This is a genomic window from Alkalibaculum bacchi (assembly GCF_937875145.1).
In the GTDB taxonomy this organism is placed as follows: Bacteria; Bacillota; Clostridia; order Eubacteriales; family Alkalibacteraceae; genus Alkalibaculum; species Alkalibaculum bacchi_A.
Genome location: NZ_CALNCS010000068.1, coordinates 1 through 90,389, shown reverse-complemented (window position 1 = coordinate 90,389; position 90,389 = coordinate 1). Strand labels below are relative to the sequence as shown.

80 protein-coding genes, 1 tRNA gene, 1 other RNA gene and 1 pseudogene are annotated in these 90,389 nt (G+C 34.4%); 12 read left to right on the top strand and 71 right to left on the bottom strand.

Going from position 1 to position 90,389, the window contains the following annotated elements; all coding sequences use genetic code 11:
• From flgK to Q7P22_RS04820, 13 genes are all read right to left on the bottom strand, one after another.
• Positions 1–1,160 (bottom strand): flagellar hook-associated protein FlgK (flgK, locus tag Q7P22_RS04880; RefSeq protein WP_303861354.1); only part of this gene is annotated, 1,160 nt, incomplete at its 3' end.
• A gap of 9 nt (positions 1,161–1,169) precedes the next feature.
• Complete coding sequence (locus tag Q7P22_RS04875; RefSeq protein ID WP_303861351.1) at positions 1,170–1,541, bottom strand: hypothetical protein; 372 nt, start codon at positions 1,539–1,541, stop codon at positions 1,170–1,172.
• Positions 1,534–1,830, bottom strand: a complete 297-nt coding sequence (flgM, locus tag Q7P22_RS04870) for a flagellar biosynthesis anti-sigma factor FlgM (RefSeq protein ID WP_303861346.1) — start codon at positions 1,828–1,830, stop codon at positions 1,534–1,536. Before flgM ends, Q7P22_RS04875 begins: the two co-directional genes overlap by 8 nt.
• Positions 1,831–1,926: 96 nt before the next feature.
• Positions 1,927–3,009 carry a flagellar motor switch phosphatase FliY gene (gene fliY / locus Q7P22_RS04865; RefSeq protein ID WP_303861343.1) on the bottom strand — a complete coding sequence of 361 codons (1,083 nt, stop codon included), beginning with the start codon at positions 3,007–3,009 and terminating at the stop codon, positions 1,927–1,929.
• Complete coding sequence (fliM, locus tag Q7P22_RS04860) at positions 3,006–4,004, bottom strand: flagellar motor switch protein FliM (protein WP_303861340.1); 999 nt, start codon at positions 4,002–4,004, stop codon at positions 3,006–3,008. The genes fliY and fliM overlap by 4 nt, the downstream gene beginning before the upstream one ends.
• A gap of 2 nt (positions 4,005–4,006) precedes the next feature.
• Positions 4,007–4,411, bottom strand: a complete 405-nt coding sequence (locus tag Q7P22_RS04855; RefSeq protein ID WP_303861338.1) for a chemotaxis protein CheW — start codon at positions 4,409–4,411, stop codon at positions 4,007–4,009.
• Between the two features lie 14 nt (positions 4,412–4,425).
• A complete protein-coding gene (locus Q7P22_RS04850; protein ID WP_303861335.1) occupies positions 4,426–4,788 on the bottom strand; it encodes a response regulator in 363 nt (120 codons plus the stop codon).
• Between the two features lie 14 nt (positions 4,789–4,802).
• Positions 4,803–5,405 (bottom strand): chemotaxis protein CheC, encoded by a 603-nt coding sequence (locus Q7P22_RS04845; RefSeq protein ID WP_303861332.1) that lies wholly within the window; start codon positions 5,403–5,405, stop codon positions 4,803–4,805.
• Positions 5,398–7,416, bottom strand: coding sequence for a chemotaxis protein CheA (locus tag Q7P22_RS04840; protein ID WP_303861329.1), 2,019 nt, complete (start codon positions 7,414–7,416; stop codon positions 5,398–5,400). The genes Q7P22_RS04845 and Q7P22_RS04840 overlap by 8 nt, the downstream gene beginning before the upstream one ends.
• Before the next feature lie 22 nt (positions 7,417–7,438).
• On the bottom strand, positions 7,439–8,212 hold the full coding sequence (locus Q7P22_RS04835; protein ID WP_303861325.1) for a protein-glutamate O-methyltransferase CheR: 774 nt from the start codon (positions 8,210–8,212) through the stop codon (positions 7,439–7,441).
• Positions 8,209–9,222: a chemotaxis response regulator protein-glutamate methylesterase gene (locus tag Q7P22_RS04830; RefSeq protein WP_303861323.1), complete on the bottom strand. Its 1,014-nt coding sequence runs from the start codon at positions 9,220–9,222 to the stop codon at positions 8,209–8,211. Before Q7P22_RS04830 ends, Q7P22_RS04835 begins: the two co-directional genes overlap by 4 nt.
• A 46-nt stretch (positions 9,223–9,268) precedes the next feature.
• On the bottom strand, positions 9,269–9,751 hold the full coding sequence (locus Q7P22_RS04825) for a chemotaxis protein CheD (protein ID WP_303861320.1): 483 nt from the start codon (positions 9,749–9,751) through the stop codon (positions 9,269–9,271).
• A gap of 41 nt (positions 9,752–9,792) precedes the next feature.
• Positions 9,793–10,248: a chemotaxis protein CheW gene (locus Q7P22_RS04820; RefSeq protein ID WP_303861317.1), complete on the bottom strand. Its 456-nt coding sequence runs from the start codon at positions 10,246–10,248 to the stop codon at positions 9,793–9,795.
• A 224-nt stretch (positions 10,249–10,472) separates the two neighbouring features.
• Between Q7P22_RS04820 and Q7P22_RS04815 the strand changes: the two genes are divergently transcribed.
• Positions 10,473–11,564, top strand: a complete 1,092-nt coding sequence (locus Q7P22_RS04815; RefSeq protein ID WP_303861314.1) for an HD-GYP domain-containing protein — start codon at positions 10,473–10,475, stop codon at positions 11,562–11,564.
• Positions 11,565–11,756: 192 nt separating this feature from the next.
• On the opposite strand, the gene ychF is transcribed toward Q7P22_RS04815, so the two are convergent.
• From ychF to Q7P22_RS04780, 7 genes are all read right to left on the bottom strand, one after another.
• Positions 11,757–12,848, bottom strand: a complete 1,092-nt coding sequence (ychF, locus tag Q7P22_RS04810; RefSeq protein ID WP_303861311.1) for a redox-regulated ATPase YchF — start codon at positions 12,846–12,848, stop codon at positions 11,757–11,759.
• A gap of 170 nt (positions 12,849–13,018) precedes the next feature.
• Positions 13,019–14,368, bottom strand: a complete 1,350-nt coding sequence (gene ypeB, locus Q7P22_RS04805) for a germination protein YpeB (RefSeq protein WP_303861308.1) — start codon at positions 14,366–14,368, stop codon at positions 13,019–13,021.
• Between the two features lie 12 nt (positions 14,369–14,380).
• The gene (gene sleB, locus Q7P22_RS04800; RefSeq protein WP_303861305.1) at positions 14,381–15,076 is read right to left on the bottom strand and encodes a spore cortex-lytic enzyme; all 696 of its coding nucleotides are present in this window, start codon (positions 15,074–15,076) and stop codon (positions 14,381–14,383) included.
• A 229-nt stretch (positions 15,077–15,305) separates the two neighbouring features.
• A complete protein-coding gene (locus Q7P22_RS04795) occupies positions 15,306–15,749 on the bottom strand; it encodes a Mini-ribonuclease 3 (protein WP_369695492.1) in 444 nt (147 codons plus the stop codon).
• A complete protein-coding gene (gene cysS / locus Q7P22_RS04790; protein ID WP_303861302.1) occupies positions 15,734–17,125 on the bottom strand; it encodes a cysteine--tRNA ligase in 1,392 nt (463 codons plus the stop codon). The genes Q7P22_RS04795 and cysS overlap by 16 nt, the downstream gene beginning before the upstream one ends.
• A gap of 72 nt (positions 17,126–17,197) precedes the next feature.
• The gene (gene ispF, locus Q7P22_RS04785; RefSeq protein WP_303861300.1) at positions 17,198–17,713 is read right to left on the bottom strand and encodes a 2-C-methyl-D-erythritol 2,4-cyclodiphosphate synthase; all 516 of its coding nucleotides are present in this window, start codon (positions 17,711–17,713) and stop codon (positions 17,198–17,200) included.
• A gap of 51 nt (positions 17,714–17,764) precedes the next feature.
• Positions 17,765–18,067, bottom strand: a complete 303-nt coding sequence (locus Q7P22_RS04780; RefSeq protein ID WP_303861297.1) for a bh protein — start codon at positions 18,065–18,067, stop codon at positions 17,765–17,767.
• Between the two features lie 210 nt (positions 18,068–18,277).
• On the opposite strand from Q7P22_RS04780, the gene Q7P22_RS04775 reads away from it, so the two are divergent.
• On the top strand, positions 18,278–18,613 hold the full coding sequence (locus Q7P22_RS04775) for a YlbF family regulator (RefSeq protein WP_303861294.1): 336 nt from the start codon (positions 18,278–18,280) through the stop codon (positions 18,611–18,613).
• Between the two features lie 312 nt (positions 18,614–18,925).
• On the opposite strand, the gene Q7P22_RS04770 is transcribed toward Q7P22_RS04775, so the two are convergent.
• From Q7P22_RS04770 to Q7P22_RS04735, 8 genes are all read right to left on the bottom strand, one after another.
• Positions 18,926–19,456: a hypothetical protein gene (locus Q7P22_RS04770; protein ID WP_303861291.1), complete on the bottom strand. Its 531-nt coding sequence runs from the start codon at positions 19,454–19,456 to the stop codon at positions 18,926–18,928.
• A gap of 203 nt (positions 19,457–19,659) precedes the next feature.
• Complete coding sequence (locus tag Q7P22_RS04765) at positions 19,660–20,472, bottom strand: Cof-type HAD-IIB family hydrolase (protein WP_303861287.1); 813 nt, start codon at positions 20,470–20,472, stop codon at positions 19,660–19,662.
• A gap of 228 nt (positions 20,473–20,700) precedes the next feature.
• On the bottom strand, positions 20,701–21,300 hold the full coding sequence (gene recR / locus Q7P22_RS04760; protein WP_303861360.1) for a recombination mediator RecR: 600 nt from the start codon (positions 21,298–21,300) through the stop codon (positions 20,701–20,703).
• 310 nt (positions 21,301–21,610) lie between these two features.
• Positions 21,611–21,952, bottom strand: coding sequence for a YbaB/EbfC family nucleoid-associated protein (locus Q7P22_RS04755; RefSeq protein ID WP_303861284.1), 342 nt, complete (start codon positions 21,950–21,952; stop codon positions 21,611–21,613).
• A gap of 38 nt (positions 21,953–21,990) precedes the next feature.
• The gene (dnaX, locus tag Q7P22_RS04750) at positions 21,991–23,553 is read right to left on the bottom strand and encodes a DNA polymerase III subunit gamma/tau (RefSeq protein WP_303861281.1); all 1,563 of its coding nucleotides are present in this window, start codon (positions 23,551–23,553) and stop codon (positions 21,991–21,993) included.
• 125 nt (positions 23,554–23,678) lie between these two features.
• Positions 23,679–23,942, bottom strand: an RNA gene (ffs, locus tag Q7P22_RS04745) — signal recognition particle sRNA large type.
• Between the two features lie 48 nt (positions 23,943–23,990).
• A tRNA-Ser gene (locus tag Q7P22_RS04740) sits at positions 23,991–24,083 on the bottom strand.
• Between the two features lie 148 nt (positions 24,084–24,231).
• Entirely contained in the window at positions 24,232–24,588 is a 357-nt protein-coding gene (locus Q7P22_RS04735; protein WP_303861278.1) for a carboxymuconolactone decarboxylase family protein, read from the bottom strand.
• 120 nt (positions 24,589–24,708) lie between these two features.
• Here Q7P22_RS04735 and Q7P22_RS04730 point away from each other — a divergent pair, with 120 nt between their 5' ends.
• A complete protein-coding gene (locus tag Q7P22_RS04730) occupies positions 24,709–25,845 on the top strand; it encodes an aldo/keto reductase (RefSeq protein WP_303861276.1) in 1,137 nt (378 codons plus the stop codon).
• Positions 25,846–26,005: 160 nt separating this feature from the next.
• Here Q7P22_RS04730 and Q7P22_RS04725 read toward each other — a convergent pair whose 3' ends face one another.
• Genes Q7P22_RS04725 through Q7P22_RS04715 form a run of 3 tightly spaced genes read right to left on the bottom strand, consistent with a single transcriptional unit; the run spans position 26,006 to position 29,368 of the window.
• Positions 26,006–26,983, bottom strand: a complete 978-nt coding sequence (locus tag Q7P22_RS04725) for a CPBP family intramembrane glutamic endopeptidase (protein ID WP_303861274.1) — start codon at positions 26,981–26,983, stop codon at positions 26,006–26,008.
• A 22-nt stretch (positions 26,984–27,005) separates the two neighbouring features.
• Entirely contained in the window at positions 27,006–28,646 is a 1,641-nt protein-coding gene (locus Q7P22_RS04720; protein ID WP_303861271.1) for a hypothetical protein, read from the bottom strand.
• Positions 28,643–29,368: an ABC transporter ATP-binding protein gene (locus tag Q7P22_RS04715; protein WP_303861268.1), complete on the bottom strand. Its 726-nt coding sequence runs from the start codon at positions 29,366–29,368 to the stop codon at positions 28,643–28,645. The genes Q7P22_RS04720 and Q7P22_RS04715 overlap by 4 nt, the downstream gene beginning before the upstream one ends.
• Positions 29,369–29,690: 322 nt before the next feature.
• Here Q7P22_RS04715 and serC point away from each other — a divergent pair, with 322 nt between their 5' ends.
• The 3 genes from serC to Q7P22_RS04700 are packed head-to-tail and all read left to right on the top strand — an operon-like array spanning position 29,691 to position 33,214.
• Positions 29,691–30,785 (top strand): 3-phosphoserine/phosphohydroxythreonine transaminase, encoded by a 1,095-nt coding sequence (gene serC, locus Q7P22_RS04710; RefSeq protein ID WP_303861266.1) that lies wholly within the window; start codon positions 29,691–29,693, stop codon positions 30,783–30,785.
• Positions 30,786–30,797: 12 nt separating this feature from the next.
• Positions 30,798–31,976, top strand: a complete 1,179-nt coding sequence (locus tag Q7P22_RS04705; protein WP_303861263.1) for a phosphoglycerate dehydrogenase — start codon at positions 30,798–30,800, stop codon at positions 31,974–31,976.
• The gene (locus Q7P22_RS04700; protein ID WP_303861261.1) at positions 31,976–33,214 is read left to right on the top strand and encodes a DUF1015 domain-containing protein; all 1,239 of its coding nucleotides are present in this window, start codon (positions 31,976–31,978) and stop codon (positions 33,212–33,214) included. Before Q7P22_RS04705 ends, Q7P22_RS04700 begins: the two co-directional genes overlap by 1 nt.
• Before the next feature lie 66 nt (positions 33,215–33,280).
• On the opposite strand, the gene tadA is transcribed toward Q7P22_RS04700, so the two are convergent.
• Positions 33,281–33,718, bottom strand: a complete 438-nt coding sequence (tadA, locus tag Q7P22_RS04695) for a tRNA adenosine(34) deaminase TadA (protein WP_303861258.1) — start codon at positions 33,716–33,718, stop codon at positions 33,281–33,283.
• Positions 33,719–33,731: 13 nt separating this feature from the next.
• A complete protein-coding gene (locus Q7P22_RS04690; RefSeq protein ID WP_303861255.1) occupies positions 33,732–33,905 on the bottom strand; it encodes a hypothetical protein in 174 nt (57 codons plus the stop codon).
• Between the two features lie 223 nt (positions 33,906–34,128).
• Here Q7P22_RS04690 and Q7P22_RS04685 point away from each other — a divergent pair, with 223 nt between their 5' ends.
• Positions 34,129–35,511 carry an MFS transporter gene (locus Q7P22_RS04685; RefSeq protein WP_303861253.1) on the top strand — a complete coding sequence of 461 codons (1,383 nt, stop codon included), beginning with the start codon at positions 34,129–34,131 and terminating at the stop codon, positions 35,509–35,511.
• A 182-nt stretch (positions 35,512–35,693) separates the two neighbouring features.
• On the opposite strand, the gene Q7P22_RS04680 is transcribed toward Q7P22_RS04685, so the two are convergent.
• From Q7P22_RS04680 to Q7P22_RS04625, 12 genes are all read right to left on the bottom strand, one after another.
• Entirely contained in the window at positions 35,694–36,884 is a 1,191-nt protein-coding gene (locus Q7P22_RS04680) for an isocitrate/isopropylmalate family dehydrogenase (RefSeq protein WP_303861250.1), read from the bottom strand.
• Positions 36,885–37,129: 245 nt separating this feature from the next.
• Complete coding sequence (locus tag Q7P22_RS04675) at positions 37,130–37,318, bottom strand: ferredoxin (RefSeq protein ID WP_303861247.1); 189 nt, start codon at positions 37,316–37,318, stop codon at positions 37,130–37,132.
• Positions 37,319–37,426: 108 nt separating this feature from the next.
• The gene (locus tag Q7P22_RS04670; protein WP_303861244.1) at positions 37,427–38,875 is read right to left on the bottom strand and encodes a DUF2284 domain-containing protein; all 1,449 of its coding nucleotides are present in this window, start codon (positions 38,873–38,875) and stop codon (positions 37,427–37,429) included.
• Between the two features lie 76 nt (positions 38,876–38,951).
• Positions 38,952–39,890, bottom strand: a complete 939-nt coding sequence (locus Q7P22_RS04665; protein ID WP_303861242.1) for a J domain-containing protein — start codon at positions 39,888–39,890, stop codon at positions 38,952–38,954.
• A gap of 143 nt (positions 39,891–40,033) precedes the next feature.
• On the bottom strand, positions 40,034–40,507 hold the full coding sequence (locus tag Q7P22_RS04660; protein ID WP_303861241.1) for a hypothetical protein: 474 nt from the start codon (positions 40,505–40,507) through the stop codon (positions 40,034–40,036).
• A 289-nt stretch (positions 40,508–40,796) separates the two neighbouring features.
• The gene (locus tag Q7P22_RS04655; protein ID WP_303861238.1) at positions 40,797–41,987 is read right to left on the bottom strand and encodes an anaerobic nitric oxide reductase flavorubredoxin; all 1,191 of its coding nucleotides are present in this window, start codon (positions 41,985–41,987) and stop codon (positions 40,797–40,799) included.
• 255 nt (positions 41,988–42,242) lie between these two features.
• A complete protein-coding gene (locus Q7P22_RS04650; RefSeq protein WP_303861235.1) occupies positions 42,243–42,809 on the bottom strand; it encodes a hemerythrin domain-containing protein in 567 nt (188 codons plus the stop codon).
• 12 nt (positions 42,810–42,821) lie between these two features.
• Positions 42,822–43,451: a hypothetical protein gene (locus tag Q7P22_RS04645; protein WP_303861232.1), complete on the bottom strand. Its 630-nt coding sequence runs from the start codon at positions 43,449–43,451 to the stop codon at positions 42,822–42,824.
• Positions 43,452–43,626: 175 nt separating this feature from the next.
• Entirely contained in the window at positions 43,627–43,812 is a 186-nt protein-coding gene (locus tag Q7P22_RS04640; RefSeq protein ID WP_303861229.1) for a DUF1858 domain-containing protein, read from the bottom strand.
• 88 nt (positions 43,813–43,900) lie between these two features.
• Positions 43,901–44,881 (bottom strand): hypothetical protein, encoded by a 981-nt coding sequence (locus tag Q7P22_RS04635; RefSeq protein ID WP_303861226.1) that lies wholly within the window; start codon positions 44,879–44,881, stop codon positions 43,901–43,903.
• 194 nt (positions 44,882–45,075) lie between these two features.
• Positions 45,076–46,623 carry a UDP-N-acetylmuramoyl-L-alanyl-D-glutamate--2,6-diaminopimelate ligase gene (locus Q7P22_RS04630; protein ID WP_303861223.1) on the bottom strand — a complete coding sequence of 516 codons (1,548 nt, stop codon included), beginning with the start codon at positions 46,621–46,623 and terminating at the stop codon, positions 45,076–45,078.
• A gap of 84 nt (positions 46,624–46,707) precedes the next feature.
• Positions 46,708–47,919: an ATP-grasp domain-containing protein gene (locus tag Q7P22_RS04625; protein WP_303861220.1), complete on the bottom strand. Its 1,212-nt coding sequence runs from the start codon at positions 47,917–47,919 to the stop codon at positions 46,708–46,710.
• A 416-nt stretch (positions 47,920–48,335) separates the two neighbouring features.
• On the opposite strand from Q7P22_RS04625, the gene Q7P22_RS04620 reads away from it, so the two are divergent.
• On the top strand, positions 48,336–49,031 hold the full coding sequence (locus Q7P22_RS04620) for an aspartate/glutamate racemase family protein (protein ID WP_303861217.1): 696 nt from the start codon (positions 48,336–48,338) through the stop codon (positions 49,029–49,031).
• Positions 49,032–49,169: 138 nt separating this feature from the next.
• Here the strand turns inward: Q7P22_RS04620 and Q7P22_RS04615 are convergent, their stop codons facing one another.
• From Q7P22_RS04615 to Q7P22_RS04560, 12 genes are all read right to left on the bottom strand, one after another.
• Complete coding sequence (locus tag Q7P22_RS04615) at positions 49,170–49,817, bottom strand: transaldolase family protein (protein WP_113919384.1); 648 nt, start codon at positions 49,815–49,817, stop codon at positions 49,170–49,172.
• An 18-nt stretch (positions 49,818–49,835) separates the two neighbouring features.
• The gene (gene rpiB, locus Q7P22_RS04610; RefSeq protein ID WP_303861213.1) at positions 49,836–50,282 is read right to left on the bottom strand and encodes a ribose 5-phosphate isomerase B; all 447 of its coding nucleotides are present in this window, start codon (positions 50,280–50,282) and stop codon (positions 49,836–49,838) included.
• A 192-nt stretch (positions 50,283–50,474) separates the two neighbouring features.
• The gene (locus Q7P22_RS04605; protein WP_303861210.1) at positions 50,475–51,518 is read right to left on the bottom strand and encodes a zinc-binding dehydrogenase; all 1,044 of its coding nucleotides are present in this window, start codon (positions 51,516–51,518) and stop codon (positions 50,475–50,477) included.
• Between the two features lie 2 nt (positions 51,519–51,520).
• Positions 51,521–52,567 (bottom strand): galactitol-1-phosphate 5-dehydrogenase, encoded by a 1,047-nt coding sequence (locus Q7P22_RS04600; RefSeq protein WP_303861207.1) that lies wholly within the window; start codon positions 52,565–52,567, stop codon positions 51,521–51,523.
• A gap of 132 nt (positions 52,568–52,699) precedes the next feature.
• Positions 52,700–53,968, bottom strand: a complete 1,269-nt coding sequence (locus tag Q7P22_RS04595; RefSeq protein WP_303861205.1) for a PTS galactitol transporter subunit IIC — start codon at positions 53,966–53,968, stop codon at positions 52,700–52,702.
• 52 nt (positions 53,969–54,020) lie between these two features.
• Positions 54,021–54,299 (bottom strand): PTS sugar transporter subunit IIB, encoded by a 279-nt coding sequence (locus Q7P22_RS04590; protein WP_303861202.1) that lies wholly within the window; start codon positions 54,297–54,299, stop codon positions 54,021–54,023.
• A gap of 24 nt (positions 54,300–54,323) precedes the next feature.
• A complete protein-coding gene (locus tag Q7P22_RS04585) occupies positions 54,324–54,779 on the bottom strand; it encodes a PTS sugar transporter subunit IIA (protein WP_303861200.1) in 456 nt (151 codons plus the stop codon).
• A 170-nt stretch (positions 54,780–54,949) separates the two neighbouring features.
• Complete coding sequence (locus Q7P22_RS04580; protein WP_303861197.1) at positions 54,950–57,028, bottom strand: BglG family transcription antiterminator; 2,079 nt, start codon at positions 57,026–57,028, stop codon at positions 54,950–54,952.
• Between the two features lie 958 nt (positions 57,029–57,986).
• On the bottom strand, positions 57,987–59,816 hold the full coding sequence (gene glmS, locus Q7P22_RS04575; RefSeq protein WP_303861194.1) for a glutamine--fructose-6-phosphate transaminase (isomerizing): 1,830 nt from the start codon (positions 59,814–59,816) through the stop codon (positions 57,987–57,989).
• Positions 59,817–60,308: 492 nt separating this feature from the next.
• The gene (gene rpoN / locus Q7P22_RS04570; protein WP_303861191.1) at positions 60,309–61,682 is read right to left on the bottom strand and encodes an RNA polymerase factor sigma-54; all 1,374 of its coding nucleotides are present in this window, start codon (positions 61,680–61,682) and stop codon (positions 60,309–60,311) included.
• A gap of 201 nt (positions 61,683–61,883) precedes the next feature.
• Entirely contained in the window at positions 61,884–64,283 is a 2,400-nt protein-coding gene (locus Q7P22_RS04565; protein ID WP_303861188.1) for a glycyl radical protein, read from the bottom strand.
• 128 nt (positions 64,284–64,411) lie between these two features.
• Positions 64,412–65,314, bottom strand: coding sequence for a glycyl-radical enzyme activating protein (locus tag Q7P22_RS04560; protein WP_303861185.1), 903 nt, complete (start codon positions 65,312–65,314; stop codon positions 64,412–64,414).
• A 222-nt stretch (positions 65,315–65,536) separates the two neighbouring features.
• Here Q7P22_RS04560 and Q7P22_RS04555 point away from each other — a divergent pair, with 222 nt between their 5' ends.
• Positions 65,537–66,286 carry a DeoR/GlpR family DNA-binding transcription regulator gene (locus Q7P22_RS04555; RefSeq protein WP_303861182.1) on the top strand — a complete coding sequence of 250 codons (750 nt, stop codon included), beginning with the start codon at positions 65,537–65,539 and terminating at the stop codon, positions 66,284–66,286.
• Between the two features lie 250 nt (positions 66,287–66,536).
• On the opposite strand, the gene Q7P22_RS04550 is transcribed toward Q7P22_RS04555, so the two are convergent.
• Genes Q7P22_RS04550 through Q7P22_RS04540 form a run of 3 tightly spaced genes read right to left on the bottom strand, consistent with a single transcriptional unit; the run spans position 66,537 to position 68,532 of the window.
• Positions 66,537–67,847 carry a PTS sugar transporter subunit IIC gene (locus tag Q7P22_RS04550; RefSeq protein WP_303861179.1) on the bottom strand — a complete coding sequence of 437 codons (1,311 nt, stop codon included), beginning with the start codon at positions 67,845–67,847 and terminating at the stop codon, positions 66,537–66,539.
• 12 nt (positions 67,848–67,859) lie between these two features.
• On the bottom strand, positions 67,860–68,186 hold the full coding sequence (locus Q7P22_RS04545; protein ID WP_303861176.1) for a PTS sugar transporter subunit IIB: 327 nt from the start codon (positions 68,184–68,186) through the stop codon (positions 67,860–67,862).
• Between the two features lie 16 nt (positions 68,187–68,202).
• A complete protein-coding gene (locus tag Q7P22_RS04540) occupies positions 68,203–68,532 on the bottom strand; it encodes a PTS lactose/cellobiose transporter subunit IIA (protein ID WP_303861173.1) in 330 nt (109 codons plus the stop codon).
• 289 nt (positions 68,533–68,821) lie between these two features.
• On the opposite strand from Q7P22_RS04540, the gene Q7P22_RS04535 reads away from it, so the two are divergent.
• On the top strand, positions 68,822–71,485 hold the full coding sequence (locus Q7P22_RS04535) for a sigma 54-interacting transcriptional regulator (protein WP_303861170.1): 2,664 nt from the start codon (positions 68,822–68,824) through the stop codon (positions 71,483–71,485).
• A 146-nt stretch (positions 71,486–71,631) separates the two neighbouring features.
• On the opposite strand, the gene glmM is transcribed toward Q7P22_RS04535, so the two are convergent.
• The 9 genes and pseudogenes from glmM to radA form a co-directional block, all read right to left on the bottom strand.
• Positions 71,632–72,975, bottom strand: coding sequence for a phosphoglucosamine mutase (gene glmM / locus Q7P22_RS04530; RefSeq protein WP_303861166.1), 1,344 nt, complete (start codon positions 72,973–72,975; stop codon positions 71,632–71,634).
• A gap of 70 nt (positions 72,976–73,045) precedes the next feature.
• A complete protein-coding gene (gene ispD, locus Q7P22_RS04525) occupies positions 73,046–73,747 on the bottom strand; it encodes a 2-C-methyl-D-erythritol 4-phosphate cytidylyltransferase (protein ID WP_303861163.1) in 702 nt (233 codons plus the stop codon).
• A gap of 390 nt (positions 73,748–74,137) precedes the next feature.
• Positions 74,138–75,247 (bottom strand): PIN/TRAM domain-containing protein, encoded by a 1,110-nt coding sequence (locus Q7P22_RS04520; protein WP_303861160.1) that lies wholly within the window; start codon positions 75,245–75,247, stop codon positions 74,138–74,140.
• Positions 75,248–75,366: 119 nt separating this feature from the next.
• Entirely contained in the window at positions 75,367–75,843 is a 477-nt protein-coding gene (locus Q7P22_RS04515; RefSeq protein WP_303861157.1) for a CarD family transcriptional regulator, read from the bottom strand.
• A 351-nt stretch (positions 75,844–76,194) separates the two neighbouring features.
• Positions 76,195–78,663, bottom strand: coding sequence for a thiamine pyrophosphate-dependent enzyme (locus Q7P22_RS04510; RefSeq protein WP_303861155.1), 2,469 nt, complete (start codon positions 78,661–78,663; stop codon positions 76,195–76,197).
• 106 nt (positions 78,664–78,769) lie between these two features.
• Positions 78,770–80,131, bottom strand: a complete 1,362-nt coding sequence (lpdA, locus tag Q7P22_RS04505; RefSeq protein ID WP_303861153.1) for a dihydrolipoyl dehydrogenase — start codon at positions 80,129–80,131, stop codon at positions 78,770–78,772.
• A gap of 11 nt (positions 80,132–80,142) precedes the next feature.
• Complete coding sequence (locus Q7P22_RS04500; protein ID WP_303861151.1) at positions 80,143–81,816, bottom strand: 2-oxo acid dehydrogenase subunit E2; 1,674 nt, start codon at positions 81,814–81,816, stop codon at positions 80,143–80,145.
• A 10-nt stretch (positions 81,817–81,826) separates the two neighbouring features.
• A complete protein-coding gene (locus Q7P22_RS04495) occupies positions 81,827–82,759 on the bottom strand; it encodes a sugar-binding transcriptional regulator (RefSeq protein ID WP_303861148.1) in 933 nt (310 codons plus the stop codon).
• A 236-nt stretch (positions 82,760–82,995) separates the two neighbouring features.
• Positions 82,996–84,362, bottom strand: a pseudogene (gene radA, locus Q7P22_RS04490) (DNA repair protein RadA).
• A 659-nt stretch (positions 84,363–85,021) separates the two neighbouring features.
• Between radA and Q7P22_RS04485 the strand changes: the two are divergent.
• The gene (locus tag Q7P22_RS04485; protein ID WP_113921954.1) at positions 85,022–86,314 is read left to right on the top strand and encodes an IS110 family transposase; all 1,293 of its coding nucleotides are present in this window, start codon (positions 85,022–85,024) and stop codon (positions 86,312–86,314) included.
• 114 nt (positions 86,315–86,428) lie between these two features.
• Here the strand turns inward: Q7P22_RS04485 and Q7P22_RS04480 are convergent, their stop codons facing one another.
• On the bottom strand, positions 86,429–86,911 hold the full coding sequence (locus Q7P22_RS04480; RefSeq protein ID WP_303861139.1) for a VanZ family protein: 483 nt from the start codon (positions 86,909–86,911) through the stop codon (positions 86,429–86,431).
• 195 nt (positions 86,912–87,106) lie between these two features.
• On the opposite strand from Q7P22_RS04480, the gene Q7P22_RS04475 reads away from it, so the two are divergent.
• The gene (locus tag Q7P22_RS04475) at positions 87,107–88,561 is read left to right on the top strand and encodes an aminoacyl-histidine dipeptidase (RefSeq protein WP_303861137.1); all 1,455 of its coding nucleotides are present in this window, start codon (positions 87,107–87,109) and stop codon (positions 88,559–88,561) included.
• A 156-nt stretch (positions 88,562–88,717) separates the two neighbouring features.
• Here the strand turns inward: Q7P22_RS04475 and argS are convergent, their stop codons facing one another.
• Positions 88,718–90,349: an arginine--tRNA ligase gene (gene argS, locus Q7P22_RS04470; RefSeq protein ID WP_303861357.1), complete on the bottom strand. Its 1,632-nt coding sequence runs from the start codon at positions 90,347–90,349 to the stop codon at positions 88,718–88,720.
• Positions 90,350–90,389: the final 40 nt, after the last annotated feature.

The window sequence follows — 90,389 nt, the reverse complement described above, 5'->3', positions numbered from 1 at the left end:
TTAATCGTCATGGTATCAATATCGTATTCTATCGTCGCACCTTCTTGAAAAGAAAGCTTCGTATTTCGAAGTCTAGCAATGGCCAAAGCTCTCGTACCATCCCCTGCTGGCGAGTCATCTTCTTTTCCTGTACGCACTAGGCTATTGTCTTTTAGAATGGTATCATTTACTTTTATAGTCCCTGTATCGTCATCAAAGATAAAAAACAAGTTATCTTTTAAATCTACGTCTCCACTATGTACCGTATTTACAGCTTCTGCCATAGTCTTTGCAAATATTTTTAATTCTTCTCTTCTCGTTTGCAAATCACTGAGGGCTTCCATATTCCCTTTGATATTCCCTGAGTTTACTGTGACTTCCTCTTCACCAACTGAAAACAAAACAGAAATCCCTTCTACATTTGCCTGTACTTCCTTAGCACCTTCTGAAATGTTCAGTACTTCTACGGAATCTGATGCGCTATTTAAAGATAATGTCACCCTACCGTAGGTATCAAAAGTAGCATTAAAATCAGTAATACTGGACAAGTCTTTTAGCATTAAATCCCTCTGATCTAATAAATCATTTGGAATTTGATCTTTTAGAGATATATTAAATATTTGTTTATTTAAAGAATCTAATTTTTTGATAATAGAATTCATGTCCTGTACATTCTTTTCTATTTGTCCTTTTGTCTCACCTATCAAAGAATCTGTTTGACTTGTCATGTGTTTTAGGGTATCCGTCAATGTTTTAGATTTTTCTACAACGATGGTTTTCGATGAAAGATTTTCAGGGTTTGAACTAAGTTCTTGCCAACTGTCAAACATCTCTCCTAAATTAAAATTGAGTCCTGTATCTGAGGGCTCATTAAAGATGACTTCTAGCTGGTCTAGAACCTGAGATTTTGTTGTATACTGTTGTAGGGTACCATTTTCTTGCCTGATTTGTTTAGAAACATAATCGTCTACAAGCCTAACAATCGACTCCATCTTGACCCCTGTCCCCAGTTGTCCTACTCCTGTGTAGTTAGAGGCTCTATCTGCTTTTAGATCTACCCTTTGTCTCGAAAAGCCTTCTGTATTCGCATTAGAAATATTGTGAATGACCGTCTGGAGCGCTGTCTGTTGAGCAATAATACCTTTATTTGCTGCATTAAATGAACTAAAAATTCCTCCCATATTCCACCTCTATACTGATTGATCAATTAAATTGATTGTATTTTTTGATTCATAGTTCCCCTTAGGAGAGTAAGTACTTGCACTACCTTGAACATTTTTTGACATACTCTCTAATAAATTATTTTGAAAACTAAGGGCTTGTTTTGTCAAAAGCAAATTCGTTTCTTGTAATCCATTAATTTGCTCTATAATAGCCATAATTTTATTGTTATTTTGTATATTTAAATCTTTTACATTCGATAATTCTTCAATATAACTTTTTTTACTCTCTACAATTTGAGCAATTGCATTTCCATCATTGTGAATCAATGCTTCTTTCTCTTCATGTAATAATGTCAAAAGGGACTTTAAATGATTGGCTACTTCCTGTGTACTATTCATTATTGACACTTTCCTTTTGGTTTTTTATTGCATTCATAATTTTATCTGCAATTTTATCAGGCGAGACTTTATAGGAGCCTTCGAGAATGCTCTTTCGAATCTCTTCTACCTTTTCACTATACTTGTTGCCTTCCGTCTGATTGATCTTTTGGGCTAAAGATTTAGCTGAGTCCGAAATTTCTATATCAATATTTTTTTCTTTTTTAATATTTGTCGTCTGTTCATGTTGCTCTTGTGTTTTGTAAGGATTGTTGCTTATAAAACGACTATGAGAATGATTGATTTTCATTAAATATCCTCCTTGTACCTTTGTATATTAATATCGGAATTATTGAGCATAATTTAATAGTAAACCAAAAGAAAAAATCCCCAAGGGATTTTTTCTTTATTTAAGATTTTTTACTCTCTGTTCTTTGCTGAGTATATTCGTAATTCGTATACCAAAATTTTCGTTTATAACTACAACTTCGCCTTGTGCGATAAGTTTTCCATTTACGTAAATATCTAATGGTTCATCGGTTAGTTTATTTAATTCTACAATGGAACCATTTACCAAGGACAAGACTTCTTTAATGGTCTTGCGAGTTTTCCCAAGAACTACACTGAGTTCTAGGGGCACATCCATGATTAAATCTAGGTTTCTAGGTGCTTTTCTCTCCTCTAAAGGCTTTGTTAGAGGTGGAAATGCAGGTTTTTGTACGGATATTTTTTCTGTACTTACTTCTTCTGCTTTCTCTATTAAAGGAATTTCCTCAATGTATTCTTGCTCCTCTAAAGAATGGGGTGGTTGTTCTTTTGAAGAAGTCACCACAGTATCTCCCATGAGTAAAGTTGAAATTTCATTTACTGTTTCTTTCGTGAAAATTTGCATGATCTGACTTTGTATCAATCCTTCTACATTTAGATCAAATGCAATTTTACACATATAATCTTCCTTGTTAATCTCTGTAATATTAATATTGAATTCATGATCCCATAAAGAAACGTCCGGAGGGAGAATATCTACACTTCTTCCTAACATAGTAGCCATAGATGTAGATGCAGACCCAATCATCTGATTCATTGCTTCTGCAACAGCGCTTAATTCCAGCTCTGAAAGAACATCCTTTTTATTCGTTCCATCTCCACCCATCATCAGGTCTGCAATAATTGTAGCATCTGTAACGTCCATCATGAGTAAATTGATGCCCTTTAGTCCTTCTTTGTATTTTATCTCTGCTACAACTTTAGGAACATCACATTCTTTGATAATCTGCTCAAAAGGTATCCACGAAACCCTTGGTGTAGTTATTAAAACCTTTTTATTAAGTATAGAAGAAAGGGTTGTTGCTGCTGTAGACATGGAGATATTACCAACTTCTCCAATAATGTCTTTTTCTGTTTCACTTAACTGAGACTGTTCTTCATCTACAGATTCACTGCCTAGTAGAGCGTCTATTTCCTCTTGAGATAAAAAGTTTTCGTTCATTGCTCAACATCCTCTTCTACATATTGTAATACTTCTACTGCTAATTTTCTGTTCATTTCACCAGGCCTAACATAATAGTGCAACCGATCCTCTACACACATTCGAAGTGGAGAATCGGTTTGAATATCTAATTGTATAATATCTCCTTCTTCTAGTTGCAGGAAATCATCTACGGTAATAATCGTCTTTCCCAACTCTACTTTTAATTCTACATCAGAATAAATCAGACTCTGCTCTATTAATTCTCTATTTTCATTGCTTTCACTCTTATCTAAATCAAACCAATTTTTTAAACTTAATTTTTCCATAATATTTTCAATAGACATATAAGGTATACATATATTCATAAAACTCTTGTGTTCAAGTATAACGACGGAAAAACTAATTAATACAACAGGTTCATTAGGTGACATATTTTGAATTAATTGAGGATTTGTCTCTAAATTATCAATAACCGTGTTAATTTCTGTAATCTCGTTCCATGCTGCTTCAAAGGCTTTTAACAAACTAGAAATGACTTCCTCTAGTATTCCCACTTCAATATCCGTAAAGGAGCCTTTTGTAGGTATATCTTTATTAAATTCACTTTGAGATCCACCACACATAAGTTCAATAATCTGCATACAGAGTTGGGGGTTTATTTCTAACATTTGATTGCCACTTAAAGGCTTTGAATGAAATACACCTAGCATTGTTGGATTAGGAGTCGAACGAATAAATTCGTCAAAACTAATTTGCTCTACAGCTCCCAAAGTAAAACCAGCATTGACTCGGATTTGACTTGTCAATAAATTGCCAGCAATTTTTGAGAAATTCTCAAAAATCATATGCAATGTATTAATATATTCCTTCGAAAGTTTAATTGGACGCCTAAAATCATAAGCTTTGACGCGATTTTTTTCTTCATCTAACTTTACAGCATCTGGGTCTAGTTCTCCAGTATTTAATGCTTGTAACAGCGTGTCTATTTCTTGTTGTGATAAGACTTCATTCAAATCTATCCCTCATTTTCAGCAAGTAATATCCTTATATCGATGATATTGACAATGTACTCATTTAGTTGAAAAATACCTACTATCCCATCAACTATTTGTGTATGAATTTTTTCAATACTATCTTCTTCGATATCGATAACTTCAATAATATCTTTTACTAAAAGACCTACCTTTTCATCTTCATCATTAATAAGAATGATATTATTATAGCATCTATCCTCTTCTTTGCGCAAAAGTTTACATAAATTAACGAGAGATACTACATTGCCCCTTAAATTGATAAGACCTTCAATCCAGTAGGGTGCACTAGGTACCCTTGTGGAAGGTATATTTTTACTAATTTCCTCTACATGTTCTGTATTTATAGCATAGTATTTGTCATTTAATGTGAATACAATTATCTGCATTTTTTTCAACTCCATTACTGTAACGCTTTATTAATTGATTGTATGACTCGGTCATTATCAAAGGGTTTGACGATAAAGTCTAGGGCTCCAGCTTTTATGGCATCCATTACCATAGATTGTTGCCCCATTGCACTACACATAATAACTTTTGCATCAGGCTTTACTTCTTTGATGCTCTTTAATGCAGCAATTCCATCCATCTCAGGCATCGTGATATCCATAGTCACTAAATCTGGACTTTCTGCTTTAAATTTCTCTATAGCTTCAACACCGTTTTGAGCTTCTGCAACGACCTCGTATCCACCCTTTTCTAATATATCCTTTAATTTCATCCTCATAAAAATCGCATCATCTACTATTAGAATTCTCTTTGACATGATCTTTTCTCCTCTCAAACACCTAATATTTTGAATAATTTTTTTAGCACGCCAGGTTTAGGAATAAAGTATAAAGAAGACTCTATTCTCTTACCTTGATAAAGAAACTCATTTTTTATAATCATAATGTTCTCGTCGTATTGCTCAGACTCTATATAGGCACTACTTAGTATGGCACCGAACATATCCTCACTTAATGACGGTACAGAAGAAATGAGATTTACATTGACCATCTTTGAGATGGCATTTAAATAAGAAGATACTACAATATTGACTAATTCCTTTAAAGTCGAATGATTCAATTCTTCATTTTCCTCTTTTATAAGATCAGGCAACATCATTTGAATCAAGGCTTTTGATGCTTCTGGTCTGGTTACAAATAAGTAAATCCCTTCTGCATCCCCTAACATTTTCATCATAATAGCATCAATCAGGGTATCTTCCGACATGATTTCTTTAAATACATTATTGTAATTTAAGATTTCAATAATAGGTACTTCCATACTTACAGGCTTGCCTATTAATTGAGATATGCTCGTAGCTGCATTTCCCCCACCAACATTTGCCAATTCCTTTATCGTGTCTATTTGTAAAAGAGTATAATTATCCTTATTCAAGATATTCTCCTTTCACATCGTTGCTTAGATTGCTGACATCTAAAATAAGGGTAATATCTCCATCTCCAAGTATGGTAGCACCTAGATACTCTCTCATTTTGCCAAGAACTCTACTAAGCTTTTTAATAACGATTTCTTGTTGTCCTATTAGATCATCTACTAAGAGTCCATAATATTGATCTCCTAACAAAACTAAGATAATGTGTTTATTTGCTCGCTCCGATTCAATACCCAAACTTTTATTTACCCTTATAACTGGAATGGCCTTATCTCTATAAATATAAACCTCATTATTATGAGATTGTAGGATTTGATCCTTTTCTACTTTTACAACTTTTTCAATAACGCCTAATGGCAGAGCAAACGTTTCGTCTCCTACCTTTACAAGAAGGGCCTGGATAATAGATAAGGTAAGTGGCAATTTAATGACAAAAGTGCTTCCCTTGTTGACTTCTGTTTGTACCTCTATACTCCCACCTAATTTGATGATTTTCTGCTTAACTACATCCATTCCTACGCCTCTACCCGAGACATTTGTTACTTCTTTTGCTGTAGAAAATCCCTGACTAAAAATTAGGTTGACCATGTCTCTAGAGCTCATACCTTCTGTACTAATGCCTTTTCTCATGGCGCTTTGCTGCACGGCTTCTGGATCAATGCCTTTTCCGTCATCGCTAACGGTTATAATTACACGATTACCTTCTTGATAAGCAGAAAGCTTTACGGTTCCTACTTCAGATTTTCCTAAAGCCACTCTCTCTTCTACGGATTCTATACCGTGATCTGCTGCATTTCGTAGTAAATGAATCAAAGGCTCACCAATTTCAGAGACCACTGTTCGGTCTAGCTCTGTATCTTCACCTTCTATGACCAATTCAATTTCTTTGTTTAATTCTTTAGATAAATCTCGAATCATCCTTGGAAACCGATTAAATACTACATTTACTGGCTGCATTCGAATCTTTAAGACTAAATCCTGTAGCTCCGAGGTGATCCTTGCAACATGTTCTAAGTGTTCATTTATTTCCGTAGTTTTAAAATCTGTACAAAGGTCTTCTAATCGAGTTCTATAGATTACCAGCTCCGAGACCAAATTCATAAAACTATCCAACTTACTCAAATCTACTCGTATGGATTGATTGACATGATGAGCATTATTTTTGTCTTTGTTCTTTTCAATCTTATTTGTGGGCATAGGTGTAATCTTTGATTCCTGGATTTCCTCTTTAGGAAGCTCTTCTGCGACTGTTAATGTGGCAGCAACTTCACTTTTTTCTACGCTCTCAATAATTACTTGTTCAATCTCTGCTATATTTCCAATGGTCTCCTCTATTTCAGCTCCTTCAAGCTTTGTTAGATAAATCAATGTAAATCGATCTTCAAAATTCCCCTCTTCTAGATCTTCTGCTGAAGGGCTTAATTGGAGAACTTCTCCTCCTTGTTCTAGTCTATTGATTATTAAAAAAGCCCTTGCTCCTTTCAAAAGGCTGTCCTTAGAAATGCGAACACCTATATGAAAAGCATTATACTCCTTGTCTTGAGCTTTTTTTATAACAAACAAATCCGTGTCACTTATATCCTCACCAATGCTAAAATTCGACTCTTTCTCTGCATAATCCGGTGTCTTATTTTGTTTGGCTACTTGGTCAAGGACTTTTACCAAGTCCTCAATATCAAAATCAGTATATTTCTCTTCCCTTAGATCCTCGACAATTTCAGATAATTTATCTAAACAACTGAGAAGTAAACTGATGATTTCTGAATCAATTGCGGAATCTCCACTACGAAATAACTCCAATACATTCTCCATGTGGTGAGTTAATTCTGCCATGCTTTCATATCCCATTGTGGCTGCCATTCCCTTAAGAGTATGGGCTGCTCTAAAGACTTCATCTATGAGGCTACTATCTTGAGAATCTTTCTCTAATTGGAGCAAACAATCATTTAAAGTCTGCAAGTACTCATCTGTTTCCTCAAAAAACAAATCCCGATATTTACTATTATCGTCCATGTGTAACCCTCCTATCTATAAACTATATCTTTTCATAAATAAATGTAGATAATTTTTTCAATCCAATTTCCTTTGGATTGTAGATGCTTTCAGTAGCACCTGTAAAAAGTACTCCTCCGGAAACTAGAGATTCACTTATCTTTGCATAAATTTGATCTTTGGCTTCGTTTTTAAAATAAATTGTTACATTTCTACACACTATAGAATGCAGATTCTTTTGGTATTGATCTAGTATAAGATCATGTTTTTTAAAGGAGACCATATCCTTTATTTTTTCATCAATAATATACTGATTGTCCTGTTGTTTGAAATAATGAGCCAAATTTTTTGAGCTCACATTTTTCAACTGATGATCGTAAAATACACCTTTCTGAGCTTTCTTCAGAATATTATCGTCAATATCTGTTGCAAGAATCTTATTTCCTTTATATAAATTGTATTTATCTAGTATTATGGCTATAGAGTAAGGTTCTGCGCCTACAGAGCAAGCTGCACTCCAGATATTTATACTTTTAAATCTAGGAATAAGCACATCTTTTATTACTGTTTCATATTGTTCAAAGATCTCTTTATTTCGAAAAAACTCTGTAACATTAATGGTGATGTAATCTAGAAATATATTTTTTATTTCCTGATCTTGGCTAATGCGTTTTGCATATTCTCTCAAATCAGATGCCCCAGAGTTTTTCATTATTGTAGCAATTCTTCTCTGAAGCTGTTTTTCCTTATATGCATTTAGGTCTATATGTAAATTTGATTTAACCCAACTGTAGAAGAAATCAAAGTCTAAATTCATCTTAACACCCCTACATGTCTACTTATAGTGCTTGCAATATCTGGTAAGTTCATAATCTTATCAATGACATTGGAAGATATGGCGTGCCCCGGCATACCAAATACCACACAAGACTCTTCATTCTGCGCGATGGTATATCCTCCAGCCTTTTTGATTTCTTTAAGGCCTACGGTTCCATCTTTGCCCATTCCTGTCATTATTACGGCTAGTAATTTGTTTTTGTATACTTTTGCAGCACTTGAAAACAGATAATCTACTGCTGGTCGAACCCCGTAAATCTTGTCTTCCCTATTCAATCGAATTCTATTTTTATCTATTGTCATATGAAAATCTCCAGGGGCAAGGTATACCGTTCCTGCTTGTATGAGCATACCTTCCTCCGCTTCTACCACGTTAAGGGATGTTTCACGATCTAATCTAGTTGCAAAAGAGGTAGTAAAGCCTTTTGGCATATGTTGAACAATAAAAATAGGTACCTTAGCTTTTGAGGGCAATTTATGAATAATTTGAGTAAGGGCCTTAGGCCCACCAGTAGATGCTCCTATGACTACTGCTTCGATTTCATGTATTTGCCCATAAGACGTACTGCTATTATCCTGTTTCTTGAGATATTTACCCTTGGTGTTCCCTAAAACGGATTTGATTTTATTTTCTAACCCTACTTTTAAATCACCTAAATTAGATTTCATATCTTGTGGTTTTTCAATAAAATCTACAGCTCCAATTTGAAGAGCTTCAATCGTAATATCCGCGCCAGTATGAGAGCTAATCATAATCACGGGAATATCATATTTTTGTTTTATAATTTTTAATGTTTCTAGCCCATTTAATTTAGGCATTTCTACATCTAAAGTGATAATGTCTGGTTTGAGTTTTGGAATAATATCTAGAGCATCTAGCCCATTGCGAGCGATGCCAACTACTTCTATTCCTGACATTTCGTTTATAGAATCCGAAATCACTTTTCTCATGAAAGCAGAATCATCGACGATTAGTAATTTTGTATTCATACTTCTCTCCCTTTATTTAGCTAATTCATATTGATTCCTTTGAGAGCTATAATATTGTTATTTCTCTATTTGCCGTTCTTATTTTCACTACAAAACTCTCTAAATCCACAATCATAGTTCTCCCTATACTTCCACCTGTATCACTAGCCAAAATAGGAATTCCTAATTCTTTTAGCTTTTGTTGAACAGCCAATACATTTCGTTCCCCAATATTGTTATTTGTTTTTTTATCGGGAAAGTTAAACATACTGGCTCCTCCTGCAATCTTGGCTATTAGATTTGCATAGGATTTACCCTTTGTAATCTCGTTTATCATCTTAGGTATTGCTAAATCAGCAAATTTTTCAGGTTTTAAATCTTTCATAAAAAAAGTACTGTCTGGCAACATAATATGGCTTAGACCACCTACTTTACTGCTTTTATTATAGATGGCAATTCCCACACAGGAGCCTAATCCTAAAGTAATTAATTTATCAGGTGATTTTCCTACTTTATATTCCGAAATCCCCACTTTTATTTCATCGAGCACAGTTCTTCACCACACTTTCTGTGAAGAACTGATATTCCAATTCAAAGGGCATACTCAATACCCTCTCTAATTTCTTTTTCTTGCTCAAGGGTAAACAATTGATTTATATCTAAAACAATGATAATATCATCATTTGTCTTAATAAAACCTTTAATATATGCTTTTGAAATAGATATATCTTGATTCATTTTTTCATACTGCGTTGACTCAAAATTGCTTATTTCCTTTATATCCTCTACTACAAATCCCATTTGCTTTTCTTTCCATGTAGCGACAATCACCTTTTTACTGTCTGAATTCACAGAGTCGTTATTATATAACCTCTTTGTCAAATCAATAATGGGTAAAATTTCTCCATTATGCTGTATCACGCCTAATAAATAATCAGATGCTTCTGGTATTTTCTTAGGTTGTTCAAATTCTATGATCCGTTCAATTTTTGAAATATCAAGAGCAAAATGTTGACCATTGTTTATAAATACGATAAATTGTTCCATGGCGATTCCTCCTATTAACACTATATGTACTATATCGTGTTTTTCTTTTATTAATTAATATATTTCGACACAAATTATTAACTATTATCAAAATTTGTCGATATTGTTTTATAAATATCAAATATATTTCAAACAAACATCAAGTATATTCCCAATACACTTCAAGTAAGTAAGTGATTAAAAAATAGTTTGATAGATCATAAATCTAGAAAGGTCGATGACAAATGAGATTGGTTCCAATAAATTCGATCTTACCAGGGGCCGTATTATCAAAAACCATATATAGTAAAAGTGGTGCATTACTACTCAGATCCGGATATCCTTTGCATGAAAAGATGATTGATACCGCACGAAAAAATGGAATAGAGTTTTTATATATTGAGGATTCATATAGTGAACAATTAATTGACAATATCATCAAACCAGAGTTGAGAAGAAAAGCAATCCTTACAGTGAAAAAAAGCTTTGAACAATTACATAAATTATCTACTGAAATCAATCCTAATTCAGCAGAAAGTTATGAAATCATAAATAACATTTCATCTCTAGCTGGTGAATTAGTAGATAATATATTATTTACTAAGCAAATTGCATTACATTTAGTTGATATAAAAAATAGAGACAACGATACCTACGATCACTCCGTTAATACAGCATTATTGGCAATCGTATTAGCTATAGAACTTGGTTATGAAAAAAAGCACTTGCATTCTATAACAGTGGGTACACTTCTTCATGATCTCGGGAAATTATTTATTCCAACAGAAATTTTGTTAAAACCAGGAAAATTGACCTTTGAAGAATTTACAATCATAAAAAGACATCCTACATTAGGCTATGACTATTTGAAAAATCAAATAAATATCGACCCTATTTCTCTATCTATTGTCTATGAACATCACGAAAAATCCAGTGGCTTAGGTTATCCCAATAATTTAAAAGCAAAAGATATATCTCCTTTTGCAAAATTGGTTTCTATTTGCGATGTATATGAAGCCTTAACTTCTGATAGAGCTTATAGAAAAGCGGTATCTCCAAACGAGGCTTTAGAGTTGCTTATGGGTTCTTGTGGAAGCGATTTTGATTTAGAAATGGTAAACGCCTTTATCAAGAGAATCAATCCTTACCCTGTAGGTAGCATAGTCAAATTAAGCAATAAGGATCTTGCGGTAATCAAAAAAACAAACTCCAGATATGTCCTTCGTCCTGTAGTGTCTATAATAAAGGATAACTGCACAGATATAAATTTAGTGGATTTAGATTTGATGGAGAAATTTGATGTAGTAATAGAAGGATTATATAGTGAAGCACTGTAAATGAATGAATAACAAGAACGTGCCAACCGTACTCTAGCCATCAACAATCAGCTACCAGTCACCAGCGCTAGAGCCAAGTCTTACAGGTCAAAAATCTAATCACATATAAAGAATATCTACGTCTAAAAGTAAGATTTTTCTGTTAAATTAAAAATGTAGGCTACTAGGAGCCTACATTTTTCACATCTCAAATCAAACATTAAATCGGAAAAGTATTACATCCCCGTCTTTTACTTCGTAATCTTTACCTTCTACTCGGGTCCAACCTAATTCTTTTGCCTTTACGTCGGAACCTGCTTCCATTAATTTTTCATAGGGGGTAATTTCTGCTCGGATAAATCCTCGTTCAAAATCTGTATGGATTTTTCCAGCTGCTCCTGGAGCTTTTGTTCCCTCTGTTATAGTCCATGCCCTTACTTCCTTGGGACCTGCTGTAATATAAGTAATTAAACCTAACAGTTTATAACCAGATTTGATTACTTTGTCTAGCCCCGACTCAAATAAACCTAATTCCTTTAAAAATTCTTCTTTTTCTTCTTGCTCAAATTGAGATATTTCCTCTTCGATGCTAGCACAGATTTTTATTACTTCGGAACCCTCGTCTTTGACATATTCTTTTAAGGATTTGACCATTTCATTGTCTTCACTTGCTACCTCTTCTTCTGAGACATTTGCAATGTAAAGAACAGGTTTTGTCGTGAGCAACTGAAGGGATTTAATGATTTCCCACTCGTTTTCATCAAAATTCTTTTCAGAGGCAAATTTGCCCCCTTCTAATACCTCTTTAATCTTTATAAGAATCTCTAATTCTACTTTATCGCCTTTGTTGCCTGATTTTGCATTTTTAGAAGTTCTTTGAATTCTTCTTTCTAATACTTCTAAATCTGAAAATATTAATTCAAGATTGATGGTCTCTACATCTCGAGTAGGATCTACTTTACCATCCACGTGAACAATATTTGTATCCTCAAAACATCTTACCACATGAGCAATGGCATCTACTTCACGGATATTAGCTAAAAATTTATTGCCTAGACCCTCGCCTTTACTAGCTCCCTTTACTAGACCAGCTATGTCAAAGAACTCAATGGCTGTTGGTACAGTCTTTTCGCTATTATACAAAGCTACTAATTTATCTAATCTGTAATCAGGAACAGATACTACGCCAACATTTGGTTCAATTGTGCAAAAGGGATAATTTGCTGACTGGGCTCCTGCTTTTGTTATTGCATTAAACAAAGTACTCTTACCTACATTCGGTAAGCCAACTATTCCTATTTTCATTTACTACTTCCTCTCATGTATTGATATATCTATTATACATGAAAAAGTTCTACGTTGTATAGTTCTAAGTTCTGTGAAAATTAGGTGGTCTGTCGTAGGTGGTCAGCAAAATCATATGAGCCACCGTTGGTGGCTGTAGGATTCTAAGGGTTCTTTTCCGCTTTCAGCTATTATAGAGTTAACACCGATTCATCTGCCTCTATAATTTGAAGTATTTGCTCTTCTTCGCCTGTTTTTGCATTGATATAAATGATAAACCATTTATAATTATAGGTTCCCTTTAATTCATAGCATAGCACTTCTGATTTAAAATCTGTTGGTATAATGGCCAGTCGTTCACTGGTTAATTCAAAGTCCTCTATTAGGTTCTCTTTCGCTTGTTCCATCGTAATGACAGGCTTTTCTATTTTTCTCTCGTGATGAGCGTAATGAAAACCCTGCGCTTCGATTCCTAAAAATCCGCCATTATCTAGGGCTATTTGAACCTTAATCAAATCAGGATAACAAAGGACGTCTCCCTCTGTATAAGCATAATTGAATACACCTACATTGGAATATTTTTGATAATAGGAGTTCTCCATATTTTTGTATCCTTTTTCTTTTAAGAATTCATCTGCCTTCTTTTGAGCTTCTTCCATAGATAATTTCTGCTCATGAGGTAGCCTATTCATCATTGCTTTAAGCACATGTCCACCCTTTTGCGTAATCTCTACATAGGCGCTTTCCTCTTGATCTTTTATTTTAATATTATACTTATACGCTTTTATGACACCTTCAATATTACCAGAGTTTTCTACCTCTTCAACATTTTCGCTACCAATAAACTCTATCGCCTTTTTCTGGCCTTCTTCTATTGTGATTTTTTCCCCTTCTATCCATTTAGGCTCTATTTCTGAAATGTGATCTGAAAAAGGTCCATCATATATTAACTTAGGGTAATCTACCATTTCTTTTTGTACTGTTTTGAAGTTTCGCGTAACTAAATTTTCAGCTGCTTCATCTAAATTTGCTTCATTGCTTTCTCTAGATCCTTGTGAAAATATAATCTCTCCTGAGGCGACGAGTTCATTCATCTCTTGTAATTGCTGTGATAAATAATTACAGCTATTATTTAGCCTCTGAAAATCATTTTGCTGTTCTTTTGTCAAAGATCCAGAGTCCATATGAATTTTTGCCATTGCATAGGAAAAATCCCCAACTTGATTTAAGAACTTTGCTGTATCCTTTAGTGTAGAATGAGTAAGTGGCAATCTACCCAAATAGGTTTGAGCTAAATCGGCCTGTCTCCAAACCTCTGTCAACAGTTCAACAGACATGGAGTGAGATGTGCTAACGATAGCCTTTGACATATTAGTTTCTATATTTTTTACGGTACTGAGCAAGGATTGAAAATCATATTGATAATTATTTTCTAATCTTGTTCGATAGCTTGTTGTCTCCTGCCTTTGTTGATAACCGAATACACCAATACCTATTAAAGATACCAATAGAACACCGATAATAATATTTTTATTCTTCATACATATCCCCCCTTAATCACAAAATACGTGTTTTCCAATCTCTGCAATAATTGGCCTGGATAAAATCCACTTATTCGTAGACGTTACTGGATTGTAATAGTATATAGCCCCACCAGAAGGATCCCAGCCAGCCAATGCATCATTTGCAGCCTTAACGGACGACTCTGAAGGCTCTAGGTATATTTGACCATCTGAAACTGCATCAAATGCCCCTGGTTGATAAATAACACCACTTATGCTATTAGGGAATTCAGGATGATTTACTCGATTTAAAATAACTGAGGCTACTGCAACTTGTCCTACATAAGGTTCTCCTCTAGCTTCTCCATTGATACATTGTGCTAGTAAGCGGGCTTCGCTTCTATTTCCACTTGCTTTCTTTGGAGAAGAGGTGCTTCTACTTTTATTGACTAGATTACCTAAACCCAATTCCCTTAATGTATCTGCACCACAAATTCCGTCTACCTCTAAGCCATTTTTTTTCTGAAAATTCTTTACTGCCTCTTCTGTTCTCCAGCCATAATATCCGTCTACACCGTAGTCATAATAGCCCCATTCTTTTAATTTTCTTTGAACTTTTCCAACTGCATCAGAATCGCTTCCATAGTAGATGACATTTTGCGCTAATACGGATCCTTCTACAAATAGAAAAGCGAGAATCGTTAAAGTTAACAGTAAAGCAACCTGCTTTTTCTTCCTAACCTTCATAATGAACCTCCTACATATTAAAACATTGACATTAATGTGTTTAAAATTCTCAAGGTTATTTTATGTTTAATTGTCTTATTTATACAGAATAAAATAGCGCACGCCTTATTTTATTCGTTCTACCTTTTATGTTGTAATCTCTAAGTAAAACCTCTTTTGGTCACTATAGTGACTATAGCAATAGATACTTCAAAACCACTAGTTTTATAGCATAAAAAAACATTAACTACTAATCAGCAGCTAATGTTATTTTTATCGCTTGTTCTATAATGTATTCAAGTCTTTTTTGATCTCCAAGCAAGTACAAGTAGCCTAGCAAGGCTTCGAATCCTGTGGCAAGCTTGTAGTCTATTAATTGGGTGTGTTTGGGAACGGTTTTTGGAGAGGAGTTTCTACCTCTTTTTATTATGCGAATCTCTTCTTCTGTTAATTCCCCTTCTATAGCATTTACAACACTTTTTTGTGCAGTAGCCTTCACAAATTTTACGCACTTTTTATTGAGCTCATTTACCTTAAAATGGTGTTTTAAAACCAGATATTTTCTAATGCAGATTTCATACACTGCATCCCCTATATAGGCTAAGGTGAGTGGATTCATGGCTTTGACCTCTTCTAATGAAAGGTTCTTTGAAAACAGGTCAAAACAAGCTTGATTTTCTAAATTCTCTTCCACTTTACACCTTCTCTTGTATCTTCTAAAACAATGCCTTTATCTTTTAACTCATCTCGTATTTGATCGGATAAGGCAAAATCCTTTTGACTTCGAGCAATTTGTCTTCGCTCAATCATTTCTTCGATTTCAACATCTAGTAGTTTCTCTTCTTTTTTTGTCACAATTCCTAGGACTCCTGTCAATTCTGTAAAAAAATCTAATGAGGCTTTCACTGTTACTTTATTGCTTTTCTCATTGGTATTCGTATTAATCTCTTTAATCAATTCAAAGATTACCGCAATCGCTTCCGCCGTATTGATATCGTCTTCCATAGCATCTTTAAATGCTTCTTTGTACTTTGGCAATTTTAAAGCCCAGGGTTCTATTTCATTATTATTATCTTTCGCTTTTTCCAATAAGAACAGCAAATTATCTCTAGTATTGTACAATCTATTTAATGCTGTGTTCGATTGTTCTAGTAAATCTTTACTAAAATTAATTGGATGTCGATAATGGGCGCTTAACATGAAAAAACGCACGACTTCTAAGTCGATTTCCTGGGAAATATCGCGAACGGTGAAGAAATTCCCCTTAGATTTAGACATTTTTTCGTTATTTATATTGATATATCCATTATGAACCCAATAATTTGAAAATGTTTTGTCTGTAACCCCTTCTGTTTGCGCAATTTCATTTTCATGGTGAGGGAAAATCAAATCCTGCCCACCTCCATGGATGTCTATTGTGTCGCCTAAGTACTTTTGACTCATCGCGGAGCACTCAATATGCCAACCTGGTCTACCCTTTCCCCATGGACTTTCCCATGAAGGTTCTCCTGGCTTTTCCTTTTTCCATAGTGCAAAATCAAGAGGGTCTTCTTTTTCTTCACGAATAGAAATTCTAGCACCTTGCTCTAAGTCTTCAATAGACTGTTTAGACAATTTGCCGTATCCTTTAAATCGGTTTACCCTGTAATATACATTTCCATCTATATTATAGGCTAGACCCTTGTCCACTAATTTTTGAACAAAGGAAATAATAGCGTCCATATTTTCACTGACTTTAGGGTGTATGGTGGCCCTTTTGACTCCTAGACCATCGGCATCAATAAAATACTCTTCAATATACCTTTCAGAGATTTCCGATGCTTCTACACCTTCTTCAATGGCTTTATTAATAATTTTATCATCTACATCTGTAAAGTTCTGTATATAAGTAACTTCATATCCTGTATATTCAAAATACCTTCTCAATACATCGAAAATAATAAAAGGCCTAGCATTCCCAATATGGAAGAAGTTATAAACTGTAGGCCCACATACATACATTTTCACCTTATTCTCTTCAATAGGCTTAAATTCTTCTTTCTGTTGGTGAATTGTGTTATATAATTTCATTTTTCGCTCCTTAATTTAATTCTAGGTTCTACCGTAGCTTGCTGCCAATCGCCCTTCCCTGCACTTTCTCTCCTATAGGCGAGTTAGGTTTTCCCGTCCAACCATTCCGTTTTCCATTTTCTGCTTTAAGATTACTGCCGCGTGACTAGCTATACCCTCTTCTGTACCTGTAAAGCCGAGTCCTTCTTCTGTAGTAGCTTTTATATTTACATTTTCTTTTGGCATTTGAAGGACTCCTGCAATATTTTCTTTCATCTTTTCTATATGAGGCGCCATCTTAGGTTTTTGAGCTACAATAATTCCATCAATATTTCCTATAGCATAAGAATAATCTATCATTAATGTATATACATGTCCAAGTAGCTCCATGCTATTTGCACCTTTATATTTTTCATCTGTATCTGGAAAATGCTTGCCGATATCGCCTAGGCCAAGAGCTCCTAAAATAGCATCCATAATAGCGTGTATTAATACATCCGCATCTGAATGACCTAATAATCCTTTACAATGAGGAATTTTCACCCCACCTATAATCAACTCTCGATCTTCCACTAATTTATGAACATCGTACCCTATTCCTATTCGCATATCAAACTCCTTTTTATCTAATTAGGAATTTTACACTTTGCATTTGTACATCTATTCTTTAAATTCCTTATATACCCTAAAGGGTTTTGTCACCACTCGAAATGGTAAACTCTTCAAAAACCCTGTTAGGTCTGCTTCCATTTCCTTTGTCATTCTAGCAGGCTTTGTCAAAACTCTATGAACAAATTCTTCTTTAAAGTGCTTTTGTACGTAATCTTGATCAATTTTTACCTCTACACCACAACTAGTACATTTAATCATATTGATTTTATTGCTCTTATAATAAATACTATGTTTCGTTTCATTATCACAATGTATACAAAATAGATAGGCATCCATATGAGAATTTGACATTTTCATTCTCCTTTTCGTTCTTTGCTTCCATTATAGCATACCTCAATAAGCTAGCCTAGATATTTTCAAGGCGAATTCCTTGCTTTTCCCATGCTACCTATGGATATTCTTACCCAAAATTGTGCTTCTTCATCCTCACCAAAGTCTATATAATAGGAACCTATTTGCAACTTATCTAATACAATAAATAAATAGCATAGGAGGGATTTTATGAGCCTTAAAGCGATTGGAAAAGCAATGGCAAAGGAATTGATGGAAACAAAAGAATACCAGCGGATGAATAAAAAAAGAAAGGAGCTTTACACACATCCAAAATTTAGTACTCCCGTAAAAAACTACGAAGCAAAACAAGTGAAGATTGTCAACATGTCCACATCTCCAGAAAAAAAGCAATCCTTAATGACTTCTCTTGCAAAAGAATATCAAGGACTTCTTGTGACAAGAGAAATGAAAGAATACCGAAATGCTATTGATGAATTTCAAAGGAAAACTTTCGCTGTATTTAATGAGCTCAATGTAGAGATTAGTAAGATTATTAATCCGTAAAGCACGAGAGGCGCCTTGGCCATCAGTGGTCAGCTATCAATACTTAACTACTGATAGTAGTCATAATCAGGATCGACAGCAAGTCGTTCCTTTTTTTCGTCTTCTATTTTTCTTTTAATAATTATGCAGTAGAGATCCTTCGCTATACTCTGGATGACGAAGCAGAAGCTAGGGTCCTTGTCTCACCTAAGGCGAGTATTTCCACATTCCACTATTAAAGTTTTCTCATCCAACTTACCAATTCAGTCAAACAAAAAAAGGTGTTCGAGAAAGCGATATGTACTCCTTACTCCTCGAACCCTTTATCAAAATTTAGTAGATTGGTGGATAGCCGTAGCTGTCATCTTGAGTGTAGTTGTTACAGCCACATCCTCCCATTGGGTTTTGGTACATTGGATTTTGATACATCCCCATATCATAGCCATTGCTATTTTGTAGCATTTGCATAAAGAAAACACTTGCCATATAACACATTGACGCAACACATCGAATCACTTCCGTACAAGTACCCCCCATAGGCATCATATTGTATCCATTCATACCTTGCATTGGTGGCATATTGTACATACTATCCATTCCACCATACATTGGTGGCATATTATACATATTGTCCATTCCACCTTGCATCGGTGGCATATTGTACATATTATCATCAACAGACCATACATCACTATTCATACTGGTTTCATCCATCCCATACATAGGACCAAAATTATTCATATCTTGCATAAAACTCTCCATTCCTTGACTTGAATTTACTCCTTGCAAACCTTCAATATTTACAAATTCTGGTGAATAATCAATTTCATTATTGTTTGTGCTATAATTTGTATTTTCTTCCAAATACACTCGCCTCCATTCCTAGAACCTTACTATAATATACGCTTGATTAGGGATTATGTGACCATTAAAAGTAGGTGGTAGGGTGGTAAACAAAAGCATTCGCCTAAAGGCGAGTTGGTTTTTTCCGTCTAACGAATCAACCATTTTGCTTTCCATATATAAAAAAGAAGCCTTTGGATAACCAAAAAGCTTCTTAAAAGTAACTATAACATATTTAATTTTTCTAGAGCTTTTACAAAACCAAGATTATCATTAGCATCCGTCACCATATCTGCTTTGCTTTTTACTATATCCCCCGCATTGCCCATGGCTATACCACAGCCTGCGTATTCAAGCATGCTCACATCATTGCCACCATCACCTATGGCGATAATTTTTTCCCTTGGTATTTTATAATACTCCGCAACTTTTTTGACTGCCTTTCCTTTACTGGCTTTTTTATTGATTATTTCGATAATCGATTCATCTTGTAAGATTACATTTGATTTATTCAAGTCAATGGGAAATTGAGGATATATGTCCATTATCCGAGATTTAGGATCAAAGAAATCTGCTTTGATGATTTTATTCATATCGTCTAAATCCATAATATCTTGTATTGTATTAAATACTATTTTGGGTACAGCATTTGCTCGCACCAAGTTATTGTCTCTATGGTATTCGCTATAGATATCTAGAGAAGTATAATAACCCATATTTTCTGTATAGATTATGTATTCAAAGTTTAATTCATCGCATATTTTAGCTGTTTTAATAATTTGTTCCTTATCTAAAAGGATGGTTTCTAAATAATCTTCATAGGATATGGCCGCACCATTGCTCGCACCAAAGCTAGCATCAATATTTATAGACGCGGCATAAGTCATTGCAGATTGAATAGGTCTCCCAGTAGAAAACATGATTTTAATCCCTTTATCTTGTAAAATATGTAAAGCTTCAATATTTTCTTTTGGTATCAATTTATCGCTATCTAAAAGAGTTCCATCCATATCAGTGGAAATTAATTGGTAATTCATATTAGCCCTCCTACTGTTTTTGGTATTTATACTTAATAGTATACAGGGTAAGGCAGAGGGATTCAATTGGATACGTTTTCACTTTTTTTCGTAGCATGGCATGTCGTAGGTTGCGGGCTTGTAGCTCCTTCTAGTCGCTACAAACCTCGCCAACCTTGACAGATGTAATACCAATCGATTTCTCTCACCCTTTGGGCAAGAGAAATCGGGTATTACTCCCAAGCAAGCTCATATTTCATGTCTTCCCTCAATAGCTTTTGATAAGGTTACTTCGTCTGTGTATTCTAAATTACCTCCTATTGGAATGCCGTGGGCTATTCTGGTGACTTTGATTCCCGAAGGTTTTATTAGTTTAGAGATGTACATTGCAGTGGCTTCCCCTTCAATATTAGGGTTTGTGGCTAGGATTACCTCTTGAACATCTTCCTTTTGAAGTCTCAATATAAGCTCTCTAATTCGAATTTCGTTTGGCCCTATTCCCTCCATAGGTGAGATTGCTCCCTGCAATACATGATATAAGCCATGGTACTCTTTTGTCTTTTCGATAGCGATGATATCGTTGGCCTCTTGAACAATACAAATAGTGCCCTGGTCTCTTCGCATATCAGAACAAATGGAACAAGGGTCATTTGATGTAATATTAAAACAAGTAGAACAGTTGATTACCTTTTCTTTTGCCTCTACTATTGCATCAGCTAAATTTTTTACATCTTCACTATTCATCTTCAACACATGCATTGCCAATCTCTGTGCAGATTTATTTCCTATGCCAGGTAATTTACTAAATTCATGTATTAATTTTGAAATTGGCTCTGAATAATACGACATAATTTCCTCTCTTCTCAATAATACAGCCACCAGCGTCAGCGATAAGTATAGCTAGCTCTGGTAGCCATACTTAAATCCTTCGCTAATGCTCAGGATGACTTTGGCGATGGCTAGTAGCTAGTACTAGAAATTTAGCATTTGTTTTATCTAGTAGATCTGTAGGGAACGACACCCTCTTCGTTCCGGTATACAAACCCACTATTCGCAACTATTTCCAGTTTTTAAATACCGCTATTGGCAGAAAGTACTGGTCACTAATTGCCATCCTACGTAGTGATCCTATTTTTAAATAATATGCTATTTACATATACTAGAATAAGCCCTTAGGTAGATTCATTCCCCCTGTGATTTTGCCCATTTCGTCGCTTACCATTGCTTCTGCACTTCTTAACGCTTCATTGACAGCAGCTAGTACTAAGTCTTCTAGCATTTCTACATCGTCTTCATCTACTACTTCTGGATTGATTTTAATTGAGACAATATTTTTCTTGCCATTAGCTATAACTTTTACTGCTCCACCACCAGAGGTAGCTTCCATTTCTTTTTCTTCTAATTCACCTTGCATTTTTTGCATATCTGCTTGCATCTTCTGAACTTGCTTCATCATATTATTCATATTACCCATTCCACTTGGAAATCCTTTTTTTGCCATAATTTATTCCTCCTTAATATACCTTCTTCATTATTTTGCTATTTATCTGTTAAAAAAACTTTATCTTCTCCAAATACTTCTTTTGTGCGATTTAGGAAGTCGTCTCCTCCCTTTTCTTCAGTCCCACAATTAAAATAGCAATTTGGATTTATTAGTTTTTTTACTTGGCCCTCAATATACTGTCTGTTTTTGTGTACCGTATTGTAGTGAAAGGAATTGTCTTTATTAAAGGCAACACTGCATTTTTCATCTGAAATCTCTTTGCATGTTCCCATTTCAAGAGCCGTTCCTATGAGAGGTCTGTCTTTTTTTATCGTATTGCATAATGTCTCAAAGTCCATATTTCCTTTTGCTTGTTTCGGCTCTTCATGTCTATTGTTTTTACTTTGCGTATTTTCTATAATCTTTTCCATTGGTTTTCTATTTGATATTTTGTCGTGAGATATTTCTACATTAGAATTTATCACTGTATTTGTAGATAAACCTACACTACAAAGCTTAATCAAAAGCACTTCCATTAAGACCTTTGGTAGCGTGCTGTATTTAATCTTACTTTCCATTTCGGCTAAGCTTTCAATATAATAAGATAGCAATTCATTTTCTACCTGAGTGCTTAGCTTTCTTAATGTATCCGTATTTTCTTCACTTGATTCCATTAGATTGTCAGAGGAATTTGTTACCTTTAGTATGAGCATATCTCTTAGGCAGACTACCATCTGATTGACTAATTGGGCAATTTCTTTTCCATTTCCATAGGCTTCCTCTAACGTGCTAAGGGCACTGTGAACGTCTTTATGAATAATGTTTTCAATAAGTCCATAGACCAACTGATCGCCACTTATACCTAATAACTCTTTTACGCTATTGTAATCTACTATATTATCGTTGCTAATAGATAGACATTGTTCTAATATGCTTAGAGCATCTCTCATAGCTCCATCTGCATTTTTAGCAATGAGTTTTAAGGTTTTTTCTTCAATTTGTACATTGAGTTCTGTACAGATATAGTCCATTCTACTATAGATGTCTTTCAATTCCAATCTTTTAAAGTGAAATCTTTGACATCTAGACAGTATGGTCGTAGGTAATTTATTGGGTTCTGTAGTGGCCAAAATAAAGATAACATGCTTTGGGGGTTCTTCTAAAGTCTTTAGTAAGGCATTAAAGGCTTCCGTAGTCAACATGTGAACCTCGTCTATAATATAGACCTTGTAGCTTCCCACTGTAGGTGGATACTTGACCCGCTCTCTTAACTCTCGGATTTCATCTACTCCTCGATTTGAAGCAGCATCAATTTCAACAATATCCATGACATTATTATTGTCAATTGCCTTACAAGTTTCGCATTTCTGACAGGGTTCACCAGTCCCATGATTTTCGCAATTTACAGCTTTTGCAAAAATCTTAGCAGCAGAAGTTTTCCCTGTTCCTCGAGTTCCACTAAATAAATAAGCGTGACCAATTTTTTCTGTTATAATTTGATTTTTTAATATCTTAACAATATTATCTTGACCAATAACCTCTGAAAAGTTCGTAGGTCGATATCTTCGATATAATGCTATATGTTCCATCTCTTCACTCCATGGGAGAATATTTTTCATTCTATTATATCAAATTCTTCACAGATAGAGTAGTTTTAATGAACAAACAAGTATGAACAATTGTTCATACTTGTTTGTTCATATAAAAAAAGAACTTCTACTGAAGTTCTTTTTTAAATATAGAGTCGTGCACCTTTCGTCGAATATAATCTTCGAGCGTTACCTTGGTAGTTGGCTCAAATCAGGTAGACCTGAGGCACATAGATTAGCTTGTTTACCGCTGCTTCCTTCCGAACCTGACGGAGTTCACAAGCGTCTATTGCACAGGGCCCGATTCTCAACACTACTTGCCAAGGTCAGACCCCAAAGATTATACCCTCGGTCAGGAATTCAACCCTGCTATAGCGGATTGCAGGTACAGGGCACCGCTAACTCCCCGTCTAGCACGACAAATGGGTATATGCTAAATGTCTAAACGACATGCATTATTCATTTAATGGCGGAGAGAGGGGGATTCGAACCCCCGGTACGCTTGTGACGTAACACACGCTTTCCAGGCGTGCTCCTTAAGCCAACTCGGACATCTCTCCGTACTTCGGATTTTAATTATACCTTTTCACTTCTCAAAAGTCAACACGTTAGTTGTGTAAGTTCTACGTTGCCAGTTTTACGTAAAAGTATTCAGGCCACCAAGGGTGGCCTAAGTTTTACATAGTTCTTAAAACGTAGCACATACAACTATTTTGTTTGTAGTGCTTCAATAGCATCTTTTACATAGGTAACAAAAAAGGTCATAGCATCCATACCACCTGGTATAACCGATACCATAGCGGCTTCTGCAATCTCTTCTTGTTTTGCTCCTAGTTTATAGGCTTCGTTTATATGATAAGCTAGGGTTTGTTCATTTCTACTGTATGTTGCGATACCAATGCTAATAAGCACTTTTGCTTTTTCTTCTAATTCACCTGGATTATTAATGACATTGATTAAATCTTGAAACGGCCTGTAAACTTGCTGATCTTCTGAGGATAAATTTCTCATTCCCTCTAAAAATGTGCTTAATAGCTCTTTTATTTCTTTTTGCTTTGAATTCATACGTACACACCTCCATTATTTTATTATTTCATTGTCAAGAGAAAATATTCAAAGAACATAACTTGACATCCTTCTTTGTTCTTATTAGTATTTAAATTAGATAAAAGGAGGGTAACGACTATGATTTATAGAGATTTATGCAATGAAAAAGTATCGCAACTTGGATTTGGTTGTATGCGTTTTCCCACTCTAGATAATGATCCCAAACAAATCGATAAAGAAAAATCTTCGGCAATGCTAAAAGAAGCAATCGACAAAGGTGTGAATTATTTAGATACAGCATGGCCCTATCATGGTGAGATGAGTGAATTGTTTGTAGGAGAATTCTTAAAGGAAAACAATTTACGTGAAGAGATTTATTTGACTACTAAATCACCTGTCTGGCTGTGTAAAACTTATGATGATTTTGGCTTATATTTAGATAAACAATTAAAAAAATTGCAAACAAATTATATTGACTTTTATTTACTTCATGCTCTTGATGCAGGGCGTTGGCAAAAACTAAAAGAACAAAATATTGAAGACTTTATTATTGAAGCAAAAGGCTCTGGAAAAGTAAAACACTTAGGATTTTCTTTTCATGATTCACTAGATCTTTTTAAAGAAATATGTGATTCTAATTTATTTGATTTCTGTCAAATCCAATTAAATTATATGGATGTCAACTACCAAGCTGGCTTAGAAGGTTTACAGTATGCTCATTCTAAAGGAATTCCTGTAATTATTATGGAACCACTAAAGGGTGGAAAGCTCGCCTTTAAAATTGAGGGGGCATTAAAAGAAATATGGGACAAACACGATGTCCAAGCTTCGCCAGCCCAATTAGCACTAAAATTCCTCTACAATCTACCAGAGGTCAATTTGATTCTAAGCGGTATGTCTACTATGGAGCAAGTGCTAGAAAATATAGATACCTCTTCTACTGCAAATATTGGGGACTTAAGCAGTGAAGAAGAAACGCTCATTAAAGATATTAAAAAATATATAGAAGAAAAGACAAAGGTAAACTGTACTGCATGTAAATACTGTATAGATTGCCCACAACAAATCCCTATTTATGATGTCTTTGAAATCATAAATGATGCTCATATGTACGATGATTGGGACTACAGCAAGAAAAAATACAGCCAAATCAGCCAAGACAAAAGAGCTAATAATTGTATCGAATGCGGAAACTGCGAGGACCAATGCCCTCAGCATATAGATATTATTGAGGCATTAAAAAAATGTCATGAAGAATTAAGACTACCAAGTTAGTTTGAATACGGCCAGAAAAACCCTACTCGCCTAAAGGAGAGTAGGGTTTTCTTTCAGCTTTTCAAGGTTTTGCTTACCACCTGAGAGTAATACTCGATTTGTCTTGCCTGAAGGGTGAGGAAGATCGAGAGGTATTACCCCTGTTAAGGTTGGCGACATACTACCTAATTAGATTTATCCCAATATACACCAACACAATAAGAAAAAACGGTATATTAAAAAACAAACTTTTCCAAGAAACTTTTATATGGCTCTCTTTTCCTTCATTCTCGTTCTCTTCAAGGACACCTTCTTCAAGTTTAATGTCTTTTCTTCCCACATTGACTTTTTGTAATTTTTTGATGTAGTGAACAGAAAGTAGGATTCCAATGCCTAAGCAAATCACTGCAAATGCAAATGTATAGACCTCCCCTACTATACCTATATTTGCTGTAGATTGAACCTGTGCTTCTGTCGCCATTTGTTCGAATTCACTAGGTAGAGTGTTTTCTATAAGCTTAAAAAAACTTAGGGTAGCTACAGATGTAAAATTATTGAGGAAGTGAAATAGTATTCCTCCCCACAAGGAACCTGTAGCAATAACGATAGCTCCCATTAAAATACCAAGAACAGTTGTATAACCTAATTGACCAATGTCTACATGCATAAAACCAAATAATAAACCTGTCATAATGGCCCCTTGCCAAAGACTCGTATCTTGAAATTGGTCTAATACTACACCTCTAATGATAATTTCCTCTAAAAAGGACGGCATAATGGCTACTGCAAAGAATAAAGTAAGAAAATCTGGAGCTAATTCCATTACTTCCATAGTCACTCTCGAAGGGTCAATACTACCTGTTAACATAACAAGATAATTGATACCTAATTTTAATAAAAAACTAATCAAAAACAACTGAAAGACAATGACCACACTTTTTTTATTCATCTTTTTATCAAGCTTTAAAGTTGATAAAATTGGCTTTTTAGTCACTAGCAGATATATTAAACAAGGAATCAGTATATCTATCGTTTCATGATACAATGCCAAAGGATAAAGATATACTCCAATCAGTACATTTAACGTTAAAAATGCGATAAACAAAATCAGAAAGAGCCAAAGGCCTTTTTTAAAACTCTTATTCGTAATTTCTTCCATAACTCTCCTTACTATGAAGCTTCTATTTTATTTTATGAAAGGCCCAAAAAATCCCACCTGTAGAAATAATAGATAGAACACTTATTAAGCCATAAATCAGGTTTACTCCTATTTCATATTCCATCATCTTCATAGTCATAAAACCTAATAACAAGATATACCCTACTCCTATTAACATATTCAAAAGGACATTGATATTTTGCTTTACTGCCCTTTGTGGCTGATCCCAGTCTAGTTTCGGATACAACCTGTCGATGAATACTCCTATTGCGCATATGGGTAAACTAACCAACATACCAATTACCAGACTAATGAACATCTCACCAATATCAAGGGGCAAGACAAAAGCTAAGGAGACTAACATAATAAAGATAGATATAAGCTCTAATAGCATAGGCTGTAACATCCTGCCTACAAACATACTCCCAGGAGCCACGGGAAGTACAGCATGAATCCAATACGCTTTTCCCTCTCTAGAATAGGTAGTAGAGGCTGTAGGGTTTGCTGTAGCAATAAAAGCGAAAAAGGCAATTAATATTAAAGTAATATACTCTTTAAACTGAAAATACAATTGGCTAAAATCTGCGTCTTGCCCTCCAGATATTAAAGGCATTACTATAACTAGTATAGGCAATAGAAAAGAAATACTCACACAGTTAAATAAGTAAATAGGTGTTCTTAAAACTAGTTTTACGTCATTTAGAAAGATTGCAATAATAGGAGATCTATTTTTTATGAGCAATCCTAATTCAACTTTTTTTAGGCTTTTCTTGAAATTGTTTTTCTCTAATAAAGCCTTAAGATAGATTTTGCTGCCTATTTGACCGATTAAATAAACCATGCCCACTCCTAATAAAATATTAAGCGCGGAATAAATAAGACCCGATATCTTATGTGCATTTGATATACTTTTGCTAAACCATATAGCAGGTGGATAAGCTCTTCCTAACCAAACCATAATGCCATCACTTCTTTGTAAAAGCGCATTCAGGAATTCTCCCTCTTTACCTGGCTCCATAGAGGTAAGGGTGTTATTAAGTACTGCTTGAAGTGCAATGATAATAAACAAGACAAAGAACATGGAGAGATTTCTCAGCAAGTCTTTTCTTCCTTGAATATTGGTTAATTTCATAAGTACCATGATGATAATCGTGTCAATGCCAAGAGGAATGACAGGTAAAAGCAATATGGTGAGTAAGCTGTAAATAATATAAAGAGTACCACCAAAATCTCCAAATGCTACAATTAGCACAGGCAATAATATAGGCACTACAATAAAGTAATTAAAGATTACCATACTAATAAATTTTGATATGACAATATTACCCTCTTTTATAGGCAATGGAATGAGCTTTTCCACATCATTAGAAAAATAAAAGGCCGACAGTACATAAGACAAGCCAAAGACAAAGATGATGAGTGAAATAGGCATGATGATTAATGTGAATATTGAACTTTCTTGTCCTAAAGCAAATAATTGTATATATATGTTTTTAATCAATTGGACATACATAACATAAGATGGGATAAGGGATGCCAAAGCCAATACCAATATAATAGGCTTCCAAATATCTTTCTTACTTTTCATAAAATTATACTTTATGGACGAAAATCCAAAAGATGAAAGTAAAGAAATTCTCACTAATTTCACAATTTGTTTCATTCCTCTGTCAACTCCAAAAATATATTCTCTAAGCTTTCATTATTTTTCGTCATGTTCTTTAGCTCTTCTATGGTGCCCTGAGCGATAATCTTACCTTTGTTAATAATAGCAACTCTATTGCAGATTTTTTCAGCTACCTCTAGTACATGGGTTGAAAAAAATACGCTTTTTCCCTTTTGACAGTGTTCATTCATAATTTCTTTTAAATTATAAGCAGACTTAGGGTCTAAGCCTACCATGGGCTCATCGAGAACAAATATCTCAGGCTCATGAAGAAGGGCACCAATTAGGACAATCTTTTGTTTCATTCCATGGGAATAGCTCATTATGGGGTCGTTTAAAGCGTTTTTTAGTCCAAAAAGAGTCGCGTACTTTTCAATCCGCTCTATTCGATCTTTTGACTCTACTCCATACACATCTCCAAGAAAATTTAGATATTCTATTCCCTTTAGCTTATCAAAAACCTCTGGACTATCCGGTACAAAACTAAATTGCCTTTTGGCCTCTATAGAATCTTTTTCGATGTCGACTCCATTGATTTCAATGCTCCCACTATCTAATTGTAACAGCCCAGTAATCATCTTTATCATCGTCGTCTTCCCTGCTCCATTAGGCCCCAAAAACCCAAAAATCTCCGATGAATGAACGTCAAAACTTATATTATCCACTGCAAAAGTCTTTCCGCCATTGAAAGATTTTTTTACGTTTTTAACTGATAACATCTATATTACCCCCTTATTAGTTCTATATTGTATGTATAGGAACCATAGTTTAATGATGGTTAAACGGTAGTTGAACAATTATTTGTAATACAAAAGCTTCATTGAACGATACAAATATGGAATCTTTTTTAGTTCCTCATATGCTTCTCATTATTCACCGCGACATAAGTCGCATTTTTGCCTTACTATCTTACCATCTTACCACCTATATAATTATACATTAAAACAAATATATAACAAAGTAACTTGATAATATCTATGAAATAATTTAGAATATAGGGATATAAATCTGTAGCAACATAAAATTAATGGAGGAGATAATATGAACAATGATAGAGTTTTCAACTTTTCTGCAGGCCCATCCGTCTTACCAGAAGAAGTTCTATCTATAGCAGCAAAAGAAATGTTAAACTACAACAACTCAGGAATGTCTGTAATGGAGATGAGCCATCGTTCGAAAGTATATGAGTCCATCATTTCAGATGCAGAAAAACATTTGCGTTCCTTAATGAATATACCTGATCATTATAGAGTATTATTTCTTCAAGGTGGAGCATCTACACAATTTGCAATGGTTCCCCTTAATTTATTTACAAAACACAAAAAAGCCTCTTATATAGACACTGGCTCCTGGTCTTCAAAGGCAGCAAAGGAAGCAAATAAATATGGAGAAGCAGTTGTTCTTGCCAGCTCAAAAGAAGATAATTATTCACATATTCCAAAATTAGATTCTTCAACATTCCCTGGAGATGTTGATTATTTTCACATTACTACAAACAATACGATTTATGGTACAAGATATACTCCAGAAAACATACCAGATACAGGAAATACACCACTGGTAGCGGATATGTCTTCCAATATATTATCAGAGTGTTACGACATAAATAAATTTTCATTAATATATGCTGGCGCACAAAAAAACATGGGTCCAGCAGGAGTGACCATTGTCCTTGTAAAAGATGAGTTAATCGGTAATGCTATGGATATTACACCTACTATGCTCGATTATAAAATTCACGCAGACAATAATTCTCTCTACAACACACCACCATGCTATTCTATTTATATGTGCAAATTAGTCTTTGAATGGTTGATCAAACAAGGTGGTCTAAAGGCTATAGAAGAAAAGAACAAATATAAAGCTAATCTATTGTACTCTTATATTGACAATAGTACTTTATATAAAAATCCTGTTGCAGTAGAAGATCGTTCACTTATGAATATCACATTTGTTACTGGCAATCAAGAACTAGATGCTGCCTTTGTAAAAGAAGCTGCCCAAAAACGCCTTGTAAATTTAAAAGGTCACCGCTCTGTAGGTGGCATGAGGGCAAGTATTTACAACGCAATGCCAGTAGAAGGTGTGGAAAAACTTATTGCTTTTATGAAAGAATTCGAAGCCAAACATAAATAAAGGAGTACCTATATGTATAAAATTAGAACATTAAATAATATATCTGATGAAGGTCTTGCATTATTAAACAAAGATACCTATAGCTTTGCTACAGTAGATGAAGAAGCAGATGCTATGATTGTTAGAAGCTTTAAAATGCATGATTTTACTTTACCTGAAAAAGTAAAAATTGTAGCACGAGCAGGTGCTGGTGTTAATAATATCCCTGTCGAAAAATACGCTGAACAAGGTGTAGTAGTCTGCAATACTCCAGGTGCCAATGCTAATGCCGTCAAAGAGCTTGTCGTTCTTGGATTATTATTATCCTCTAGAAAAGTCATACAAGGAATTAAGTGGGTTCATGATGTCAACCCAGAAAAAGTAGATGTTTCAAAAGCAGTAGAAAAGGAAAAATCTAAATTCGCTGGTCAAGAATTAACAGGAAAAAAACTAGGTGTTATTGGTCTTGGGGCCATTGGCGTAAAAGTTGCTAATATTGCCATATCCCTTGGCATGGAGGTATATGGATACGATCCATTTGTATCTATTGAATCTGCTTGGGGTCTAAGCAGTGAAGTAAACAGAATTCTAAACATTGATGAAATTATGACCGAATGTGATTACATTACTTTACACGTTCCACTTATTGAACAAACCAAAAACCTTATGAATGCTGAAAAGTTTGCTCTTTCAAAAAACGGAATTCGATTGCTAAACTTTGCTAGAGATGGCCTTGTAAATATTGAAGATTTAAAACAATCTATAAAGGACGGAAAGATCCTATGCTATATAACAGATTTTCCTCAAAACGATCTAGTAAACATGGAAAACATAATATCTATTCCACACTTAGGTGCTTCTACTCATGAATCTGAAGAAAATTGTGCGAGAATGGCTGTAAGTCAAACAAAAGAGTATTTAGAAAACGGAAATATTATCAATTCTGTAAATTATCCGAATTGTTATATGGGTCTATGCCAAAGCTACGCCCGAATCGCCATTCATCATAAAAATGTTCCGAATATGGTTGGTCAAATTTCTAGCATTCTTGCAAAAGAAAATTTAAACATTTCAGATATGTTAAATAAATCAAAAGGCGACTATGCTTATACGCTCATCGATGTAGACTCTGAAGTAAGTGAACAATTAACAAAAGATTTAATGGCAATTCAAGAAGTAATACGCGTGAGAATAATTAAAGGAGACGAATAATGGCAATTATTAAAGATTTTATGGGAATTCGCCCAAGTGCTGATTATGTCCAAAAGGTTGCTGCCCTTCCTTATGATGTATACAGCTCATCTGAAGCTCGAAAGGTTGTAGAAGGAAATCCCTACTCCTTTTTGCGTGTTGATCGACCAGAAATTGACTTCCCAGAATCTGTCAATATGTACAGTGAAGAAGTATATCAAAAGGCAAAGGATAATTTAGATTATCTGCTACAAGAAAATATCCTTGTAGCAGATTTACAAAAATCTTTGTACATATACCGTTTAACCATGTCTGGTCGCAAGCAAACAGGTCTTGTTTGCTGTTGTGATATTGATGATTATTTAAATGGAGACATTAAAAAACACGAACTTACAAGAGAAGAAAAGGAATTAGATCGAATTAATCACGTCGATTATTGCAATGCCCATACAGGTCCTATCTTCATGATTTATAAGAAGCAAGGCATGATCAATGAAATCATCAGCTCTTGGATTGAAACCAATCCTGTAGAATACGAATTTGTATCCGATGATCAAATCAAACACGAGATTTGGGTTATCGATAATACTCCCACTATAAATACTCTTAAAAATATTTTTAGTGAAATTCCTGCCCTATACATAGCAGACGGCCATCACCGTGCTGCATCTGCTGTAAAGGTTGGATTAAAAAGAAGAAAAGAAAATCCTGATTATACTGGCCAGGAAGAGTTTAATTTTTTCCTGAGTGTTCTTTTCCCTCACGATCAAATCCACATTATGGATTACAATCGATTGGTCAAAGACTTAAACGGACTTTCTAGCAATGAATTTTTAGAGAAAATCTCTGTAGATTTTCATGTAGAGCTATGCGATTCTCCAGTAAAACCGTTTCAAAAGGGCACCATGGGAATGTATTTAGAGGAAAAGTGGTACGAGTTAAAGATTAAAGAAGACAAACTCTCTACTGATATCGTAAAAAATCTAGATGTATCCCTATTACAAGACTTCATTTTACAGCCAGTATTAGGCATAAAAGATGTGAGAACAGATAATCGAATTGACTTTGTAGGTGGAATTAGAGGATTAGAAGAGCTAGAAAAGCGTTGTAAAGAAGATATGACAATAGCCTTTTCAATGTATCCTACCTCTGCAGAAGAATTGATGAAGATCTCAGACCAACAAAAACTAATGCCACCAAAATCTACATGGTTTGAACCTAAGCTTAGAAGCGGACTGTTTATTCATAATTTGGATTAAGATAGGCGTGGTAAGCAAAAGCGTATTGCCACCTCTGGTGGCCTTTTGTTTCTCCTTACCACCTTATCACCTAATCTTTTTAAAAAATTGTTGCATTAAATGTATACACTCTTCTTCCAAAATCCCCGGATAAATATCTATATTTTTAAATAGTGGATTGTGAATAAAATCCGATTGTGATTCTACTGCGCCTAGTTTATTGTCTCCAGCCCCATATACGAGTTTAGAAATCCTAGAATTAAATATAGCTCCCATACACATAATACAGGGTTCTAAGGTGACGTATAAAGTGCAATCGCTTAAGCGCCAATTTCCTACTATTTCACAGGCTCTCTGTATCGCTAACACTTCTGCATGAGCAATTGGATTTGTACTAGTCTCTACCTCATTATGAGCCATTGAAATAATTTCATTATTTTTTACGATAATTGCCCCGACGGGAACCTCTCCTGCGTTCATACCTTCTTTTGCGATATTTAAAGCTATCTCCATATATTTTCTCAACAAATCACACCTATTATTTAGATATTTTTTTCCACAGATAAACAATCAGACCGTAGAGAAGCAAGACAATGAATAGTGTCATCAATCTCTCTGTCAATACACCATCAGCCATCAAAACTGGACCTAATCCAAAAAAGCTTACGAACAAAAAAACTACAACTAACACAATGCGCCAAATGTTTTTCATGCTATCAGTCCTTTCCTCTACACTCTTTGTGATATAATATTCGAATCAGCAGATTGGCTCGCAGAAACCAAAACATTTTTTGTGCTTGCACGAGAAAATGAGGTGGTTTCTATGAGCAAGTGCCTACGACCGAAGCTGCAAAGCAGCTGAGGCAATCTACCTTATTTCATGATATAATATCGCAATCAAATACAAAATCATTCTAAAAGGAGGATTACAAACATTGAATGACAATAAAAAAATCATCTTGATTATTTCAATTTTAGGCGCTCTTTGGACACCGTTTATTACCACTTCTGTAAATATCGCCTTACCTTATATGGGTACATACCTAAAAATTGGTTCTTCACTAGTAAATTGGATTACCTCATCAACTATTTTAGCTATCGCTATGTTTACCCTGCCTATGGGAAAGCTCTCGGATATGATTGGTCGGAAAAAACTCATGTTGATTGGAGCAATTATTTCCACTATATCTACATTTATGTGTGCACTATCTCAATCGATTTATTTTTTACTGGTTTTTCGAGTACTAGAAGGCATCGGATGTGCTATGATCAGTACAGCCATAGTATCTATTGTATGTGCTGCTTATCCACCTAATGAAAGAGGCAAGGCTCTGGGAATAAATGTAGCTTGTGTATACATAGGTTTGTCAGCAGGTCCAATTATCGGTGGTGCTATTCTAAATTTTACAAGCTGGCGCGGAATCTTTTTATTTCCTATTCCAATAGGTTTTCTATTGATTTTTTTACTCATTAGGGTCCTTCGTACAGATGATATCATAGATAAATCACAAAGTAAATTTGATTTAAAAGGTGCAGGTCTTTACGGCATTTCCATTTTCTTAATCATTTTCAGCTTATCCAATTTACTTCTACGAAATTGGAGTAAGTATACCTTAATATTAGGCATCCTGATGCTATGTGCTTTTATGTACTTCGAGAGCAAGATCTCTTTTCCTATTATCGATGTAAAATTAATGAAAGGCAATAAATTGCTTATTTTCTCATCTCTAGCAGCATTAATTAATTACAGCTCCACATATGCCATAAGCTATTTGATGAGTTTATATTTACAAGTAGCCCAGTCCCTTGAACCAGCTACTGTTGGTCTAATCCTATTAACCCAGCCTGCAGTTCAAGCCATTCTATCGCCCTTTGCAGGCAGGCTATCTGACAAAATCCCATCACAGGTTTTAGCATCTATTGGTATGTCCGTTATTGCCCTTGTTTTATTTGTATTTAGTTTGTTCTACCAAAATACACCGATTGCCCTTGTCGTATTTCTATTAGCTTTAGTAGGAGCAGGTTTTGCATTTTTCAGTTCCCCTAACACAAACTCTATTATGTCCAGTGTAGATAAAACACATCATGGAGTCGCTTCCGGAATATTGGGGACTTCTAGAACGGTAGGTCAATCCTTTAGTATGTCCCTTACAGCCTTAATCACTTCAATTTTCATGGGCAATGAACAAATCGGCGCAAAAACAATTCCTCAATTTATGCAGAGTTTCAAAGTAACCTTCGCCATTTTAGCTTTTCTCTGTTTACTAGGGGTATTTGCATCTTTAGCTAGAGGAAAGAAAGCGTCTGCGACGCTTTAGTCTCTAGCTTACATGTGTTACTAAAAAAGAGACTTTGGTTATTTTATTTAACCAAAGCCTCTTTCTTTATACACTTAAAATTCTATTCGTTCCGTATCACATACCTTATAGCTATCTACGGTAGCAAAGACCCCATACAAATCTCTAGAAGCTCGTGACTAAGGACTAGAGTCTAGAGACTCTTACTTTTGGTAATTTTTCCATTTTTCTTCAAGATGTTCATCTTGAACCGTATCCAAAACATACTGTGCGTATTCTGCACCAGTCGCCCCATCTTCACGGCCAGTAATGGAAACCCTTGTTTCGTATAATCCACAAATATCTAATGCCATTTGCAGCTTTTTGGCTTCATCTATAAAACCGATATGCTCTAATAGCATAATAGAAGCTCTCATTATACTGCTTGGGTCAGCGTATTCTCCTCTGCCTTCTTCTACCATTCTAGGTGCAGAACCATGAATGGCTTCAAACATAGAATATCTCTTGCCTATATTGGCACTACCAGCTGTACCTACGCCACCTTGAAATTCTGCCGCTTCATCAGTAAGAATGTCTCCATATAAATTAGGGAGTACCATTACTTGAAAATCTCTTCTTCTCTTAGGGTCGATTAATTTTGCTGTCATAATATCGATATACCAATCATCTAATTCAATTCCTGGATAATCCTTAGCGATCTCTTTTGCAATAGCCAAGAACTTACCATCTGTAGTCTTTATAACATTTGCTTTTGTTACTGCTGTAACTTTTGTCTTTCCTGCTTTTTTAGCGTATTCAAAAGCCGCCTTAATAATTCGATGAGAACCTTCTTGCGTCGTAACTGTAAAGTCAATAGCTAAATCATCATTTACATGAATCCCTTTACTTCCTAGTGTATAAGCGCCTTCTGTATTTTCTCTATAAAAAGTCCAGTCAATGCCTTGATCCGGAACCTTGACTGGTCTTACATTAGCGAACAAGTCTAGCTCTTTTCTCATAGCTACATTAGCACTTTCTATATTAGGCCATTTATCTCCCGCTCTTGGCGTGGTTGTTGGTCCTTTTAGTATAACATGGCATTGTTTTAATTCCTCTAAAACATCTGCTGGAATAGCTGTCTTTTGAGCTGCTCTATTTTCAATAGTTAGACCATCTATAACTTTAAAACGTACTTTATTTTCTTGTACTTGATCTTTTAATAAAAACGCTAAAACTCTTTGAGCTTCTCCTGTAATAAATGGACCAATCCCGTCGCCGCCTACAATACCAATGATGATGGTATCTAAAGATTCGTAGCTGAGAAATTCATTGTCCTTTTTCATATTTTCAATGCGCGCAAATTGTTCTTCAATGAGACGCCCAAAGTGTTCTTTTGCCAATTCGATTTCCTTCATTAGTACCTCCTAGTGATATTCATACATTTAGCTTTCATTATAACTTAAATTGTATATTTATTCAAGAATTCCATATAGGGTTATAGGGTAGATTATATTTTTGAATATCCATTACAAAATCACTTTTAGACAATCCTTGTTTTATACTATGTAATAGGTGGTCAGCAGAAGCGTATTGGCGAACACAGTTCGCCTCTACTCCTCACCTTTAGACGAAAAAAGTCTTTGCTTGCCACCTTACCTTATTACTCCACTGTTATTGCATCTGTTGGACATGAGGATTCCGCTTCTTTTGCGTCATCTAGTATATCCTCAGGGATTTCTATATCCTTCGCTATAGCTAAATCGTCATCATCCATACTAAATATATCCTCACATATAGAAGGACACAAACCACATCCTATGCATAAATCTTTATCAACAACTGCTTTCATTTGTATTACTCCTCTCAACAAAAAGTATTTTTCATTAACTTATTTTACTCTAAATTCTTTTCCTTATACTCTTATTTTATTAGGAAAATTCTTTGCAGTAAATAAATTTTATTCTAATAATAAGAGACCGTAATATTTTACAAAACCATCTTTAGAAGCTAGTGTTTTTAGAGAATCGCCCTGTTTTTGTACTGTTGCAAAAACATCAATTCCGTAATTTTCCATAGAAGGTCTCGTTTTCGTACAGTTTTCTTTATCCTGAATACAATGTTCACAGATACTACAAGGCCCTGCCCATAATGCAAAAGCCTTGTAGTACCCCAGCTTAAAGGCTTGCTTTTCAGCTTGTAACATGGAAATTTGAAAATCTTTTGTAGGAGGTTCCCCTTCAACTAGAATACCGTAACTAAATTCACCTAGAATTTTTTTTGTATATTCTAGATCACATTCTTTGTAGCAGGTTTCTTTATTGTAAAATTCACAACCGTATTTACACTTTAAATGGGCTACATTTGTTAAGCATACATCGTCCTTAGGATCGATGATTTTTGCACTTTTAAAGCCTATATTCTTTAGTTTTTGAATAAAATAATCTTTTTTATCAATGGATAAGGCAGCAATTCTTTCTGTTGTCTTTGATGAAAATAAGATTCCCCTTCCTCCTTCAAGAGATATGATACCGCTCTCCTTCATATCTAAATCTTCAAACTCATGAGAAAGCCACTTTGGTGAAAGGGCCTTTCCATTTTTGGTTTTAAGTACTCTGTTTAAGCTTTTCATATTGGATATAAGGGTGCCTTCGTCTAAAAACACATCATAGATTACTAGGTATCCATCCTGTGATAGTTGTTTACTCGCTTCTTTAAGTATATGGGTAATTTCTTCTTCTGAGTAGAGGATTCCTAGATTAGACAGAAAGATTATCTCATATATCCCTTCATCCCATTTTTCTAAAATGGGGTCCTGACGTTCTGCATGTATTTTTCTATTGCTATAGGATTTTGCTTGTCCTTGAGGAAATCTTTGTAAGAGCTTTTGACAAACTTTTTCAGCACCTGGTCCTATTCCTAATATATTTTCTACACCTTTTACACCTTCAAAATAGCTTTCGACTATATTTTCCATTCCTTTTAAAAGAGTGTTCATGGCTTTCGTGTATTGCTTTTGTTCTTTATACTCTTTTTCTAGTTCAAATCCTTCTTTTAAAATCTTGCTTAAGCTTTGCCACTGACCTTGTGATTCTTTCATCCATAGAATAAAATCTCCTTGATATACGGAAGAATCCTTTATTAGATATTTATTTGTTAGCAGCGTATTGGAATAGCTTCCCTTGTATTCACAGAGGAAGCCCATATTGACTAATGCTCCTAAAAATGGTTTTAAAACAGACTCTTGACAATGGTATATTGGTCCAATTTCTTCTACTGTTTTTGTCTCCTGTAGCACTTCAAAAATTTCTGTCTCTAGGGCAGAAAACAAAACCTCTGAATTCCAATAAGATGATGCTAAATCTTGCAAATACTGCAATTCGTCAAAGTGAGGGTCGTATTTTTTCATGTATTTATCGCTCCTATGTAAAAAGTGCCTTCGGCACTTTAAGTTATACGTTCTACGTAAAAGATTTTAAGTTCTTTTAAGCGTCTTCTAAATCTTTCATTTTCTTAAATAATTCCATCATTTCATCGCTTATAGATTCTGGATTTACTATTTTAATGTTTAGATACAGATCTCCACGGCTAGAGTCTTTTGAAATATAGCCTTTTTTAGATACTCTTATTTTTTTGCCCGTTTGTATTCCTGCAGGTATTTTTATAGATATTTTATCATCTAATGTTTGTACCGATTTTTGAGTACCTAATGCAGATTCCCAAGGATATACTTCAATATCTAGATAAAGATTGGCACCCTCTAACATCATACCCTCTTGTTTCTTAAAGTGAAACATTATATAGAGGTCTCCATCCTTACCACCAGAACGACCTTTATGCCCTTGGCCTCTTAGACGAATTTTTTCACCTTCTTGAATACCTATAGGCACCTTGTAATTAATGGTCTTTGTATCTTCGCCAACCCGAATACTTATTTTTTTCTGCTCTCCAAGAAATCCCTCTTGTGCGGTAATATTGACTTTTACCTCAATGTCTTTTCCATCTATACCGCGATTGTATGCAGAACCGTGTTCGCGCCTTCTACCTGATGAAGATCCAAACATATTTTCAAAATTAGCTCCTCCACCAAATAGCGTATTGAAAAAGTCACTAAATCCATCGCCCCCACCAGTACTATATTTGTAATGGGTATTACCTCCATAACCAAATTGAGAAGGGTCAAAATCGTAGCCATTTTGAAATCCACCTTGGGATCCAAATGTATCATATTTGTGTCTCTTTTCTTTATTACCTAATACTTCATACGCTTCACTAATATCCTTAAACTTTTCCTCTGCTTTTTGATTTCCAGGATTTGCATCGGGATGATACTTTTTGGCCAGTTTTCGATATTCTTTTTTTACTTCTTCCTGGCTTGCATTTTTGTCCAAGCCTAATATTTCATAATAATCCTTATATTTCAATATAAAAACTCCTTATCGTATCTGTATTTTAGTTCCATAAAAGGAAAAGGAATTTTTAGTTTTAATGTAACCTAAAAATCCCTTTTAATCGCTAAACCAGTATGAAACCAATACTTTATCTTTTATATATATAACAATCACCTTTATTGCAAAAACATTTCATAATATGCAAAGGAATTCCTCTTTAACTCGTCATATTTTTCAATATCATTTAAATAGTAGCATACTTCATTTAAGTTCTTCAGTTGATCATTTATAAAATCATGTAATAATAAATTGTTCATCTTGTATTTCTCTTTTTCTGCAAGGCTCTTGCCACAGATACACATGGTTATATAGTACAAAATCGCTGACTTTTTGTCTAGGAAATAAAACCATTGACTGAACTCCTTGTTTAATTCCCCAATAAGGTTTCGCACCTCAGAAATTTGCCACAATTCTCTTGTATCATTTTCATAACCTTTGATTTCTATATCTATGCTCTCGCTAAGGTTATGGGTTGTTAATACATTGGGGTATAGTGTATTCAACATATTCGCATATTTTAAAACTTTTATGCTTTCAATATCTTGTCTTTCTATTGACATGATTAGATAATTTGCTTTATTCTTAATCATTAAATCATCAAAATTGATAGCTGGATTTTAAAGCTTAGTACTATTATATCCCGATAAACTACAAAGTTCAAGGCATATTGCTTTTCGTCTCTAGCTTGCGTGTACTCCTTAAAAGCCTTGTATTGTTCCATAATATATATTTTTTTTATATAAAAATTTATAAATAAAATAGAGTCAAAGAAATTCGTCAATATATGATTTCTCTGACTCTTGTTAAACTATTTTACTTTATTAAGCTACCCAATGTAGCAACTGTGCTAGTAACTCTAGACTAGGAACTAGCCGCTAGTTATTTCACTTTTTTCGCAAAGTTTACTCCGTACTCGTAGCATTGTTTCAAAGCATCTTCGTCAGGATTCCATAATGCACGGATTCCTTCGTCTACTATTTCAAATCCTGATTCTTCCATTTCTTTTGTAAGGAGCTTGACAGACTCTCCACTCCAACCATATGATCCAAATGCAGCAGCTTTTTTGTTTTTAAATTGTAATCCCTTTATCATCTCAATATTGCCTGCCATTGAGACAAGAATCCCCTTATTAATTGTTGATGAGCCTACTAGTATAGCTTTTGATTTAAAAACCTCTACCATAATATCATTTTTGTCTGTTTTGGCTGTATTAAGGAGCTTAACAGTAACATCATCGTCTACGCTTTTAATTCCTTTCGCTATAGTTTCTGCCATTCTGCGAGTACCGTTCCACATAGTATCATAAACTAATGTGATTTGATTTTCTACATAATTGTCTGCCCATTTCATATATTGTTCAATGATCTGAGCTGGATTATCTCTCCAAATAACACCATGACTTGGACATATTATATCAACTGGGAGATTGAAAGATAAAATTTCTTCTATTTTCTTTTTTACAATAGCATTAAATGGATTTAAAATATTAACATAGTATTTCAATGCTTCATGGTATAATTCTTCTTGATCTACTAGATCATTATAAAAGTTTTCAGAAGCATAATGTTGACCAAATCCATCGTTACTAAATAAGATATTCTCTCCAGTCATATAAGTAAACATTGTGTCTGGCCAGTGAAGCATTCTTGCTTCAATGAATATAAGTTTGTTTTCTCCAATATCTAGAGTATCACCTGTCTTTACCGTAACAAAGTTCCAGTCTTCGTGATGATGCCCTTTAATAGATTTAACGCCATTTGCAGTACAGTAAATTGGTGTATCAGGAATTTCTCTCATCAGTTCCTTCAATGCTCCACTATGGTCAATTTCTGCGTGATTGGCTATAATGTAATCGATCTCTTTTAAGTCAATTTCCTTTTTTAAATTGCTTACATATTCTTTGTCATATGGCAACCATGAAGTATCAATTAGTACATTCTTTTGATCCCTTATAAGATAAGAATTATAAGAAGAACCCTTTTTTGTAGAAAGTTCGTTTCCGTGGAACATACGTAGTTCCCAATCAATTTTACCCACCCAAGTTACTTTGTCTGTAATTTTGTAATCCATATAAACTCTCCTTATCTATTTTTCTATAGCTCTTAATTTCAACACTTAGCTATAGTGATTATTATTACAATAGTATTTATACCCATTTATTTGACTATATAACTTTAAAAGAAAAAAAATTAACAATAATTCCTTAAATGTTACTACTATAGGGCTGAATTTTGCAGGTCAAAAGGAGGACTTTGCTATTAAAAAGCCACAGAAAATGATTCTCTGTAGCTTTTTTAATATTATTTTGGGGGTGAGTAAATGGTGTTACTCTTTTAGCAATCCAATTTTTGCTTCTAACTCTTCTAACATAGCAATATACTTTTCGCGAACTTGTTCTTTTTGTGCATTCTTTTCAAATTGATCACAATCTTCATCGATTTCTCTTAAGACTTCTTCTGGAAGTCCATTTTCTGCATATGGATATACTACATTATCTTCTTTATCTATATGTCTAGCAAGTAGGGCAGCATATCCTACTGCATTTGCTATGATATCAATTTTTGCTTCATCATTGCCATTTTCAAGTTCCTTTAAGGCTGCTTCAAGATCCATCATATGAAGTCTTCCTAAATCGTGTTCTACAAGCATACCATGCCTTATAAGCTTATCTGCAACAGGGCCTTGGTGTGCCATCATTTGTTTAAATAAAATTTCTTCTTCTTTACCATGATGGTGCTTGTCCGCAAAGTTTCTCACAAAATCAATCATTAAATAAAAGTCGTTTATATCTACATCTTCGCCCTTTACTACTTTATAGCTATATTTTCTAAGGACGGCCAACATTCTTTTAATGTATTCATGTTCAGTAACCATTAATTCAATACTTTTCATTTTTCTTCCTCCTTAATGTATGATTCTTTGTGTATCATCCGATACTTTTTCATACGTAAAGCTTCCTTTTAATGCACTTACGAAGGCTTGAATCCAAGCTTCTCTTAATTCATAAAAAATGGCTACGTCACCACCCACAGAGCTCCAGTGTTCACTATGTAAACAAGTGGTCCTCTTCCAACGAATTTCTTCATCATCTGAATGAATCACTTCATTTACTCTGTCACAAGGCATGCCTTCTAAGATAAAATCATTTAGTGCATTGTAGACCTCTTCTGGAGTACTTAATTCCACTTCAGAATATTTTAATGCACCGGCCTTTCCCTGTGTTTGAAATAATTTTATTAATGAATCTTTATACTGAGCATTTTCATTTAGAATTTGAGTTACTAAATATGCCTGTCTTCCTTCTACTACTAAAATTTTCCCTTGTAACCAGCCATGAATATTTGACGTATCAATAATATCTTCTAAAGGCCTACCACCTGTTAATTCACCGTATTTTTGATCTATATCCATTGTCCATTTTTCAATAGGTAGATTTTCTTCTTTTGCCCATCTGGCAATTTCTATTTCTACATCTTCAAACCATAAAATTTTATCGTATAACCAGTAGTGTATTTTTCCTAAAAATAAACTCATTTTTATTATCCTCTCTTATTTAAAATAATCTATGTTTTTCACATGATCTAATTAAAAACTTACAATTAATAATTCTTCATATTTTTAATTAGAAATTCTCAATTGTAAATTTTTAATATAGGAAACGACAGGGGGCGTGTCGTTTCCTATGAATGAAACAAATAAGGGAAAACCCTTATTTGTTTAATGCTATTAGTAATTCGTCAATATTAATAGAGTGAACCATGGCTGCTTCTTCTAATGTTTCAGATTGTGCTGATGGACAACCTACGCAACCCATTCCAAATCTTTGTAATACTGGGATTAAATTAGAATCCATTCTTATTATTTCACCGATTGTCATTGTTTTTTCTATTTTCATTTTAATTCCTCCTAATTTTTTATACTTTATCTATACCCTTAGTATAGTCTTCATAACATATTTTTTCTGTAACTAATGTTACTAAACCCTACTTTTCTTCAAATGCTTTTATAAGTTTCTCGATAAGTTCTAAACTTATTTTTGTCTTCATTCCAATAAGCTTTTCATTTTTCTCTCTGGCAACATCTTCTACTTCATTAATACTTTGTTTTAGCTGTAGATTTAAGTTTTTATCCGCTTCTAAGGCCTTCGGTTCAATAGAACTCCACAAGTTTAAAGTGCTCTTCATGGAAGAATTCACCTTTTCCCAATTAATTTCCTTTGAAGATATGTTTATATCATGTAACAAGTACTTTAATTGATATAAATCTCCGGGCGCTTGCACATTAAAAAGGCTGATAAATTTATTCATGTGTTTTTGCAGTTCAGCAGAGTTTCTTACAATGTTTAGCTCTTCCTTATTTAACTCTACCGTAGGATCGACTTTTTCAAGAGCCTTTTGTGGGTCTTTATTTATTTGATCCTGTTGTTGAGCCCCTTCTTGTTCACCGTGCGCGCCACTATCTTCTTGCTTACCTTCTCCTCCATCGGCTTGATCTGATGACTGACTATTGGTTTGTTGTGTTTGCTCTTTATTCGCTCCTCCCTCTCCTTGGTCACCACCTTGCGGTGTTGTTTGCCCTTGTGAGTCTTGCTCTTGATTGCCACCTTGCTGTTGCTCTTCTTTTGGTAACTTCAAAGTCATATCAATTAGAGAGTTGGATAAAGTATTTAAATCCTCTACAAACCCATCTACACTTTCTTGCGCAATTCCTTTTTCCTGTAAATCTGGATATAGTTCGTTCCATGTAGTTTGAATGTCCTTTGTCTTCGTTAAACTTGCTGTCCAATCTTTTTTCATCGTATTTTTGACAACTTCGTCTATTTCACTTTGTAATTCCTTTAATTGATTAGGAGGCTTATCTTTTTCACTATTTTTTGTCTTTGTAGCCTCTTCTTTTCCAAAGCACCCGACTAATATACAGGAAAGTATAAAAATAATTAGTACTGAGAATACTCGTTTTTTCATGAAAACACCTACCTTATTAATAGTATCCTTAGCAAATTAGAACTTATTCTAAAAAATTAATTTTATAGTAGGTAATATTTTTAAGGTCTGTAATCATAATAGCTCTCTCCTAGTTTAAATCACTTAGATTTCTTGCTAGAAAAGAGCTACTCAATAGTGTGTTCATATTTTGTTTTCTGATATTGTACCTTATATTAGCGCTTTATTACAATGCTCTTGTATGAAACTTGAGCATTATACTCTTCGATAAAACGAAGGGCATTTACAGCGTCCGAAGGGTAGTCTACGTATTGATTGCCAATTTTTTGACTGGTCTCATGACCTTTTCCAACTATCATGATAACTGTTTTTCCTTTTGCTGATTTTATTGCTTTTTTTATTGCCTCTGTACGATCTTCTATTACCTCGTATGTGCGTTCTGGATCAATATGTTGTGCAATTTCATTACAAATATCTCCCACAGGTTCAAATGCAGGCTCATCCGCAGTTAAAATAATTCTATTTGAATTTTCCCCTGCAATCCTGCCGAGATATTTCCTTCTATTTAATGCCTTCTGTCCTGGACATCCAAAAACACTTACAATCTCATAATCTGAATAATCTTCTTTTACGGATTCAAACAACTTTTCAAAACTTAATTTATTATGTGCATAATCTACTATTGCCACAATCGTGTCATCCTTGCTCGTATAGACCTCCATTCGTCCCTTTGGATGGGTATTTTTGATTCCAGAATAGATATGCTCTATAGGAATATTTAGTTTGGATGCTACTGCAATCATTGCAAGGGCATTTTCTAAGTTGAATAATCCAGGCATTGCAAGTTGAAATTCTCGATCAAACTGTTGGTACTTTACCTTAAAGGAAGTACCTTTCTTATCCTTTATTATATCGTAAGCATAGAAATCTGCGTTTTTATCGTGCATACTAAACGTTACGATCTCTTGCGCGGCTTTGGCGGCTTCTAAGATGCGTTCAGCAAAGTCCGCATCCATATTTACAACTGCTGTTTTCGTCTGTTTAAACATAGACAATTTAGATTGAAAATAGTCTTCAAAATCTGGATGTTCAACAGGGCTAATATGATCCTCTGAAATATTTAGAAACACTCCCACATCAAAATTTACGCGGTCCACACGATCATACTTTAGAGCTTGACTGGAAATTTCCATTGCTAAAAAATCCAAATTGCTGTCAGCTGCATTTCTAAAATGGGAATGAAGTTCTACAGCTTCAGGAGTTGTAATATGTGAAACTTTTGAAACCACACCGTCATATACATCAATCGATGATATGATACCGCTTGGATTCTTTTGATTTGCTTTGAGATAATCATCTAGTATGGCCTTAATATAATATACGGAAGTAGTTTTCCCTTTTGTTCCTCCCACTCCGATTAACTTAAATTCTTCCCATGGAGAATTGTAAAATGTATCTGCTAAAATTGGCATAGCCTTTCGTATATCCTTTACAATAATATATGGAATTTGATCCTCTAAGTCGTATTTTTTTTCGCTAATATAGCAAATGCTTCCTGCTTTTACTGCTTCTTTTACATATTCTTCTTTAAATTTCGCACCTTTACATATAAATAAAGTATTTTTGCAAGCTGCCTTGGAATTATAGGTTAAATTTTCAATATACTCCATTTCTCTTCCATATAACTTTGATTCTACAAGAAGCGATTCTTTCTCTATTAGCTCAGTGAATTCTTTTATAGTATAACTTTTCATCTGTTTCATTTTATTTCTCCTTTGCTACCTCATTTATTTTATCATAAGCTATACTTGCCGAATCTAAAATAGGTATCAACAAACCTTTATATATTAATAATAATATTTTTTAAACTTAATAAAATGACTTAAATGAGTTTTCAACATCGCCATAAAACGTTTTAAAACAAAATCTTTGTGAAAAAAGATTGGATTGACCACTTTTTTTTCACGAATTAATTGTCTCATTTTTTCTTTTAATGTTTCATCTTTTACGTATTTAAATGCTACAGTTTTTGGAATAACCATCCATAAGTGTTCTTTTTTAGCCATTTCAAATTCTAATTCTTTTCCATAAATATGCTCTTCCACAAGATATTTTGCTATGTTAAAGCCTGAGCCTGTTACATAGTAGTTACTTCGTCCTTGACGAGTATTGAGTTCAAAAAACTTAAATTTACCATCACGAGTGTCAAATTTGATATCAAAGTTAGAGAACCCTACATAATTTAAATCTTCTAATAATTTTTTTGCCTTTAACATTAGTTCTTCATTAAACTCTGTAATAATTAATGCGTGATTTCCTTTTCCTCTTGGTGTATGCTCTTCCAAAAGAACATGTCCTAAACACATCATCTTTACTTTGCCATTTTGATCTGAATAAGAAGTAAGAACCCTCATATGTTCATCGTTTCCTGGGATGGTATCCTGAATGATTAAAGCATCTTCATATCCTGCCCCGTAAATATCAGAAATGATTTTATTTAACTCTTTTCTATTATTTACACTATACACTTTTTCTTGCGTAGCAAATGAATGTTTCCAATATTCTACACTCTCTGATGGCTTTAATATAACAGGATAAGAAAAATTCATTTCAAAATCTAATCCCATATCTTTTGTATGTACTATTGTATCTGGATAGTCAATTTCATGTTTATCACATAATTGATAAAATAGTTGTTTTTGCTGCAATTCATTCATTAAATCATATTCAATATATGGAGCAATAATATTCTCTGCTAATTCTTTTTGATATCGGCTAATAAGGGAAACGTAATTATCTCCACATCCAAGGATTATTATTTTCTTGGATTCATGTTGTTTGGCAAAACGATTTATATTTTCTAAGAAAAATGCATCTTCATCATTCTTAGGATTATGGCTATATTCCGTAATTTTACTATTGTAACTTGGTCCTGATGGGTATTTACCAAAGGTATATGTTTTCACTTGATATTGCTCGTAAAACGCTCTAGCAACACTATACGTATTGATATCTCCGCCTAACACGACCGGAATAAATTCTCTTTCTTTAAACTCCATTACTTTCTCCTCTTTCTAGTTAATCTATCATATATTTATATCGTATTACCCGATACAGTGTCAAATCTAACTCTTTATATTATGTTGCTTTTGCCATTTTATTAAACTCCTCATTTTACTTTTCTACTCTGAGGCACAATCGAAAAATCAACATTTCTGTTTGCAACATCTGCACCGCAAAAACAGCTACTTTGTTAATGCTAATTTTGTATTTGAAATCTATGCAATCTTTAAACTAAATTAGTTTCTCTGTATAATACGACTTCCTATATAATTGTATACTTTCAGTAAAAAGTATATCGATAACCTTTCTTATTATCAACTTTTTTTTATTACAAGGTATGATTTTCTCTACATTTATAGTAAAATAAATATACTGCGTAAACAAGCATATTATAAAATGAAGAGGTAGTTCTATGAATGACGATAAAGTTATAGGTATTATTGGAGGTATGGGACCTGAAGCAACGGCGAGTTTATTTACTAGAATCATCAAGGGCACAAAGGTCGAAAAAGATCAAGATCATCACCGCGTTGTCATTGATAGCAATCCCAAAATCCCTGATCGCACAGCCGCCATTTTAGGCAGAGGGCAAAGCCCTGTTTCCGCTATTGTAGCTGGCGGGAAGAACCTCGAAAAAATCGGAGCAACTTTACTGCTCCTGCCGTGTATTACTTCTCATTACTTTATAGAAGAAATACAAAGTCATCTGTCTGTACCGGTTATTAATGCTATAGAGGAGCTTTACAAGTATATTGTAAATAATAATCCTAATGTATCAAAAATAGGAGTTTTGGCCACTTCAGGAACCATTAAAAGTGGTCTCTTTAATAAGTATCTTTTAAACATAGAAGTCTTAACACCAGATGATGAAGCTCAAGAAAAGCAAGTCATGGAAGCCATATATGGAAAAAATGGCATTAAAAGCGGTAATACTGGTAAAGAGCCAAGTCAGCTCCTACAAAAAACTGCTGAAAATCTCATAGATAGTGGCGCAGACCTTATCATCGCTGGTTGTACAGAAATAGGCTTAGCTCTAAAACAAGAGCAAATCTCTAAGCCTCTAATCGATCCTATTGATTGCATTTTTTATAATGGAATAATAAAATAAAAATCACCCTTGAGGTGATTTTTATTTTATTTTAAGTTGTAAGTGCTACGTATTTAATTACTGTTTCAATGATTATATGATGAATAATCCAGCTCCCGCTACTATGTAATAAAAAAGGGGAGAGGTGTTGCTTAGGAATTATCCAAATTTCTTTGCATCCCCATTGAAAACAGCTATACTATCAGCAGCTAATTTATTATTCATAATTGTATCTAGTAAATTTGTAGCAATCGTTACGCTATCTGCTCCTGCAAGCATAGTGTGTATAATTTGAGAAGTGTTCTTAAAGCTAGCGCCTAAGATCTTTGTGTTTAAGCCTAAGTTTGCATAAAGCTGTGCTGTATTGCTTACAATTTCTTCTGAATCTAATCCTTGATTAGACATTCGATCTATATATGGAGCAACCCATTCGCATCCAGCTAAAGCTGCAATATAGCATTGTTCAATAGAAAATATCGCAGTTGCAATGATGCCTATTTCAGGATGTACTTCTTTGATTTCTTTCATGGCTTGAAAGCCTGCTTCATTAGCAGCAATTTTTAATTTAATTCTCTTATCGCCTTGTTTTAAGATTTTTTTTGCATCTGCGCAAATTTCCTCTTTTGTATCTCCTGCTGCTTGTATAAAGAGTTCACGCTCTCCTAGTACTTCAAGTATGCTTTGAAGTACTTCTTCTCGACTTTTGCCTTCTCTTGCAATCAATGTAGGATTTGTCGTTACCCCTTTGACCCAATCATAGTCAATGTATTTTTTTATCTGGTCAATATTCGCTGTATCAAGATACAATTTATTTCCCTCCTCGTATTATCTTTTGTTGCTTTCATATTCTGTAATAATGTCAACTCTTCTTTGATGCCTATCTCCTTCAAACTCAGCGTTCATCCAGGAGTCTACAATCTTAAGAGCTAGCCCTTCTCCTACAACTCTTTCGCCTAAGCAAAGTACATTACAGTTATTATGTTGTCTTGTCATCTCTGCTGAGAAACAATCAGAAACTACTGCTGCTCGAATACCATGTACTTTGTTCGCTGCCATAGACATCCCTATACCAGTACCACAGCATAAGATGCCAAGGTCTGCATGTCCTTCTGTTACATTGCGACATACTTCAAATGCGTAAGAAGGATAGTCTACACTTTTATTTTCAAAAGGTCCAATATCTTTTACTTCATGACCTAATTCTTCTAAATGTTTTACGATTGCTGCTTTTAATCGAATACCACCGTGGTCGCTACCAATAACTAATTTCATTTTTTCACCTTTCCTTATTGCGTAATTTTATCTCATCGTATGCAAGATATCTTATTAATTATAACATATTATACCTTATAATTAATAAGTTGTATTTCTTCAATGGGCCTATTTATTTAAGTATATTCTAAAAAAGGCTTTACCTCTAAAAAGCCAATAGCTTTTTATTTATTCAGAGGTAAGCCTATTATATTATTCTAAGTCGTTTGATTTTATCATAACTTTAATTTCTGTACCAGCTATTGTCGTTTCGAAGGCTTCTCTCCAGCCTTTCAAATCATAAACTTTGGTAATTAATTTGTCTGAAGCCACTTTACCATTCGCTAATAAATCTAGAGCAATAGGCCAAGAACTTGGTTTTTGAGAACGACATCCAATGTATTGAATCTCCCTTTGGATAATAGATTCATTGTCAATCTCATTGTATTTTTGTGCAAATAATCCTACTTGTACGAAAGTTCCTTTTTTTGCTACTAATGGTAATGCTTGATTTACTGCAACTTTTGAGCCAGAACAATCAAAAGCTTTGTCTACTCCATATCCATCTGTTATATCCATGACTACTTTTTCTAAATCCTCAGTAAGTGTATCTACTACTACATCCGCACCAATTTCTTTTGCTAATGCTAATCTCTTTGCGTCTTTTGTAATACCTGTTTGGATGACTTTTGCCCCTTGTGCCTTAGCAACTTGCATTAAAAGTAGTCCAATTACACCAGGTCCGATGATTAATACTGTGTCATGTGGTTGAACAGTAGTTTTTTCTAAAGCTGCATGTACTGTACACGCTAGTGGTTCTGATAATGCCGCCGCTTGATAGGAAACAGAATCGGGCAACAAATGGCAGCTTTCTTCTCTTGAAAGCACATATTCCGTAAAACTTCCGTTTTGTTGTGTTCCTATTCCTTTTCTAGTGCTACACAAATTGTAGTCTTTTTCTAAGCAATATCTGCAAACACCACAAGTTTCAAATGTAGTTTGGCTTGTTACTCGATCGCCTACTTTAAATTTTGTTACATCTGGGCCTACTTCTACCACTTGTCCAGAAAACTCGTGTCCTAAGACAACTGGTGTTTTTGGATTTTTGTATTCACCTTTAAAAGTATGAATATCTGAACCGCATACCCCTGTATAAGCAACTTTAATCTTAATTCGATCTCCATATACTTTTGGTTCTTCAATATCTAAAAACTCCATTTGATCATAGCCTGGTGCTGTTTTAACAACTGCCTTCATCCTTATACCTCCTGTGGTTTTATAATAACTTTATTGTATTTTTCTTTTCTACCAGCAATCATATCATATGCATTTTGAAGCTCAGATAGTTTATAGCGATGAGAAATCATTGACTTTACATCTACTTTGCCATCTCGAATCATATCGATAGCCGAGGACCACTCTCTGCCAGGGAATGGTGCGCTGTAAGAATTCCAAAATCCAGTTAAAGTCAACTCTCTTCTAAAGATTCTTTCCCAGGACTCTTGTGGAACTGTAATATCTTTATAAGCAATCCCTAAGAAGCCAATTTTTCCTTTTTTAGCTGTTACACGAAAACATTGTTCTTCAGTGATAATAGAACCGGCACACTCTAATGCAATTTCTACGCCTCGATTATTGGTGTACTCATTAACTTTTCCTACTAAATCTTCCTTCATAGAGTTAATCGTGTATTGGCATCCATAATCTTTTGCTTGTTGTAATTTTTCATCGTCGATATCCACTGCTATAATAGCTTTTACGCCTGTGTTAAGCAATACTTGAATGGCAAGCATTCCTATTGCGCCACAACCAAAGACGATAACTGTGTCGCCAATTTCAGGCTTTATACCTATTACACCATGAAGTGCAACGGATAAAGGTTCTATTAATGCAGCTTGATCGTAATCTAAATCTCCAATAGATAATACATTTTTTGCAGGAAGTACACAGTTTTCAGCAAATGCTCCATGATAGTGGGTTCCAATCATCTCGTAATCATCGCATAAAGAATAGAGTCCTTGTTCGCAGTATTCGCATTTATTACATGGCAAAAAAGGGATGCCTACTACTCGTTCCCCAAGTTGAACATTTGTTACATTTTCACCTATCTCAACGACTTCACCAGTAAATTCATGCCCCATAACTGCTGGCAATTGATACTTCCATTTTGTCTGCATCTTGTGTGAGTCTGAACCACAAATACCTGCTGCCATAACTTTTACCCTTACATCGTTAGGACCGCATTTTGATTCTTCCACTTCCCCAAGCTTGTTTACATTTGTATCATATAAAATTTGCGCTTTCACAATGATCACTCCTTTTCGATAGTATAACCCCTTAAATCTTAGAAAACCCCTTTATCATTTAACTAAATTGAACTAATTTTATACAATAACATGGTCCAAGTATTCTACTTGAACCATGTTTTGAACTTTCAATTATCCTACAAATGGTGCCATAAATTGTGAGAATTTTAAGATGATCCAGTTTAATAGGTTTCCACCTAAATCTAATGATGAGTATACTGTAGTACCAACATCTTGAGCTGCTGCCATCATTTGAGTATGAACTGGCGCGAAGTTTGTCGCCATCCATAAACTAAAGCAAACAACAACTGACATTGTAATAACAGATTGTATAATATTACCTTTACGTGATGCTACGATAAATGCAGAGTAGAATGTTAATGTAGCTAAGTCACCAAAAGGTAGTACTGCATTTCCTGGAAGGAATACAGCGATAAGTAATGCAATAGGTGACATCATAAGTGCAGTTGAGATTACTGCAGGATGTCCTGTAGCTAAAGCTGCATCTAAACCAATGTATAAGTCTCTACCTGGGAATTTCTTTTGTAAGAAACCTCTTGCAGATTCTGAAATAGGAATCAAGCCTTCCATTAGGATTTTAACCATTCTAGGCATAAGTAGCATTACCGCTGCCATGGCAACTGCAACTTGTACCGCTTTACCAATGTCATAGCCTGCTAGCACACCGATGACAAAACCAAGTATTAAGCCCATCATCATTGGCTCTCCAAAGATGCCAAATCTCTTTTGAATTGTATCTGGATCAGCATTTAATTTGTTTAATCCTGGAATCATTCCTACTAATTTACCAACTGGTACACCAATGATTGCAAAAGCAATTGTAGATCCTGTTGGTAACGATACACCTTCTAATCCGAAGAAATCTTCACAATAATGTTGGAACTTGTCTGCCAAAATTAAAACAAGTACTTCATAGATAATTGCTGCTAAAATACTAAACCAAACATTTCCGCCAGTTACAGCATAAGCTGTTGCACCAGCTGCGATAAAATGCCAATAATTCCAAATATCAACGTCTAATGTTTTTGTAAGTTTTGTAGCAATCATAATAAGGTTGACTGCTATACCAACTGGGATAATAATTGCTGCAATGGGAGCTGCCCAAGAAGCTGCTGCTGCTGCTGGCCAACCTGCATCAATAACATTTAATGATAGGCCAAAACGTTCAACCATAGCTTGTGCTGCTGAGCCCAAGTTGTCTGTTAATACGCCAATAACTAAGTTTACACCAACCATACCAATACCAACGGTAATACCTGATTTAAAAGCTTTTGCAAAACCTGTACCAAAAATCAAACCAAGGATTGTCAGTGTTAATGGTAATATAACTGTAGGTCCAAGACCAAGGATATAATTTACTACATCTAATAATGAATCCAATTTTTTACTCCCTTTCTTTATTTATATTATAGATAATTTCTGAGGATGCGGCTTATTTAAGCGCATCCAAAATTTTTTGATCTAATTTATCCATGCCAATTCCTGAAATGTATGCAGTTGCGATAATTGTTGGGATTTCAAAAGTAGTTGGCAAAATTGTTGTAGAAATTAATAAGTCTGCTTCCTTTTCTAAACCCTTTGCTTCTTGAATTTTTATTTGTCTAATATCTGCTTCAATACCGTTTTCTTTTAATAAAGTAGTAATTTTTTCATTTACTACAGTTGATGTCGCAATACCTGCTCCACACGCTACTAAAATTCTTTTTTTCATAATCTTTCACCTCAATTTATATTTTTAAGCTAAAATGCTTTGTATAACCTGTTCTACATCTGTTGAATCAAGAATCTGTTGGATTTTATCGTCATTTTGTAATACAGCCATGATTGCTTGTAATGACTCTAATTGAGTATGTGGCTCATTTAAGCCTAATACAAAAATAGCCTTTGCTTTAATCTGAGCATTTGTATCATCCATTCGACTGAATGGTACCCCTTCTTGACTGGTTACAACGGCAATAAACTGTTTTTTTACATACTCTGGATTGGTATGCGGTATGGCAACACCAAACCTTTCCGTTTCAATACCTGTTGGGAAGTTCTTTTCTCTTTCTGTAACCTTTTCAAGAAAAGCATCTGTAATCATATCCATTGACATAGCCTTGGCAGCTACTTGTTTAAAAACTTCTTCACTTGTGCGAGCAGAAGTATGAATAAATACTAAGTCATTATTAAGAAAATCTTGTAATCCCACTAAACTTTCCTCCTCTCTACTTAAACCTAGGTTAAGTTGCAACCCTATATAAAGCTTGCGCGTTATATCTATCAATATTTATTTTTTATATTTATACCCACATCTTAAAACACAAAACTTTGTGATTATTTCATATTCATGCAAATTGATGACGGATCATAGATCATCTGTTACACTTTTACTTCTTGATATTTTTCTAAAACTTTGTATATACCATCAGCAGTTTTTGCCTTTTGCAACTCTTTTAATGCTTTTGGATTCATAGACATATTGTACAATTGCAGCATTGCATTAATATGGTTTCGCTGATTTGTAGTAGATATAACTACTATATAAAATAGTTTTTTGTTCTCTTTATAAGGAATCCCCTTATTGATTTTAAGAAAACTCATCCCTAATTTCTTTGATCCATCTTCAGGCTTAGAGTGAGGAATAATTATGCTAGACCCTAAAACAATGTTAGGTACAATATTTTCATATTGGCTTTTCATCGCTTCGAAATATATTTTATTAATATATCCCCCGTTCTCTAATGGTATACTTGCTTTTTCTAAAGCTTCTATCCAGCTTAATTCTTCATCAGTAATCTTTATTAAGTCAAGATTAATGATATCTACTAGATTTGGCTCTTCTTTAAGCCTTTGATTTTTAGTACTTTGTATTGGAGAACGAAAAGTATCTTCAATTTCATTGGCAATTTTAAACTCTATATCTGGATTTAGTTCAAAGTACTTTTTTATAATTCGAATGATTTTATTGGTAAATACATTGCCACTACTTATATTGTAAAGCCTTTGAAATACTACATTTTCAATTCTCTTTTTTTCCGTTTCATCGAGAGGTTCTTTAATCACTACCACATCTTGATTTAATTCTATAGGTACTGATGAAAAGACAATATCTGCTTGCATATCGTTCTTTATTTCATTAAACTCACTTAAAGATACAGACTTTAAAAAATTGATATAGGGAAAAATCCCCGCTAATTGATTTTTTAATACACTAGAGAAAATGACCCCATTAGGACAAACCACTAATGCATTGATGTTTTTTATAGCTTTATCTTTATTGTATAAATACCCTCCGATAAAAATGGAGAGAAACATGATTTCCTGATCCGGAAACTTCTTTCCCACAAAATCTTCAAGAGGCTGTAAAGAGTATTCTACTAAATGATATAAAGACTTATATTCTTTACCTAAAGTATCTATATACGGATATTCCATCGTCATATTGTACTTAATTCGATATACTGCTGAGCGAAGGTGTAAGTACAACTTCTCTTGTAGCTCTTGTTTATGGTAAAGAACAATTGCAGATCTCTTTTCAAACAGATCAAGAAATTCTAGTATGCTTTGCTTTAATGCACTAATATCTAATTCAGCATTTGCTTCGGCTAAATTCAACGACAGGAGCAGCAGTGTAATATATAGCTTTTCCTTACTAGGAATTTCAATACCCTTCTCGCTCTCAAATAGAGAATTGATTACGCTGTACTCTTTCGTATCAGACAATTCGTTAAACTTAATACCAAAATAATTGTCGATATATTTTTTGTTTTGAATTCGCTTTGTTATAATAGCAAACTCATAAGGCACTGTCCAAATGCGTTTATCGTTGTACTTAATATTTAGCTTTTTTTCAATAGCCCCTACTCTATTCTGTAAGTCTTCTATTTGAGTTTGATTCATATTTCCATATTTTTTTAAGGCTTCTTGACCATTGTAGAAATCGTAGATTTTAGCTACTACAGGCCGTATCAGTTTTCTAATATCCCATTCCTTACCGCCTAGGAAATAACCTTCTGTCCTAGAATAATTTAACTCAATACTATATTCTGCTAAGAATTCTCTAACTTTACTGAAATCTCTTAACACAGTATTCTTACTGATCTCTAGGGCATCAGAAAAATGAAACAAGGACAAATCATAATCTTTTGATAAGAGCATGAGAACAATTAATTGCACTCTTTCATTTTCTGCTGGTATGTACTTTACTTTGCTTTCTGGATTGCTCTTTTCATAGAAAAACCGTTTCACCTTTTTATCAACTTTAAAATAGCCTTTATTAGATCGGGTAATCTTGTCGTAATTTTCTAATTGCAGATATTCGTTAATCTTTCGAATACTGTAATCAAGCTGATTTCTGCTTAGGTGAAATTCTTCTTGTAGGTCTTTAGAAGTGATATCTTCTTGAGATGCAATTACTTTTAATAGTTCCATACTTCTCTCATCTAAATTTAGATACACAATTCCACCTCCTGATATCATTATAGTGCTCAATCAATATTAATAAAAGCTTATTTAGACTCCAAAATAAATCACCATTTTAAGGAGTGTGGTGACTTCCTTTCTTACATCATCATGTTTTATAAATACATAAAAAATCATTTCATGTACTTATTTCAGTACTCTCCCAGGTTTTTGCTATAGATAGGTTTATACAATTTACATTTTTATGACATCAATATACTGTTATAATCACCAAATTCATCTTTATCATTCTTTATAGTTGATGAATTTGATGTTTGATTGGTAAAGTATAAAAAAGTTTGGTTATAGGTTAAAGTACCTCAAAGCCACAATATACTTACAGTTAAACGGATTTTGAATATATTGGTAGAATAATAAAGTCTGCTCGTGAAACTGCTGATTATAGCAAGTCAATTTGAATATAATTATAAAAATAAGAGCCAAAAAAGATAAAAAAGTCTGCTTAGAAATGGAGAGTTTTGCAGCAGACTTTGATTTTTCTTTCATATTTAATTATTTATTTAATTACTTCTGCGACGTACACGACTTGGCGGAAAGCGCAATATAGGGATATCGTAGTGAAGAAATGCTGCCGCATAATTACATATTTATATATTTAATTATGGTCAGGAGCGACCAAGACACGGGATTAGGCGAGGATTTGTCAGGCCCGTAGGGCTCTATTTACTTTTTTATTTATTTTTTAATCGGGAGCGTTCTCAATATTGATTTATGGGCTTACTTATCAGGCGGGGTATCTTCTACGGTGCTTCGCACTCTGCAGTTTCAGGTGCTAGATACGTCGCAGGGCAACAAAAAGCCTCGTGCAGTCTATCGGGATTTCTCCTTCATTAACCTCACGAGGCTCAACCAAACTTTATTATCTTTAACTATACTTTATTATCTTTCGTCAAACTTTATTATTTTTAATCAAATGAATAATTATTATTTTTATCTATTCTACTGTAACAGACTTAGCAAGGTTTCTTGGCTTGTCTACATCGCAACCTCTCGCTACAGATAAATAATAAGCTAGTATTTGTAATATTACTACTGTGGGGATCGGTGCAATATCGTCTTTTGTATCAGGAATATAGAAGACTTTATCTGCTTCCTTTTCTATTGCTTTATCGCTTTCTTTGGCTAAGGCTACAACATATGCTCCTCTAGCTTTTACTTCTTTAATATTGCTCATCATCTTCTCAAGCAATTCTGTTTGAGTGCAAAGGGCTATAACCACTGTCCCCTCTTCTATTAATGCAATAGGACCATGTTTTAACTCCCCTGCTGGATAAGCTTCTGAATGAATATAGGAAATCTCTTTCATCTTCAAAGAGCCCTCTAAACTAGCGTAGTAGTCTAAACCTCTTCCTAAGAAGAATACATCATTTACATTAAATTTGTCGTACGCAAATTCTTTAATGGCACTTTCTTTTTTAATAACTTCCTCGACCATTTCAGGGCTAGCCTTTAAGGACTCCTGGATTTTAGTCAGTTCTTCTTCATTAATCGTTCCCTTTAACATTCCTAAATGTAAGGCGATCATGTACATACACGCTAATTGAGTGGTATAGGCTTTTGTAGAAGCTACGGCAATTTCTGGTCCTGCCCATGTGTAGAGTACATCGTCTGCTTCTCTAGAAACAGAACTTCCTACTACATTGGTAACAGCCATGACTCGAGCTCCCTTTTGCTTTGCTAATCTCATAGCTGCTAAAGTATCTGCAGTTTCTCCTGATTGACTAATGAGAATTAACAGGGTTTTCTCGTCCATAATCGGGTTTCTATATCTAAACTCTGAAGCAATATCTGCTTCAACAGGAATTCTAGCGTATTTTTCAATAGAATATTTTCCAATTAATCCAGCATGGTATGCAGTGCCACATGCTACAATATAAATTCGATTTATTTGTTCTAATTCTTCTTTTCCTAATTTGATTTTATCTAATACAATTTCTTTTTTATCATCATAAAGTCTCGAAGTCAACGTATCTCTTAATGCTTTTGGTTGTTCGTGAATTTCCTTTAGCATAAAGTGCTCGTAGCCACCTTTTTCTGCATCTGCAGCGTCCCAGTCTACTTTAAAGATTTGTTTTCCTGCTTCTTCTCCATGTTGATCTAATACAATCACATTTTCCTTTGTCAAGATGGCAATTTCCTTGTCATCCAATAAATACACATTTCTCGTATAATTTAAAATTGCCGGAATATCAGATGCTATGAAGTTTTCATTTTCTCCAACGCCAATAACCAAAGGGCTATCTTTTCTCACTGCTATGATCTTATCTGGCTCATTGTGACATAAAACACCTAAAGCATAAGAGCCCTTTAAATAAGTAGTTGCTTCTCTAACCGTTTTTACCATATCTCCTTGATATAAACTATCTAACAAATGAGCAATAACCTCTGTATCTGTATCCGATAAAAACCGATACCCCTTTTTTATGAGTTCTTCCTTTAATTCCATATAGTTTTCAATGATTCCGTTATGAACAATTACTATAGAATGATCTGCATTGGCATGGGGGTGAGAATTTACATCCGATGGTTCCCCATGAGTCGCCCATCTAGTGTGCCCTATCCCAATGGTCCCTTCTAAGGGCTCTTTTTCCATAAGCTCTTCTAATACCTTTAATCTACCTTTACGCTTTTTGGTATGTATTTTTCCGCCTTGGCTAACAGCTACACCAGCTGAGTCATAACCTCTATATTCTAATCTACTTAATCCGTTAATCAGTACTTCTGTTGCCTTTTTATTTCCAATATATCCTACGATACCACACATAATTCATTCTCCTTTCAAAACAGGGACTCTTTTGTAAGCTTATAGCAAAAGAGATTCTTACCGTCTACTAATCTTTAGACTACATATTTTTATTTGTACCAAAAAAGAAACTGCTATAGAGCATAGCAAAGAAAGGTTACCATAAATAACCATATTTTCAGAAAGGTCTTTGTTTCACAGTTACCTGTGGGTTTTAAACCTTTAGACAGCTTAGGAGAATTTAAACTGTTTGGGGCATCCGCCGAGTATTTCGATACTCCCCATCCTCGTCAACTCAATACATGAGTCCTGGCGCTATTGTATTCAATTTTTGTGTTCACCTCCATAGTTAAATATATTATACTATTCTCAAAATGGACACAATGTTTTTTTATAAAAATTAAGCTTTTCTCCATCCTTTAGAACTTAAATTAGTTTTATTTGTAATAAATAAGATATTTTAAAGAAAGATTCCTTTCTTCATTGGTAAATCCAACAATTTCATAGAATACACTATTTGTATTGTTTTCTTTTACTAGAAGAAGGAATCGCTAATTCTTCTCGATATTTAGCTACTGTTCTCCTTGCGATTTTTACGCCTTTTTCTTTTAAAGCCTCCGCAATAGCTTTGTCAGACAAGGGACGGTACTTGTCTTCTGCGTCAATAAACTCTTTTATTTGAAACATGACCGAATTAGACGAAATCAAGTCGTCTTTATGCCCAGTAGATTTTATACCACTAGTAAACAACTCTCTTATTTTGACCATTCCATGTGGAGTTAGTATGTACTTTTCTTTAATTGCTCGACTAATAGTAGATTCGCTTAAATGAAGCTGTTCTGCAACCTCTCCAATGGACATAGGTTTTAAATACTGCAAACCATTACAAAAATATTCTCCTTGTTTCTCTACCATATACTGCAAAACCTGAGAGATGGTGCCCTTTCTTAAATCCACAGCTTTCATAAAAACCTTGGCATCATTTAATTTTTCTTTTACATATTGACTTGCTTCCTTATTTCCTTTTTCTTTTGCTATATTCGCATAGTATTGATTAATGGCTAATGTAGGCAGTAGTTTATCATTAAGTATTAAAACCACTTCTCCATCAATAATCTCAATATAAGCTTCAGGAATAATATATACATCTTCATCGCCAGTAAAAAAACCTCTTGAAGGTTTTGGCTCTAAATCTTTGATAATACTTATATACTCTTGCACCTCTTCCATACTTATTTTTAGTAGAGTAGCAATGTTTTTAAGTTTATTATCGGCTATTAGAGGAAGATGATACTGAACAATTTCTGTTAATTTTTGATCTTCTATACCTTTTTTAGCAATTTGTATTTCTAAACATTCTATTAAATCCCTCGCAGCTATACCATATGGCTCAAACCGTTGTATACATTGTAATGCGTATTCTACATCCTCAGGGCTACAATGTAAATCTTTTGCTATATTCTCTACGCTATCATTTAAATATCCTCGTTCATCAAGATTTTCGATGATATAAATGCAAATACTCTTTATCTTATGAGATTCTTTTACATCCACTAGTTGCTCTTTCAAAAAATCTTTTAATGTTTTCTCTACTGTAACAAAATTGAGAGGATCTACATCTTTATCAGGATTATAATGAATCGTGTCCGAAAAAGAATACTCTTTCTCAGTCCTTTTCCCATCTCGAACAAGCTTATCTAATTCATCCTGTCTCGGATGATCGGCTTCATAATGAGCTTCTAAAAGAGGATTCTCTTCTACTTTTTTTGAAATATCCATCTTTAAATCCACAATTGGCATCTCTAAAATTTGCAAGGAATGCCGCATTTGTGTGGTTAATATTTGTTTTTGTTGTTGTGCAAGCCCTTGACTTGTATTTAATTTCATAGGGATCCCTCTTAATAAAAAATTTCGTATATTTATATTATACTACAATACATTAAAGGAATTCAGACCATTCTTTGCCTTATCATTTTTTCTATGCATTACATAAATATTTTTCATTTTATAAAGAGGATACTATGCTCTTATACAAACATGGTATCCTCTTATTATTTAAAGAAGGGGGGTTTTATTTTTAGATTATTATTAAATCACATGTTCCGTTCTTTCGATAATATCGTCTTGTGTTGCCTTAGAAAGGACATTAAAGAAAGCGGAATACCCTGCAACTCGGACAATTAAATCTCTATGATCCTCTGGGTGTTTTTGTGCATCTAATAGGGTCTCACGTGATACTACATTGTATTGAACGTGATATCCTTTCAATCGATTGAAGAATGCTCTAATTAACATAATCAATTTCTGTTTGTCTTCTTCTTTTGATAGAACCATAGGATTTACCTTTTGATTCAACAAGACTCCACCAACGATTTTTTCAGTTGGCAATTTTGCAACAGATTTGAATACTCCTGTAGGTCCAGCTTTATCCATATTATGGGCTGGTGAACACCCTTCAGCTAATGGTTCATGTGCATTACGTCCATCTGGTGTAGCCAAAGTACTCATTCCTTGACCTACATTTGCAGAAATAGAAGATGTACCGGCATAACGTCTTCCACCAACTGGGCCACGACCATGACGGGTATTGGGATATTTTTCAATCTCATCAATATAACTATCGTATGCTTCTACAATTAATTGATCTACATAATCCTCATCATTACCGTATTTAGGTGCATCTTCCATTAATAATTCTTGAATTTCTTTTCCACGAGGGCTTTGGAAATCGTTCATTAACGCATCCCAAAGTTCTTGTTGAGTAATCTTACCTTCTTCGTAAACTAATTTTTTAATTGCAGCTAGCGAGTCTGCCATATTTGCGATTCCTACTTGTAAACCAGAGATAAAGTCATAAATCGCTCCACCCTCTTTAATGGTTTTACCTCTTCCAATACAGTCTTGAGTTAACGTAGAGCATAAAATATCAGGAGCTTTTCGCTCTATTCCAATATCGCATGTATTTTCCACAATAACACTCAAACGAGTAATCTCACGAACAATACTATCCCATGCAGCCATCAAATCTTCATAAGATTTCATTTGTGTAAAATGACCTTTTCCTTCTGCGAAACGTAGTCCACTAGCTGGATCTACTCCATCATTCATGGTAATAAGCAAAATTTTAGGGAAGTTCATATAGCTCATACCTGTACAGCGATAGCCCCATTTGCCTGGAACTGCAGTCTCTACACATCCAATAGCACTATAGTCATAGGCATCTTCTTCAGATACTCCATAATCTATAAACGATGGAATTATAGTCTCATCATTGTTGAAAGCTGGCATACCAAATCCCAATTTAACGACTTCAATACACTCGCTCATAAACTCATTGTCTAATCCTGCATGATAACGTACTGTTAAGTTTGGCTGTGGCAATTTTGTCTGAGCTATGCTTCGTAAAACCAAATAAGACATTTTATTGACAGCATCTTTTTTGTCTCGAGTTTGACCACCTATTGTTACATTTTGATAAAGTGGGCTACCCGCACTACTTAATGTATGAGATTGACTTCGGACTTTATTAACAGTCAGTGTCTTAATCCATAAGTTTGCTAAGAGTTCAACTGCATGTTCTTCTGTAATACGACCAGCTACTAGATCCGCTTCATAATATGGATTCATGAATTGATCGAAACGTCCGTAAGACAATGAATGTCCATTTGATTCAATTTGTAGCATAACTTGTATAAACCATACAGATTGAATAGCCTCTGCGAGAGTCTCTGCTGGCTCATATGGTACTTTTGCTGTAATTCGACTGATTTCTCTTAATTCTTCTGCTCGTTCAGGTGTAGCATTTTTTGCCATTTCAAGAGCTAGTTTTGAGAAACGCTTTGCATAAGTGTGCACAGCATCGATTACAATTAATACAGATTGATAAAAATGATACTTATCAATATTCTCAGGAACAGTTAAATCTAATTTACTTTTAAGTTTTCGAGTACGCTCTTCATATCCACGTAGTCCTACTTTTAATAGTTGAGGATAATCAGCAGCTAAGTGAGCATCACCAGAATTCATTTTTCCTTCCATTCCAAAAAATCCCAAGAATGGAGCTACTTCATCTGGCAATAAAGATTTAGAATAATCTCTAAGTGATTTTCCATCCCAAAAAGGAGCAATCAAACGTAATTTTTCTTTTGTATCTTCTGTTATGTAAAAAACATCTCCGTCACGTTTTTCAAATTTATCTAATTCATTTATAACAAATTCCATCGTGTACTCTGGAAAGATTGGTGCGTCATTATTGGAAGATGCTTGATTTCCAACAATAAATGTTTCATCCTCAATATAAATTGTCATATTCTCTAAAATGTTTTTTAACATTAGTGCACGTTGTAAATTAACAGGTTTCCCTTGGTTTTCTTTGTAGGATTCTGTAGCAAGAACTGCACGTTCTGCATCTATATATGGTTTTTTATCTAATACGGATTCACGATATTGCTTCATTCTAGGTGTTAGATGACCAAAATAATTACTCATGTAGAAATCCTCCTTATAGTGATTTACATTTTTAATAATTCTATATTTTCATAATACCACTAATCAGTTACGTATGTCAATATTTTTCCTTCATTCGTAATATATGTGTTGTTTTATCTAAAACAAATTTATATTTTACAGTCAAATCCTTCTCTTACAAATATCTCTTGATATTCCTTTAAATCTTCAGGATGCAATTGTTTTACACCTTTCATCTTGTATTCCATACCTAGGGCTTCATACTTCTTTTCACCCATTTGATGGAAAGGCAAAAGATTTACCTCTTTAATTCCAATATCTTTTAGCAGTTTACAGAATTCTTCAGCATCCTTTAAATCATCGTTAAAACCTGGAATAACTGGAATTCGGGCAATAATCCTTTTTCCTTTTTTAACAGCAGTTCGCATATTTGCTTGGGTAATTTTATTATCTACATTTGTCGCTTCTTTATGTTTCACAGGATCATGATGTTTCATATCGTATAAAAGTAAATCAATGTGTTCGATAAAGCGCTCAAATATTTGTGGTGCTGCATATCCTGTAGTCTCAGCAGCTCTGTGAATACCATGTTTTTTTAATTCCTTTAAAAGTTCAATGGCAAAATCCGCCTGCTGCAATACTTCTCCTCCTGATAGCGTAACCCCTCCATCAGATTCTTCATAAAATACTTTATCTTTTAGGACTTCTTGCACAATCTCATCTACGCTTTTATACTGACCTTCTACAGTAAAACCTTTAGTTGGACAATCTTTTATAATGGTTTCCCAATTCTTACATTTATTCGTATCTATTTGCTTTCGCCCATTAATATTTATTATGGATCCTTCTGGACAAGACTCAACACATTTATTGCACTCTACACATTTTGTATCGTCCCAGCTAATCTGAATTTTTCCAATTTGTGATTCTGGATTGGCACACCAAAGGCATCTAAGGGGACATCCTTTAAAAAACACTACCGTCCTTATGCCTGGGCCATCATGTATACTAAATTTTTGGATATTAAATATTACAGCTCTTTTTTCTTCCATTAGCTCACCTCATTGTCCTTTATATGAATATCATAGCTTAATTATATCCATATGTAAATATATATTTCTTCATTTGATATATATTTTTTTTCATTTGAAACTTATCTATGATATAATTTATGGGTATACTAAAATTGTTCGCAAAATAAAAGGATTCTATACTATAATCTAGGTTGTAAATATATTATAATAGTTACATATCCGTAATAATAGGAGGAAAAGATGACTGATAGACTTTCAAAAATTTTAAATATTGTCAATGAAAATAGAAAAATAGAAGTATCGAAACTATCTGAACTATTAGATGTTTCCCAAGTGACCATCCGTAAGGACTTAGATATCTTATCGGAAAAGGGCCTTATTAATCGGGAGCACGGATATGCAGTTTTAAATGAAAGCGACGATATTAACAATAGACTTGCGGTCAATTACAATATCAAATTAAAGATTGCACGATCTGCAGCAGAGACTGTTTCAAATGGGGAAACCATTATGATTGAATCTGGTTCTAGTTGTGCTATTTTTGCAGAAGAAATTGCTAAAAGCAAAAAAGATATTACAATCATGTCTAACTCTGCTTTTATTGCTTCTTATATTAGACAATACTCAAATTGCAAGGTGATTTTACTGGGTGGCGAGTATCAAAAAGAATCTCAAGTAAATGTAGGACCTATTACAAAAATTTGCGCACAACAATTTTATGTAGATAAACTTTTCATAGGTATAGATGGATTTTCACCAACTATTGGTTTTATGGCTTCAGATTTAATGCGTGCAGAAGCTGTAAAATCTATGGCAGCATCAGCAAACAAAGTTATTATCCTCAGCGACTCCACTAAACTTGATCGTCACGGATTGGTAAGTCTTTTTTCTCTTGGGGATATAGATGCTTTATACACAGATGCTAATATTCCAGATAAAATACGTGAAACATTTGAAAAAAAAGGAATTCATGTTACTACAGTGCCATAGGTACTGTAGTAACATGAATTACCTTGTAAGTTGTAAGTCAAACCCCTATAGATCACCAATGGTAATCCTTAATTTTAATTATTTGCATTAAAGCTTAGCTCTTATTCTATTTATTCTTGTGCATATTATAAGCAGTGAGCCTTCGGCTAAAGCCTCTGGATGATAAAAATAATAATTAGAATTAAAAAAGATTTTTTACTTAAATAAAAGAAAGAACGCCTCGCACTTTGATATTGTGCGAGGCGTTTTATTATGCTTTTGTTTTTGCTTCTTGTTCTTGTTTATAGGTAATTTGATCTTGTTTTTTGAAGAATGGTAAATATACTAATACAGACATTACTAAGATGATGATTTGCATCAAAGCACCTTTCCAACCAGCTACCATTAATCCTGAAATAAGAAGTGGTGTACTCCAAGGTAGTATTACTCCTGAGAAAGGTTGTAAGAATCCGATAGCAATAGCACCGTATACAAGCAATGCTGCAATTACTGGTACGGCAATAAAAGGAATGAACATAAGTGGATTTAATACTATAGGAAATCCAAAAACAACTGGTTCATTAATATTAAATATTGCAGGCACTACAGACATTTTTCCTAAGCTCTTATACTGCTCTGATTTTGCAGCAAATAACATTGCAAATACAATACCAAAAGTGATTCCAGATCCTGAAAGAATAATAAAACTATCAAGGAACTGTTGTGTTACAATATGGGCGCCACCTTCTACAGTTACTGACCCTACTTGTTGAAGTAATTCGGCATTGGCTACAGAGTTTGCTGTCAGTAAAGATACCACAATGCCATTAACGATAGATTGTCCATGTACACCAAACCACCATAGGAAAGAGATAAAGAAAGCAATTCCTATTGCACCTGGTAGAGAATCTGTCAAGCCTTGTAGTGGTACTTGTAAAACAGTATAAATCCATTCAATGAATGTAGTGTGTAAACCAAATTTAAATATTCCATATACTATTGCGGATACAGCAAAGATAAATGCTGCTGGTATTAAAGCTGTAAATTGATTTGCAACTCCAGGTGGTACGCTATCTGGCATTTTAATAACGATTTTCTTTCTCATAAACCACGAGTACGTAGCACCTACAAATAAACCTACGATAATAGCTGTGATCATTCCTTGTCCACCAGTCCATGCTTTTGAAATGACATCATTCACTACTTCGCCACCTTCTAACGTGACAAATGAATTTTGAATAATAAAGAAGGTTGCAATGGATAATACTCCTGCTGGAAGTGCTTCATATCCTTCATTCTTTACGTATGAGTAACCGATTGCAAAACAAGCAACCATACCCATAATTGCAAATGTACCGCCATGAACTTGCCAAAATGGCGCTGTCCAATCTGGTCCAAAAGTGTTTGTTAAAAAGTCTGTAACACCTTTAAATGGTAAAGCTCCAATAATAAGGAATATCGATCCTACTACAGTCAAAGGTAAGATACTTAACATACCTTCTTTTAATGCGATAACTCCTTTCATGTTGACAAACTTCATCATCATTTCCATGAGTTTATTTCCAAAATCTTGTTTACTCATTTCTTTACCCCCTTAGAGATTATTTTCTTTATTTTTTTCTATAAGATTAAGTGCAAAATCCAATACTTTTTCCCCATTCATCATGCCATAATCAGCCATAGGAATTACCGCAACAGGTACACATTTTTCATTACATATTTTTTGCGATTTTGGTAGCGTATATGCTACTTGAGGTCCTAATAAAGCCACATCTAAATCATCTAAAGAATCCGCTAATTTTCCTTGGGCGCATGCCTCGATATCTACTTCTAGTCCTCTATCTGCAGCGGCTTTTTTCATTTTTTCTACCAGAGCGCTCGTTGAAAATGCTGCTGCGCAAAACAATTTAATTTTTATCATCTTATTAATCCTCCTCTTATTTTTGATTTTCTAATAATGTATTGACTACTTTACGCAGTTCCACAATTTGTTCAATTAAATTCAGTTCACTCATAGACGTCATAAGATGATCTTGAGCATGGACAAACAGTGCTGAAATTTCTACTTTTTCGCCTGCTGCTTCCTTTTGTAGTAATGAAGTTTGTGCATTATGCGCTACGATTAATGCATCATGCGCTAATTTGATTTCTTCGTCAGCACCTTCACTATCTCCCTCATTTATTCTTCTTATGGCTTCATATCCATGAGTTTTAGCATCACCAGAATGTATAATTAACTGCATAATAGTCATTTCCATTTCATTCATTACTATTTCCTCCTTTTTAATTATGTATTCTTGATTTTATTCTGTACTTTATTGTGTATTCTATACTTTCTTAATAGCAATTCTCATGCCAAACACTAAAACCCAATTCATCTTGCGTAAAATCTTATATTTCGACAATAGTGTTTTAAACGCATACGGTAGTGTTTGGTTTATCCTTTTTAGTGTTTTAGGTTTTTAACGTGTTTTATGATTAGTGTTTAAACTCTATATGGTTTTCATTGTCACAATAGGTTATAATAAATGTATTAAATAATAAAAGGGTGATTATTTGAACAACAACACACTTATATACAATAAATTACAAGAATTAAATGATCCTCATGGCGTCACTACTCAAACACTAGCAAATATTTTAGGAATGAGTCGCTCAAATGTGAGCAATGAACTAAACAAACTATACAAAGAAGGAAAAATAAAGAAGACTTCTGGAAGGCCTGTTTTGTTCTATATAGAGAATGCTTCTGCTTCTCTTACCAAAACAGTCACCACTCAATTAGATGAGCTAGTAAAATACAATACGAGCTTAAAAGACGCTAGAGACCAGGCTAAAGCTGCCATACTCTATCCCCCAAAGGGCTTAGCTACCTTGATACTCGGAGATACAGGCGTAGGAAAATCTATGTTTGTCTCATTAATGCACTCTTATGCTATAGAAATGGATGTACTTCCAGAAGATGCTCCCTTTATCGTATTTAACTGTGCAGATTATAGTAATAATCCACAATTACTCATATCGCAACTTTTTGGTGTAAAAAAGGGGACCTATACTGGGGCTGAATCCGATCGGGTAGGACTCATAGAAAAAGCCGACGGTGGAATCTTGTTTTTAGATGAAGTACATCGACTCCCTCCGGAAGGTCAAGAAGCCTTGTTTACTTATTTAGATACAAATACTTTTCGCCGGATGGGAGATAGTGAACCTAGAAGTACCCATGCTTTAATCATAACCGCCACTACAGAAGATCCTAGCTCTGCTTTATTACAAACCTTCACTAGAAGAATACCCATGATGTTTAGCATTCCGTCTCTTAAGGAGAGAGCTTTTGATGAGCGTTTGTATTTAATTAAGAGCTTTTTTAAGCAAGAGAGCATCAAATTAAGTCGAGATATTTATGTATCATGCAATACGATTCGCGCTCTTTTATCCTACGAGTGCAAAGGTAATATTGGGCAGTTAAAAAGCGATATACAGCTTATCTGCGCTAAGGCCTATTCTGAGTTTCTAACAAATGTACGACAGGATGTTCGAATTAGTAGCAGAAGTTTACCTATTCATATACGTGAAGGTCTTCTCAAGGAAAAGGAACACCGTATGATTTGGAATAAACTAACAGGCGAGGAGGTAGAGTACTTTCGCTTCGCACCTAATATGAAAACAGATATCCCTACCATTGAAGAAGAAGATAATCATATTTATTCTTTTATTGAAAATAAGTTAGCACAGCTTCAAGCAAAAGGAATATCAGAGGTCAATATTGATCAAGTTCTAGCAAAAGATATTATGGCACATTTTCAAAAGTATATTAATTTAGAAGATGAAGAAGCCAATAAATCTGAAATCAAAAATCTGTTAGGCAAAGATACTATGGCTTGTGTTGATAAAGTAATCTCCTTTGTGTCTTCTAAATTAGATAAAGATTTTAACAGTAATCGCTATACTGCCCTTGCTTTGCACATCGATACACTCATAAAGAGGATTCGCAATAAAAAAAATATTATCAATCCACAACTCCTTAATATAAGAACCACTTATCCAAAAGAATACAAAATAGCATTAGAAGCCAAAAACATTATAAGTGAACACATTAAAGGCGATATCTCTGATGATGAAGCAGGATACTTGACTATTTTCTTTCTGCCAGAATATGTCCAAACGGCAAAAAAAGATCATATCAAAATTATCGTCATTGCTCACGGGTCTTCTACGGCAACGTCAATGGTCAATGTGGTCAATGGGCTACTTAGAGAAGAATATGCAATAGCCTTAGATGCGCCCTTAGATGAAAGCCCATCTAAAGTATACGAAAAATTAAAAAAAATCATCTTAGAGGACAAACACGCTACAGGTTATCTCCTCTTAGTAGATATGGGTTCTCTGACTACTTTCTCAGAAATGATTGAGGAGGAATTAAAAACTCCTTGCAAATCTATACCCTTAGTTTCAACTCTTCACGTCATAGAGGCAACTCGCAAGGCATTACTTGGCACCCCTTTAGACTATATATATAATGATGTTTTACAAGTACAGTCCTATATAAGCGATCGAATCAGCCCAGATCCTTCTGTAGAAAAAAGAAAGATTGCTATCATTACTACTTGTCTAACAGGTGAGGGTGGATCCATTGCCATTAAAAATATATTGAATAATCAACTGAAATACGATAAAAGCTTATTTGAAATTATACCTATAAATAGTTTAGACCAACATGAATTTATGAAAACTTTGTCTAAAATGCAATTAGAGAGAGAAATTTTATTTATAATCTCTTCCTTTCCTATAAATACTTCTATTAAACATTTTAGTATGCACGATGTCATAAGCATGTCTGTTTTAGATGAGCTACAAGAGATCATCGATGTAAAGACAACTTTAGTAAGGTTACCTATGGTTTTAAAGGAGAATATTCAAAACTTAGACGGGGAAAAACTTTATGAAGATGTTCATGAATATATCAACAATGTACTTCAAAAAACGAATACAAAACTAGGAGATTCTAATGTCATTGGCTTGATACTACATTTAGCCTTTATGATTAGTAGACTAAAAGATCATAAAATCACTTTAAATCACCCTAATAAACCCGAAGTGATTACCTCTAATAAAAAGCTATATAAAATTATTAAGAAAGAATTCTTTTTCTTAGGCGAGAAATATGACATTAGCTTATCAGATCATGAGATTTGTTACTTAATTGAATACTTTAAAGAATAGGAGCAACGCCTTCAGCGTTGCTCCTCTATGTTCTATGTAAAACCCCTTTTAGGTACCGTTACCTTTGATTATTTGCATTTAAATAAGAGTTTCGTTAATAAGGGGTTTTCTATTTGTAATGCCAAAGTGAATGACTTTGCTTAAAACTAGCCTAGCCTTTCTACAATTAGGTCTGCAAGTTCTCGAGCTATAGACTCTAATTCTTCTTGGTCCTCGCCTTCAATCATAACCCGAACTAAAGGTTCTGTTCCTGAAGGGCGTATCAGCACTCTTCCTTTTCCATGGAAGTGTTCTTCGATTTCCGCTATTTTTTCTTCTATAATAATATCCTCTAAATATTTATTTTTGTTTTCGTTTTTTACTTTAGCATTTACGAGGACTTGAGGATATATGGTCATCTTGTCTGCTAACATTTGTAAGGAAGTGTTTTCTTTTTTTATAATTTGAGTTAATTGCACTGCTGTAAGAAGACCATCGCCTGTAGTATTATGGTCTAAAAGAATAATATGCCCGGATTGCTCTCCACCAAGATTATAGTCCTCTTTTAGCATGGTCTCTAATACGTATCGATCTCCTACTGCAGTCTTTACAGCCTTACAATTACACTCTTTTAACACTATTTCTAAGCCCATATTGCTCATTACAGTAGCAACAACTGTGTTTTGCTTTAATTTCCCCTCTTTGGCCATGGAGTAAGCAAAGATATTCATAATTTGATCGCCATCGATGTTTCTACCAAGATTGTCTACTGCTAATAGTCGGTCTGCATCGCCGTCAAAAGCAAGACCTAAATCTGCCCCTTCACTGACAACTGCTTCTTGTAATCTTCCTAAGTGAGTAGATCCACAGTTACAGTTAATATTAATACCATCTGGCTGATCCCCGATACAGATAATCTGTGCGCCTAATTTTGTAAATATTTCTGGTGCAATTTTATAACTAGCTCCATTAGCGCAGTCTAGAACAATTTTCAAGCCCTTAAAATCCGTATCTAGAGACTCTAATAAGAAATCCATATAAACTTGCTCTGGATAATCACATTGTGTTATAGCACCAACAGAATCGCCTCCAAGTAAATCAAATTTATAATCTTCTAAAATCAATTTTTCTATTTCATTTTCAACTTCATCTGATAATTTAAAACCATCTTTATTAAAAAATTTAATCCCATTAAATTCTGCTGGATTGTGAGACGCGGAAATAACAACTCCTGCATCTGCTTTAAAATGTCTCGTGAGAACAGCTACTCCTGGCGTTGGCATTACGCCTAATTGAATGACATTGCCACCCATAGAACAAATCCCTGCAATCAAGGCAGATTCTAACATATCTCCAGAGATTCTAGTATCTTTTCCTATAACAATACTAGGTTTGTGATTGCCACTACCTAGTACATAGGCCCCTGCTCTCCCCAATTGAAAAGCCAACTGTGGCGTCAATTCAATATTCGCAATTCCTCTAACTCCATCAGTACCAAATAATTTACCCATAATATCCTCCCATTTAAGTTTTAAGTTCTATGTTTCAAGTTCTAAGCATATTTTCCTTACTACCTATTTCTCACCGTTGAATCATCTTAATAATCGACTCCGCCATAATCAAATCCTCTGGCGTCGTAATTTTTATATTGTCGTAATGCCCTTTAATGATTTTGATAGTATGATTTAATCTCTCTACCAGCATAGCATCATCTGTTCCGACAAAATCATCCTCAATTGCCTTTTCATGAGCTTTCATGAGAAGATTGTATTCAAAAGTTTGAGGTGTTTGAACAGTCCAAAGAGTAGTACGATCTGGCGTTTCTTTTACAGTCAAATTTTCATCCACAATTTTTATTGTATCCTTTGAAGGTACCGCCACAATCGTCGCTTTATGCTCTAATGTACCTTCTATACATTTCATTAAAATATTAGGATGGACTAAAGGTCTAGCCCCATCATGTGTAATTACAATATCTGCGTTCTTTTTTACTCTTTTAAGGCCTAAGTACATAGACTCTTGTCTAGTTGTTCCACCCTCTACCAATACCTTTACCTTTTTTATCTTATAGGGTTTTATAACTTCTTCCATACATATCTCAACATCTTGTTTCCCAATAACCAATACTACTTCATCTACCAACTGGCATTTTTCAAACACTAGTAATGTATGCGCCAATACAGGTTTACCATTCAAGTATAAATACTGTTTGTTAACCCCCGCTTTCATCCTTGAACCATTACCTGCCGCAACGATAATTGCGCTTACAAATGGTTTGGGCATAATAACACCGCCTAATTTTTTTCTAATCTAACTTGTAATATTATATATTTTTAGGCGATAAATTGCAATATCCGCGAACTAATGAGCCAAGCGAAAGCATAGCTTTCGTAGTAGATATGAGATGGAACAGGCAAATAGCTTGCTAATTTGACTGTGCAATCTCATAGATACAAAATGAAAGCAAAGCTTTCATTTGGCGAATGGCGCGACTGAAGAAATTTGCTTGTCAAATTTTTTCAGTACTCCTTCCTATCCTAATAAGCATAGCTTTCGTAGTAGATATGAGATGACTGAGTAGTAGCTTGGTCTTTATCTCGCCTTTAGGTGCGTTATGCCTTTGCTTACCACCTTATCAAAAAAGACAAAGCGCCTAAAACGCTTTGTCTTTTTTTAAACCGATTTTGATATTACCTTTTTAGGTTTTGCGAAAATCATTCTACCTGCTGCAGTTTGAAGAACGCTTGTGACGGTTACCTCTATCGTTTCACCTACATACTTCTTACCATTTTCTACGACAATCATCGTTCCATCATCTAGATAAGCGACACCCTGCCCGTTTTCCTTACCTTCTTTAATCATATTGACGATCATTTCTTCTCCAGGAAGTACTACAGGTTTTACAGCATTGGCTAATTCATTGATATTCAGAACTTCAATCCCTTTAATTGCAGCTACTTTATTTAAATTATAATCATTTGTAACTACTTTACCATTTAAATCTTCTGTAAGCTTTAGTAGCTTTGCATCTACCTCTGCAATATCAGGATAGTCTTTTTCCATGTTTACAACTTCTATCGGCAGCTCTTTTTGAATCTTATTAATAATGTCTAGTCCTCTTCTACCTCTATTTCGTTTTAGAGAATCAGAAGAATCCGCAATATATTGTAATTCCGCCAGTACAAATTGGGGGATGACAATCGTTCCCTCAATAAATCCAGTTTGACAAATATCAAATATTCTTCCATCAATTATTACGCTAGTATCTAGTATTTTATACCTTTTTAAATTCTTTATTGCCTTTGCACTCTTTTGTTCTCTAGGAACCTTTTTAAAGAATGTGCTAAAAATATCCCCATTTTTATTGGCTATTGTTATTCCCAAGTACCCAAAGAAAATATAAATTAGAATAATGACAATTTGTGTAACGGGTTGAAGAAATTCAACAGCGCTGATTGGAATAGATATTAACGTAGCAATAATAAGCCCAACAATAAGTCCAGAAGTATTCGTCAAAATCTCACTAAATGTTAATTTTGATATATAACCTTCAATAGCACTGGATAATCTCAATCCTGTATTAATAAAAAATGGAGACAGCAAATAAAAGATAATGCCAAATAGAGTACCACCAATAATATTAATTGCTAAGAGATAGGGCAATTCTATAATGCTTTTAACATAATTTTGAATAGGCTCAATATTAACAAAGAATTTTGTTAATTGATATCCTGAAACAAAGCCCAATAAAGTAATAATCCATTTTTTTACTTTTTTTACCACCTCATCACCTCCCTCTAAAATTTTACATTTCCTATTATAACAAATATAAATTAATATTTGCTTAAAGACAAGATAATAGTCTAAGAAAATTTTCTTAGACTATTAAAAGAATCTTAAATCTATTTTATATGATCTGTAATCAACTGTTCTGCTTCTTCTTTCGAGATATCCTTTACTAAGGCAAGTTCACTCATAAGTATTTGTTTTGCGTTATTAAGCATTTTCTTTTCGCCAGTTGAGAGACCTTTTTCTTCATCTAATAAGACAAGATTTCTTACAACTTCAGCTACTTCGAAAATATCTCCAGTTTTGATCCTCTCCATATTTTTTCGGTGCCGTTTACTCCAGTTTGTCTCTTCTTCATTCTGCCCTTTACCTAAGACAATAAGTATCTCCTCTACAATCTCTTCATTTACAATATCGCGAAGTCCCAGTTTTTTTGAATTATTTACAGGAACCATTAACTTCATTTGACATATAGGTAATTCTAATATAAAATAAAAAGCTTTTTCGCCTAATATTTCTTTTTCTTCAATATTTTTAATGATTCCAGCACCATGCATTGGATAGACAATTTTATCTCCAATCGAAAACATGCACTTACCTCCTTCAATACCCATTAAGGTCTTGTATATATTATAATACAATTAGGATAATATGTCAAAACAAATATTTTAACACAGTATATATAGTATGTCAAACAGATTTTGATTCAATTATTTAAAGAAAAAAGTTTCGAGTTGTACTATATAATACTTGAACGAATAGCTTATAAAGGCACAAATGGCTATGGATAACTTTTTCAAGTTTATCCATAGCCATTATGTCTAAAAGTGTAGGGCACAATTAAGGCTTTATTAATTACCTTACCCCAGTCAAGATTAGCGAGTTTTGTAGCGACTAGGAGGAGCTATAAGCCCGCAACCTTCTAGCAGAACACCTGAGTATTACACCCCAAATTTATATCTTCTAATTTGTTCTACTTTTGTATGATTAAATTTCACTTTATGTCCTGCAAGTGGAACAATCTTTTCGTGTACTGCATCTATGATTGTATCCGCTTGTGGGAAGAAGAATTCTTCTAATTCATCTATTGGAGTGATCCAGTTTCTTGAGCCTACTACTACTGGTGGTGCATCAAGATAATCAAATGCCAATTCAGAAATATTTTGTGCAAAATCATTTAAAATTGAATTTCTTTGGCATGCATCACTTGTAAGAAGAATTCGTCCTGTTTTCTTAACAGATTCAATAACAGGTTCAAAATTAAACGGAACTACGCTTCTAGCATCAATTACTTCTACAGACAGACCGTATTCTTTTTCTAATCTTTCAGCTGCTTCTATGGCTTTGTATAATGTTGCCCCAATGCTTAAAATCGTCAAATCTGTTCCTACTCTTTTAATATCTGGTTCTCCTAGTGGAATTTCATAATATTCTTCTGGAACACCACCTTCATGGAACATTTCACCAACACCATACAATCTTTGACTTTCAAAGAATACTACAGGGTCACTACCTTTTAAGGCTGCATTCATAAGCCCTTTTGCATCATAAGGTGTTGCTGGGAATACCACTTTAAGGCCTGGTATATGCGCACAAAGAGATGTCCAATCTTGGGAGTGTTGTGCACCATATTTAGCTCCTACAGATGTACGAAGAACTACTGGCATCTTTAATTGTCCAGCCGTCATAGACTGCCATTTTGCCAATTGATTGAAGATCTCGTCACCTGCTCTACCCATAAAATCACAATACATTAACTCCGGTACACTTCTTCCACCTAACATTGCATATCCTACAGCAGCGCCTACAATGGCAGATTCCGAAATCGGTGTGTTAAAGAGTCTATGATATGGAATGGATTCTTCCATGTTCTTATATACACCATATGCTCCACCCCAATCTCTAAGGTCTTCTCCAAAACTAATCAATGTAGGGTCTTCGTAGAATTTATCCATGAGGGCTTCAAATACTGCATCTCTAAATTGGAATGCCTTTACAGATGGAACAGTCTTTCCATCTTTGATGCCTGCTCTTTCTTTTTTAGCTATTCTTTTCACTCTCGTATTCTCTTCTTTTGGTCCTAATACATCTGGTTCTCTAGTTGTATCCATTGATGGAATTTTTTCATTAGAAAACATATATTTTTCAATGGAATCTGCTTCGTTCATTAAATCCATTCTTGGAGATACACTGTCATCAATAGATAGTTTGAATACTTCTTCAATTACTGTTTCAGCTGCTTCTTTGACTTCATCTAATTCTTTTTCTGTTGTCATTCCTGCTTCTAGTATATCGTTTCTAAAGCTTAAAATAGCATCCGCATTCTTCCACGCTTCCAGCTCTTCTTTAGATCTATATGGATTAGCATCAGAAGTAGAGTGTCCAGCGATTCGATAAGTAACTACGTCTAATAAGGCTGGACCTTCTCCTTTAACAAGGATTTCTTTTTTTCTCTTCATCGCATCAATTACTGCTAATGGATTGTATCCATCTACTCTCTCTGCATGTAATTGAGTTGGGCTGATACCTGCACCTACTCTTGCAAGGACATTGTATGCCATCGTTTCACCAACAGTTTGACCACCCATACCGTAGCCATTATTGTTGAAATTAAATAAGATTGGAAGTCCGCCTTTGTGAGCTTCATCCCATAATTGTGTCAATTGATCCATAGCTGCCATATTCATAGATTCCCAAACAGGGCCGCAACCTAAAGAACCGTCTCCTGCATTTGCAATGATGATTCCATCTTGTTTATTAACTCTTCTATAAAGAGCTGCTCCAAGAGCCACAGGTGCAGATCCTCCTACAATAGCATTGTTTGGATATACGCCAAATGGAATAAAGAATGCATGCATAGAATTACCAAGACCTTGAGCAAATCCATTTTTTCTACCCAAAATTTCTGTAGCAATGCCGTAGATATAAAAGCGGGTTGCCAATTCTTTTACACTACCTTTAAATCCTTTTTCTACTACTCTTAATTGAGCTCCATCATGTGATTTTTCCATGATTTCCATTAAATCTTTGTCCTCTAATTTTTCTAGAGCAGACATGCCTTTTGCAATTAATTCGCCATGACTTCTATGGTTTCCAAACACTAAGTCCTCTTTACCTAGGATAAAAGATTGACCAACAGCAGTAGCTTCTTGTCCTAAATACAAATGAGCTGGACCTGTGTAGCTGTATTTTGTTCCTCTGTATTCGCCTGTTGCCCTTAAGTCTTGTAGCATGGTTTCAAATTCTCGAATCAAAATCATATCTCTGTACATATGAATTAATTCTTCTTTTGTATATTCATCTTTTACATCTTTAACTCTCTTTTGATACTGGTTTAATTGTATCGGTTTAAAGGTAAGTTCACCTGGTTTTCTTCGTTCAACAGGATCAATATTTATATTTTTTGGCATGTTTTCTTCCTCCAATTTTTATCATTTTTGCATAATTTATCGTTATTATGAGACAATAGAATCCGCGTAAAGATTTGCGCTGTCGTCTTTTCGTATTCCTCTTATTTTATTGAAATATGGCTTCACGGATAATTTCACTCACAGTAGGATGTGGGAATACAATCTCTTTTAAATCTTTTACGAGCATTTCTGTTTCAACCATCATTCCTCCACCATAAATGATTTCGGATGCATAACTTCCAATCATCTGTATACCGATGATCTTATTATATTTTTTATCTATAAGAATTTTCGTAATTCCATTGCCACCTTCATTTTCCGCCATATACCTCCCACTATAATTCATGGAAATCTTTTTAACTTCATAATCCAAGCCTTTTCTCTTAGCTGTTTCTTCCGTTTCTCCTACAGAAGCAACCTCTGGATTGGTATAAATTACAGAAGGAATAGCTGTATACCTCATAATGTCTTTTTTACCTAGTATAGTATTAACAGCAACTTCTGCTTCACGATAAGCTGTATGAGCTAGCATAGATTTGCCATTGACATCGCCTACTGCATATACGCCAGGTACATTAGTTTGACATATTTCATCTACTTTAATAGCTCCTCTTTCCGTAGCCAAAGATAATTTTTCTAAGCCAATATTTGTTGTATTTGCTCTCCTACCAATGCTCAAAAGTATCTTATCGCTTTCCACACTAGACTCTTTTCCATCTACTTCATAGTAAACTACGCTGTCTTGTACTTTCGTAACCTTAGTACCTAATAGAAAATTAATACCTTTTTTCTCAAGATTTCCTTTTAATATCGTACCTATTTCTTTATCTGTATAGCCTCCAATACGGTCTAACATCTCTATAACCGTAACTTTGCTACCTACAGTAGCGTAATAAGATGCCATTTCAAGCCCTATTACACCGCCACCTACTACGGTCAGCTTTTTAGGAACTGATTTCAAACTTAGTATTTCTCTATTTGTAACTACAATGCCTTTTTCAAATGATTCTTTAACACCAGGAATTGGTGGAACAATAGCTTCTGAACCCGTAGCAATAATTAAATTGGTACAACTGTGTTCTTCATTATTTGCTCTTATTACAAATCCTTGTGAAGTTTTTCCTATTATGCTTCCTTCTGCACTAACAATCTCTACTTTGTTCTTCTTCAAAGTAGCTTGTACTCCGTTCACTAAAGCTTTTACTACTTTATCTTTTCTCTTGACTACTTTTTCTTGATCGTATGAAACATTTTCACATGTTACTCCGTACTTTTGACCATCTTTTGTATATTCGTATATTTTAGCAGAGTTTAATAACGTCTTAGAAGGTACACAACCTTCATTTAAACACACACCGCCAATATTTTTCTTTTCAATTACCATTGTTTTAAGCCCAGCATGCCCAGCTCTCTCTGCAGCTAAATAGCCTCCAGGACCTGCCCCTAGGACAATTACATCATAATGCATTTTACAACCTCCTATTTTGCTAATAACAAATTAAAGTTTTCTAAATTGAATTTTAACGCCTTTAAGAATCTTGCAGCTGGCGCACCATCTATGGCCCTATGATCAAATGTCAATGAAATAAACATTGCTGGGTATTCAATAAATGTACCGGATTCTCTTTTCACCTTATACTCAATTGTTCCTACACCTAAGATACCCGTTTGAGGTGGATTGATTACTGGTGTAAAGTTTTCAATGCCAAAGCTTCCTAAATTAGAAATCGTAAAGCTAGCCCCTTGTAATTTCTTAGGATCTATATTTCCTTTTTTACATTGCTCTGCTAATTTTTTTGAATGTTTAGAAATATCATTTAAGCTCATCTTATTGGAATCGAATATAGTTGGTACCATTAATCCCTTATCCGTATCACAGGCAAAACCTAAGTGGACATTAGAGAATATTTTTATTTGATCTTGGCCAATCATATGAGCATTTAGATTTTCAAAATCACCGACAGTTCTGGATACTGCGTACATAACCATGTCATTTAAAGTGATATTGCCTAAACCAAATTCATCAGATCCAGATTTTACAAGTTTTCTATATTCCATTATGCTCGTAGCATCAAAGGATGCATTTAAAGTCAATTGAGCTGTAGTTTGAAGAGAATTCATCATATTTTTTGCAATAATCTTTCGAATATTAGAAAGTTTCACAATTTTGTCCTCTTCTGTAGCTTGAGGTTGTGCAACAATCGTCTCATTTGTACTTGTTTTTGCTCCATCTGTAGATAAGATTCGTCCACCTATTCCAGTAGCATGAATAGAGGATGGGTCTACCTGTCCTAATCCAAGTTTTGCAGCCTTTGTCATAACTGGTCCATTATGAAGAAGGGTATACACGTCTCTTTCAATGATTCTACCTTCTGGTCCTGTTCCTACAGCATAGCCAAGGTCTGCTCCTTTTGATTCCGCAAGATTTCTTGCTCTCGGTGAAACCTTTTGAATTCCATCTGGATTGATTGTTCCTTGAGCTGGCATAGTTTGTATATTATTTAAAGCGCTTTCTATTTTAGTATCTTGAACTTCATCTACTTCAGATTGATTTACTGAAAATCCACTGATATCTTCGCCTTCTGGTCCTATAATACATACAGGAGTTAATACGTCACAAGCATCTCCTTCTTCGTAGAACTTTTTAAGTACTATACCTTCAAATTCTGACTCTACTTCCATAGAAGATTTATCTGTTTCAATGGTAAATAATACATCGCCAACTTTCACTGCATCTCCTACATTTTTATTCCATGTACTGATGAGATTGCTGGTTTCATTTAATCCGATTTGTGGCATGATGACAACTTTCGCTTGAGAATCTTCAGGTAATAGCGGTGTCTCTTTAGTAGCTTCTACTACAGGTTTTACCTCTTCTTCCTCTTTGGCAGAAGATAAATCATCAACAGCTTCTCCTTCTTGACCGATAATACAGACGGGAGTTAATACATCACAAGCATCTCCCTCTTCATATAATCTCTTCAGTAATACTCCTTCAAATTCTGATTCTACTTCCATAGAAGATTTATCTGTTTCAATGGTAAACAATACATCGCCTACCTTAACCACTTCGCCTACATTTTTATTCCAAGTACTAATTAGATTGCTTGTTTCGTTTAAACCAATTTGTGGCATCATAACTACATTTGCCATAGTATCCCTCCTATTCAAGTTTCAATATATTTTGTGCAGTATTTTCATCAGTAATCAATACATCAATTGAACCTGTTTTTAATACCGCTTTAATAGATTTTCCTTTTTCTTCACCACTAGCGATAGCTACTACACAAGGAATTTCCTTTAAAGAATCTATTTCTATTCCAAGAACTCTATCATTTACAGAAGTCTTACATATTTGTCCATTTTCATCTACAAACCTACCAACTACTTCTCCTACAGCTCCATCACTCTTCAATCTTTTTAAGTCCTCTTCTTTTAAGTAATTGGACATTACTAGGGTAGATTTTTCACTTACTTGCCCAATCCCTACAATAGCTAATGAGCACTGCTTTTGCATCTCTAAAATACTTGAAATATGTCCATCGCTTTTAATTGCCTCTTTAATTTCAATATTATCTACAATAGCAGGGGCGGGTAAAAGATAGATGCTACCTTGAAAAGACTTTGCGATATTTCGTACAATCACATCGCCACTGTACTCACTTGAGCCAATATTACCTAGCAATTGTACAATTTCTACTTCTTTGTTTACCTCACCAATTCGATCGGATACTCTTTTTAGTGTTCTCCCCCAGGCAATTCCTATAATCTCTTTAGGGTTTACCTTCTCCTCGATAAACTGTGCTGCTGTGTTTGTAACCTCCAAATGAATAGAGTCTGGAGTATTTGATGAAGATGAGATAATGACAACTTCTTCTAGTTGATATTTTTCCTCTAATTGTCTTTCTAATTCAATGCAATTATCTTTCGGGTATACAATCTCGATTTTCACGATTCCCTTATTTCTTGCTTCTGTTAGCAGTCGAGATACTTTAACTCTCGATATATTAAGTCTTTTAGCAATTTGTTGCTGGTTTAAATCTTCATTATAATAGTACTCCGCAACTTTAATCAGTAGACTTTTCGAATAATCCAAATATTTTCACCTTCCTTACTGCATATGAACATTATAAACCACATTGAACAAATGTTCAACTATGAAATTATGTTAAGTTTTTATTTATTCAAAGTAGATTTCGTTTCAAATATCATTCATAAAATTAAGTATGTAATTATAAATCAAAGCAAATGTATTAATAAAAAATCAAAAGAGCATTTGACAGGCGTATTTTTATACAGTATACCCATCAAATGCTCTTATTAATTATTAATTTAGATGTTTCCAATTACTTCTGATAACATCGTTTTTTCAATTACTTTAACGTCTTCAAATTTTGCATTTTTAGGAAGAGCGCCCTTAGCAATAAAGACTTGTTTGAAGCCCATGCGATCTAATTCCTTAATGCGAAGTTCAAGGGAAGGTACTTTTTTTAACTCCCCTGTTAATCCCACATCTGCTAAGAAGGCTATCCCATTACTAATAGGTCTATTCTGCACAGAGGATACGATGCTCATAATAATAGCAAGATTAACAGATTGCTCTTTAAGTTTTAAACCTCCTGTGGCTTTTAGGACGATATCCCTATCAAAGAGCTTTATTCCACCTCTCTGTTCTAGTATAGACACTAAAGTATTTAATTGATCTTTTCTTATGCATTCGCTGATTCTTGAAGGATAAGGTAAAAAACTTGTGGATACAAGACTCTCAATCTCTACAATAATAGGTCTAGATCCATCTCTGATTACAGTTATTGCACTGCCTGAAACAGTTTTTTCTCCTTCTCTTTGAGTCATAAAAAACTGAGATGGATTATCTATAGAGACCATCCCTTCTTCCGTCATAGTGAAGAACCCTCTTTCCCACGTGCTTCCAAATCGATTCTTTGTTACAGATAAACCTCTTAACTCTTCATCACTCTCTCCCTCAATAAATAAAACCGTATCTACTAAATGTTCTAATGCCCGAAGCCCTGCCATCTCGTCTTTTTTGGTCATTTGACCTACGATGATTACTGCCCTGGGTCGATCTGGATTCTTTGCTAATTTTAGAAGTTCATTGGCACATTCCATAGTCTGTGTAGGAGAACCTGCTTTTGAGTCTCTTATTTCGTCTACCTGAAAATCTGGATACTGTCTAATATAATAAGATCAGGATTAATTTGATTGGTATGATATATTACACTGTTTAAACTATTATCGCAAAACACCCATAGATTATCGCTCACTTTATCAAATAATCGATCGGAACGGTTTTTTATTTGACTTTCACTTTCTTCACCTGATGCATAAATTACTTTATGCCCTCTTAGACAAAGATCTTGAGCTACTTGCAATAATAAAGTTGATTTTCCAGCACCAGGTTTAGCTGTAATAATAGTAAGAGAATCCCGAACGATTCCTCCACCCATAACCCGATCGAATTCCTTAATCCCCGTCCTAATACGCTCGCTATTAGAGGATTTGACATAATTTAATTGAATGGCATCTTTGCGCGCTCTATCAAAATTCTTTGCTCCAGCACCCTTAATCTGAACCTCTTCTTCAAAAGTGTTCCACTCATTGCAATTCATACAACGACCTTGCCATTTTGGGCTTTCATAACCACAGTTGGAACAAATGTATATTGTTTTGTTTTTCATGTGCACGCCACCTTTTTTTCATTCTAAATGTAAGTTATCAGCTTTGTATTTTGTATCTGAATGCGGAAAGCTGAAAGCGGAACTTGTATAATTGGTATATTGGCATGTTGGAAAAGGTAGTTCATTGGATAATGAACAATGAAAAATGGACACTGAACATGGAACAGTACAAATATGCGACTCAACAACCCTTTATATTGTTAATCATTCATTGTTCCCTGTTCATTGTTCACTGCGACGTAAGTCGCATATTTGCTGACCACCTTACCACCTCGTATAATGTAGTTATGATATTTGATAAATTAAATCTACATAGTCTAACGAATTTTTATCTTTATAATAGTATCTAATATTCGGACTACTGTGTAGATTGAATGCTCTTTTTTCAGATATCTAAGAGACAACACTCCAGTTAAATATAGTGTTATAATACTCCTGAATAGAGAAGATCGATGTTTACCACCTGAGTGGTGAGTAGTTATTCTCACCAGATACTCGTAAGTAAGACTGTCATTCCATCAGTAGCTGTTCTGTGTTTAGCTGGTTGAGTTTCTCTTTTTTAAGAGAACTACTCGGGTCACAAACGAGGTTACAAATCTACTGATAGAAATGGAATCTCTACTCTATCTCTATATTCTTTTTAAGGGGAGATATATATTATGTCTAAATATCTAAACAGCACTATAGTTGGTATTGATGTTGCTTCAGAGTTTTCTTATGTTGCTATCCTTTGCCCAGATGGTCATGAGTACCGCAAACCATTTAAGCTGGTTCATACACGCAATGGTTTTAATTATCTTTTAGAAACAATAAAAAAAGTGGAAAATGAGTTTAACATGAAGCCTATATTCTTCATGGAATCAACTGGCGTGTATCATCTAACTCTTCTCCACTTTTTAAGAGATAACAAATTTGAAGCATTTGTTATCAACCCTCTTGTCACTAATTCTAACAAAAATAAGGACATAAGGAAAGTAAAAAGTGATAAAAGAGACGCCTTAAATATCGCCAAACTAGGAAAATATGATGATATAAGGGTTTCCTCTGATACAGATGTTATTGCATTTGAGTTTAAGCAACTAGTGCGTAATTATTATAGACTCATTGATAATCGTGCAGATTATAAAAAACAAATGAGCAGTTACCTTACCATTTACTTCAATGGATATAAAAAAGTATTCCGTAATATATGCTGTGATGCTTCCATTCGAATACTAAAAAAGTATCCCACTCCTAATACAATTCTAAATGCCCCCAAAGAAGATATCATTAATCTTTTGCTTCAATCTAAAAAGGGCATGTCATGGAGTGAAGAAAAATACAGACAGCTCATCAAATGTGCTGATGAAGCCACTTTTATAAGTGTACCTTCTTGCATCTTTGATACATCACTACAAAGTTTCATTACACTTTACGAGTTAGTCGATGATGAAGTAAATAGCATTCTCTCATCTATTAAAGCATTTATTAAAAGCGGTAATTTACCTAGTAGTTATGCAAAGAACATTTCTTTGCTCCAGTCAATAACTGGTATTGGGTTTATTTGCGCAGTAACCTTAGTAGCTGAAATAGGATCTTTTGAGAAATTTAAAAGTCCTAAACAACTTGTAGGATTTATAGGAATAGACCCAGCTGTAAATGAGTCTGGTGAATTTAAAGGGGATAGGGTGAAGATGAGCAAACGGGGCTCTCGCTATGCTAGAAGAGCTTTATTCGCTGCTACTCTAACGGCTATCCGAACCAAAAATAACGTACCTGAAAATCCAGTTATTCATGAATACTACAAAGTAAATTTAAAAGGTAAGAAGAAAAAGGTAGCCTTAGTTGCTGTAATGCACAAACTCACTAAATATTTATTTGCTGTGATGAGAGATCAGAAACCTTACACAATTCAAAATCCAAAAGAACATCAAGTATTGTTCTTAAAAAATCATCATCTCACCGCAGCATAATTTCAAACATCACTTTTTATAGTTAACTTTTCCATTGTTCGTGTTTTGATAATGGTTTGTTTGCTATACTAAAAAACCGATAATAATATTTCTTAAAAAAATTATTGACAAGACCTAGCTGGTCTTACCACCTATTTTATATATCAAATATCCCAACACTCCACCAACCGTATTCAATATCACATCATCTACATCTGCTCTACGACTAGTTAAAAATATGTATTGCATTACTTCTATTAGTGTAGAAAAAAGCAAACTGTACGTAAATACAGAAATTAGTTTTTTGCTTTTAATTAAGAATGATGTTAAAAAGCCCAAAGGAAGAAAAAGCACTAAATTCCCTAATATATTTTTAAAAGAAACCGTAAAAACGGAATTTGCAAAGCGAATCACTTCAAAGGGCAAGTATCTAAAGGCTTCTAAATTGATAATTCCAAAATTTTGCATATGCTTCACATAATTGTTTATACTTTTAAATAGAGTTAAATTGTAAGAATCGTCAAATTTGACACTCTCCTTATATGGAGCTAGTGTTAGAATCAACACGAATGTGGTATATATGATTAATAAAAATATTGTTTTTTTGTATTTAGTCATTTTGAACCTTTCTAGCGAAATAGTAAACATAGTATCTATTGTACTCAATTGCCTTGATAAAAATTACATATATCTGATATTATCATTATATCAGATTTTTATATCAGAATAAAATGATCATTAGAAAAACGATAAAATCAAGAAGAGTTCTATAATATATTAAATAGAAATTATTACCTAAGGAGAAGAAGAGAAATGACAGATTTATTTTATGAATATGAACCAAAGGAAGTTTTACGTTACTTTGCTGAGATATCTCAAATCCCTAGAGGTTCAGGTGAAGAAAAGGCCATTAGCGATTATCTAGTTTCTTTTGCTACCAATCGAGGATTAGAGGTGTTTCAAGATGCTTACAATAATGTACTTATCAAAAAAGAAGCATCTCCAGGTTATGAAGATGCCCCTATTGTAATTTTACAAGGACACATGGATATGGTTTGGGAAAAAAATAAAGATGTAGAGCACGATTTTTTAACCCAAGGAATCAAGTTAAGGATTGTAGAAGATCATATTTATGCTGAAAATACTACCCTTGGTGCTGACAATGGCATTGCCGTAGCTATGACTCTAGCGTTATTAGATTGTAAGAATATATCTCACCCGAAAATAGAAGCAGTGTTTACTGTAGAAGAGGAAACCGGGCTTACTGGAGCAACAAATTTCGATGGTTCAAAATTATCTGGAAGGTATTTAATCAATTTAGATTCAGAAGATGACACAGAAATCATGGTCAGTTGTGCAGGAGGTATCCGCATTCATCACGAAGTAGATTTACAATACATGTCTGCACCTAAGAATTCTTTATGCTATAAAATTTCAATAACCGGCTTAAAGGGCGGTCATTCAGGAATGGATATTAATTTAAACAGAGCTAACGCTAATAAGCTTTTGGCTCGTATTCTCTACGATATAAAGAGAGCAAAAAAAATGCACTTAGTAGATATCTGGGGGGGCTCTAAAGATAATGCCATTCCTCGTGAAGCGGAAGCAACTATTGTTGTATGCGACTCCGTACAGGTGGTTTTTGAATCTGCTATGAAAAAATTTCAAGAACTCTTTGCGGAAGAATATGCTACAAGTGATCCTAATATTTCAGTAAGTGTATCTTTAGTAGACGATTGCAAAAGATGCTTAACTAAGGAGACTACAGAAAAAATTGTCAATCTACTGATGATTTTACCTAATGGAGTACAAACTATGAGTGCTGATATGAAAGACTTAGTAGAAAGTTCAATTAATACGGCAGTACTGGCAATTAAAGAAGATATACTAGACGTAACTTCTTCTGCTAGGAGTAGCGTAAACTCAAAAAAAGATACAATCGTAGAAATATGCCAATGTATTGCAGATACTTTAAAAATTGAAATGAATACCAATAGCGCCTATCCAGGATGGGCACTTGATAAAGACTCAAAATTAAGGGATCAAGCAATAGATTCTTATTATAGACTCTTTGGCACCGAACCTAAAATTGTTGCAACACATGCAGGCGTAGAATGTGGAATATTTAAAGAAAAAATTTCAGATTTAGATATGATCTCCATAGGACCAAATATGTACGATGTCCACACGCCAAACGAGCATGTAAGCATTGCCTCTATTGAGAAATCTTGGCAGTGGCTGTTAGAAATATTAAGAACAATAGAATAAAGCGCCCATAGGGCGCTTTAGAGGTGGTAAGGTGGTAAGCAAAACCACTAAAGCCATCAATGGTGGCATAACGTTGTAAGTCCTAAGCAAAACCTTTAGTCACCTTTGGTGACTTATAAGTTTTTGCTTACCACCTTACTACCTTACCACCTTTAATTACATTTTTTCTGGAGCATTTACGCCCAATATATCTAAACAATTTTTTATTACTTGTCTCGTACATTGAATTAATATGATTCTCGCTTTCATGAGCTCTTCATCTTCCACTTTTACTCTACAGGCATTGTAGAAACTATGGAAATCAGATGATAAATCAAGAACATATTTCGTTATCTTACTTGGGTCTAGCTTTTCCCCAGCTTTGATGATTTCTTGTGGCAAATCTGCTAGTTTTCGAATAAGGGTAATTTCTTCTTTCTCTTTTAAAAGAGCTAATGACACTTGAGAAAAACTTGCCTCTATATCTAATTGTCTTAGGATACTACAAATTCTAGCGTATGCATATTGAACGTAAAAGACAGGATTATCATTAGATTCTTCTACTGCTAGATCTAAATCAAAGTCTAGATGACTATCTGGAGATCTAAGATTAAAGAAAAATCTCGCCGCATCCCTTCCTACCTCTTCAATCAAATCCGATAAAGATATAGCCGTTCCTTTTCTCTTAGACATTCTTTCGATCTCGCCTTTTCGTGTGAGGCGAACTAATTGCATAATAACTACTGTCAATCTGTCTGGATTGATTCCTAAAGCTTCAATACCTGCTTTTAGCCTTGCAATATGTCCATGATGGTCTGCACCCCAGACATTAATAGACCAATCGAATTCTCTAGTACGCAGTTTATTTGCGTGATAGGCAATATCTGCTGCAAAATAGGTTGGAATGCCGTTGTTTCGAACGAGAACATCGTCTTTTTCACATCCAAAATTTGAAGTCTTAAACCATATAGCTCCATCTTTTTTATAAGCATGACCTTTATCTTGAAGCTCTTTTATGATATTTCCCACTGAATTTGCCTCATGCAAAGTGCTCTCATAAAACCAAGTATCATATTTTACACCGTATTCGGCTAAATCATCTTTGATCTTTTGAATATTTAATTTTAAAGCGTAGTCTACAAGAGCCTTTTTTCGCTCTTCACTGTCTACCTTTTTATATTTATCCCCATGAATATCTACAAAGTTTTTCATATGTTCTATGATATCATTACCTTGATATCCATCCTCTGGAAACCCTACGTCTTCACCTATAATTTGGAGATATCTCGCTTCTAAAGACTGACCAAATTTTTCAATTTGATTGCCTGCATCATTAATGTAAAATTCTTTTGAGACCTCATATCCTGCTCGATGTAAAACTGCGGCAATGGCATCTCCAATAGATCCCCCTCTAGCATTCCCCATATGCATAGGTCCTGTAGGATTGGCACTAATATACTCTACATTAACTTTTTTTCCTTTTCCAATATCACTATTTCCATAATGATCTCTTTTATCGTATATTTCTTCTAACACCTCATAGATCCAGCTTTTCTTTAATCGAAAATTAATAAACCCTGGGCCGGCTAGCTCTACGGACTGAATATAGCCTTCTTCTGTATTAATATTGTTCATAATGGCTTCGCCTATTAATTTAGGTGATTTTCTTGCTTGTTTCGTAATTTGCATGGCGATATTAGTAGAAAAATCTCCATAACTTTCTTCTCTAGGAACCTCGATGATAATAGTAGGAATACTCTCTAGAGTAAATTCTCCCTCAGCAATACATTTTTTTATACTTTCATTTATTGCAGATTTGACATTTTCAATTACTTTTTCTATGGTACTA

Excerpts from the sequence above, each read along its gene's own strand:
- Q7P22_RS04875 (WP_303861351.1), bottom strand. The coding sequence starts at position 1,541 with ATGAATAGTACACAGGAAGTAGCCAATCATTTAAAGTCCCTTTTGACA.
- flgM (WP_303861346.1), bottom strand. The coding sequence starts at position 1,830 with ATGAAAATCAATCATTCTCATAGTCGTTTTATAAGCAACAATCCTTAC.
- fliY (WP_303861343.1), bottom strand. The coding sequence starts at position 3,009 with ATGAACGAAAACTTTTTATCTCAAGAGGAAATAGACGCTCTACTAGGC.
- Q7P22_RS04855 (WP_303861338.1), bottom strand. The coding sequence starts at position 4,411 with ATGCAGATAATTGTATTCACATTAAATGACAAATACTATGCTATAAAT.
- Q7P22_RS04850 (WP_303861335.1), bottom strand. The coding sequence starts at position 4,788 with ATGTCAAAGAGAATTCTAATAGTAGATGATGCGATTTTTATGAGGATG.
- Q7P22_RS04840 (WP_303861329.1), bottom strand. The coding sequence starts at position 7,416 with ATGGACGATAATAGTAAATATCGGGATTTGTTTTTTGAGGAAACAGAT.
- Q7P22_RS04835 (WP_303861325.1), bottom strand. The coding sequence starts at position 8,212 with ATGAATTTAGACTTTGATTTCTTCTACAGTTGGGTTAAATCAAATTTA.
- Q7P22_RS04830 (WP_303861323.1), bottom strand. The coding sequence starts at position 9,222 with ATGAATACAAAATTACTAATCGTCGATGATTCTGCTTTCATGAGAAAA.
- Q7P22_RS04820 (WP_303861317.1), bottom strand. The coding sequence starts at position 10,248 with ATGGAACAATTTATCGTATTTATAAACAATGGTCAACATTTTGCTCTT.
- Q7P22_RS04815 (WP_303861314.1), top strand. The coding sequence starts at position 10,473 with ATGAGATTGGTTCCAATAAATTCGATCTTACCAGGGGCCGTATTATCA.
- ychF (WP_303861311.1), bottom strand. The coding sequence starts at position 12,848 with ATGAAAATAGGAATAGTTGGCTTACCGAATGTAGGTAAGAGTACTTTG.
- ypeB (WP_303861308.1), bottom strand. The coding sequence starts at position 14,368 with ATGAAGAATAAAAATATTATTATCGGTGTTCTATTGGTATCTTTAATA.
- sleB (WP_303861305.1), bottom strand. The coding sequence starts at position 15,076 with ATGAAGGTTAGGAAGAAAAAGCAGGTTGCTTTACTGTTAACTTTAACG.
- cysS (WP_303861302.1), bottom strand. The coding sequence starts at position 17,125 with ATGAAATTATATAACACAATTCACCAACAGAAAGAAGAATTTAAGCCT.
- ispF (WP_303861300.1), bottom strand. The coding sequence starts at position 17,713 with ATGCGAATAGGAATAGGGTACGATGTTCATAAATTAGTGGAAGATCGA.
- Q7P22_RS04780 (WP_303861297.1), bottom strand. The coding sequence starts at position 18,067 with ATGTCAAATTCTCATATGGATGCCTATCTATTTTGTATACATTGTGAT.
- Q7P22_RS04775 (WP_303861294.1), top strand. The coding sequence starts at position 18,278 with ATGAGCCTTAAAGCGATTGGAAAAGCAATGGCAAAGGAATTGATGGAA.
- Q7P22_RS04765 (WP_303861287.1), bottom strand. The coding sequence starts at position 20,472 with ATGAATTACCAATTAATTTCCACTGATATGGATGGAACTCTTTTAGAT.
- recR (WP_303861360.1), bottom strand. The coding sequence starts at position 21,300 with ATGTCGTATTATTCAGAGCCAATTTCAAAATTAATACATGAATTTAGT.
- Q7P22_RS04755 (WP_303861284.1), bottom strand. The coding sequence starts at position 21,952 with ATGGCAAAAAAAGGATTTCCAAGTGGAATGGGTAATATGAATAATATG.
- dnaX (WP_303861281.1), bottom strand. The coding sequence starts at position 23,553 with ATGAAAAATATTCTCCCATGGAGTGAAGAGATGGAACATATAGCATTA.
- Q7P22_RS04735 (WP_303861278.1), bottom strand. The coding sequence starts at position 24,588 with ATGAATTCAAAGCAAAAAGAAATAAAAGAGCTATTAAGCACATTTTTA.
- Q7P22_RS04730 (WP_303861276.1), top strand. The coding sequence starts at position 24,709 with ATGATTTATAGAGATTTATGCAATGAAAAAGTATCGCAACTTGGATTT.
- Q7P22_RS04725 (WP_303861274.1), bottom strand. The coding sequence starts at position 26,983 with ATGGAAGAAATTACGAATAAGAGTTTTAAAAAAGGCCTTTGGCTCTTT.
- Q7P22_RS04720 (WP_303861271.1), bottom strand. The coding sequence starts at position 28,646 with ATGAAACAAATTGTGAAATTAGTGAGAATTTCTTTACTTTCATCTTTT.
- Q7P22_RS04715 (WP_303861268.1), bottom strand. The coding sequence starts at position 29,368 with ATGTTATCAGTTAAAAACGTAAAAAAATCTTTCAATGGCGGAAAGACT.
- serC (WP_303861266.1), top strand. The coding sequence starts at position 29,691 with ATGAACAATGATAGAGTTTTCAACTTTTCTGCAGGCCCATCCGTCTTA.
- Q7P22_RS04705 (WP_303861263.1), top strand. The coding sequence starts at position 30,798 with ATGTATAAAATTAGAACATTAAATAATATATCTGATGAAGGTCTTGCA.
- Q7P22_RS04700 (WP_303861261.1), top strand. The coding sequence starts at position 31,976 with ATGGCAATTATTAAAGATTTTATGGGAATTCGCCCAAGTGCTGATTAT.
- Q7P22_RS04690 (WP_303861255.1), bottom strand. The coding sequence starts at position 33,905 with ATGAAAAACATTTGGCGCATTGTGTTAGTTGTAGTTTTTTTGTTCGTA.
- Q7P22_RS04680 (WP_303861250.1), bottom strand. The coding sequence starts at position 36,884 with ATGAAGGAAATCGAATTGGCAAAAGAACACTTTGGGCGTCTCATTGAA.
- Q7P22_RS04675 (WP_303861247.1), bottom strand. The coding sequence starts at position 37,318 with ATGAAAGCAGTTGTTGATAAAGATTTATGCATAGGATGTGGTTTGTGT.
- Q7P22_RS04670 (WP_303861244.1), bottom strand. The coding sequence starts at position 38,875 with ATGAAAAAATACGACCCTCACTTTGACGAATTGCAGTATTTGCAAGAT.
- Q7P22_RS04660 (WP_303861241.1), bottom strand. The coding sequence starts at position 40,507 with ATGATTAAGAATAAAGCAAATTATCTAATCATGTCAATAGAAAGACAA.
- Q7P22_RS04655 (WP_303861238.1), bottom strand. The coding sequence starts at position 41,987 with ATGGATTACAAAATTACAGACAAAGTAACTTGGGTGGGTAAAATTGAT.
- Q7P22_RS04650 (WP_303861235.1), bottom strand. The coding sequence starts at position 42,809 with ATGAAAAGTATTGAATTAATGGTTACTGAACATGAATACATTAAAAGA.
- Q7P22_RS04645 (WP_303861232.1), bottom strand. The coding sequence starts at position 43,451 with ATGAGTTTATTTTTAGGAAAAATACACTACTGGTTATACGATAAAATT.
- Q7P22_RS04640 (WP_303861229.1), bottom strand. The coding sequence starts at position 43,812 with ATGAAAATAGAAAAAACAATGACAATCGGTGAAATAATAAGAATGGAT.
- Q7P22_RS04635 (WP_303861226.1), bottom strand. The coding sequence starts at position 44,881 with ATGAAAAAACGAGTATTCTCAGTACTAATTATTTTTATACTTTCCTGT.
- Q7P22_RS04630 (WP_303861223.1), bottom strand. The coding sequence starts at position 46,623 with ATGAAACAGATGAAAAGTTATACTATAAAAGAATTCACTGAGCTAATA.
- Q7P22_RS04625 (WP_303861220.1), bottom strand. The coding sequence starts at position 47,919 with ATGGAGTTTAAAGAAAGAGAATTTATTCCGGTCGTGTTAGGCGGAGAT.
- Q7P22_RS04620 (WP_303861217.1), top strand. The coding sequence starts at position 48,336 with ATGAATGACGATAAAGTTATAGGTATTATTGGAGGTATGGGACCTGAA.
- rpiB (WP_303861213.1), bottom strand. The coding sequence starts at position 50,282 with ATGAAATTAGTTATTGGTAGCGACCACGGTGGTATTCGATTAAAAGCA.
- Q7P22_RS04605 (WP_303861210.1), bottom strand. The coding sequence starts at position 51,518 with ATGAAGGCAGTTGTTAAAACAGCACCAGGCTATGATCAAATGGAGTTT.
- Q7P22_RS04590 (WP_303861202.1), bottom strand. The coding sequence starts at position 54,299 with ATGAAAAAAAGAATTTTAGTAGCGTGTGGAGCAGGTATTGCGACATCA.
- glmS (WP_303861194.1), bottom strand. The coding sequence starts at position 59,816 with ATGTGTGGTATCGTAGGATATATTGGAAATAAAAAGGCAACAGAAGTA.
- rpoN (WP_303861191.1), bottom strand. The coding sequence starts at position 61,682 with ATGAAATTAAATACAAGTCAAGGGCTTGCACAACAACAAAAACAAATA.
- Q7P22_RS04565 (WP_303861188.1), bottom strand. The coding sequence starts at position 64,283 with ATGAGTAATTATTTTGGTCATCTAACACCTAGAATGAAGCAATATCGT.
- Q7P22_RS04560 (WP_303861185.1), bottom strand. The coding sequence starts at position 65,314 with ATGGAAGAAAAAAGAGCTGTAATATTTAATATCCAAAAATTTAGTATA.
- Q7P22_RS04555 (WP_303861182.1), top strand. The coding sequence starts at position 65,537 with ATGACTGATAGACTTTCAAAAATTTTAAATATTGTCAATGAAAATAGA.
- Q7P22_RS04550 (WP_303861179.1), bottom strand. The coding sequence starts at position 67,847 with ATGAGTAAACAAGATTTTGGAAATAAACTCATGGAAATGATGATGAAG.
- Q7P22_RS04545 (WP_303861176.1), bottom strand. The coding sequence starts at position 68,186 with ATGATAAAAATTAAATTGTTTTGCGCAGCAGCATTTTCAACGAGCGCT.
- Q7P22_RS04540 (WP_303861173.1), bottom strand. The coding sequence starts at position 68,532 with ATGAATGAAATGGAAATGACTATTATGCAGTTAATTATACATTCTGGT.
- glmM (WP_303861166.1), bottom strand. The coding sequence starts at position 72,975 with ATGGGTAAATTATTTGGTACTGATGGAGTTAGAGGAATTGCGAATATT.
- ispD (WP_303861163.1), bottom strand. The coding sequence starts at position 73,747 with ATGCCCAAACCATTTGTAAGCGCAATTATCGTTGCGGCAGGTAATGGT.
- Q7P22_RS04515 (WP_303861157.1), bottom strand. The coding sequence starts at position 75,843 with ATGTTTTCGATTGGAGATAAAATTGTCTATCCAATGCATGGTGCTGGA.
- Q7P22_RS04510 (WP_303861155.1), bottom strand. The coding sequence starts at position 78,663 with ATGCCAAAAAATATAAATATTGATCCTGTTGAACGAAGAAAACCAGGT.
- lpdA (WP_303861153.1), bottom strand. The coding sequence starts at position 80,131 with ATGCATTATGATGTAATTGTCCTAGGGGCAGGTCCTGGAGGCTATTTA.
- Q7P22_RS04500 (WP_303861151.1), bottom strand. The coding sequence starts at position 81,816 with ATGGCAAATGTAGTTATGATGCCACAAATTGGTTTAAACGAAACAAGC.
- Q7P22_RS04485 (WP_113921954.1), top strand. The coding sequence starts at position 85,022 with ATGTCTAAATATCTAAACAGCACTATAGTTGGTATTGATGTTGCTTCA.
- Q7P22_RS04480 (WP_303861139.1), bottom strand. The coding sequence starts at position 86,911 with ATGACTAAATACAAAAAAACAATATTTTTATTAATCATATATACCACA.
- Q7P22_RS04475 (WP_303861137.1), top strand. The coding sequence starts at position 87,107 with ATGACAGATTTATTTTATGAATATGAACCAAAGGAAGTTTTACGTTAC.